Source organism: Halomonas sp. AOP7-B1-5, assembly GCF_052353045.1.
Taxonomy (GTDB): Bacteria; Pseudomonadota; Gammaproteobacteria; order Pseudomonadales; family Halomonadaceae; genus Vreelandella; species Vreelandella colorata.
Genome location: NZ_JBQTDC010000001.1, coordinates 57,672 through 173,014 on the forward strand (window position 1 = coordinate 57,672; position 115,343 = coordinate 173,014).

Below are 115,343 nucleotides of genomic sequence, written 5' to 3' on the forward strand. Positions count from 1 at the left end.
ATCATTACGCGTTGAAAGCGCTCGGGCGGCCGAGAAACCTCCCAGGCCAAGCGGTGTAGTCGCCATTTCAGCACCGCCACAGATCATGACATCTGCATCACCATAGGCAATGGTACGCGCGCTATAGCCAATATTGTGCGTGCCACTGGTACACGCAGTCGTAATGGCAATATTAGGGCCCTGGAAGCCATGCTGAATCGCCAGATTGCCCGAGATCATGTTGATGATGGAGCCCGGCACGAAAAAAGGTGATACGCGACGAGCGCCGCCCTTATTCAGCGCATTGTGGTTATGCTCGATCATGGGCAGGCCACCGATGCCCGACCCCATCGCCACCCCGATACGCGGTGCATTCTCTTCTGTGCAGGCAATGCCCGCATCTTGTATTGCCTGAGCGCCAGCCGCCATGCCGTACTGAATGAACAGATCCATCTTGCGGGCTTCTTTAGGATTCAGATAAGGGCTAATATCAAAATTCTTAACCGAACCACCAAAGCGTGTATTAAAGCTACTTGTATCAAAGTGCTCAATGGGCGCGATACCGCTCTTACCGGCCGTAATATTCGCCCACGTTTCATCCACGCTATTGCCCACTGGGGTCACCAGGCCTAACCCAGTTACCACTACCCTTCTTCGCGCCATTAGCTTTCCTCCAGGCATCCATGGTGACTCGACCCATCCGGGTCATTTTCAGCAGAAATCAGATGACTAGTATAACGGAGATTGAACGTTATGTTCACGGTGAAGCACAAAGCAAAAAAGCCGCCCTTTAAAAGGGCGGCTTTTAAGGGGGGGTGCTAGCACCACACCCTCGTTTGATGCATCAACTTGCCCTTACTGGTGGGCGTTTACGTAGTCGATGGCTTCCTGAACAGTGGTAATTTTTTCCGCTTCTTCATCAGGAATTTCAGTATCGAATTCCTCTTCCAAAGCCATTACCAGCTCAACAGTGTCAAGCGAGTCAGCACCCAGGTCTTCAGTGAAAGAAGAGCTGTTCTGGATATCTTCTTCTTTAACGTTCAGGCGCTCTGCTACAACTTTCTTAACGCGCTCTTCAATAGTACTCATTAACGTACTCCAGTCGTTCACATTAGCCGTTTTGGATAACCAGCTATTTGGAAACCGCAAGCCAAAAGCTGCGGGGTAGTTTATAGACGCCCTTAGACAGAAGCAACCGCTAAGCCTAAGGCCATCAACGCATATTCATGCCGCCGTTCACATGAAGGGTTTCACCAGTGATGTATCCTGCAGCATCGCTGGTAAGAAACCCTACTGCGGCAGCGATTTCTTCTGGACCGCCTAAGCGGGCCAGCGGAATCTGTTTCAACAGCATTTCATGCTGAGCTTCTGGCAACGCTTCGGTCATATCGGTAGCAATAAAGCCAGGCGCTACCGCGTTAACGGTAATCGCACGGGAAGCCACTTCACGAGCCAACGCACGGCTAAAGCCTTCCATGCCTGCTTTCGCAGCGGCATAGTTAGTCTGGCCCAGGTTACCCATGGTTGCCACTACCGAACTGATTGACACAATACGTCCAAACCGTGCTTTAGTCATACCGCGCAAACATGCCTTGCTTACACGATAGACGGATTTAAGATTGGTATCCATTACCGAATCCCATTCATCCTCTTTCATGCGCATCAGTAGGTTATCGCGAGTGATCCCTGCATTGTTGACCAGAATCGTCGGCGCTTCAAAACGCTCGGCAATATCTTTGAGCACTGTATCAATGCTCGCCTGGTCTGTCACATTCAGACAAACACCAGCGCCTTCGATACCGTTTTGCTTTAAATCAGCATCGATTTTTTGGGCACCGTCCTCGCTGGTCGCGGTACCAATCACTATACGGCCCTGGCGACCCAGCTCATGAGCGATCGCCCGACCAATACCACGACTGGCACCAGTAACAAGCGCAACCCTGCGTTCTTGCGTCATAACGTTTAGCCTTTAACTATTTGCTTTTTAACCACTCAAAAAGCAAGGATAGCGAAAAATTGCGGCGTATTAAGCACCGTTAGCCTGTGCTTCACGAGCCAACTCAAGCGCTGAATCCAAACTATCCGGGTCATTTACCGCCAAGCCTTTGGCTCCGCGGGCGATGCGTTTATTTAGCCCGGTTAACACTTTACCAGGCCCACACTCGATAAACACATTAACAGACTGAGCTACCATGGTTTCAACACATGATGACCAACGAACCGGCTGGTAGAGCTGCTCAATCAGCCGTGTGCGCAGTGTATCAATATCAGCATGCGCCTTCGCATCGACATTTTGCACGACAGTATAGCGCGGGGCACGAAACTCAACGCTTTGCATAGCCTCCGCCAACCGCTCGGCCGCCGGGCGCATCAATTCACAATGAGACGGCACTGAAACCGGTAGCGCCATCGCTCGCTTAGCGCCCGCTTCCTGGCAGGCCACAATGGCACGCTCAACGGCCGCCTTACTACCGGCAATGACAACCTGACCAGGCGAATTATAATTAACAGCGGAAACAATATCGCCCTGTGCAGCATGGGCACAAGCTGCTTCTACCGCATCATCAGCAAGCCCCAAAATGGCCGCCATACCACCTTCGCCGACAGGCACGGCGTCCTGCATGGCTTCGCCACGCAAGCGAACCAGCTGAACACCTTCAGCAAAGCCCATCACGCCCGCACACACCATGGCGCTATATTCGCCCAGGCTATGCCCGGCCATGATAGTGGGCCGCGGGCCTTCCAGCTCCTGCCACACCCGCCAAATCGCAACACTAGCAGAAAGCAGCGCAGGCTGCGTACAGGCAGTTGCGTTTAGCGTTGCCTCGGGGCCCTCCTGGACGACTTTCCACAAGTCGTACCCAAGTGCGTCCGAAGCTTCCTCAAAAGTTGTTCCCACCACACTGTAGCGCTCGGCCAGCTCTCGCAGCATTCCAAGCTGCTGAGAGCCCTGCCCGGGAAAAATGAGGGCAAGGGGTTGAGACATGTCGTTCACCTTTGCTCTTGTAGGCATTTGCTCATTTGAGCGATAGGCGCGGTTACGGGCACATCCTGCTGCCACCTGTAACCCGCAAAATACGTTCTAACGTTTTATTATCTAGTCGAGTAACATCCCTACTCTGATGCCTACGTTCAGTTATCGGGCACCTAAATCTAGGCTTCACACCTGCGCCATTAGCGACGCTCCCAGCGGCCGGCGATTCGTGCGGGCAGATTATGCTCCACCTCGCTTAGCGCACGCTGGATAGCATAGTAGAAACCATCCGCCTGGGTACCACCATGGCTTTTCACCACGATACCCTTCAGGCCAAGCAAACTTGCCCCGTTGTAACGCACAGGATTTAATTCCTGCTTCAGGTATCTAAGCACAGGCTTGGCCAGTAGGCTTGCCAGACGTCCACTCAGGCGTGATTCAAACGCCATCTGTACACGCTCTACCAGCATACGGGTCAAACCTTCGCTCGCTTTAAGCACTGCATTGCCTACAAAACCGTCGCAGACAACCACATCAAGCTCGCCATCAAACAGATCACCGCCCTCGGCATACCCCTGATAGGCAAAGGCCGTGTCATCAGGATACTCACGCAAAATCCTGTCGGCCTCGCGCACACAAGCATTACCCTTGGTGGCTTCTGAGCCCACATTAAGCAACGCGACGCGGGGCAGCTTTACGTCATCGACGCACTGCGCCATTGCAGCACCCATTACCGCAAAATCAACCAGACGGTGCGCCGGCGAATCCACGTTAGCCCCCAGATCCAACAGATAGCAGCGGCGGCCGTGGCGCGCTGGAATCGCGGTACTGATTGCAGGCCGGGAAATTCCGGGAAGCGTGCCCAGCTCGCGTCGCGCAAGGGCTACTAATGCTCCTGTATTGCCTGCACTGACACCGGCATCGGCCTCACCAAGGCTAAGACTTCTTAGCATACAGGCCATACTGCTCGTCTGCCCATGGCGAAGCGCCCAGGCAGCACTGGATGTCTGGGAGATACTTAACGGCGCATCACTTGCCACTAAACGTGACGTTGCCGCAGCCAAAGGCTGCGGCAAGCGTGAAAGCTCAGCAATCACTTGCTGACGCGGGCCAAACAGAGTCAGCTCAAGATCAGGATGTTCCATCACTGCTCTTGCCGAGCCTTCGATAACGGCACGAGGGCCTTGGTCGCCCCCCATCACATCAATCGCTAGGCGCACGTAGCACCCACTCTATTTGGCCGCTTTACCGGACAGTTAAGGCTTATACCTCAACTACCTTACGACCACGGTAGAAACCATCGGCAGCTACGTGGTGACGCAGGTGCTTAGTACCGGTTTCCGGGTCCTGAGACAGTGTCGGAGCGGTCAGCGCATCGTGGCTACGACGCATGCCGCGCTTGGAACGAGTTTTACGGTTCTTTTGAACTGCCATGGGTGTTTACTCCAAGGTATATAGGATAAGTGGTGCTTACTTTTTGCCCTTCAAGGCGTCTTTGCTTTTCAAGACATTGAGCACCGCGAAAGGGTTCGTGGCGGGCGCCGCTTCTTCCGCCTCGCCGCCTGTTTTGCTGACCAGCTGCTCCGCCGAGACATGACATTCAGTCTCCTCGTGATAGACCACCTGCGGCAAGCTGAGGATAAGCTCATCCTCAACAACCGTGAGTAGATCCAGCTGTTCATTTTCCACCAGCACCGGCTCATGGCTGGCAGGCAGCTCGGCGGCCAAGGCTTCGTCAGTAATCATCCCAAGCAGGAAGTCACTGGACACGTCTTGACTTAGCGGCACCAAGCAGCGACGACAGGGCAATGCCAGCGTCGCTTGCAAATGGCCACGAATTTCACGACGACCTTGGGCATCCACACCAAATTCCAGGACAACATGACAGTCGCCTGTTTGGTCACCTGCCTCTTCGGCAAGCCGTGGCAGCTTAGTAAGTGCCACTAAGCCTTCTAGTCGTTCGTGGCGGGCTGCAAGCTTATAAGGCTCAACCCGGCTGGGGAGTTGTGAGGTCAACATAGGCGCGCAATGATAGGCACTCCCCCCGCTGGTGTCAAAGCTGTCAGCATAATTCTTCATGGTTTATCGCACAAACCTGCAAATTAGGCACGGCTATCGGGTTTAGCTACACTCACTTTTCATTCCCAATGGCTTAGGAGAAAGAGCGTGCCGCTTACCCAAGACGCGTCATTAGTATTGGCATCAAGCTCTCGCTGGCGGCGAGAACTACTGGACCGCCTGCAGCTTCCCTATCAGTGTTATTCGCCAGATATCGACGAAACGCCGCACGCGAATGAGTCGCCTAAAGCGCTTGTGCATCGCCTCGCACTCAGTAAAGCCAACGCCGTGGCAGAACGCTTTCCTGACCACTATATTATCGGCTCAGATCAGGTGGCGGTATTTGAAGGCGATATTCTTGGCAAACCGCATACTCAGGAGCGCGCCTGCGCCAATCTGGCACGCTTTTCAGGCCAGCGGGTTACCTTTTTAACCGGCCTTGCCCTACTTGATACGCGCCAGCAGCGCCACTACACCCATATCGAGCCTTTCTATGTGGTCTTCCGCTCGCTAACCGAGCGCGAGATCGAGCGCTATGTCGCGCTCGAGCAACCGCTGGACAGCTCAGGCAGCTTTCGCATGGAGGGCTTAGGGATCACCTTATTTGAGGCCTTAGAAGGCCGCGACCCCAATGCACTGATAGGCCTGCCGCTAATTGCCCTTTGCAGCATGCTGCGCCAAGTGGGCATCAGCCCGCTTGGCGCTGAATAGCAAACCTACTGGGCCTGATAGCGAAGCGGTGAGTTAGGCGCTTGAAGGCCTAATACACTGGCTGCCACTTGCGTAAAGCGTCGCGTCAAACGATCAAACGGATCAAGGCGCGGCGTATAGTCTTCCCAACTTGCTTCACCGACATGAGCGCGGGCGACCTCCTCAAGACTGCCCATCTGATCGACAAGCCCTAACTCAAGACCTTGCTCGCCGCTCCATACCAGGCCCGAGAAAATTTCTGGTCGATCGCTTAGACGATCGCCACGCCCTGCCCTGACGTCATCAATAAACTGTTGATGGGTCTGGGTTAGCACGCCCTGCCAGAACGCCTCAGCGTCATCATCCAAAGGCTGAAAAGGGTCTAGAAAGGCTTTGTTCTCGCCAGCCGTCATAACGCGGCGCTCAACCCCGATACGGCTAATGGCATCCTGAAAGCCAAACCCTGCGTAAATAACCCCAATGGAGCCCACCAAGCTCGCCGGTGATGCAATAATTTCATCGGCTGCCGAGGCGATATAATAAGCCCCGCTCGCGCCAATATCTTCGATCACCGCCAATATCGGCTTATCGCCCTGTTCACGCAGACGCATAATTTCCGCGTAAATGCGCTGTGACTGTACCGGACTTCCGCCAGGGCTATCGATATGCAGCACAACGGCTTCGGTATTATCTGAATCCCAGGCGCGATTCAGCCCCCGAATGATCCGCTCGGCATTTGCCGGTGCATCGCTGGCAATAACGCCATTAACTTCAACGACGCCCAGGTGACGTTGCAAGGTAGATGAATCGCCCGCTGGCGCCCAGAAGACGTTATATACGACGGTCGCGACTAGCGCTAATATCAGAAACAGCGTCATAAACCGGAAAAACAGCTTCCAACGCCGCGAACGACGCTGCTCGGTCAATACGCCGCCAATCCAGCGATCCATCATCTCGACTTGAGCCAGCCGTTGTCGCTCACGTAGCGTTTCAGCATCATCGCCTGCGGCACCCACCGAAGCAGCTTCATCTGTATAAGCCGCCACGTCAGGGCCCTGTGTCCAGCGATCATGATCTGATCGACCAGGCGCGGGCCTATCTGCAGGACTTTGGTCTGCAGGACTTTGGTACCCATCAGCATCACTGCGGCGCCAATCATCACTCATATATCATCCTTTTTGAGTCTAGGAACGCCAGGTCATTGACCATCCACCCAACGTCGCATCATCTATCCATACAGCCAGCCAAAAAGATCCTCAACGTTATGAGCGACCCATTTAGGCTGGCTTGCTGCTAACCGCGCCGGCGTATGAACACCGTACGTTACCGCCACACGGTCCATGCCGACGGCCCTCGCCATTTCCAGATCATATTCCGTATCGCCCACCATTACCGCACGCTCTACGGGTACGCCAAGCTCAACAAGTATCTCGTTAAGCATTTGCGGGTGCGGCTTTGAGCGCGTTTCATCAGCGGTACGACTGGCATGAAACCAGGCACCGCTTCCCGTTTCGGTAAAAACACGATCAAGCCCACGGCGGCTTTTACCTGTAGCCACAGCCAGACGCTGCTGCTCGCGCTCACGCAGGCGCGCTACTTGCGCCTCAACACCACTAAAAAACGGCATGGGCGTTGTATTCCCACTCACAAAGTGGTGCGAATAGCGCTGGCGCAAGCGTTCCGCCTGAGCAGGCAAAATACCCGGGCATAGCTTGGCAATGGCTTCAGGCAGCCCCAAACCAATAATATCCTCAACCGCTGCGGCTTCAAGCTCGCCCCACTCTGCTTCCTGGGCTGCTGCCTGCATGCAGGCAACAATCTTGGGCACCGAATCCATCAAGGTGCCATCCCAATCAAAAATAATCAGCTCGTAGCGCATGAACGCTCCTTATCGGCGTGCGCGTTTCAGTATGTCTTCCAGCACATCCGGCAGCGGCGCTTTAACCGTCACCGGGCGGCCGTTGGTAGGCTCTGGAAATGTTAAGGAGCGGGCATGCAGAAATAGGCGACTAACCCCCAAGTGCTTCGTCAAATGAGCACTTTCGCGCGTTGAATACTTGTCATCGCCCAATAGCGCGTGTCCGGCATGAGCAGCATGAACGCGAATCTGGTGCGTTCGCCCGGTGACCGGCTCAGCTTCAATCAGCGTGGCTTTTTCAAAGGTTTCAACAACGGCGAAATGGGTACGCGATACTTTGCCGTTAGGATCGACCCGCACCCGCCGCTCGCCGTTACCCGCATCGAAACGGTCAAGACGAGCACTTTCATAGGTTTTACGCGCAGGCCAACGGCCATTGACTAACGCCAGATAGCGTTTGTCCATGCCGTGCTTTTTTAACGACTCGTTGAGCGTTACTAGTGCATCGCGAGATTTAGCCAGCAGTAAACAGCCCGATGTATCACGATCAAGCCTGTGAACGAGTTCTAAAAAGCTCAAATCATCACGCACTTGCCGCAGCGCCTCGATCAAACCAATCTTCACGCCACTGCCTCCGTGCACGGCAAGCCCGGAAGGTTTGTTGAGCACCATCCAGTCAGGGCCTTCCATAATGACGCTGCCCACCAAGACATCACGCAGATTATCGCTAACTTCCTTTACGGCTTCGCGAGGCGCCAGACGCAAAGGTGGCACACGCACCATATCTCCTGCCTGGAGGCGATAATCTACTTTGACGCGCTTTTTATTAACCCGCACCTCACCTTTACGCACGATGCGGTATATCAGCGCTCTAGGAGCACCTTTCAGGCGAGTCATCAAAAAATTATCGATTCTCTGACCCGCTTGTTCCGGGGCGATATCCACCCACTGTACTTCACGCCCTTCGGCCATTGCCGCGCACTCCTGCTGTGTCTCGATGATGCTAGGCTAAAAACGGCATTCTAACGTAGACCCAAGGGCATTGCGTCAATTGCTGGTGGTTGTCTTTACTGTTATATTCCAAATCGTTCACCCGCTAAGCGCGGAAGGCTTGTTGAGTATTCCTGTTTTCACAAGTGTTAATGCCGCGTTTAGCTTAAGCGCCTGCCCGACCAACACGCAGGCCTGAGCACAAGAAGCGGCGTCAGTGTACGCACTGCCTGATTCTTAACGTATTAAAAAATGTAGTTACTCTGCCGCCCTTATTCACAAGTACGACAGATAAGGACGACAGATTTGCTAACGCTTAGCCTAAAACGGCAAGCGATTGCTTAATAAAAACGCCACACTCAGAACCGCTTCGCCTTTTCGTCACAAGGCATTGGCCAATTCTGGGTGACAAGTTCAACGCTGTGCCGGTGGCCGGCGTTGGCGAATCGATAAATGCTAGGTGTAGGCGGTGTCAGCAGGGCCGGATGGACGTGACAGCCACCGAAACATGTCCTGCCTCCGCCACGTACTCAACCTGTCAGCCGGGTCGGCGATCATGCCTTCCCGGCTTGCCGTGTCAGCATAACCATGCGCCGAGCACAAGCACGCAGCACCTGCGATTCGTCTACGTCCCCCTTTTGGGCGGTTCGCCGGTACTCAACGCTATGCGAGACAACATGAAACGGATGCTTATCAATGCGACCCAACCCGAAGAGCTTCGGGTCGCGCTGGTTGATGGACAACGCCTTTACGATCTGGATATTGAATCAGGCGCACGAGAGCAGAAAAAAGCCAATATTTACCGCGGCAAAATTACCCGCGTTGAACCCTCCCTTGAAGCGGCCTTCGTGGACTTTGGTGCAGAACGCCACGGCTTCCTCCCGCTCAAAGAAATCTCCCGCGAATACTTCGTTAAAGACGTCTCTGGTCGCCCAAGTATCAAAGAGGTACTAAGAGAGGGCCAGGAAGTTATCGTGCAGGTGGATAAAGAGGAGCGCGGCAATAAAGGCGCAGCGCTTACCACCTTTATCAGTTTGGCAGGCCGCTTTTTGGTGCTGATGCCCAACAACCCCCGTGCAGGCGGTATTTCCCGCCGTATTGAAGGGGAAGAGCGCACCCAGCTGAAAGACGCCATGGGCCAGCTCACCGTACCCGACAAGATGGGCCTGATCGTGCGCACAGCGGGCATCGGCCGTAATCCGGAAGAACTTCAGTGGGATCTGGACTACCTGGCCCAGGTATGGGAATCGATCACCACTGAAGCAGCCAAGCAGCCTGCCCCGTTCCTGATTTACCGTGAATCCAACGTTATTATCCGGGCCATGCGTGATTACCTGCGCCAGGACATTGGCGAGGTGCTGATCGACAGCCCCGAGATTCACGCTGAAGCGCTGGGCTTTATCCGCCAGGTGATGCCGTCATACCAGCAGAAAATTAAGCTTTATGCTGACGAAGTGCCGCTTTTCTCGCGTTTTCAAATCGAATCACAGATCGAAACGGCCTACCAGCGTGAGGTAAAACTCCCCTCTGGCGGCTCGATCGTGATCGATCATACCGAAGCGCTGGTGTCGATCGACATCAACTCCGCCCGGGCAACCCGCGGCAGCGATATCGAAGAAACCGCTCTGCAAACCAACTCTGAAGCGGCCGATGAAATCGCCCGCCAGCTACGCCTGCGTGATATCGGCGGCCTGGTGGTTATCGACTTTATCGACATGGGCCCGGCACGCAATCAACGCGAAGTTGAAAATCGCATGCGCGACGCCTTGAAGCTTGATCGCGCTCGCGTACAGATTGGGCGCATTTCACGCTTTGGTCTGATGGAAATGTCCCGTCAGCGACTACGCCCCTCACTGGGTGAAACCAGCGGCGTGGTATGCCCGCGCTGTAACGGTCAGGGCACTATCCGCGACGTACGCTCGCTTTCGCTCTCGATCATGCGCCTGATCGAAGAAGAAGCCATGAAAGAGCGTAGTGCGCAGATCCGCGCGATTCTCCCGGTGCCAGTGGCTACCTACCTGCTCAACGAAAAACGTAGCGTACTGGCCGATATCGAGTCGCGCCAGGGTGTGCGCGTTGTGCTGCTGCCCAACCCGGAAATGCATACGCCTCACTACGACGTGCAGCGTTTGCGCGATGATCATTTAGACGAAGACGACACCCAAACGCTATCGAGCTTCGAGCTATCGACCGATACCGAAGTAGGCAAAGAGCCAGACCCAAGCTTTGCGCCACCGACTCAGCGTGCTGAAGCCGCCGTTAAAAGTGTCACACATAACGCACCGGCCCCGGCGTCACTACAAACCGAAGAACCTGCCCCTAAAGCAAAAGCAGCCGCGCCTGTGGTCAACACGGAAGAGCAGCCGAGCGTTATCGGACGCTTTATTCGCGGTTTCGCAAAACTCCTGGGCAGCGATGACAGCAGTTCCGCAGAGCCTGCGGATAAGCCAAAAGAACCGGCACCTCGTCGCCAGACCGAACGCAGTAGCCAAAAAGCGGCCCAGCCAGGCAGCGAGACTAAGCAAAAGCCTGCCCGCAACGAGCGCAGCGAAAGCAGCAAGTCTGAGCAACGCAATAGCCAGTCGCGTAATGCAAATACCAGCGCCAATACCAGTACCAACAACAATGCCGGTGACGATGCCAACGATAAGCGTAGCGGCCCTACCCGCACCCGCAATCGGCGTCGCAACCCGCAGCAAGATGATGCAAAAACGCAGGATAACACCAGCAAGAACAACCGTCAGAAAGACACGCCTGCGGTAAAACCTGCGGTAAAAGAAGAAAGCCGCGACGCCCCCAAAGCGGCGCAGAAAGAGCCTCGTCGCGAGACCCAACGCGACACTCAGCGCGATGCCAAACCTGCCAAAGAGGCGGCACGCAACGAAGCAGAGAAGCCAGTAGCGAAAGAGGATGACAAGCCTAAACGCACGCGCAATAACCCGCGTAGTCGTTCACGCAAACAGGCCGTTAACCCGCAGGCAGAAGCAGAACAGCTACAGCTGCAGACTCAAGCAGCCGAAGAAGCGTCAAACGCTGATACGGCTGCCGCAGAGCCGGTAACACCTGAAGCTAACGCGCCGCAAGAAACGCTTACCAGCGCTACAGCGACACAGCTGCCGGATGCTCAGCCGACCGACGAAAGCGCAAGTGCCAAAGCGCAGGAAGCCAGCCCCGCCGAGGAAAACACCTCAGCGGCAGCGCCTGTGTCTACGCCTGAAGCCTCTCAGCCTGAAGAGCTAACGTCCGAGACGACGCCGTCTGAAGAGACTGTCCTTGAAGAGCCTAATCTTGCAGAGACCAAGCTTGAAGAGACTAGCTCTAAAGAACCCGGCTTTGAAGAAAACAGCTTTGAAGAAACCAGCCTTGAAGCAAACAAGCATAGCGAGGCGAAGCCTGAAGAACTGGCTATAGAAAAGCCTGCATCTGCAACGCTGATTGCTGAAGAGCCTACTGTTGAGAAATCGGTTGCCGAAGAAGCAGCTGTAGAAGAGCGCTTAAGCGATGAGCTGGCAACCGCAGCAAAAGGCGACGAGCCGATAGCTGCAGATGCTCAGCCACAGGCCGATGAAAAACCAGCTTATACCTCTGAAACCATTGCTCCTGAAGCCAGCGGCGCAGACGTTATTTCTCAGCCTATCGCCGAGACTCATAGCGAGACAGCGAACGAAGCCGATAACGAAGCAGACAGCCACGCCGATAAAACGCTGGCCCCCTCTCCTACGGAGCTTGCTGAAAGCGGCGTAGCCGATGAGCCAAAAGAGATTGCCCCGGTAAGCGCCCAGGCAGACGCGATGCCTGCTCAGGAGGCTAATGCAAGCCAACCTGAGACAGATACCGCGCCCGCTATTAATTCGGCCCCGGACGTGACCACTGATGCCATCGATGCTGAAAAAGCACCGTTTTCAGAAGCTCAGGCCACACTATCGACTAGCGACGAAGTAACGGCTGAAGAGACGCCTAAACCTCGTCGTCGTACCCGTGCGCATAACGATCCTCGCGAACTGCGTAGGCAGCAAGCACAAGAGGCTAGCAAAGAGTAATTTGCTAACTGCGCAAAAAACCCCGCCGAGGCGGGGTTTTTTTATGCATCAAAAGCATTAGATCAGACGCGGCTCAGGCTCTAGCAACACGTTAAAACGCGCATTTACCTGCTCGACAAGAGAGTCAGCAAAGCGCATAAGCCCCTCTCGGTCACCACCCCCTAGATGCACCAGCACTAACGCTTGGCGGTCATGCACGCCAAAAGCGCCTTCACGCGTGCCTTTTAAACCACACTGATCAATCAACCAGCCTGCGGCCAGCTTGGTTTGACCATTGCTTAACGGAAAATGCGGCATGCCTGGGTAGCAAGCGAGTAACGCCAGCGCCTGCTGGGATGAAACAATCGGATTTTTAAAAAAACTGCCTGCGTTCGCCAGTTGCTTGGGGTCAGGCAGCTTCTCTTGTCGGATAGCCGATACTGCATTGGCGACATCCAACGGGCTCGGCGCATTAGATAAACGCGAGGCAAGATCGCCATAGTGAAGCTTAAGCGCAGGCTGCCTGGAAAGCCGCAGCACCAGTTGGGTAATCACGACGCGCCCATTTAAAGCATTTTTAAATAGGCTATCGCGGTAGCCAAACGCACAGTCGGCATTGTTGAGCCAGCGCGTTTCTCCCGTTGCAAGTTCCATGACCTGCAAAGCCTGAAGGCTATCGGCAAGTTCAACGCCATAAGCACCAATATTCTGCACCGGCGCTGCACCACAGTCACCGGGAATGAGGGCCAGGTTTTCGATGCCCCATAGGCCACGGGCAGCCGTATTAAGCACCAACGCATGCCAGTTAACGCCCGCCCCCACATGCACCAGCACATCATTACCATCGCGGGTCAGCCACCACTGGTTTAATGCCGGGCGTATCGCAAGCCCGGCCAAACGGGGCGGCAATAATACGTTGCTCCCACCGCCCAGCAGGGTTACCGGCCATTGCTTACGTCTGGCATAGGCCAGCGTACGGCGTAAAGCGTCAAGCGATGCAGGCTCAGCGTAATAGTCGGCAATACACGGCAGGCGCAACGTATTGGCAGAGGTGAGATCAACGCACTCATCGATTAGCGCAGTTTTTTGCGTAGCTAAAGCTATCACGCGGAGTCACTTCTTAAATGTTGAATCAAACCGTGCGACGCGGCTTCAATCATATCCAGCACGTCCTCAAACCCCTGGTCACCACCGTAGTAAGGATCCGGTACCTCTGCCCCTGGCGTACCCGCGAAGTCCAAGAAAAGCCCCACATACGCCTGGCTTTTAGAAGGCTTCAAGGCGTGCATTGCTTGAAGGTTAGCGTTATCCATAGCCAAGATGTAATCGAAGTCTAAGAAATCACTGGCCGTTAACTGACGAGCGCATAGCGGGCTCAAATCGACGCCCCGGCGCTTGGCCGCCACCTGCGCCCGTTGATCAGGCGCTTTGCCCACATGCCAGTTGCCTATCCCGCAAGAGTCGATCACTACCTGCTCACCCATGCCCGCGTCTTCCAGCGCGCGGCGAAAAACGCCCTCGGCAGTGGGCGAGCGACAAATATTGCCTAAACAAACGAACAGTACCCGCGTCACACAGCGCTTCCTTGTACGTTGAGAGTATTTAAAAAAATGTTTTAATCATCCGGCGTTAACAAAGCGCGTACGCGATCCAGATCTTCCTGAGTATCGACCCCGGCAGGATTAACCTCGCAGGCCAGTGCCACTTGAATTAGGTGACCATTGTGTAGCGCACGCAATTGCTCGAGCTGCTCTAACTGCTCAAGTGCTGACGCTGGCCAGTCACGATAAGCGGCTAAAAAACCTGCCCGGTAGGCGTAAATCCCGATATGGCGTAGCCAAGCATCCGTTTCAAGCATCGCAGGCGGTTGCTTGAACTGCTCACGATCCCAGGGAATCGGTGCCCGGGAGAAATACAGTGCGCGACCCTGCAAGGAGCGCACTACTTTGACCACGTTAGGATTAAACAGCGAATCGACATCGTTGATCGGTTCAGCCAACGTAGCGATAGATGCCTCGGGATCCTCAGCCAAGCGTAACGCTACCTGATCAATCAATGTAGGGGGGATCAGCGGCTCGTCGCCCTGCACGTTCACCACTAGCTCATCGTCATGCAACGCCAGGATTTGGGAAACTTCAGCCAGCCTGTCAGTGCCCGAAGCATGATCCGCGTGGGTCATGACGACTTCTGCTCCGTAGTGCACCATAGCGTCGCGAATGCGGGCATCATCGGTGGCGACTACCACGCGGCTGGCCTGACTTTGACAGGCGCGCCGCCATACGTGAGCAACCATGGGCTCACCGGCAATATCAAGCAGTGGCTTACCCGGCAGCCGGGTCGATCCAAAGCGGGCCGGCACAATGGCCGTAAACGTGGGAAACGCCATTACAGGTCTCCCGTGCGTCCTGGTGAGGTTGGCAGCTTTTCATCTGCATCCATTACCCGGGCTTCTTCAGGCAGCATCACGGGAATGCCTTCCTGTATCGGATAAGCCAGGCCATCGTAATGACAACGCAACTCTTGCGACTCGCGGTCGTATTTTAGCTTGCCGTTACATAACGGACAGACCAACATCGCCAGCAGTTCCTTATCCATGCGTGCATCCCCTTCAGGATAAAGCCGACAGTTTGACTGTCAGCCAGTGTTCGAATTCTAGCGGAAGCGTGGCTTCCACTTCTAATACCCAGCTATTGGACGGGGCAATCTCTTTACATTTCACCGCATCTTTGGCGGTCATGACCACGGGGCGCTGCTTAGCAGGGGAAAATATAGCCTCACTAAAGCGCTGGTGATCTGCAAGCGCCAGCATCTCGCCTTCCACACCCAGTTCGCGCAGCGTGGTAAAAAACCGCTCAGGGTTGCCAATGCCGGCAACGCCATACACAGGCAGACTAAAGGGTAACGGGGTTAGTGGAAAACGCTCACCATCTTTCAGGCGCCGCCAAGCGACCGGCATTAACTGCATTGAGGTTGCATCAATTGGCAGTGAGTGGCGCATTTCACCATTCACGATCACGCCATCGACACGCGCTAACCGCCGGGGTGATTCGCGTAGCGGCCCTGCAGGCAGGCAGCGTTGATTGCCCAGCCCCCGCGCGCCATCAATCACCACAAGCTCTATATCGCGCTCAAGCGCCAAGTGCTGCAAGCCGTCATCGCTTAAAATTATATCGCAGCCGAGATCCACCAGCGCCTGCGTGCCGCGGGCACGCTTTGGGTCTGCAACGACAGGCAGCGCGGTTTGCTGGGCAAGCATGACCGGCTCGTCACCGCTTTGTGCCGGGTCAGTAGCCGGGGTAACGTGAAGCGGGTAGTGTTCAGCGTTACCCCCATAGCCGCGGGTCACAATGCCCGGCGACCAGCCTTGTGCCACCAGCCAGCGGCCCAACCACGCGACCAAAGGTGACTTACCCGTACCGCCAAGCGTGATATTACCTACCACGATCACCGGTACCGGCGCTCGCCAGCTGACCTTTTTCCCACTGGCATACGCGGCTTCACGGCGCTTCATGATGTATCGATAAAGCGCCCCCAAGGGGCGTAACGGGATAAGCCAAGGGCTATTATGATAGCCCCCTTCAAGCCAGCGTTGGGCTAGCGTCATGGCGCTTCCTGGAACTGCAGTTGATGCAAGGCCGAATAGGCGCCACCCGCTTCCAGCAGCGCCTGATGAGTGCCCTGCTCAATAATCCGTCCTTGATCCATGACCAGAATACGGTCGGCGCGCTCAATCGTTGATAGCCGATGGGCGATTACCAGCGTGGTACGCCCTTTGCATACATGCTCCAGGGCTTTTTGAATATAACGCTCTGACTCGGTATCGAGTGCCGAAGTAGCCTCGTCCAAAATCAGTATCGGGCTATCTTTAAAGATCGCTCGGGCAATTGCCAGACGCTGCCGCTGGCCGCCAGACAGCATGACACCGTTTTCCCCCACTACGGTTTCATAACCTTGAGGAAGCTTTTCGATATACTCACTGGCATAGGCAGCCTTTGCCGCCGCTTCGATAGCCTGACGATCAGGATTCGACGTGCCATAGGCAATATTATCGGCAATCGTGGCGTTAAACAGCGTTACCTGCTGTGAGACCAGACCAATCTGCTGACGCAGGGGCCCTAACGCGTACTCATCAATATTCACGCCGTCAATTAGAATGCGCCCTTCATTGAGACGATAAAAACGCGGCAACAGACTGACCAGCGTTGATTTACCGCTGCCCGAGCGGCCCACGATCGCCACCAGTTCGCCTGGCGCGACGTGCAAATTGATATCGTGAAGCACGCCCGGCTGCTCGTCTGCATAGCGAAAGCTAACGTTCTCCAGGGCCACTTCACCGCGTAAACGCCCAGGTATGCGTGTGCCGGTATCCTGTTCGGGCGCCAAATCCATCAGCCCAAACAGTTCAGAGGCCGCGGCAATACCTTTTTGAATATCGCTATTAATTTCGGTGAGCTGACGCACTGGCTTGATCATCAGGGCAGCGGCCGTAATAAATGCCACAAATTCACCTGGAGTCATATCGGCCATTAATGCCGGTGACATGGCCAACCACACCAGCAGCGCCATGGAAATGGCGACCAGCATCAGAATGACAGGAGAGCTTATCGCTCGGGTCTTGGCCTCTTTCATGCTCTGCCTGCGGTTTTCTTCGCTTACGCTTTTGAAACGCTGCTTTTCGTAATCTTCCGCGCCGTGGGTGCGCACCACCCGATAACCCGACAAGCCTTCTGAGGCAACATGCGTGACATCGCCCATTGAGCTCTGAATCCGCTTGGAGATACTCCGAAAGCGTTTGCTGACATAGCTTACGACCGCGGCGATGACTGGCGTAACGCCTAAAAACAGCAGCGTCAGCATCCAGTTCGTCCAGAACAGATAGCCAATCAACCCGACGACAAACAGACCTTCGCGCAGAATAACGGTAACGGCATTGGTTGCCGCCCCGGCCACCTGCTCGACATGGTACGTTACCCGGGAAACGAGATGACCGCTTGAGTGCTGGTCAAAAAAGCGCCCTGGCAAATGCAGCAAGTGAGCAAATACATCGCAGCGCAACGTGTGGATGACATAGCGACCTACATACGCCATGTAATAGGTACTCAAAAAAGTACCCACCCCGCGCGCGGCAAACATTAAAACGACAAACAGCGGCAAAAATAGCCGAAAAGCCGCATCCGGATTTTGAATACCGTCAATGAGGCGTTTCATCATTTCCGCAAGCGCCGTACTGGATGCGGCATAAACCACAAATCCAATGACCGCTAGGGCAAATGCTCGCCAATGCGGTTTTACATAGCTCAGCAGTCGTTTATAAAGAACCCAACCTGAATCAGTCACACGCGCTCCTGGCAATAGTGTGCAATGCGCTGAATTCTACCTTATGGCGAGGCGCATCAACACCGCTTAGCGCTATCCGGTTGCGGGCGCATGGGTGTGATAATCACTGGATGATCTTTTTGCAGCCAAAAGCGCAGCGCACCATCGTGTCCCGTATTCCACAGGCAGCTGCCTTGTTTTCGAAAACGCCGTACCACATCATCCACTGGGTGCTGAAAAGGGTTGTTACGTCCAGCACTAAAAATAGCGTGATGGGGCGCGGCATGCTGAACAAACTGAACGCCGGAACTGGTGCGGCTACCGTGATGTCCGGCCACCAATACGCTGACGGGCAAATCAACATCGCGCAGAAAGCGCCGTTCGATATCGCGACTGACATCCCCGGTAATTAACAGCCGCTTTTCGCCTACGCTAACTTCCAGCACGCATGAGCGATCATTGGCGGAGTAAGTATTAGACCCGGCGGGTGGCCATAAAAAGCGATAGGCTATGCCATCACGCTGCCAAGCTTGCCCGCGCTCGCAGGCGGTGGCCATTACCGGCAATGATTCACCTACCGGTGCTTGCCAGCGCGCCACGCTGTGGTCTTCAAGCAACGCTCCAATGCCCCCGGCATGGTCGATATCGGCATGGCTTACGATCACTTGATCAAAATGCTGGTTAGGCGACCAAAGCGTTTGTAGCGGCATAAAGCCTGCCTGAAAACGCGGGCCCGTATCGTAAAGCAGGCGGTACTGCTGGCTGCGCAGCTCAACAAGCTGGCCTTGGCCCACGTCATGCACGGTCACGCGCAGCTTACCTTTGGGCATGGGCTCCTGAGGTGACCACCAGGGAAGCAACACCGCGAGCAGCACCGGTCCACCTCTTAACCAGGGAGGCACACTCGGCAGCCCCCAGCACAGCGCCAGCCATAAAAGCACACCGCTTAAGGGATAGATGAGCGTCTGGTCAGGCTCCCATAGCGGCCATAGCTGCACTACCTGGGTAAGCAAAGCGTAAAAAACGCCCAGCGCCTGCTCAAACAGCCACCAGACGCCTGTGCCAAGCAAGGGTAGCGGCGCGAAAATCCAACCCAACAGCGCCAAAGGCACCATCACAGAACTGACCCAGGGCACGGCGATTAAATTGATAAGTGGCGACGCAGGCGCGATACGTTCAAAGGCAATAAGAACGGCAGCCGCCATTAGCGGAGCCAGCAATAACTGTGAGCGCAGCAGTGCCCAGCACCAGCCTTTAATGCCCCGCGGCCGAGAGCGTCCCTGCCAGATAATAATCAACCAGCCAACGGCCAGAAATGAAAGCCAGAGTCCAGGGCGCCATAATGACAGCGGATCGATCACAACAACTAACCCAAGCGCCAGCCACCAGGCCTGCCAAATGCCCGGCGCATGCCGCCCGCTCAGCACCCAGAGGCCCACCAGCGCCATCACCATGGCCCGCATCGCCGGGGGTGCCAAGCCTGCCAATGACGCATACCCAACGGTAACCACCGCCGCTGCCCACCACGGCCAAGCGCGCATCCGCCAGTTGGTGGGAGTGATTAACCGTGACGCCATTCTCGCCAGAAGTAGCGCAAACCCGGCCACCAAACCAACATGCAAACCTGAAATCACCACTAAGTGTGTGGTTCCCGTGGCGTTGAGCAGCGCCCAGTCATCCTGGGTTAACCGGTCGCCCTCACCCAGCGTCAAGGCGGCCAGCCAACGGCGCGTCCGCTCGCTCAGTGGCTGGTTATCCAATACATCTAGCGCCATTAGGCGTACAGAGAAGCCAGCATCCGCCAGTTTTACCGCTGCTGGCTCCTGACGCACATACCCGGTTGCGTGAATGCCCTCTCGCCATAGCCACTGTTCAAAATCAAAGACATCAGGATTAGCAAAACCACTGGGGGGGCGCAGGCGCAGCGTCAAACGCCACTGCTCTCCGGCTTGATAAACGCTATCGCCATACGCCGTGACACGTACTTTTTGGAGCGCCCGGAAAGAAGGCGCATCGCTGGGCGCTTCACACGCATTAACGCTTAGCAGCAGCCGCTGGGAGCCACCGGATGCGGTGACGCTAAGCAGCGTGGCATCCACAACGACATCTTCACCATTGAGCCCAACCGGAAGCTGGCTAGCCCACTCCTGATGAATACCTACAAAAACCCAACCACCGATCAATAACCATATAGCCGCCTGAGGCCGCCAGACCATTAACAACAACGCAGCCAGCAAACCAACGCCTACAAAAGGATTAATGAGCCCTGTCATGCCGCTTACCCCAGCGATAATAGCGCCTGACAGGGCCGCCATTGCAGCCGGTATCGCAACGCCCAACGGCATACGACTCTCCTTGGCATAAGAACTTCACACACTCGGCATAGCCTAAGCACTACGCTATATGGATAATGGGTGCACTAATAGGCAAGAGTACCTGACATGCCGCGCCGTTTCCTGCAGCGCTATATGCCTAAACCCGATATGTTACGGCAGCAGCGATCTCTACGCTTTATGGCGCCGCTGATTGCTGACCCGGGTCTGTGGCTTTTAACTCGCCGAAGCGTTGCCAATGCGTTTAGCGTCGGCTTGTTTTGCGCCATGCTACCCATACCTTTTCAAATGGTGGTCGCGGCTATCGGTGCACGACTTAGCCGCTGTAACCTGGCCCTGTCGGTAAGTCTTGTCTGGATCACCAACCCCCTCACCATGCCGCTTATTTTTTACTGCAACTATCGGCTGGGTACCTTCATTCTCGGCGCGCCGGTACGCGAGGCGCCAACGCGTATTTCAACGCGCTGGATTGCTGAACAGATGCACGATATTTTGCCCCCATTGGTGGTCGGATCACTTGTTACGGCCATTGTTTTGGCGCTGGTGGCCAATGTCGGCATTCGCCTTATCTGGCGTTGGCACGTGTCCTATAACTGGAAACGCCGCCGCCAAAACAGGCAGCGGCGTCGGGCGCGGGTCGAATCTGAGTTCGATGATTAAGGCGTGCGGGGCTGCTCGATAAGCTTGCCTGCATCCAGTTTAAGCACCCTATCCTGATGCGCCGCCAGGCCCACGTCGTGGGTCACGATAACGAAGGCGCAGGCGCTCTCTTTAGCCAACTCATCCATCAAGGCCAGAATGGTCGCGGCGGTCGTTTGATCCAGGTTCCCCGTCGGCTCGTCCATCAGCACAAGGCTTGGATCAGTTACCAGCGCGCGGGCAATTGCCACACGCTGACGCTCACCGCCAGAAAGCTCGCCCGGCTTATGGTCGGCTCGCGCTTTCATCCCGACTCGCTCAAGAATCTGCATTGCACGTTTTTCAGCGGTTTTTTTCGACTGACCGCGAATAATCAATGGTAACGCTGCATTTTCAACCGCGGTAAACTCCGCCAGCAGATGGTGAAACTGGTAGACAAAGCCGATATAGCGATTGCGAAACTTCCCTAAGGCCGCCTCGTTTAATGTAGAAAGCGGTTCGCCCGCGATCACTACTTGGCCATTGCTAGGCCGATCCAGCCCGCCCAGCAGGTTAAGTAGCGTCGTTTTACCCGACCCTGAACTGCCCACGATCGCCACACGCTCACCGGCACGCACGGATAGCTCAAGCTTATCAAGCACGGTTAAGTCTTGCGGACCTTCGCTATAAACGCGTGTTAAATCATGGCAATTCAGCATAATGGGCGGCTCCTGAGCCTTTGCCCCGGAGCCTGGCGTAGCGGTAGACGACGCGGCAGTTAACGGCGTAGTAGTAGACATGGAAGCATCCTTATTCATAGCGCAGAACATCCGCCGGTTGAACACGAGCAGCGCGCCAAGCGGGGTACAGCGTGGACAGGAACGTTAGACCGAAGGCCGCCAATACAATGTTGCGAACGTCGTCCCACTGCAGTTGAGATGGCAAGTCGCTAATAAAGTAAACGCCTGCATCCAGGAACTGAATACCAAAGGCCGCTTCAAACCAACCGATCAGATCCGAGATTGTCAGCGCCAGCAAAATGCCCACGGCCACGCCAATGGCAATCCCCATCAGGCCAATGGCCAATCCTTGAACGATGAAAATACCCATGATAGAGCGTGGCGTTGCGCCAATGGTGCGCAAAATAGCGATATCCGCTCGCTTGTCGGTGACCACCATGACCAGGGTAGAAACAATATTGAAAGCGGCGACGGCCACAATAACGGTTAACAGCAGCGCAATCATGCGCTTTTCCATTTGAATGGCCTGGAAAAGGTTGCCATGCGAGGACGTCCAGTCAGTACCGCGGTAGCCCGGCCCTAAATCATTAACGATAGCCTGAGTTTCACTGCCGGCTATAAACAGATCGTTAAGCTCCAGGCGCAAGCCACCTACCGCATCGCCCAGGCGGGCCAGCGTTTGCATATCTTCAATATTGGCGTAGGCAAGATTGGCATCAAGATCAGCGCCAACGCTGAAAATACCGCTAACGGTAAAGCGCTTTAAACGCGGGAAAACACCTGCCGGTGTAATGGATGCTTCAGGCACCAGCAGCGTCACACGATCGCCGACGCCAACGCCCAACTGGCGTGCCAGCATTGAGCCAAGCACCACATTCCACTCACCCGGCACCAGGTCGGCAAGCGCACCTTGGCGCATATGCTGACCGATAATGGATACCTGATCTTCCCAATCAGGGTTAATACCGTTGACCATTGCCCCTTGGTTACGACCAGCGGCAGAGAACATACCCTGCTGCTCAACATACGGTGCTGCACCAATGACGCGCTCGCGCTGGATCAGCTCGTCGGCCAGCGCTTCCCACTCGACCATCCCTTGGGTTGCCTCGATTTTCGTATGCGGCACCATTCCTAGAATGCGCGTGCGCAGTTCGTGGTCGAAACCGTTCATGACCGATAACACCAGGATGAGCACCGCCACCCCCAGCATGAGCCCCAGCATCGATGTTAATGAAATAAATGAAATAAAGTGATTCCGGCGTTTGGCGCGCACGTAGCGCAGCCCCACCAGGAAAGGCAAACGATCAAGCATGGCGTCATTCCTTATTAATAAGCGCTCATGGTACGGTTTTTTTAGCAATACTGCATGTGCAAACGGCCATTAGAGCGACAGAATACAGGCCCGTTCCCTTAAACCACGTAGGGCTTGCAAGTTACCCCGCGACCCCCTACATTGCGCCCATTTACGCTGGCGCAATCGGCGAGCGTTTGTGTTTATCAAAAGATCTTACCAAGAGGCTCTGCGACGTTGGCTAACATGACTTATCGCCTGCTGCCTGAATGGCATCCACAAGACGGTTTACAGCTCACCTGGCCACGCCCTGATGGCGACTGGGAGTCGCTGCTATCGCGCATTGAGGCAACGCTTGAGCGCATTGTACTGGCAACCGTTCGTTATCAGCAGGTGGTTATCAGCATGCCTGATGAGGCAACCTGCGCCCGGGTGCGGGCAACATTCGATGCCTACGGCGTGCCGGCTCACAAGCTATTACTGATAGTGGCGCCCACGGATGATACCTGGGCACGCGACCACGGCCCAATCAGCGTGGTTGATGACGAAGGCCAGCCAGTAATGCTGGACTACACCTTCACCGGTTGGGGCGGCAAATTTCCGGCCAGCAACGATAACCAGCTGACACAAGCGCTAGCGGACGCAGGCGTTTGGGCGTGCCCAATTGCTTCACGCGATATGGTGCTGGAAGGTGGCGCGATTGAAACCGATGGTGAAGGCACGCTTTTAACCACTGAAGCCTGTTTGCTCAACCCTAACCGCAATCCGCATTTGACCCGACAGGACGTTGAAGCGCTGCTGGCTGACGACTTTGGCGTCGACCGCGTGCTGTGGTTAACCAACGGCCACCTAGAAGGTGACGATACGGATAGCCACGTTGATACATTGGCGCGTTTTTGCAATCCCACGACGATTGCCTATGTTCGCTGCGACGATCCGCAAGATCCGCATTATGCCGCGCTACAGGCCATGGAGCAGGAGTTAAAAGCTTTTCGGCAGCGTAACGGCGAAGCATACCGGCTTGTACCACTGCCTTGGCCACAGGCATGCTTTGATCCTGAAGACGGCCATCGGCTGCCAGCCACTTATGCCAACTTCCTGATTATTAACGACGCGGTGCTGGTACCCACCTATGGTGATCCAGCAGATACTTTGGCGCTCATGGCGCTAGCCGATGCGTTTCCAGACCATGCGTTGATCCCCATTGAGTGCTCAAGCGTTATTCGTCAGCATGGCAGCCTACACTGCTTAACCATGCAGCTACCCAAAGGTACGCTGACAGCGGCCTCTTCCAACCAGTAAGGAGCTACGATGTCTATAAAGTCGACAACTGACCTAACGGTTGGAATAGTTCAGCAGCCTGCCTGGCCCGATAAAGCGCAGAGCCTTGACGCCAGCGAAGCGGGCATTCGGGATGCGGTAAAGCGCGGCGCGCAGCTGGTCATGCTTCAGGAGCTGCATGCTACCCACTACTTTTGCCAGTTTGAAGACCCGGCGCTGTTTGATTTGGCCGAGCCGCTGGATGGGCCGACCGGCCAGCGCCTGGAAGCGTTAGCCCGCGAGCTGGATATCGTACTGGTGGGTTCACTGTTTGAACGACGTGCGCCTGGGCTTTATCACAACACCGCCGTGGTATATGACCGCGATAAAGGCCGCGTAGGTCAGTATCGTAAAATGCATATTCCCGATGACCCGGGCTTTTATGAAAAGTTTTATTTTACGCCCGGTGACCATGACGCGAGCCGTGCAGAAGGGTTTACCCCGATTGATACATCGCTTGGCCGTTTAGGCGTTTTGGTATGCTGGGATCAATGGTATCCGGAAGCCGCACGCCTGATGGCCTTGGCGGGCGCCGACTTGCTGCTTTACCCCACGGCCATTGGCTGGGACCCCAACGATGATATCGCCGAGCAGACACGTCAGAAAGATGCCTGGACGCTGATTCAGCGCTCCCACGGTGTCGCCAATGGCTTGCCGGTGATCGTCGCTAACCGTATTGGCTTTGAGGCCGACCATTCAGGTGTCGGTGACGGCATTCAGTTCTGGGGTGGAAGCTTTATCTGTGGGCCTCAGGGCGAGCTGCTTGCCCATGCAGGTGAAGAGGCCGAGCAGCTGGTCGTCACTATCGATATGGCGCGCTGTGAAAACACCCGGCGCATCTGGCCTTATCTGCGTGATCGCCGCATAGATGCCTATAGCGATTTAACCCGCCGCTTTCGCGATTAGGGTCGTAACAAGCTCATAAAGCAAACGCCTGCCAGATGACTCTGGCAGGCGTTTTTTTGGCGCTTATCTTCGGTACTAATCTTAGATGCTAATTTTAAGTGCTTATCTTAAGTGCTTATTTTAAGTACTTATCCTCAGCACGTAAAAGCTTACTTCCAGAAATCGCGAATCGAGGCGATACCCTGAGCGCCTACAGCACGGGCATGATTTGCATCAAAGCGGGTCATGCCGCCCAGCGCAAAGACCGGCATACCGGCACGCTCAACCAGCTGCTGGAAATCATGCCAGCCAATGGGGGCTACTTCTGGATGGGAAGGCGTTGTACGCAGTGGCGACAAAGTCACGAAATCACAGCCCAGTACGGCTGCTTTCGAAAGCTGGATCTGATCATGGGTCGATGCCGAAAGCCACTTCTGTTCCGAAATAGGACGTCGGTCCAGCTGCATTAACCGTTCACTGGTTAAGTGGATACCGTCAGCATCCACTTTTTCAAGCAAGCCAGGCTCACCGTTAAGCAGCAGGCTAGCGCCATGCTCACGACACATACGCAAGGCACGCTCGGCACGCTCAATGTAGGCGGCCTCATCAAGCGCTTTGGCACGTAGCTGCACAAGACGAATATTATCTTCTTTCAACGCCCGTTCCAGGAACGCATCAAACCGTGCTTCATCCGCCTCTTCACTGGTAATCAGGTACTCAGTGGGCAGCATGACGGCGCGCAGAATAGGCAGATTGGCGGCAGGGAACGGATATTTTACCAGCTCTTCCATCGGCACCCAGCGTACCGCCTGACCCTCGCGCCCAAACGGCTCGCCCGCAAACTCATGAACCTGCCAAACATCCAGCAAAATATGCTTGTCAGGATATTCATGGTGGATACGGATCAAAGGCTGGGCGCGAATAATCTCGACACCCAGCTCTTCGTGCAGCTCGCGCTTAAGCCCTTCAAGACCCGTTTCATAAGGCGCCAGCTTGCCACCGGGAAACTCCCATAAACCGCCCTGATCGACATTCGAGGGCCGACGCGCGATCAATACTTTTTTCTGATCGGCACTAACGATTGCAGCTGCCGCGACATGAACCCGTCGTTTTACCATTACATTCATTACGTCTTTATCCACTGTGTACGCGCTGGCAAGTTAATGCCAGCGCCAACTCGCTGCGTGAGCCCTTTTATGACTGCTGATCCAGCCTTTCGACTGAACTTAGCTACGATAACCCTAGCTAGGATAACCTTAGCTACGATAATCCGCGTTAATCGTCACATAGTCATGGGAAAGATCCGAGGTCCAAACGGTGGCGCTCTCGTCACCACGTCCCAGGCTGATGCGAATAGTGATCTCTTCTTGTGCCATCACCGCACTGCCCGCCTTTTCAGTGTAGCCGCTTGCCCGGCCGCCGCCTTCGACCAGACGAACATCAGCCAAGTCAATGACTACCCGACTCACGTCAAAATTATCCACGGGCGCCCGACCCACTGCGGCCAATATACGACCCCAGTTAGCGTCAGATGCATAAAGCGCCGTTTTAACCAGCGGTGAATGGGCAACCGTAAATGCCACATCCAACGCTTCCTGACGGCTCTTTGCGTCATCGACCTGAAGCGTGACAAACTTCGTCGCGCCCTCACCGTCACGAATGATTGCCTGCGCTAACGTGGTCATTACCTGCTGCAACGCATCACGAAACAGCTCGATATCTGCGTCATTAATGACCGCAGCCCCCGCCCCCGTAGCTGCCAGCAGGCAGGCATCGTTGGTGGAGGTATCGCTGTCCACGGTAATGCAGTTGAAGGAAGCATCAACGGTTTCGCGCAGCAGACGATCCAGCAACGACTGCTCAATCGTCGCATCGGTCACCACAAAGCCCAGCATGGTCGCCATATTCGGCTTGATCATGCCGGAGCCTTTAGTGATCCCGTTGATAGTGATCGTGCCACCACTCACGTCAAGCGTAATGCTTGCGCCTTTAGCTCGGGTATCGGTGGTGAGAATCCCCTCGCCCGCCTGCTGCCAGGCCTGGCTACCCTCGGCTGTTGAATAAAGCGCAGGGGCCAGGCCCGCCAGCAGCCGCTCCATGGGGAGCGGCTCACCAATGACGCCGGTTGAGAAAGGCAGCACCTGATGCTCTGCAACGCCCGCCTGTTCTGCCAACGCTTTGCAGCTGGCATAGGCATCTTGAAGCCCTTGTTTACCGGTGCCCGCATTCGCATTACCAGTATTCACCAGCCAATAACGCGGCGACTGACCGTTCTCGCGGCAGCGCTCGATATGCGCCTTGGCAACCGTTACGGGTGCTGCACAAAACGCATTACGCGTAAAGACACCGGACACCGCAGCTGATTCAGGCAGTTCAATCACCACCACGTCACGGCGACCCGGTTTTTTAATACCCGCCATTGCACTTCCTAGGCGCACCCCCGCAAGGGGTGGCATCACCGGAAAGGGACTTTTACCCACCGCCATGATCGTCTCCTCTACCTTTATTCAGCCCGCTTCGTTAGCTTAATTTTCCACAGCACTGCTTGTACTTCTTACCTGAGCCGCAAATACAGGGATCGTTACGCCCGACTTTAGGCCCTTCGCGACGTACAGGGCGTGCATCCATGTCAGCGTCATTGTCATCGACGCCACTCATTTCCGCTCCCGCTGCTGCATTCTCATTCGATGAAGCGTCATCGTGACGGGTAGCGGCGGCCGCTTTTTCACGGGCCAGCTCGTCACGACGTTTTTGCTCCAGCGCATCGACCTCTTCAGGCTGGCGTACCTGGACATGGCTCAAGATACGGGTAACGTCCGCTTTGATATTGGTTAGCAAGTGCTGGAACAGCTCAAAGGATTCGCGCTTGTACTCTTGCTTGGGGTTTTTCTGGGCGTAGCCGCGCAGATGAATACCGCGACGCAGGTGATCCATGGACTGCAAATGCTCTTTCCAACGCGTATCCAGAACCTGCAGCATTACTTGCTTTTCAAAGCGACGAATCAGAGTAGCCCCGGCTGCATCCACCTTGGCCGCATAGGCTTCCCGGTGCATGGTCTGGAGACGTTCGCGCAGTTTCTCTTCACTGAAACGCTCATCTTCAGCCGCCCACTCAACCACCGGAGCATCCAGGTTAAATTCCGCCTTGAGATGCGCTTCCAAGCCAGGCAAATCCCACTGTTCGGCCAGGCTTTGCGGTGGAACGAAGTCGCTGATGGAGTCTTCCATCACTTCTTCACGGATACCCACGATCGCTTCTGAAATATCGTCAGAGGCCAGGACTTCGTTGCGCTGTTCGTAAATAACCCGGCGCTGATCGTTGGCGACGTCATCATATTCAAGCAGCTGCTTACGGATATCGAAGTTACGTCCTTCAACTTTTTTCTGCGCCCGCTCTACCGCGTTAGATACCATCTTGTGCTCGATGGCTTCACCGCGCTCAAGGCCTAGCGCCTGCATCAGGCGTTTGACGCGATCAGAGCCGAACAGGCGCATCAAGCTGTCTTCCAGCGACAGGAAGAAGCGAGTCGAACCCGGGTCGCCCTGACGACCTGCACGGCCACGCAGCTGGTTATCAATACGCCGGGACTCGTGGCGCTCAGAGCCGATAACGTGCAAACCACCGGCTGCCAGCACGCCGTCATGGCGCTGTTGCCATTCGGTTTTTAACGCGTCAATCTGGGCTTGGCTTGGGTTCTGTAGCTTGGCAGCGTCCGCCTCCCAGTTACCGCCCAGCATGATATCGGTACCCCGACCGGCCATATTGGTGGCAATCGTAATAGCGCCAGGACGACCCGCCTGAGCAATAATTTCCGCTTCGCTTTGGTGCTGCTTGGCATTCAGAACGCTGAACTTGAGACCTGCATCATTCATCAGGCGCGCAAGATATTCTGACGTTTCAATTGAAGCGGTACCTACCAACACCGGGCGCCCTGCTTCGGTTTCGGTTTTAACGTCTTTGATAATCGCTTCGTATTTTTCTTCAGCGCTCAGGTAGACCAGATCGTTAAGATCCTTCCGTGCCAACGGACGGTTGGTCGGAATGACGATAACGTCAAGGCCGTAAATCTGGCGAAATTCGAACGCTTCGGTATCGGCGGTACCGGTCATACCTGCAAGTTTTTCATACAGGCGGAAATAGTTCTGGAAGGTCGTGGATGCCAGCGTCTGGCTTTCACGCTGAACGGTTACGCCTTCTTTGGCCTCAACGGCCTGATGCAGGCCTTCAGACCAGCGGCGGCCCGGCATCGTCCGGCCGGTATGCTCATCAACGATGACCACCTGATCTTCCGAAACGATGTAGTCCACGTCGCGGTTATACAGATAGCGCGCGCGTAGTGCAGAGTGCATATGTTGAAGCAGGTTAAGGTTTTGAGCCGCATAGAGCGACTCGCCTTCTTTAAGAAGGCCTTCCGCCTGCATCAGTTCTTCTACCTTGTTATGCCCCTGCTCGGTCAGCTCCACCTGTTTCTGCTTTTCATCCAGCACGAAATCGCCGGTAGCAGGCACATCGTCGTCTTCAGACACCTCGCCTTGCTCTAACTGCAAAGAGAGCTGGTTCGCGACGTTATAAAGATTGGTATTTTCATCCACTGCGCCAGAGATGATTAGCGGCGTACGCGCTTCATCAATCAGGATGGAATCGACCTCATCGACAATGGCGTAATGCAGGCCACGCTGCACCTTGTCTTCCAAGGAGAACGCCATGTTGTCGCGCAGGTAGTCAAAACCAAACTCGTTATTGGTACCGTAGGTGATATCGCACCGGTAGGCATGGCGCTTCTCTTCACCCGTCTGACCCGAAAAGATAACGCCGATGGAGAGTCCGAGGAACTCATACAGCGGACGCATCCACTCGGCATCACGGCGCGCCAGATAGTCGTTCACCGTCACAACGTGCACGCCCTTGGCGGGCAGCGCATTCAGATAAACCGCAAGCGTTGCGACCAGCGTTTTACCTTCACCGGTTTTCATTTCGGCGATACGCCCACGATGCAGTGTCATGCCCCCGACCATCTGCACATCGAAATGGCGCATCCCCATTACGCGCTTGCTCGCCTCACGTACGATTGCAAAGGCGTCGGGTAGCAGGTTATCCAGCGCTTCACCACTGCTCAGCCGCTGGCGTAGTTCTGCCGTTTTGCCCTGAAGCTCTTCATCACTCAGTTTTTCAAACTCTGCCTCAAGCGCGTTCACACCGTGAACGTTTTTGTGCATGCGCTTTACTTCACGGTCATTCTTAGAACCAACTACTTTACGTAACAAATTATTAATCATGAAATATCCACATCATCATGAGCGACCCAATGGGTTTCGCCCTGTTCCATATAAGGCAAATAGAGTGCGTTTTTAGTGAACCGTGAAATAAGCAGGCGGGCCACGCTGGGTAAGCACATCGCGCGCGGCCACCTGGCGCTTTATAAAGCGGTACGCAGGCAAGCTGTGACGCAGCACCCTCACCTGCTTGATGCGCCGCTGCCAACGCTTTAAGGCGCGCCGCCTTCTGGCGATCCATTGAGACTGGGCACGTAAAATAGCGGGCACCCACAAACAGACGCTAACGCTGCGTTCAGTACCGCGAAAAGCATCAGAAGGCACTAGACTGCTGGGTAAAAGACAGCTTACTAGGAGACCCGCCAGCCACCAACGCGCCAGGCCATAACGACGGTAACGTCGCGGCGAAGCATAAAAGGCATTAAGCGTTGAGGACATGCTGTGGGTTGGCTCCTGAGCGTGTTAGGCTCTGCTGATAAGTAGCTCGTCAAAAAATTTACATGGCTACTTAGTAATATTGAGAGGGTTATCCTAGGATTCAAGCGTATGAGTATAAAGGTTAAGCGTTCTCAGGCCCAGCCCATCGCCCGCCTGCTAAACAAGTCTGGCGATATTGGCCAGTTAATGCGCCAATCTCGTCTTATTGACCAGGCCCAGAGCCACCTACGCGCGCATCTGCCTGAAGAAATGCGCCAGCATATTTTTGTGGGCGGCTTTCGTGAAGGCCGCCTGACCCTTATCAGCGGCCAAGCCAGCTGGCTGACGTGGCTACGCTTTGAGCAGCGGCGTTTATTGACGCTGCTTCACCAGCTACCCGGCTTTGAAGCCGTAAGCGGCTTTACCTTTAAAGTTCGCCCCGTACACCCGGTTGAAGCCCCACTGCGCAACACGCGCAAACTATCAGCCAGCGCAGGTCAAACCCTGACGGAGTGCGCAAGCGACATGCAGAACCCCGCGCTTCGCAAAGCGCTTGAGCGCCTGGCATCCCACGCACCAGAGAAATAACAGTATTCGTGATACCTAGAAATGCAAAAGCACCGCCAAAGCGGTGCTTAACATCCAACCTGAACCGTGCCACAAGTTCGAATAGCGCTATTACCTAAGCCATCAGGCCATTGCGGGTGCCGCGTACGAAATAGGCGCGACGGCTTTCTCGCCTTCAAACGTCACAATCTCGTAAGCATCGGGCTGCGCCATCAGTTCACGACATAGCTGATTGTTCAGCGCATGACCGGACTTAACACCATGGAATTCGCCAATCAGGCTGTGGCCCAACTGATACAGATCACCAATGGCATCCAGCACTTTGTGTTTTACAAACTCGTCTTCGTAGCGCAGTCCGCCCTCGTTGACGATACGGTAATCATCGACAACGATTGCATTATCAAGGCTGCCGCCAAGAGCCAGGTTATTAGAGCGTAAAAATTCCAGGTCCTTCATGAATCCGAAAGTACGCGCCCGGGAAACTTCTTTCACAAAAGATGTGGTCGAGAAATCAATCAGGGCCGTTTGTTTCTGCTGCTCAAATACCGGGTGATCAAAATCAATCGCAAAAGAGACCTTGAACCCCTGATGAGGTAGAAAAACGGCTTCTTTATCGCCATCGCTAACCGCTACGCGACGCTTGATGCGGATAAATTTCTTTGGGGCATCCTGTTCAAGAATACCCGCCGATTGAATCAAAAACACAAACGGGCTAGCACTGCCGTCCATAATAGGAACTTCAGGCGCACTTAAGTCAACATACGCATTGTCGATACCCAAGCCTGCAAACGCAGACATCAGGTGTTCAACCGTTGCCACTTTGACGCCTTCAAACGAAAGTGCAGTGCAAAGCTTTGTATCTTCGACAAGCTCGGCACGTGCGGGTACGTGTACCACGGGATCCAGATCGGTTCTAACAAACACAATCCCGGTGTTTGCCGGCGCCGGACGCAAAGCCAAATGGACTTTTTTACCGGAGTGCAGACCCACTCCAGTGGCGCGGATGACGTTTTGTAGGGTGCGTTGTCTGATCATGGGCAGTGGTCGAACTCTAATGACGGCAGTACCGTAAGGAAAGGGGAAGTTATCAAACAGTGTTCACTTTAACAGCAAACGAGCGTTTTAACCAATAAAACACTCGTTTGATGTATTTGACACCGATTGAAACAATCAGTCAGCCTGACGGCGCAAGAACGCTGGAATGTCCAGATAGTCATCAGCATCAGCTGAACGGCTTTTTTCAGGCCGCGGCTTAGGCGCATGTTCCGGCGCTTCTGCACGAGCCGTGGCCTGCTGGCGCATTACTGTTGGCTGCTGGAGCTTGCGATAATCAGAAGAGTCCGTGGCGGAGCGGCGCACCGGCTCGCGCGTTGCTGACGCTTTAGAAGACTTGCTACCATCCAAGCCGGCAGCAACCACCGTTACACGCAGCTCATCGGACATTTCCATATCAATGGAAGTTCCGACCACGATGGTGGCTTCTTGCGACGCAAATTCCTGAACCGTGGCACCCACATCGTTGAATTCGCCAATCGAAAGATCCGGGCCAGCAGTAATATTGACCAGAATACCCCGTGCGCCATGCAGATCGATATCTTCCAACAGCGGGCTGCGGATAGCTTTTTCGGCTGCTTCGCGGGCACGGTTTTCACCGGTAGCCCCGCCTGTGCCCATCATCGCCATGCCCATTTCAGACATAACGGTGCGCACATCAGCAAAGTCGACGTTGATAATGCCGGGACTGGTAATCAGCTCGGCGATACCTTGTACGGCACCTAGCAGTACATCATTCGCGGCGCTGAACGCCGTGAGCAGCGTAGCGTTCTTGCCTAATACGGAAAGCAGTTTTTCGTTGGGGATAGTGATCAGCGAGTCGACGTGCTCGGAGAGCTCTTTCATGCCCTCTTCGGCCGCGCGCATACGCTTGGGACCCTCAAACGGGAAAGGCCGTGTAACCACTGCCACGGTTAGAATACCTAGCTCTTTGGCCACCTGAGCAACCACGGGAGCGCCGCCAGTACCTGTACCACCGCCCATACCAGCAGTGATAAAGACCATATCGGCGCCCTGCAATAGCTCGGCGATACGATCTCGATCTTCCATTGCGGCCTGGCGCCCCACTTCTGGGTTAGCACCAGCGCCTAGCCCTTTAGTGATTTCACTACCGAGCTGTAAGACTGTTTTCGCGGATACGCGTTTAAGTGCCTGGGCATCGGTATTGGCGCAAATAAACTCAACGCCTTCAATATTGCTTTCGACCATATGGTTGACGGCATTACCGCCGCCACCACCAACACCGACTACTTTGATGACCGCACTACTCGAGGGTGCGTTATCTACCAATTCGAACATAAGCCCCGTCTCCTGAACCGCGCTTGCGGCCCTGTCAGAAATTTCCTTTAAACCAGCCTTTAACTCTGGCCAGCGCCGAATGGCCTTCCTTGATATCACGCCGGGCAAGCTCGTTGCGTCCTTTATGGGCAGCAACCACTCCCCCGTGGCTTTCTAGACCTCGCCCATGACGCACTTCTTGCAACGCATAATGCAGTAAGCCGACACCTGTCGCATAAATGGGGTTACGCACGACATCTGCCAAACCTCGAACATTTTGCGGACAGGCGATACGAACCGGCATATGAAATATTTCCTCTGCCAGCTCACTCACACCTTCCATGCGTGAGGTGCCACCAGTAAGTACCACACCAGCGGCCACCATATCTTCATAGCCACTACGGCGTAATTCGTCTCTTACCAGTGTAAATAGCTCTTCATAGCGTGGCTCCACTACTTCAGCGAGCGCCTGACGTGATAAATCACGCGCGGGGCGGTCACCCACACTAGGAACTTTGATCATTTCATCGCTGGATGCCAGCTGCGTTAGTGCGCAGGCATACTTAACTTTAATCTCTTCAGCGTGCTGAGTTGGCGTACGCAAGGCCATAGCGATATCGTTGGTTACCTGGTCGCCAGCAATCGGTATAACCGCAGTATGCCGGATAGCACCTTCGGTAAAGATAGCCATATCGGTGGTTCCACCACCAATATCCACCATACACACACCGAGCTCACGCTCGTCTTCGGTTAATACCGCCATACTGGAAGCCAGCTGCTCCAGGATAATGGCATCAACATCCAAACCGCAGCGGCGAACACACTTCTCAATATTTTGTACTGCATTAAGTGCCGCAGTTACCAGATGAACCTGCGCCTCTAACCTGACACCCGACATACCCAAGGGTTCACGAATACCGCCCTGAGTGTCAATTGAAAACTCTTGAGGCAGCACGTGTAAAACACGCTGACCTTCTGAGACGGCCCGGGCTCTGGCGGAATCGATAACGCGGTCAATATCGGAGGGCGTAACTTCGCGCTCTTTAATAGCCACCACGCCGTCGGAATTCATCGAACTAATATGGCTACCGGCGACACCGACATATACTGAGTGAATATCGCAGCCCGCCATTAGCTCGGCTTCTTCCACGGCACGTTGAATGGACTGAACCGTTGACTCAATATTAATCACGACGCCACGTTTCATGCCCCGTGAGGGGTGGGAGCCGATACCCGCAATTTCGATGCCGCCATCATCGGTAGGTTGCCCGACGATTGCGACGACCTTGGACGTTCCAATGTCCAGCCCGACCACCATATTAGATGCATTGGGTGAGCCTGCCATGAGTCGGGAATACTCCTTATAATCTTTTTTTAAATAGTAAAATAAATAAGGGACACTTAACTCAACTCATCGCCTAATGATTACAACTTAGCAGTCAACAAGCGTTGATGACTAATTATCATTAAACGCCGATGAGAGAGAATAAACCCACAAAAAACTTTCACTGGCCCATAGTATAGAAACAATCGCCAGAATACGACTAGCGACACCCCACAATAATGGGCTTGGCAAGTAATTTAAACCCCATTAATGGGTTTTTCCACGTTGGCGATCACTAACTCTGGTTAAAAAGCGTTAAGTAAACCGAAGATTACTCTTCTGAGTCCTCAAAATCACTTTCACCATGCCAGGCAACTGCAACGCCATTAGGGTAACGCAGGTCAATATAGCGGATATGTTCGCCGGACCTGGATAGTTCTCGCTGCCAGGAAGCCGATAACCGTGCCAAACGCACCTCATGATCGCGTCTACCCAACATTACCCAGGCGCCGTTATCTAACTGTAACCGCCATGCTCCCCGCGGCTCTAAACGTAACTGGGCAAGCGACAGCGATAAACCTTCAAAGTGCGGCATTAAACGATGATAGTAACTTAAGACTTCTTCACTACTTCCATTAGGCCCAGCCAGATCAGGAAGCCCTTTGGGTACATCAATAGGCGCAAAGGAAAAAGGTTCGCCTTCTGGGTTAAGTAAAAAATCATCGTTCCAACGTGCAACCGGCGCTTGCTCAACCAACTCAAACACCAAAGCGTTAGGCCATTCACGGGAAATACGCACTTCTTGAAGCCAGCCCACCTGCAGGGCACGGTCACGTAAATCGCCCAAATCAGCCGACAACCATGTAGCCCCCTGGACCAATGGCGCCAGCTGAGTGCGCAAATAATCAGCGCTAACGTAGTCCCATTCGCCGCGAATCGATACCCGCTCGATGGGGCGATCGAGCCATAGCCATAGCGCGCGGCTTCCCGCTCCGAGCAACAGCGCCAGGAGTATGAGGCCAAACCAAGCATTACGCCTTTTCATAAGGCCTCTTCATGATGCGGCGCTCTGCTTGCCAGCCGTTTGCAGGATCTGTACGACCAGGTCATCAAATTCGATACCGGCATACGCAGCGGCTTGCGGTACAAGACTGTGATCGGTCATGCCCGGCACCGTATTGACTTCGATCAGCCAGAACTGCCCCTTTGCATCGCGCATGACGTCTACCCGCCCCCAGCCCTCACAGCCGATTGCTGCAAAGGCTTCACGGCACAGCCCGGCAAGCTCGGCTTCATCCGCGCCTGAGAGCCCGCAGGGCAAGTGGTACTGAGTGGTATTGGAAACGTATTTGGCCTCAAAATCGTAAAAGCCGCCGGGCACTTCTACACGAATGGCGGGCAGCACCTGCTCATTCAGCAGTGCCACGGTATATTCATCACCTACCACAAAGCGCTCGGCCATGACGCGGGCATCAAACTGAGCGGCTTCGCGGTAGGCGGCTTCCAGCGCCTCGCGCGTTTTGACGATACTGATACCCAGCGTGGAACCTTCATGCACCGGCTTTACCATCATTGGCAAGCCAAGCGTTGCCACGACACCATCCCAATCAGAGCCCTTATTGAGCATGATGCTTTCTGGGGTAGGCAACCCAATGGCCTGCCACACCTGCTTGGTACGCTGCTTGTCCATGCCCAGCGCCGAGGCGAGTACGCCGCTACCGGTGTAGGGAATGTTCAAGAGCTCGAGCGCGCCTTGCAGCGTGCCATCCTCACCGCCCCGACCGTGCAGAGCAATGAACACCGCCGAGGGTGCCAGCGCCTCTAGCCCGACCAACCCCTTATCACGCAGATCATAGCCTTCTGCGTTCACCTTCTGGCGCTTTAGGGCCTCGAGAACGGCCGCGCCACTTTTAAGCGACACTTCACGTTCAGCAGAGGAGCCGCCATACACCACGACTACGCGAGAGCGATCCACTTGGGCGTTATCTGCGCTCACAGCTCTACCTCACTTAATACCAGTTCAGCCTGGGCTAAAGAGAGCGAAATCCCGCCAACATCGCCCGCCCCTTGAGTAATTAAAATATCGTTTGGACGCAATACGTTCGCCAGCAGTGCGGGTAATTCCTGCTTATGCTCGATAAACAGCGGATCCACTTCGCCACGCTGGCGAATCGAGCCGGCAAGCGCACGCCCGTCAGCGCCAGGTATAACGGCTTCACCGGCACTGTAGACATCTAGAAGTACCAGCGTATCGACCTGTGAAAGGACCCTAACAAAATCTTCATACAAGTCACGCGTCCGGCTATAGCGATGAGGCTGATAAAGCATGACCAAACGACGCTCCGGCCAGCCTGCACGCACCGCTTTGATAACCATATCCACTTCACGGGGATGATGGCCGTAATCGTCTACCAGCATAATTTCGCCGGAGGCTTTAGGCGCCGGAAAATGGCCGTGAACCTGAAAACGCCGCCCTACCCCGGCAAAGCTTGCCAAGCCACGCAGGATAGCCGCATCGCTCACGCCTGCATCGGTTGCGACCACAATCGCCGCCATCGCGTTTAGCGCGTTATGCCTCCCTGGCATGGCCAAACAAATATGCAAAGGCTCGGCGCTACCAGGGCGCAGCGCGGTAAACGTGACTTCACCGCCCTGCTGGGCAAAATCCACAATGCGGTAATCCGCATCGGCGTCAAACCCATAGGTCACAAACTGCCGTTTAACCTGCTCACACAGTTCACGGACGTGCGGGTCATCAATACACAGTACGGCCAGTCCATAAAAAGGCAGATTATGTAAAAACTCGATGAAGGTGCTTTTTAGACGCTCAAAATCGCCGCCGTAAGTAGCCATATGATCCGCGTCGATATTGGTTACAATCGACATCATCGGCTGAAGATGAAGGAATGAAGCATCCGACTCATCGGCCTCAGCGACCAGATAATCGCCTTCACCCAAGCGGGCATTCGCGCCGGCGCTGGTTAAACGCCCGCCAATCACAAAGGTCGGGTCCAGGCCGCCCTCGGCCAACAGCGTCGCCGTCAGGCTCGTGGTTGTGGTTTTACCATGCGTTCCAGCGACCGCAATGCCATGACGAAAGCGCATTAATTCAGCCAGCATCTCAGCGCGCCGCACCACGGGCACGCGATGCTCATGCGCCCAGCGAATTTCAGGATTGGTCGTATCCACGGCACTTGAAACAACGACTACGTCCGCCCCTTCCACATTGGCTTCAGCGTGGCCAATATCAACGCGAATACCGCATTGGCGCAACCGCTCGACAACGGAAGAGGCTTTCATATCACTGCCGCTAACCTTGTAACCTTGGTTTGCCAATACTTCGGCAATACCACACATACCCGCACCGCCAATGCCTACAAAATGGATGTGCTGAATACGGCGCATCGCTGGGCCGCTGGGCATACTCCGTTGCGGTAAGGGCTGAGTTACTGAGTCGGTCACACTGCTTCTCCTTTCGGTAATATCGCCAGACATCCTTCGGCTAATCGCTCAGTGGCGTCTAAATAGGCCGCTTGGCGCGCGCGTGATGCCATCAGTGCTAGCGTCGCGGGCTCTAACAAGTCGCTCAAGTAATGCGCCAACCGATCAGGCGTTAACGCAGACTGGACAACACACAGGGCTGCACCGGCTTTGACCAATACATCGGCATTAACCCGCTGATGGTCATCCACCGCAAACGGAAAAGGCACCAGCAGTGACGGCTTGGCTGCCGCGGCAAGCTCCGCTACCGTCAACGCGCCTGACCGACATACCACAAGGTCAGCCCAGTCATAAGCCGCCGCCATATCATCAATAAAGGGCGTCACCTCAGCGTCTATACCGTATTTGGCATAGCCTTCGGCTGTTAGCACATCCCGCGACTTGCCCGCCTGGTGGCGAATTTCAGGACGCGTTTCAGTCGGCAAACTGGCAACCGCCTGAGGCAAACGCTCATTTAAAGCTACCGCCCCCAGGGACCCCCCCACCACCAACAGGCGCAGCGGGCGGCCCTGCAGCACTTGCACGGTACGCGGCGTTTCACCCAGCGTGGCAATTTCTTCGCGCACGGGGTTACCAATCACCTCAGCACGCTCGCCAAACGCTTCGGGAAAGGCGGCGTAACTGCGTGTGGCTAAGCGTGATAACACGCGATTGGTTAGCCCCGCGACGGCATTTTGTTCATGTACTACCAGCGGTATACGCGACAGCCAGGCGGCAAGCCCACCGGGGCCACTGGCAAAACCACCCAGCCCGACGACCAGCTGAGGTTTAAACGTGCTAATAACCTGGCGTGCCTGCCATACCGCCCGGGTAAGGTTGACCGGTGCTTTGAGCCATCCAGCCGCGCCATTACCGCGCAATCCGCTCACCGCAATAGTGTGCAGCTTGATACCAGCGTCAGGCACCAGCCGGTTTTCAATGCCGCGGGGGCTGCCCAGCCACTCAACCTCGATATTCTGTGCTTTGAGCGCACGAGCCAGAGAAAGCGCGGGCACGACATGCCCCCCGGTTCCTCCTGCCATGATTAAAACGCGCCGATGTGCGTGCGTCGTCACAAACGACTCCTTAACAAAGTATTACGATAATCGCGGTTCGCTGCGCGATTTATAAGGGGTTGGCGTACGGCGCGGCCGGTGTCTGGTTTCCGCATCTACGCGCAGCAATAAGCCAATCATCATACCGATGACCAGCAGGCTCGACCCGCCATAACTTACCAGCGGTAGCGTCAGCCCCTTGGTGGGCAACAAACCTGAGCTAACCGCCATATTAATAAATGCCTGAGAGGCAATAACAAAGCCGATACCGTAACTCACATAGGCACCGAAAAGATGACCCGCGAGCTCAGCCTTACGTCCAATCAGCATGGCCCGGCTAACCAGTAACGCAAACAGCAGTATGACTACGATTGCCCCAATCATGCCCAGCTCTTCGGCAATGACCGCAAAGATAAAATCAGTATGGGCTTCGGGTAGATAGTGCAGCTTTTGAACGCTATTGCCTAACCCGGTGCCGGTTACATGACCACGTCCAAAGGCAATCAATGCCTGGGTAAGCTGATACCCGGTCGCGAACTGATCGGCCCAAGGGTCTAAAAAACTGGTCCAGCGAGCTAAGCGATACGGCTCTAATACCACCAACATCACCGCCCCGGCGGCGAGTGCCCCGCCACTACCAATCAGTAAAACAAGCGATGCGCCGCTCATCATCAGCATGCCAATCACACATACTGAGTACACCACCATACCGCCAAAGTCGGGTGCTAAAAACAGCAAACTGGCCGGCACGGCCAATACCGCGATAGGCCGCCATAGCGTAAACGCACGAAGGCGCAAATCGTAGGTGAAGCGCGACATAAACATCGCCATGTAAAAAATAAGGCCAATCTTGCCAAGCTCTGACACCTGGAGGTTAGGCAGCGGCCCGGGCAGCGCTATCCAACGCTTACTGCCGTTAATTTCCTGACCGAACAGCAATACCACCACCAACAGCCCAATACTGATTAAGAAAATAAGTGCCGCATTTTGCCGCCAGGCCTCAAGCGGTACGCTGAGCATAAACAGACAGCCTAACGCTGCCACCACCAAGAAAATGCCGTGCTGGCGGAAGTAGTAAAAACTATTATCTAAAAGGCCTACCGAGGCAGAACTAACCATCACCCAGCCTAAGCCGGCGAGTGCCACAGCGGCGGCAATTAACCATATATCGCAGGGTAAATCACGCGTAGTTAGTACGCGATGCAAGCGCTGTACTCGGCTCATAAGGATACCTCCGCCGCTTTGTTTTCGACCCAGTCACGAAAAGCCTTACCGCGGGCCTCATAGCCGGCAAACTGATCAAAACTCGCGCACGCAGGCGATAAGAGTACGCAGTCACCGGGCCTGGCTAAGGCGAAAGCCTCCTCCATCGCCTGCGTTAAATCCCTCACTTGCCGCACCGGCACCTGCGAGGTTATAGCCTGGGCGATGCGACCACTATCTGCGCCAAACAGTAGCGCCTGACGCGCGCAGCGCGCCAAAGGTGTGGCAAGCGGTGTAAAGTCAGCCCCCTTACCAACGCCACCGGCAAGCCAGATTAGGCGACCTTCAAGCGTAGCGCCAAGCCCCTGGATCGCCGCCAATGTGGCGCCCACGTTGGTACCTTTAGAGTCGTTTACCCAGGTAACGTCGTTAATATGCGCCACCGTTTCACTACGATGCGGCAGTCCGGTAAACGTTTTAAGGGTATCGATCATGGCAGATGCGTTAAGCCCTAACGCCTGGCCCATGGCAAGCGCTGCCAAGGCATTGGCATAGTTATGCTGGCCGGCCATTTTCAATTCGCGAGCGGAAAGCCACTGAGTCTGCCCTTGCATTAGTTTGAGATCAGCCTCCTCCCAAACGAGCCCCCAGTGGTTGTCTAAGGGCGCATTCACTGAAAACCGGATAGTCGCCACGTCTTCCTGGGAAGGCCAGGTCAAAGGGTCATCCTGGTTAACAATGACATGCTGTGCACCGATAAAGATGCGCTGTTTGACCTGGCGGTAGGCCTGCATATCGCCATGCCTGTCCAAATGATCTTCACAAAGATTTAAAAACGCAGCGGCCTTGGCGCCTAACGCTGGCGTGGTTTCCAGCTGAAAGCTGGAAAGCTCTAGAATATACAGCTCGGCATCGGGCTGGTCGGCTAACAGGTCGAGCGCGGGAGTGCCGAGATTCCCCCCCACCGCTACCCGCAAGCCAGCGGCTTTGGCCATTTCACCCAGTAATGTGGTCACCGTGGATTTAGCATTAGAGCCGGTAATTGCGGCAATCGGCACTTGGTTGGCCCGCACAAACAGAGCGGTTTCGCCCACCACCATCGAGTCCCCTGTATGCGGGTTGATACGTTCAGCCAAGCCCTCCAGCCCGGGCGTTGCGGGATCAACACCAGGGCTAAGCACCACTTCATGGGCATCGGTAAAATCCAGCGCGGTTAGCGGGCCACACACCACATCCACACCGGGATGAGCCGCATGAAAAGCCGCAAGGCCCGGCGGCTCACTGCGAGTGTCCGCCACCATGAAGGGCATATTCGTGCGTGCCAAATGCCGACAAATTGCTCGACCTGAAAGCCCTAGGCCAACGACAACGCTCATTCCGTTAGGTACTCGCACCATATCTGGCTCCTTTGCGTTATACGCTTAAGGCTGCAGCGGCCCTATCACCGCATCGATTAACGAACCTTGAGCGTCGCGAGGCCCAGTAGTACCAATACCACGGTAATGATCCAGAAACGCACAATGACACGTGGCTCCGGCCAGCCTTTCAATTCGAAGTGGTGATGTAGCGGCGCCATGCGAAAAATACGCCGTCCGGTCATTTTATAAGACCCCACCTGCAGTATGACCGACAGGGTTTCGACGACAAAAATACCGCCCATAATGAACAGGACGATTTCCTGGCGAACAATTACCGCGACCACGCCAAGCGCTGCACCTAACGCAAGCGCGCCTACATCGCCCATAAATACCTGGGCGGGATAGGTGTTGAACCACAAAAAGCCGAGCCCTGCTCCGGCGATGGTCGCACAGAAAATCGCAAGCTCCCCGGTACCGTTAATAAACGGAATATGCAGGTAGTTGGCGAATACAGCATTACCACTGGCATAAGCAAAGACTGACAAGCCCATCGCCACCAGCACGGTGGGCATGATCGCCAAGCCATCCAAACCATCGGTTAGGTTCACCGCGTTGGAACTACCCACAATCACAAAGTAGGTCAGCACGATATAAAACACGCCCAGCGGCAGCGCGATATCTTTAAACAGCGGCACGAGGAGGCTGGTTTCGGCCGGCGTCGCTGCCGTGAAATAAAGCACAAATGCCGCACCAAGCCCGACCACTGACTGCCAAAAGTACTTCCAGCGAGCGGGCAGACCGCGGGGATTTTTCTCAACCACCTTGCGGTAATCATCAACCCAGCCAATGGCTCCGAATCCCAGCGTTACGGCTAGCACCACCCACACATAATGGTTGGTTAAATCGCCCCAGATGAAAGTACTGATAGCCATCGCCAGCAAAATCATCACGCCACCCATGGTAGGCGTGCCCGCTTTTGAAAGATGGGATTGCGGACCATCATCGCGCACGGCCTGGCCTATCTGGCCTTCAACGAGCCGACGGATTACCCACGGCCCCAACCAAAGGCAGAGCATAAGAGAGGTAAGTGCCGCCAAGATGACGCGCAAAGTGAGATAGTTGAAAACCTGAAAGCCCGTTTGGTACTGAGCTAGAAAATTCGCCAAGTGAAGTAACATGAACGGCGTTTACCTTATTTCATCCGAGCGCAGCGCAGCAATGATTTGCTCCATACCCGCGCTGCGCGACCCTTTCACCAGAAGCGTGGTGGCGGGCGGCAAAGTATTAATGACATGACGCGTTAGCGTCTCGTGGTCGTCAAAATGCTGCCCGTGACCAAAGGCGTCACAGGCCGAACGCGCAGCATCACCCAGCGTCAGCAGCCTGTCGATGCCAAGCTCAGCCGCGTAACGGCCAACCTCGGCATGCAATGTTTCAGCGTCATCGCCAAGTTCACCCATGGCGCCCAGCGCACACCAGCGTGGCGCAGGAAAACGCATCAATGTTTCCATCGCAGCCTTGACCGCTCCGGGGTTGGCATTATACGTATCGTCGAGCAGCGTGGCACCGTGCAATCCGGGTACGATGCTTAGTCGCGCGTTAAGTACCGGCAGATTTTGCAAACCGGCCATAACATCGGCAGGCGTAATACCGACCGCCAATGCAGCCGCCGCTGCTGCCAGCGCATTGCTGACGTTATGCTTACCCAGCAAAGCAAGCTGTACATTACCCAGCGGCTTACCATGCTGAACAAGCGTGAAAGCATACCGCCCCTGGGAGTCACAAGAAAGCGCCGACGCGCATACATCCGCTGAGCTATCAAACCCAAAGCTGATGACGCGCCGGGGAGCCGCACAGGCAGCCCAGAAGGCGTAGTAATGGTCATCGCGATTAAGTACCGCAACGCCCTGATCGCTTAAACCGTTGAGCAGCTCGCTTTTCGCCTGAGCAATATGGCCCATGCCGCCAAACTCACCAATGTGCGCACCCGTAACATTGGTGATAATAGCCACATCAGGCAGCGTTAAACGGCTAGACCAGGCAATTTCGCCCAGATGGTTCGCCCCCAGCTCGACTACGCCCGCTTGATGCTCTTCGGTTAGTCTTAAAAGCGTTAACGGAACGCCAATATCGTTATTGAGGTTGCCTTGGGTCGCCAGCACGTCACCGAGAGGCGCCAGCAAGGCAGCGGTCATTTCCTTGACCGTTGTCTTACCGCTATTACCCGTGACGCCGACCAACGGTATAGACCAGCGGCCACGCCAGGCACCGGCTAAAAGCCCCAATCCAAGGCGAGTATCCGGACATACAAGCTGGGGCAGCGGGCTATCTACCTGCTCTTCAACCAATGCTGCGGCAGCACCCTGCTCGTAGGCCTGTCCGATAAAATCATGACCGTTAAAGCGCGGCCCTTTCAACGCTACGAACAGGCAGCCGGGCACAATTTTTCGGGTATCGGTAGCCACAGCCGTCAGCTCTAACGCGGCTTGATCTTCAGATATTGCTACACCCAGCGCCGTTGCTACCTCAGCAAGCGTCCAGCTCATGGTGCATGGCTCCGTAACGCGAAGGCCCGTAACACTTCATCTTCATCGTTATAGGCATGGCGTACGCCATTGATTTCCTGATAGGCCTCGTGGCCTTTTCCAGCAATAAGCACCACATCGTTGTCACCAGCCTGTTGAATCGTTTGGCTAATGGCATGACGACGATCACCTATTTCGATTGGTACCGCAGCCGAGGAGAGCCCCGCGATAATTTGCTGGCGAATCTGCTCTGCTGGCTCGCCCCGCGGGTTGTCATCGGTGACAACTACCTGGTCTGCGAGCAGCTCCGCCGCTTTGGCCATTTCTGCACGCTTACCCGTATCGCGCTCACCGCCACAGCCAAACACACACCAAAGCTTACCCGCTTGACCTAAGTGCGCGCGCAGGGCTTGCAATGCACTGTGCAGCGCATCCGGCGTATGGGCATAATCAATCACAACACTGGGCGTTGATTTCGCGTGGTACAGCGCCATACGCCCAGGTACTGGATCAAGTGCTGCGGCCGCCTCGAACAACGGGTCAATCGCTTGACCCAGACCGTAAAGCACAGCCATCGCCAACAGGACGTTATCCAGGTTAAAACGGCCCATCAGGCCTAGCGTCAATACGCGTTCGCCTTCCGGCGTGGCAATTAGCGCCTGCTGGCCCGTTTCTTTCAGTTGGACATCCAGCACCCGAAAGGTAACAGCTTCATCCTGGCCGGTGGCTAATACGCGCACGCGCTGATCACAGCCAGCCAGCATCAACCGGGCCAGAGGATCGTCCGCATTCACAACGGCAAGCTCGAGCTCGCTACGCCGAAAAAGCTTGGCTTTAGCTGCCGCATAGGCAGCCATACTGCCGTGGTAATCAAGATGATCGCGGGTCAGATTGGTAAATACGCCAACTTTTACGTCGACAGCGTCCAGGCGGTATTGATCCAACGCGTGCGAGGAGGCCTCAAGCGCCACTCGCTTGATCCCCTGGCGGGAAAGCTCGCCAAGCGTTGCCTGTAATGCCAAAGGACCTGGCGTGGTCAAGCCACTATCAGCCAGCTGGCCAGGGCGGCCAACGCCTAATGTACCGATCACACCAGCAGCAGTACCCAGGGCCTCGCTCAACGCCGCAATATAATGTGTGACGGAGCTTTTCCCATTGGTGCCTGTTACGGCGATCACTTCAAGATCAGTAGGCACATCAAAAAGCTGCCTGCCCAGCTCGCCTAAACGTACGGATAAGTGAGGCAGGTAGAGTACTCGTTCTTCCCAAACAGCATGGGGCTGCTTGGTATGCGCTAACACTAGCGAAGCGCCCTGCTCCAGCGCCACTTCAATATAGTCACGCCCATCGCCCTGACTACCCGGCACGGCAACAAACACATCACCTGCTGCCAGCTTGCGTGAATCGGTAATCAAACGCAGCGACTCAGGCAGTGCGGGTAGTGTCTGAGTAAAGGGCTCATTCGGCCATACGCTACCCAGCGCTTCCCATAAATCATTGGGAGCCAACGTCATGCAATCTCCTTAGTCATGCTACTCTTCGACCTCATGGTCTGGCGGCACGTCAAGTAAGCGCAACGCATTACCCGTCACGCTTGAAAAGACCGGCGCGGCAACCGCACCACCATAAAATTCGCCGGCTTTCGGATGATCGATCATTACCACGGTCACAATACGGGGATCAGAAATAGGCGCAATGCCGGCAAACACGCTGCGATAGGCATCCATGGTGTAACCGCCTTGGCCGGATTTACGCACCGTACCGGTTTTACCACCTACTCGATAGCCTTCCACGCGGGCTCGTCGGCCACCGGTATAAGCGGCAACAGATGTTTCCAGAATACTCAGCAGATCGTTGGCGACTGAAGGATCAATCGCGGGTATTCCCTGGGGTGGCTCAGACAGGCGCAATAAAGAAGGTGGCAAACGCATGCCGCCATTGGCTAATGCCGTGTAAGCACTCGCCAGCTGAACGGCGGTAACCGACAGGCCGTAACCGTAAGACAGCGCTGCCCGCTCACTGCGCGACCAGCGCACGGGCGCTGGCAAGCTGCCGTTTGCCTCACCGGGGAACCCCGTGCCAGGTGCCTGCCCAAGCCCCAGCTGATTGTATTTTTCCCAGATAGCCGTATCGCTTAGCTGCAGCGCCAAGCGCGACATACCGATATTGGATGAGTGCTCCAGAATACCCGCTAACGTCAAGTCACCATAATTACGAAAATCGCGAATGGTAAATTGATCGATACGCATCCAGCCAGGCGAAGTATCCACCACCGCATCACGGTCAACAATACCGCTTTCCAATACAGCGGCCATGGCCAGCGGTTTCATAACGGAACCCGGTTCAAAAACATCGACCAATGCTTGATTACGCAGGCCACGCGGATCAAGCCCGGTGCGATTATTAGGGTTATAGGAGGGCAGGTTAGCCATCGCCAACACTTCACCGGTGCGGGCATCCATGGTAACTAGCACTCCGCCGTCGGCATCGTTTTTGGCAACGGCTGCGCGTAGCTCACGATACGCCATATATTGAATACGCTGGTCGATCGACAGCACCAGATCACCGCCTGGTTGGGCTTCGCGCATAACGCCCAGCTCACGCACCAAACGGCCACGACGATCTTTAATCACGCGGCGCTGGCCTGGGTGCCCGGCCAAAAACGGCTGGTAGGAAAGCTCCAGGCCTTCTTGCCCCACATCGTCAACGTTGGTTACGCCGAGTATCTGCGCCGCCACTTCCCCTGCGGGGTAGTAGCGCTTGTACTCTCGTTGCGGGTAAACACCTGGAGTGCGTAAATCAAGGATGCGCTGCGCCGCCTCTGGCGTCATCTGACGGCGCAGATACATGAATTCGCGGCTTCTGTAGCGCTCAACCCGGGACTCGAAATCGTCTAGTGACATGCCCAGCGCCTGCGCCAGCATAAAGCGTTGGATACCGTCGGAAGGCAGTTCCTGAGGATTCGCCCATAGCGTCACGACTGGCGTTGAAATAGCCAGAGGCTCACCGTTGCGGTCAGTGATCATACCGCGGTGGGCAGGTATCGCCTCATGGCGAAGCGTTCTCGCATCCCCCTGGCTTTGCAGGAAAGGCCGGTCGATAACCTGCAGCAACGTGATCCGCCCAATAAGAACGCACGTCACTAAACCGACCATGATCAATATAAACACAAAACGGCCGCCACTCAGCGGTGGAGCAATAGGCTGCTGACGGGACATACCTCCCCGACGCTCGTTTCTCATGGCCGAATGACCTCAACGTCATGCACGTCAGGAATACGCATATCCAGGCGTTCCGTGGCAATTTGCTCAATCCGGGCAGGCGTCGACCACGCACCCTCTTCCAATAAAAGTTGCCCCCACTCGGTTTGCAGCTGGTTTTTTTCCTGCTGAAGATGCTGCAGTTGGGCAAACTGAACGCGCGTCATATGGGTGACGGCAACCGTTGCCAACCCACTGATGATGCAAAGAAAAAACAGCAGACAAATAATAATGGGCCACGTACGAAGACGTAACTTGAAAGGCCATTCGGTGCGTAGCGTTGAGGCCCAACGCTCAATCCGATCCATGCTCATGCTTATACTCGTTTTCGGGCAGCCCGCATAACGGCGCTCCGCGCACGTGGATTACCAGCTACCTCATCATCACTCGGGCGTACGCCTCGACTTAACGCTTCAAGGCGACGGTTTAGTTGGTCATCACGGATAGGTACACCGCGCGGCAGGTGGGTATCGCCACGTACGTGATGACGGATAAAGCGTTTTACGCGACGGTCTTCCAGCGAGTGAAAACTGATAATCACCAAATGACCACCCGGCGCCAGCGCTTCAAGCGCTGCGTCTAAGGCAGCATCTAGCTGATCAAGTTCGCCATTTAAATAAATTCGTAACCCTTGAAATGCTTTTGTCGCCGGATGCTTGCCCTTTTCCCAGGCGGGATGGGCTTTTTTCAACACCTCAGCCAAATCGACCGTATGGGTAAACGGCGCTTCAACACGCCGCTCGACCACAGCACGAGCCAACCGTTTGGCGTAGCGCTCTTCACCATACGTTTTAAATACCTGGGCGATATCGGCCTCCTTCGCGCGCGCGAGAAACTCAGCAGCGCTTTCTCCCTGAGTGGGGTCCATGCGCATATCCAATGGACCATTGCGCATAAAGCTGAACCCTCGCTCAGGATCATCCAGCTGTGGAGAAGAAACGCCGACGTCCAGCAATACACCGGACAGTTTTCCGTATACGCCCTGCTCACGGGCATAGTCTGCCAAGTGGGCAAATTCACGCTGGGTAATTTGAAAGCGAGCATCATTAACTTCAGCGGCAGCCGCAATGGCTTGAGGATCGCGATCCATCGCCATGAGGCGGCCCTGTTCACCCAGGCGCGACAAGATCAGCCGCGAATGGCCTCCTCGGCCAAACGTGCCATCCAGATAAACGCCATCGGGATTATGTATAAGGGTATCGACAGCCCCTTCCAGTAATACGCTGGTATGGCGAAACGGGGAAACGACCTGGTCAGCGTCAGGAGAAGGCATGTTACTCTCACACAATATTTAGAGGGCACGCTAGTGCGAGCCCCTTTATGGAAATGGGGAGTCGGCCGATAAGCCGGGTTCTGTCGTGGACAGTCATTCCTCTAGGCGTTTTGTCACCAAAGCGCTCAAGCAACCTACCCGGACCCAGCGCGGGCCGCGCCATTGGGTCCCTATTTGGTCTTGCTCCGAGTGGGGTTTACCATGCCACGCACTGTTGCCAGGCGCGCGGTGCGCTCTTACCGCACCCTTTCACCCTTACCGGCCCCTTGAGGTTTATTTCAAAGGGCTTAGGCGGTCTACTCTCTGCTGCACTTTCCGTCGGCTTACGCCGCCCAGGCGTTACCTGGCACTCTGCCCTATGGAGCCCGGACTTTCCTCCCCCAGCCCATCCAAAAGATGGGTTAGCGGCGACTGTCTGGCCAACTCCGGCGGCAAGCATACCAGCGCCCTCGCTTCGCCTCAATGCTCGGTTTTAATTGCCTGCAATCTTGCATACCATTCCTGCTTGCGCCCACCCAGCATTCGAGCCACTATCGCCGCCCCCTGCTTGACCCCCACTCCCTCATCCAGCAGTACCTTCATCAGCTGATCGGCGCTAATATCCTGATGCTCACTCTGTGTAACCGGTGGCGCGCCCGCCAGCATGACGACAAACTCACCCCTTGCCTGATTAGGATCGTCAGCCAACTGGGCCAGCAGTTCTTCAGGCGTGCCTTGCAAAAATGTCTCAAACGTTTTGGTCAACTCTCTGGCAAGCACTACACTGCGCTCGGGCATCTGCTCGTGCAGCGCTTCAAGGGTATGCACAATACGGTGCGGCGACTCGTAAAACACCAGGGTCTCTTCCCGGGCTTGCCACTCTTCCAGCGCCTGACGGCGCGCCCCCGGCTTGGCGGGTAAAAAGCCGCCAAAGGTGAAGCGATCTGTAGGCAAGCCGGCGCCAGATAACGCCGTTACCAACGCACACGGGCCAGGTAATGCCACCACATGCCGACCGCGGAGGCGCAGCTCTCTCACCAGAACGAAGCCCGGGTCGCAGATAAGCGGCGTTCCCGCATCACTTATCAAGGCAATATTTTCACCCGCCTGCAGGTAGGCATCCAGCGTATCCACCCGGCGCGCCTCGTTATGTTCATGCAGCGACAACATGGGCGTATTAACCCCTAAATGGGCCAATAAGCGTGCACTATGGCGCGTATCCTCTGCCGCGATGCGCGATACTTCCGCTAATACCCGAGCTGCACGCGGCGATAGATCGTCCAAATTCCCAATTGGGGTGGCAACCACGTACAATGTGCCCGGATTGTGGTGTGTCATCGTGACTCCAGATTTGTTAATGGCTTGCTCTGACGGTGCGCTATGCTTGTGCAATGCCAACGAAATGCCAACAAGCGGCGACAGCGCAAATGAAAACTAAGGAAGGATACATGAAACAGTCTCTGCGTGGCGTACTCGCCACTGCCCTCATAGCACTTCTCATGACCGGCTGTGCGATGCAGTCACCTAGCGTGGTTGACCGCGCGGATGATCAGGAAGCGAGCCGCTTGCTAAGTCAGGCGGAACAGCAAGCCCCGGATCAAGCCGCCAAGACGCGTCTGGAAGCGGCCACTATTTTGGCGCAACAAGGCCAGCGGGAAGATGCCTTTGCAGCCGCCGATGCCATCGATGAAGCCAGGCTGTCAGAAACGGATCGCGTTCGCTGGGCGCTGCTTTTCTCAGAACTCGCTCGCGCAATGGATGACCCGCGCGCCGTATTACGCGCAACCCAGGTGCTCAACGATGACCTGCCAATGCAGGATGACCAGCAGGAAACCCTGATCGACCGCCAGAGCTGGGCACGTAATGCCTTAAATCAGCTTGACCCTGACAACCTAGCGCTGCCCGGCCTTGAAGGCCAGGATATCCGCCGCATCGTGGTTGCCCTGCCTGAGTCCGGCCCGCTTAGCAGCGTTGCAAACACATTAGCTACCGCAATGCGCCGCCATAATGAGATCAAGGGAGACAACGTACAGCTGAGCTTCCTAGACGCCTCTCAATACTCCATGGATGAGCTTTATAGCCGTGCTGAACAGATGAATGCCCAACTGGTCATCGGCCCGCTTGAAAAAGAACAGGTTAGCCAGCTGGAACAGCGTAATAGCGTGCCGCTGCCTACCCTCGCGCTTAACTATGGTAGTGGTGAGCAAAACCGTGCTGCGCGCCTGTTCCAGTACGGGCTTTCCGCTGAGGACGAAGCCCGTCAAGCTGCCCGTCGCGCCTATCAAGACGGCCGCCGCAGCATGTCGGTGATGGTGCCTGACAACGACTGGGGACGCCGCGTGGGCGAGGCTTTCTGGAATGAATTCCACCGCGAAGGAGGCGAGGTTACCAACGCCGTTCGCTATAACCCCGAAAGTCCGGTCGCCAATGCCGTAAAAACGGCCCTGAATGTGAGTGGCGAGCGCGCCCAGCTTGGCAGCATCGACGCTCTTTTCCTGCTCGCGCTGCCCGACTACGCACGCCAGGTACCGCCCACACTGGATTACTACTACGCGCCCAACCTACCTATCTATGCAACCTCACACCTGCATGAAGGCCGTTTGCAAACGCGCCGCGACCAGGATCTAAACGATGTTATGTTCGTGGATATCCCTTGGCAAATTCCTGATGCTGCGGTGGGTGGCGAAGAAATACTGCCCTTTTACCCCACCTATCAACGCTTGAGCGAAGAAGCCGATGCGTCCATGTTCCGCCTGATGGCCATGGGCGTGGATGCTTATGAAATCGCGACTCACCTATCGGATATCGCCTCGCTTGACGGCATGCGCGGCAGCACTGGTACGCTCTACCTAACCGGCGACGGTCGTATATACCGCGAACTGCCGTGGGCCAAGTTCCAAAATGGCACGCCTTCTCCCATCTTGATCCCGAGTCAAACCAGCGGTAATGAATAACGCCCAAACGGCGCGCAAGCGCGGTGCAGCCATTGAGCAGTTAGCCGCTCAATGGCTGCAGCAGAAGGGCTTGACGCTTGTGGCTCAAAACCACCATGTCAAAGGTGGCGAGCTGGATATCGTGATGCGTGACGGCAGCACGTTGGTGTTTGTAGAGGTCAAACATAGGGTAACCACCCGCTACGGCCACCCGTTGGAAACCATAACGGCTACAAAACGGCAGCGCCTGATACGTGCGGCCCAGCTATATATTGGCAAATACGGCCTTACATCTCCCTGCCGCTTTGATATTCTTGCTATTACTGGCGCGCCGCCCAACCTTGAGTTCCACTGGGAAAAAGCGGCTTTTGATGCCTACTGATTCTATTTTAACTAGGAAGCCCTAATGGATTTTCAATCGCGTATTCTTGACCACTTTAACGCCAGCATTGATACGAAAACCTATGCTAGCGAAGTACTGCCACCGTTTATCGAAGTTGCCAGCCAAATGATGGTGCAGTGCTTAGTGAGTGAAGGAAAGATTCTTGCCTGTGGCAATGGCGGTAGCGCCGGTGACAGTCAGCACTTTTCGTCGGAGCTGCTTAATCGATTTGAGCGTGAACGCCCCAGCCTGCCGGCCCTGGCATTAACCACCGACACTTCAACGCTAACCTCTATCGCTAACGACTATAGCTATAACGAGGTGTTCTCCAAGCAGATCCGCGCATTGGGCCAGCCCGGCGATATTCTGCTTGCGATCTCAACAAGCGGCAATTCCGCGAACATCGTGCAAGCGATCCAGGCCGCTCATGATCGGGAAATGACCGTGGTGGCTCTGACCGGGCGCGATGGTGGTAATATGGCCTCTCTACTTGGTCAGGATGATTGCGAGATTCGCGTTCCCGCGACATCAACGGCAAGAATTCAAGAGGTTCATTTACTGGTCATTCACTGCTTGTGCGATCTTATTGATGAGCAGCTGTTCGGCAGCGCGGCATAACTCGTCGCCTCACCTCTTATTACTTTCATTAAGATAAGGAGTCATTCACCATGGCCATACGTTTTTCTACTCGCCAGCTGCTGGTCGCGACCCTGTTATCTGCTGCACTTATTAGCGGCTGTGCGACCAATACTGCGTCAAACCCGTCCAACTACGGCCAACGCAGTGATGACGTGCAAGCAGTGGACGCCACCATTGAGCGTGAGGCTGAACGTGCGCTGGATCGCGCCGATGCACGCCTGGGCGATGCCCGCATTCGCGCGCACAGTTACAACGGCTCGCTGTTATTAGTGGGCCAGGTGCCCAGCGAAGAGCTTCGCACGAAAGCCGGCGATGTTGCACGCAACTTGCGCGGCGTTAATCAAGTGCATAACGAACTCACCATCGCCGCTCGCCTTCCGGCCAGCCAACGCCTGACAGATACCTGGTTAACCACCAACGTGGTGAGCACACTGGCGACCAACGATCGCATCGATTCATCCAAGCTCAAGGTGACGACTGAAAATGCCAGCGTCTACCTGATGGGCATGGTGACTCACGAAGAAGCCGACCGGATAGTCAACGCCGCGTCATCGGTCGGCGGAATTCAGCGAATCGTCAAGGTATTTGAATATATCGACTAAACGCTCAGCGCTAGTCAAAAAAAACCTCGCACATTGTCTGTGCGAGGTTTTTTTATGACCAGGTCAATCACGATGCTTAGTTATTTAACCACCCGAAGCGTCGGTTTTTTCTTGGGCTTTGAAGGCGCCGATGATGATTCAGAAACATCATCAAGCTCGCTTTCAGGCACCGGATCCGTCACAGATAGCTCAGGCTTGGAAGGCGCATCGGGTGCTTCATTAAATAAAGCCTCCTCATCATCCGTCGTTTCACCCAATTCCGGCTCATGACCAAAGACCATGCCCACACCGTTCTCACGCGCATAGATAGCGATAAGCGCCGGAATCGGCACCATCACCTGCATTGGCTGGCCACCAAAGCGGGCATTGAAACTGATGGCTTGATTTTCCATAAACAGATCGCGCACAGCCGTCGGCGCTACGTTCAAGACAATCTGACCATTTTGCACAAACTGACGCGGCACCTCGACCCCGGCTTGCGTCGCATCAACGACCAAATAGGGCGTCAACTCATTATCCAACAGCCACTCATAGAGCGCTCGGGCGAGATAGGGGCGACTCGACTTCATAAGACTCCCTCCTCCTAACAAGTAAGACCCCGGCCTTTCTCAGGCGACGGGGCCATGTAAATTCAAGCACGCATCTCTTTTTCATGCTCATTCAAGGATGCTTTGAACGCTTCCCGCTCAAATACTCGCGACATGTAACTTAACAGTGGTTTTACCTGTTTTTCAGGCAATTCGATATTCAAGTCGGGAAGGCGCCACAAGATCGGTGCAAGGCAACAATCTACTAACGTGAATTCTTCGCTCATAAAGAAGGGCATATCTTCAAAAATAGGCGAAATACCAATCAGGCTTTCACGTAGCTCTTTACGCGCTTTTTCAGCTTCTTTTTTCCCGCCACTGCGAATCTGGTCGACCATGGGGCACCATTCACGCTCAATACGGTGCATCCACAAACGGCTTTGCGCACGGGCAACAGGATAAACAGGGAGTAAAGGAGGATGCGGAAAACGCTCATCCAGATACTCCATCATGACCTTAGACTCATAAAGCACTAAATCACGATCTAAAAGCGTAGGTACGCTATTATACGGGTTGAGGTCTGCTAAATCTTCAGGTGGTTGTTCCACGTTAACATCAACGATATCAACAGCCACCCCCTTCTCAGCCAGCACAATGCGCACGCGATGACTGAAATGATCATCACTACCTGAGTAAAAAATCATCGACGACCGCTTGGCCACAACACCCATGAAAGCATCCTCGCATCAAAACAATTATGGATAATAACACGCCAAAGCCACCTTATGGTAAGGCAGCCCGTTTTGGGTTACTGCTTGACATCAAAACAACATAAGCATGGCTTATGCTGCCAACTTATTTACGTCCAACCACGTCAATACACATCTTTCCAGTACTCACGCTTAAGAAAGTAGACAATGACGCTAAAAATAAATAAAAAAATCATAATCTTAGGCGCCACAGCTTGAGCTTTCAGTCGATAAGGTTCACTAACATAGGCTAAGAAATTAGTAATATCGTATACCGCACTTTCAAACTCATCGGGCGCCATCACCCCAGGTGTTATCACTTTCAAGCGATCGCATCCTTGCTGCTCAGCTTTAGAGCAATCCAGCACCTGTACCCCCTGAAGCGGCTCAAGCACATTGGGCATGGCCACTGAGTCAAACAGCGTATTATTGACGCCATTCGGACGACTAGAGTCTTGATAAAACCCCAGCAGATAAGCATTCACCCAGTCAGCCCCCCGCAGACGTACCGTCAGCGACAAATCCGGCGGTGCAACGCCCCACCACTGCGCTGCTTCTTCCGCCCTCAAGGCATTATGCATAGGGTCATTAAAGTCGGCCGCCGATGAAAACATGACGGCCTCCTCCATCAGCGCCTGAGGAATATCCAGATCATTGGCTGTGCGTGAAAATCGCTGATAGCTCAGCGTATGGCAACCCAAGCAATAATTGACGTAAAGCTTTAGGCCATTCTGTAGTGACGCCTGATCCTGCAAGTCAGGCGCCCCCGAGCGTAATTCGCGCTCGCCCTGCCCGCCTACTGCTATTATGGGCATTAGCAAAAAGTATACTGCTATCCATAGATGCTTCATCAGCCGGTCACCCTTTCGGGCACAGGTTTGGTTTTTTCCAAACGGGTATAAATAGGCATGAACAGAAAATAGGCAAAGTAAGTCGCGGTAAACAGTTGCGCCAAGTGCGTTCGCACAGGCGTGGATGGCAACATACCCAGCACACCCAAAGCGACAAAACTTACCCCAAACAGCCCCAACATTAGCTTTGATAGCCAGCCCTTGTAGCGCATGGAACGAACTGGGCTACGATCCAACCACGGCACAACAAAAAGTACTGCAATGGCGCCGCCCATGAAAACGACGCCCAGAAACCTGGCGTCCAAACCAAATATTGAAAAGTTGATCGCACGCAAAATGGCGTAAAAGGGCGTGAAGTACCAAACCGGCGCAATATGATCAGGCGTTTGCAGCGGATTGGCCGGCTCAAAGTTTGGCTGCTCAATAAAATAACCGCCGCCTTCTGGAAAATAAAAAATAACCCCACAAAAAACGCACAAGAAGATCGCCACGCCAAGTAAATCCTTGACGGTATAATACGGATGAAATGGGATACCATCCAGCGGTTTACCCGCATCGTCGATGCGCATTCGAATATCAATACCGTCGGGGTTATTCGACCCTACTTCATGCAGCGCCACAATATGCAGCACTACCAGGCCCAGAATAACCAGCGGCAAGGCGACGACATGTAACGCAAAAAAACGATTCAAGGTAACACCCGATACCAGGTAATCGCCACGCACCCACTGAGCAAGCCCCTCTCCGATACCTGGAATCGCCGAGAATAGCGATGTAATTACCTGCGCCCCCCAGTAGGACATCTGCCCCCAAGGCAGCAGATAGCCCATAAACGCCTCAGCCATCAGCACCAGATACAAGGCCATTCCAAACACCCACACAAGCTCGCGCGGCGCCTTGTATGAGCCGTACAGAAGCCCACGAAACATATGCAGATAGACAACGATAAACAGCGCTGAGGCGCCGGTGGTATGCATATGACGGATCAGCCATCCCCACTCCACGTCACGCATAATGTACTCAATGGACGCGAAGGCCCCTTCGGCAGTCGGACTATAGCTCATGGTTAGCCAGATGCCGGTTAACAGCTGATTAACCAACACCAACAGAGCAAGCGAGCCAAACACATACCAGACATTAAGGTTTTTAGGAACGTAGTAACTGGCGAGATGGTCGCGCCATAGCCTGCTTGCCGGAAAGCGCGTGTCCAGCCATTTCATAAAACCACCGCCTGTCTTGTCCTGCGACGCCATCAACCCGCCTCCTGATCCTCACCCACTACGATAATATGCTCGCTTAGATAATGATAAGGCGGCACCTCCAGATTGATTGGCGCGGGCATGCTTGCATACACACGCCCGGCCAAATCAAACCGCGAGCTATGGCAAGGACAGAAGAACCCTCCAGGCCAGTGATCATCACCCGCCTGAGCATCAGGCTCGGGGCGATACAGCGGCGAGCAGCCAAAATGCGTACACAGGCCAACCAGCACGCCGACCTCAGGCCTGAGCGAACGGAGCTCCCCTTGCACGTAAGCAGGCTGCTGCGGCTGGCGTGAATCAGGATCTGCCAGATAATCCGCCGGCAGCGCCTGCGTACGCGCGATCATTTCAGACGTACGGCGAATGATCCATATCGGCCGCCCCCGCCACTCAACGGTCATACGCTGCCCTGGGCGCAGCTTGGATATATCAGCCTGAACCGGCGCACCCGCCGCACGCGCTCGCGCGCTCGGCTTCCACGAAGCCACAAATGGAACGGCCACGCCGATAACACCCACCGCCCCCATAACGGAAGTAGCCCCGACAAGGAAACGTCGTCGACCTTTATTAACGCCGTGGTCTGCCATACGGGACTTCTCCCATTCAAATCTTCATGTGGCTATAAACATGTGACTATAAATTAACGCTTAACAATAAGCGTGCAGAGTGTTGGATGCGACACACAGAAAGGTTGCCACTCACTGCTTTAAAGACAGCAAAATAGCATAACGCCCAAGCCATAGGGATTTTGATTTTACAATAAAAAACGCCCAGGCCGGTGGCCTGGGCGTTTTGCCGCACAGCGTTGGAAAATTAACGCTTGGAGAACTGCGGACGACGACGTGCTTTGCGCAGGCCGACTTTCTTACGCTCAACTTGACGAGCATCACGCGTAACGTAGCCAGCGGCACGTAGCGCAGGACGCAGGTCTTCGTTGTAGTTCATCAGGGCGCGAGTAATACCGTGACGAATAGCACCTGCTTGAGAGGAGCCACCACCGCCAGCGACAGTGATGAACAGGTCAAACTGGTTCAGCGTCTCAGTCAACTCAAGCGGCTGACGAACCACCATACGACCAGTCACACGACCGAAATACAGGTCGAGGTCTTTATCGTTAACGGTGATTTTGCCAGAGCCCGGCTTCATAAACACGCGAGCGGTGGAAGTCTTGCGGCGCCCGGTACCGTAATACTGCTGTGTCATGGCGAAGATTTCCTCAGATGTTCAGTTCAAGCGGCTGTTGAGCAGCATGCGGATGCTCGGCACCGGCGTACACTTTTAACTTGGTATACATGGCACGACCCAGCGGACCTTTCGGCAGCATACCTTTAACGGCGAACTCAATGATGCGCTCGGGCGCATGATCAAGCATTTTGTCAAACGTCATGGAACGCAGACCGCCCGGGTAACCGGTATGGCGGTAATAGGTCTTAGCCTTCGCCTTGTTGCCAGTTACATGGACTTTCTCGGCGTTAATCACAACGATGTAGTCGCCAGTATCAACGTGAGGGGTAAATTCGGGCTTATGCTTGCCACGCAGGCGGCGAGCAATCTCGGTTGCCAGACGACCGAGCGTTTTGTCCGTGGCGTCGACTACATACCAGTCGCGCTGGACGGACTGCGGCTTAGCACTGAACGTCTTCATGGATGAAATCACCAGATTAAGTGTGTTGGGTGACTACCACCGCCAAGCGGTGAAGCACCATCCCTATTTTTTTTGGTTGCCAGGAAATTACCTTAGCAACATGCAGCGAGGCGGCATTCTACAGTAAGACACTCGACAAGTTAAGGCCTATCGATGTTTTTTCTCTACCCTGCCGCTTCGGCAAAACAGCCATAGCGTTCTATCAAGGCTTATGGGATCAAGGCTTATGGGGCAACGCCAGATATTCGCGCGACTGCATCTCCTGAAGCCGCGACAGCGTGCGTTGAAACTCAAAGGTTAGCTTACCGCCACTATAAAGCGACTCAATAGGTACTTCTGCGGACATTAAAAGCTTTACGCCACGGTCATAAAATTCGTCGACCATGTTGATAAACCGACGCGCCTGATCATCATGCTTTGCATCCATTGGCGTGACGTTGGACACCAGCACGGCATTAAAACCTCGCGCAAGCTCGATATAGTCGTTCTGGCTACGCGGCCCGTCGCACAGTTCCAAAAACTCGAACCACGCGACATTTTCCTGAAGCCTACGGGTTTTAAGCACCCGGTGATTAATTTCCAGCGGGGCATCTGCCTCACCTTCCTGCCCGGCGATCTCCCGAAAACTGCGCGCAAGCTCCAGCTCTGCCGCCTTATCCAGCGGCGAGTGAAAAATTTCAGCGCGTTCAAGCGCACGCAGCCGGTAGTCCACGCCGGAATCAACGTTAACGACATCGCAGTGGCGCTTGACCAAGTCGATAGCAGGCAGGAAGCGCGCCCGCTGCAGACCATCCTTATAAAGGTCATCGGGTACGATATTGGACGTAGCGACCAGCACAACCCCACGTTCAAACAACGCTTCCATTAAATTCGCCAGAATCATGGCATCGGTAATGTCTTTGACAAAAAACTCATCAAAGCAGATCACTCGCGCTTCCGAGGCGAACTTACCGGCAATTAAGGTAAGCGGATTTTTTTCGCCTTTATAGTGGGTCAGCTCATTGTGAACCCGCTGCATAAACCGATGGAAGTGGGTGCGCATCTTTTCGGGAAAAGGTAGCGCCTCATAAAAGGTATCCACTAGATACGTTTTGCCGCGCCCCACGCCACCCCAGAAATACAGGCCACGCACCTGAGGCAAGGCTGGCTCGCCTGAAGACGCTGATTTACCAAACAGGCCCGCCATCTTGGCCTTGAGTCCTCTGTTGGCGATCACCGTTTTAGGCACGGTAGTCGGCGCGGCGATCAAATCGTCATAAAGCCGCTGCAGATGTTTGACTGCCGACTCCTGAGCCGCATCATACTGAAAGTCTTCGCGCGTTAAATCAGCGCGATAGCGCTCGATCGGCGTTGGTCGAGATGACGGACTCACCTTTTTATCTGCAGAAGTAGATGGCATTTAATCGCCTCCAAAACGTATTACGACGGTGTTGACGATGCGACCGACCGCCCTTCAAAAAGGGGTGATTATACGCGGCGAACACTCTAAGCGCATGGTTGGATTGACCTAACCAACCAATCGACGCTTATAATGAAGATTGTTCGTTCGCAAACCGCTCACCTTACATTGGCGGAGCGCATCAAGCGTCAGGGAGAAAACTGTGGAAGCAAGCTCGCCTTATACCTTTGCCATTGTTGGCATCATTATCGGCTTCATCATCGGTTTAGGATGCTACCGTTTGTTCAGTAAAGGAGAGCGTAACAATGCCTCCTTGCGCCAAACACTGCTGGAACGAGAACATCAAATTGCCGAGCTCAAGAAAGGGATGGGCGGCCATCTCACCGGCGTTTTTCAACGCCTGGACAGCATTCGGTCCGAGGCCGACCAGCTTGAACACCAGATCAGAGAGGATGCCGAGGAGTGGCACCTAGGCAGCAGCACCCCGCCTGAGCTCAAAGAGCGCCAGCCGATACACCAACCAACTGCCAGCCAGGCTTCAGATAGCCCGCTAACGACGCCTCGCGACTATGCCGATGGCAAAAACGGCACGCTATCAGAGAATTTCGGCCTAAAAGATAGCGCCACGAACACGAACGCCCCTCAACCACCCCGCTATTAAGCCAGCGCTGCTTATTAAGCGAAGGGCGGGCAGCGATGAAGGCTGCCCGCCCCCTGTCGCATGGTCAGGCGGGGTTATCTATATCGACAAAGCGGTGCTCAATCCCGTGCTCAGCAGCCAACCACTCCCCCAGCGCCTGAACGCCGTAACGCTCGGTGGCATGATGCCCCGCGGCAATATAGTGAATGCCCAACTCGCGCGCCAGATGAGTCGTCCGCTCGGAAATCTCCCCTGATATAAAGGCCTGGGCACCGGCGTCATAAGCAGCCGTAATCATGTCCTGCGCCCCGCCTGTACACCACGCAATTCGCTCAATATCGTTGTCATTATCCGCCTCAATCACCAGCGGAGAACGATGCAACGTACCAGCTATCTGAACCGCCAGGGTGTGAATACGCTGTGCCTGAGGCAAGCGCCCCGACCAGAGAAATCCCTCGCCCAACTCACCGTCCAGACAGCCCTCCACTTTCCAGCCTAAACGTCTGGCAAGCTCTGCGTTGTTACCCATTTCACTGTGTGCATCAAGCGGCAAGTGATAGGCAAGCAAGTTAATCTCATGATCCATCAGTGTTTTGATGCGCTTATATTTCATGCCGGTAATCGCGACCGGTTCATTTTTCCAAAAATAGCCATGGTGAACCAAGACCATATCGGCCTGCCAAGCGACAGCTTCATCCAATAGCGCCTGGCAAGCAGTGACGCCCGTCATCACGCGACTCACCTGCTCGCGTCCGGCCACCTGCAAACCATTGATGGTAAAATCCTTAAATGTCGAAGCCCGCAACTGATGGTCGCAAGCGGCTACTATCTGATCGCGATGGGTCACAAAGACTCCTTTAATGATTCTCTGACTACCGTGAGGAACTAAGCTAGAAAGTGTTACCATCATGCCATAGTAAAACTCGCTTCGTGTTATCGCGAACCTCACATTTGATAAGACCACTACCCGCTGAGGAATTTTTGCATGCACCGCTTTGTGCTGCCTTATGTATGGCCTATTTTGACCGGGGTACTGCTCGCTGCCCTGCTTTTATTTGCATTTCCAGAGCACATACCCAATCCATTTAATAATGCGCCCGCACCTGCGCAGACACCCGCCTCGCCGCTAGTCACCGCAAGCGAGCAGGCAAGCAGCCGTCCGGCGCCCGAAGTTCGCCAGGCAGCGCCCCTTTCCCGCGACCAGGGCCCGGCCAGCTATTCACACGCGGTCAATCAGGCCGCCCCTGCGGTGGTTAACGTTTACTCGTCGCGCATTGTCGAGCGTGACCAGCACCCCTTGATGTCGGATCCTTTCTTCCAGCAATTTTTTAATGGCGATGACGCTACGACGCACCAGCGTATGCTCTCAAGCCTCGGGTCAGGGGTTATCATCAGCCACGATGGCTATGTATTGACCAACCATCACGTCATTAATGGCGCAGACGAGATCCAGGTCGCGCTACGCGATGGCCGCGAAACCCTTGCCGAAGTCATCGGCACCGACCCAGAAAGCGATTTGGCCGTTCTGCGTATCAATCTTGAAGACCTACCGGTTATTGAAATGGCTGACTCAGAAGATGTCGCCGTGGGTGATGTGGCACTGGCGATCGGTAATCCCTTTGGCGTTGGCCAAACCGTAACCATGGGCATTATTAGCGCCACGGGGCGAAGCCATTTAGGACTAAATGCCTACGAAGACTTTATTCAGACCGATGCGGCGATCAATCCCGGTAATTCCGGCGGCGCACTGGTCAACCCCGACGGGGCACTGGTGGGTATCAATACTGCGATATTTTCCCGCTCGGGCGGCTCTCAAGGTATCGGCTTTGCGATCCCCGCCAACCTTGCACACAGCATTTTAGATGAACTGGTAACTCAAGGTCGGGTTATTCGTGGCTGGCTGGGCATCGAAGCGCAGGCGCTATCCCGGGAACTGGCCGCCTCGTTTGGATTACGCACCCCTCAAGGGGTTATTGTGGCAGGCGTCGTCAGTGGCGGCCCGGCAGATAAAGCAGGCCTTCAGCCCGGCGATATTTTGCTGTCGGTTGACGGAAAAACCGTTCTGGATGCCCGCGCCACCATGAGCAACATTGCCTCCATCGAACCCGGTACATCGTTACCGCTCACCATAGTACGTAGCGGCGAGCGGATAGACGTAACGCTTGAAGTGGGCGAACGCCCGATTATCAATGATGCGCCGGCAGGCGAGCGACCCAGTGACTCCTGAGGCTCGCCTGACGCAAATACCTCAGCTATGGATAGCTCAGTTGCGGATACGGTACTCAGCTGACCGCGCATGTGCGGTCAGCGACTCTCCACGCGCCAAAACAGAGGCAACCTTGCCAAGCTCTGAAGCGCCTTCACTTGAACAGTGAATAATCGAAGAGCGCTTCTGAAAGTCGTAGACACCCAGAGGCGATGAGAAGCGCGCTGTGCCCGACGTGGGCAGAACATGGTTAGGACCTGCACAGTAATCGCCGAGCGCCTCTGCCGTGTAGCGCCCCATAAAGATGGCACCCGCATGACGAACCTCGCCCAACCATGTATCGGGCGCTTCGACAGAAAGCTCCAAGTGCTCTGGCGCAATACGGTTAATCATGGCAATCGCGTCGGCTTTATCCTGGCAAAGAATCAGCGCGCCGCGGCGGCTCAATGACTCACGCACAATGCCTTCGCGATCCAGAGTAGGCAGCAGGCGCTCAATGGAGGCCGCTACCGCATCCAGATGCGCGCTATCCCAGCTCACCAGAATTGCCTGAGCATCCTCGTCATGCTCTGCCTGAGAAAACAGATCCATCGCCAGCCAGTCAGGATCGGTTTGCCCGTCGGACACCACCAGAATTTCTGAAGGTCCCGCGATCATATCGATGCCCACTTGCCCGAATACCGCGCGCTTTGCCGTGGCAACATAAATATTGCCGGGGCCTACAATCTTGTCCACTCTCGGCACGGTCTCGGTACCGTATGCCATCGCGGCGATAGCCTGGGCGCCGCCGATGGTGAAGACATAGTCAACACCTGCCAGGTGAGCGGCCGCCAAAACCAGCTCGTTCACAACACCATCCGGCGTAGGCACCACCATGACGATTTCACGAACGCCAGCCACGTGCGCCGGGATCGCATTCATCAATACAGACGATGGATAGGCAGCCTTGCCACCCGGCACGTAGATACCCGCCCGATCAAGCGCGGTTACCTGCTGGCCAAGCACGGTGCCGTCGGCTTCCTCATACTGCCAGGACGTGGGTTTTTGGCGTTCGTGATAAAGCCTTATACGCTCAGCGGCGCTGGCAAGCGCATCGCGTTGCTCAGCAGGCAGGTTATCGAAGGCCTGTTTTAGCTGCTCGGGCTTTAAGCGCAGCTCTTCCATCCCTTCAACCGATAGCCGGTCAAAGCGATTGGTCGCCTCAATCACTGCGGCGTCGCCACGTTGCTTAACATCGCTCAAAATTTCATCAACACGTGACTGAACCGCCGAATCCGAGACGCCCTCCCAATCCAGGAGCGCCCCCAGGTGCTGATCAAACGTGGCATCAAGCGTTGAGAGCCGGGATATAGTAGCCGTACTGGCTGAAGACATAGTGCTCATAAACTCTCCCGGATCATTCAGTTGCGAGGGCCTGGCGCTTTTTAACTGCGCTATCCAAGCGTGCCAACAGTGGCTTGATACGCTCGTGCTTCATGGTCATGGCGGCCTTATTAACCACCAAGCGCGTACTGATATGGGCAATCAGCTCACGCGGCTCCATGCCATTGGCACGCAGCGTATTGCCGGTATCCACAATATCCACGATTTCATCGGCCAAGTTCATCAAAGGCGCCAGCTCCATCGCACCGTAAAGCTTGATGACTTCGGCCTGAATACCCTGCTCGGCATAGTAACGTCGGGCAATATCGACAAACTTGGTCGCAACGCGTCGGCGCGCAAGCGCTGGCTGCTGTCCGGTAACGCCCGCCGTCATCAGCTTGCAGCGGGCAATTTCCAAATCCAACGGCTCATACAGGCCTTCGGCGCCATGCTCCAGAAGAACGTCTTTACCCGCAATACCCAGGTCAGCAGCACCCAGCTGTACATAGGTAGGCACGTCGGTTGCCCGAATGACTACCAGCTTTACATCAGGCAGATTGGTGTCAAACAGCAGCTTACGACACTTGCCTAAATCTTCCGCTGGCGTAATACCTGCATCGGCGAGCAGTGGTAGCGTTTCATCCAAAATGCGCCCTTTGGAAAGGGCTAAAATTAGTTGCTTACTCATTGTATTGGCCAATGGTTAATAGCATGGCTTAGCCAGGAATACGGCGAATGCGTGCACCCAGCAGCTGCAATTTCTCTTCGATACACTCGTAGCCACGATCAATATGGTAGATACGGTCGACCAGCGTTTCGCCTTCCGCCATCATCGCCGCGATCACCAGAGAGGCTGAGGCGCGCAGATCAGTAGCCATCACGGGAGCACCGGAAAGCTTTTCTACGCCATTGATTAGCGCAGTGTTGCCTTCCAGTGTGATATCCGCCCCCATGCGGTTAAGCTCTTGCACGTGCATAAAGCGGTTTTCGAAGATGGTTTCCACCACCCGCGAGTGCCCAGTGGCCACCGCATTCATGGCAACGAACTGCGCCTGCATGTCGGTTGGGAAAGCCGGATAAGGCGCGGTGCGTATATTGACGGCTTTTGGCCGCTTGCCATGCATATCCAGAGCGATCCAATCATCACCGGTGGTGATCTCGGCACCCGCCTCCTCAAGCTTGGCAAGCACCGCATCGAGAATATCCGCTCGCGTACGCTTTACCTTTACTCGCCCGCCAGTCATGGCGGCAGCAACCAGGAAAGTACCGGTTTCGATGCGATCCGGCATCACGTCATGGTGGCAACCATGAAGCTTCTCGACACCTTCAATCACAATCGTATCAGTACCGTGACCACGGATATTGGCACCCATTTTGATCAGGCACTCAGCAAGGTCGACAATTTCCGGCTCGCGAGCAGCGTTCTCAAGAACGGTTTTGCCCTCGGCAAGCGTTGCCGCCATCAGCAGGTTTTCAGTCCCCGTGACCGTCACCGTATCGAAGAAGATCGTGGCGCCTTTTAAGCGACCATCAACACGAGCACGGATATACCCGCTCTCAACACGAATATCAGCACCCATGGCTTCAAGGCCACGAATATGCAGATCAACCGGACGCGAACCGATCGCGCAGCCGCCGGGCAGCGATACATCCGCCTCGCCAAAATGAGCAAGCAGCGGACCCAATACCAGAATAGAGGCGCGCATCTTCTTGACCAGCTCATAAGGCGCGTGGCAATGCGTCACTTGCGAGCCATCCAGCTGAATGCTGAGCTTTTCACCCATGACGGGCTCAACGCCCATGCGGCCCAATAGTTCAAGCGTGGTAGTGATATCCTGAAGATGCGGCAGGTTACCAATGACTACCGGGCCATCCGCCAAGAGGGTGGCACATAAAATAGGCAGCGCGGCATTTTTGGCACCGCTTACCCAGACTTCACCGTCGACCGATCCGTTGCCGGTAATAATTAACTTATCCATGCAGCCGCCGTTACTGGGCGTTTTCCGACGCAGTGGACCACTGCGTCGGAGTAAACGTCTTAATGCTAATGGCGTGCAGAGCGCCTGAAGCGATCTCATCACTGAGCGCTGCGTAAACCAATTGCTGACGCTTAACCGGAGAGAGACCTTCAAAGGCTTCACCAACCGCAATCACTTGGAAATTACAGCCTTCGCCCTGGATATGGAACTCACATCCGTCGACACGGGATTCAAGCAGCGCTTTTACCTCATTGGGTTGCATGAGACAGGAAACTCCTTCGGGTCAGTGTGAATAATGCTAATAGGGCAACATAATAAAGAAAAGCGACACGCTTGGCGATGCCAAGGGTGCCAACCCTAACGGGCGAGGGTCGGCGAATGAATCAATGCTTCAACTTCAGACAAAGCGGCTAAACGCTCAAGCGGTGCAGAAAGCATTACGCCGCTAACCGTGATCTCGCATGCCTGACAGGTGCGTAGCCACTCAAATAGCACGCTGACGACGGCACTACTGGCTTTTTGAACGCCGCTAAAATCAAGCGCCACTGCGTTTAACTCAGTAGCCTTTAGCCACTTGCTGCCAACGGCGGCAAGCTCAGCCGCCGTTGCCATACCGGCATCGCCGGCCACATATAGCGTGCCCTGCTCTACCTTAAGGCTTACCTGTGACTGTGACAGCAACAGCGTCACGCATCGCCCCCTTGCTCTAACTCGTCTACGCCAATTTCAGGCGCCCAGGCACGAATAACCGCGTCGTAATCACGATTGTTTTCGCGCATTGCCTGATCAAACTGGTTACGGAAGGTCAAGCCCAAGTTAATACCGTTGACGATCACGTTTACTACACGCCAGTCACCGCCTGAAAGGCGCAGGCTGTAGCTAACCGGATAAACCTGACCATTGGTGGCCACCACTTCCATATCCACGCTGGCCTGGTCTTCATAGCGTTGGCTGCGCTGATTATCCAGTACGCGCAGATCCTGATAATCAAAGGTCACCAAACCGCGCGTGTAAGTATCAATCAAGGTTTGACGGAAAACATCCGCAAAGCGGCTGCGCTGCTCAGGTGTCGCGTTACGAAAGTAGCTACCCATCACGCTTGCGCCGATGTAGCGAAAATCCGCCACATCTTCAAGGCTATCGTCAACCAGCGCTTCAAGCTCATCGATATTGCTTGCGTAGTAGTCTTTTTTGCCTTCGATCTCACCCATCAGCGCATCCACGTTTTCGCGAACCATCGCTTCAGGTGACTGTGATTGAGCCTGGGCCTGAAGCGGCAGTGCCAATGCCAGCACCATCAGAGCAACCAGCCAACGCATTAACGGCAGTGTCGTTTTTCGCATTACCTTCACCTCTTCTACTTAACGTTTAGTTACTAGCCATATTGGATACAAATTGCTGGATAAGTTCTTCTAGCACCAGCGCCGACTGCGTATCGCGTATGGTATCGCCATCTTCCAATACTGCCGGGTCACCGCCTACGCTTAAACCGATATACTGCTCGCCCAGTAAGCCAGCAGTGAGAATCGCCGCGGTGGTATCCTGGGACAGCTGGCCTTCCAGGTCATTATCCAAGCGTAGCGTGACATTGGCGTCATACCATTCAGTATCCAGATCAATCGACTCTACGCGCCCCACCGTAACGCCTGCCATGGTGACCCGGGCACGGGGCTTCAGCCCCCCGATATTGGCAAAGTTAGCTTCCAGACGGAACGTTTCAGAAGGGGCGGAAAGGCTTAAGCCACTTACACGCAGGCCCAGAAACACCAGCCCGACAATTCCCGCCAGCATAAACAGGCCGACACCAAACTCCATGGTTTTACTGCGCTTCATGAAATCACTCCACCCCTTAAAGACCGCCGAACATGACGGCGGTTAATACAAAATCAAGCCCCAGCACCGCAAGCGACGAATACACCACCGTGCGCGTGGTAGCGCGCGAAATACCTTCAGACGTAGGCACCAGATCATATCCCTGGAACACAGCGATCCAGGTGACCACCACAGCGAAAACCAAGCTCTTGATAATGCCGTTACCCACATCGCTGACAAAAGAGACGCTGGCCTGCATATTGCTCCAGTAAGAGCCTTCGAAGACGCCCAACCACTCCACCCCTACTAGATAGCCGCCCCAGATACCCACTACACCAAACCCTACGGTAAGAATCGGCAGCGCCACAAAGCCGGCCCAGAGCCTGGGTGCAATGACCCGGCGCAAAGGGTCTACCCCAATCATTTCCATGCTGGTCAGCTGCTCGGTTGCCTTCATCAAGCCGATTTCAGCGGTGAGTGCCGACCCTGCTCGCCCGGCGAACAGCAGTGCTGCGACCACCGGCGCCAGCTCGCGCAGCAGTGAAAGTGCCACCATTTGCCCCAGCGCCTGCTCAGCGCCAAAATCAACCAGAATAGTGTAGCCCTGCAGCGCCAGCACCATGCCGATAAATAGCCCCGAAACGAGGACAATGGCGAGCGAGAGCACACCGACAAAGTGCATCTGGCGAAGCCACAAATACCACCCTTCACGGGAGGGCACCCCCACCGCTGACTGGGCCAGAAACAGACCGGCACGGCCTAACGCCTCCATCACGTCGCACCCTTTTCGCCCTAATCTGGCGATCTGATCGACGCCTTGTTGAAATCTTGTGTGCATTACCCTGCCCTAGTCGCGGTAGCTTGACCGAGAATATCGCGATAAAGCGTCTCGGCGGGATAGTGAAACGGCACCGGCCCATCAGGCTCGCCATGTACAAACTGGCTGACACGCGGATCCTGGTTGGCATTGAGGGTGTGTGGCGTCCCTTCGGCAACCACCTGTCCGTCGGCCAAAAGATACAAGTAATCAGCAATGCTCAACGTTTCTTTAATATCGTGCGATACCACTACCGAAGTGAGCTCAAGCGCCTGATTAAGCCGTTTGATTAACTGCACAAGCACGCCCATTGAAATAGGGTCCTGGCCGACAAAAGGCTCATCATAAAGAATCAGCTCTGGGTCGAGGGCAATTGCCCGGGCAAGGGCGACGCGTCTTGCCATCCCTCCAGACAGCTCGGCAGGGGTAAGATGACGAGCACCGCGCAACCCAACGGCCTCAAGTTTGAGCAATACCAGATCACGGATCATGACATCCGTTAAATCAGTGTGTACGCGCAGCGGAAAAGCCACGTTTTCAAATACATCCAGGTCCGAAAACAGCGCGCCGCTTTGAAACAGCATTCCCATGCGCTTACGTAATGTAAATAGCGCCTTTCTTGATAGTCGGTGCACGTCCTGGCCATCAACTAGAATGCGCCCGCGTTCAGGCGTTAACTGTCCCCCTATCAACTTAAGCAGCGTGGTTTTGCCCGTGCCGCTAGGCCCCATGATCGCAGTTACTTTACCCTGAGGGATCACCATATTGATGCCGCGAAAAATCTCATGGCTCCCACGCGAGAAGTGCACGTCTTCAATTTCAATGAAGGGAACGTCTGTCATGGGTTGATTGACTCCCATTATCGCTGGTTCAGAGCGGGCCAGTAGTACTTCTGGCCTATTCTACAGTTTAAAAACAGTGTTTTCGAAATATTATCGAACATCGTATCTTAACTCTATTGGCACTAACAGACGAGTCTACGTTCCAATGCGACATAAAAACCCTTCAAGACGCTATGCTTATACGCAGTGACTAAATGTTATTCTTATGGGCTTGTCGCTGTATGTTTCATTCAGAACGTTTCAATCAAAACGAGATTTCCATGCCTCAACCCTCCTCTACCCTTAGCCTGCTGCGTGAAAGCGCTTTGCGCACGCTGCAAATTGAACAGGCCGCAATCGGCGGCCTTCAGGCCAAGCTTGATGAGAGCTTTGACCGTGCCTGTGAACTAATGCTGGCCTGTCAAGGCCGCGTAGTGGTGACCGGCATGGGCAAGTCAGGGCATATTGCCGGAAAGCTTGCCGCGACGCTTGCCAGTACGGGCACGCCGGCTTTTTTTGTTCACCCCGGCGAAGCCAGCCACGGTGACTTAGGCATGATTACACGTACCGACGTGGTACTGGCGCTTTCCAATTCCGGCGAAACTGCTGAGGTAACCGCGCTGCTTCCCTTACTGAAGCGTCTGGGCACACCGCTGATCAGCATGACCGGCAAGCCCAACTCAACGCTTGCCAAGCATGCCGATGCGCACCTGGATAGCGGCGTCGAGCGCGAGGCCTGCCCGCTTGACCTGGCACCGACAAGCTCTACCACGGCGGCGCTAGCACTAGGCGATGCCCTTGCCGTTGCTTTGCTTGAAGCCCGCGGCTTCACCGCCGATGATTTTGCGTTATCTCATCCAGGCGGCAGCTTAGGCAAACGGCTTTTATTGCGGGTTAAAGATCTCATGCATGATGGTATACGTTTGCCACAGGTAGCGCTTGGCAGCCCGCTGCGTGATGCACTGCTTGAAATTACCCGCCAGGGACTCGGTTTTACCTGCGTGGTGGATAGCGAAGGCCGCTTGGCAGGGGTTTATACCGATGGCGATTTACGTCGCACCCTCGATCAGTTTCACGACCTTCGTGAGGTGGTAGTAGACGATGTCATGACGCGGCCCGGCAAACGCATTAGCCCCGACATACTGGCCGCCGAAGCAGTACGCATTATGGAAGATAGCCGCATTACCGCTCTAGCCGTAGTCGATGATCAACAGCGGCCCATTGGCGCGCTGCATATGCATGATCTGCTTGCCAGCGGCGTTATTTAATTATTTTTCTGACAAGGATTCCTTTATGGCCCTCCCCACCACCCTGCTTGATCGGCTTCGCCATGTGCGCCTGCTTGCCCTGGATGTTGATGGTGTTCTCACCGATGGTCGCCTCTACTTCCAGACCGACGGCGTTGAGATCAAAGCATTCCATACCCAGGATGGGCATGGTTTGAAACTGCTTAAACGCGTGGGCATTCACGTGGCCCTTATTACCGGCCGCGATTCCCCCATGGTAAGCCTGCGCGCATCGGCGCTGGGAATAGCCCATGTGCATCAGGGCTGCGAGGATAAGCTCACTACGCTGAAAGAGCTTTGCCAACAGTTGAATCTGGATCTCAGCCAGGTCGCCTACTGCGGTGATGATTTGCCCGACCTTGCTCCGATCAAGCGCTCCGGTATAGGCATTACGGTTCCCAATGCACCAGATTATATGCATACGCATGCCGACTGGATTACTGATCGCCTAGGTGGCCACGGCGCCGTACGTGAAATCTGCGATACGCTACTCGAAGCGCAGGGCCACTGGGACGCTGTACTCGATACCTATTTACCCGGGCGCTCATAATGTTTAGCCGGATTAAAAGACGCGCCTGGCTCGCAGGCTTGGTCATTGCTTTAGGGGGTCTGCTGGTATGGCTGGATCCGCGCGGCCCACAAGACCAGTCAGTTGATCCGGCGGCCCAGGCCGAAGAGCCTGGCCACGTGCTGGAAAATGCCGAGATCACCCTGTTTGGCGAGTCGGGGCGCATTCAGCAGTCGCTGGCCGCCCCGCTGCTGGTATATATACCCCAAAGCACCATGGCCCAAGCGACGCAGCCTGAAGCCACTCTGTTTGACAGCGACAACCGTGAGTGGCTCGCCAATGCCAACGAAGGCGAGCTTAATACGGATACTCAGGAACTGACGCTGTCTGGCGAGGCTCGGCTTATCGCCCCGTCAGAAGGCTGGCAGCTAGATACGGACTTATTGCGCTATGATGGCCTGACGCGACACGCCTGGAGCGAGACGCCAGCGTTACTGCAACAGCCGCCCCAGCGCATGAGTGCATCACGTATGGACGTCTGGCTTGATGATAGCCAGGTCCGGTTAACCGATAACGTACGCGGGCACCATCCTCCCGTGACACAAACTCCTTAGGAGTCGCTATGAAAGCTTTTATTCGCACTGCGCTTTTTGCGCTTGCGGTGCCGCTATCGGCGGCGGCCCAGACAAGCCAAGCCCCGGTTGAAGTAGAGGCCGACCGTCTAGACCTCGACCAGCGTGCGGGCACGGCCGTATATTCAGGCAACGTCAATATTCGTCAGGGTAATATGCAATTACGCGGCGATCGCGTTGAAATTTTCCGTAACGATGCGGGTGAGCTTTCCCGTGCGATTGCAACGGGTGACCGCGCCTACCTGCGTAACCAGCTGGAAGACCAGGATACGCCGATGGAAGGCTGGGGCAAACGGGTGATTTATCACGTCTCTGAACGGCGCGTCGAGCTGATTGACCAGGCCGAATTGACTCAGGCGGGCGACAAGTTCACCGGAGGTCGCCTGGAATACTTTATTGATCGCGAAGTAGTGCAGGCACGCTCAGATGTGAGCGGCAGTGAGCCGCAGCGTATTCGTATGACACTTCAGCCAGCGCAATAGGAGTGGCCGATGGCTACTGTGGAATCACCACCAATCAAGACCCTCTACGCCAATCATTTGGCCAAAAGCTACAAGCGTCGCCGTGTGGTCAAGGATATTAGCCTGGAGATAGCCCAAGGCAGCGTTGTGGGCCTTCTAGGCCCTAACGGTGCGGGCAAGACCACCTCGTTTTACATGATTGTGGGCCTGGTGAAGTCTGACGCGGGCACCGTAAGTATCGACGAGCTTGATTTGACCCGCGCCCCCATGCACGAACGTGCCATGGCAGGCATTGGCTATCTCCCCCAGGAAGCCTCTATTTTCCGCAAACTGTCGGTGGCGGATAATATTATGGCGATCCTGGAAACCCGCAAAGATCTAGATAGCGCTGGCCGCGAGCAACGCCTCGAAGCGCTGCTTGAAGATTTCCATATTACGCATATCCGCGACAACCTGGGCATGAGCCTTTCGGGTGGCGAGCGGCGCCGGGTCGAGATTGCCCGCTCACTGGCCACAGAGCCTGCCTTCATACTGCTGGATGAGCCGTTTGCCGGGGTCGACCCCATCTCCGTCGGCGAAATTAAAAGTATCATTCGTGCCTTGAAGCAGCGCCATATCGGCGTGTTAATTACTGACCATAACGTGCGCGAAACGCTGGATATCTGCGATATTGCTTACATTGTGGGCGATGGTCATATCATCGCGGGCGGCAGCCCAGAGACTATTCTCAATAACCAGAAGGTCAGAGAAGTTTACCTGGGTGCTGATTTCCGTCTTTAAATTTATGTTCACTGCTAAACAGGGATCTGCAGCAGAATTATTATCAATGGCATGCTTATTGCACTTGCACATAAACATGACTCGCACTAGGGTAAAGCTTTCCGAGTAACGAGTGGTTCTCAGATGGTCATGAAAGCTTCTCTCCAATTGCGTATCGGTACGCAGCTGACCATGACACCTCAGCTGCAGCAGGCCATTGCCCTGCTCCAGTTATCCACATTGGATCTGCGTCAGGAAATTCAGCAGGCGCTGGATGCCAATCCGATGCTGGAACAGGAAGATGAATTCGGTGAGCAGGCAGCCGTTGAAACGCAGGAAGCGGAGTGGGCGGAAAGCATACCCAATGAACTCTCCGTTGATAGCGACTGGTCCGACACCTATCAGGATGTAGGCAGCTCAGGCAGCAGCACTGAGGGACCTGACTTTGAGCGCCAGGCAGCGGGACAAAGCCTGCACGGTCATTTGCTTTGGCAGCTCGCCATGACCGACTTCAGCGCACGTGAACAGCAGATTGCAGAAAGCTTGATCGACGCGCTGGATGCCAACGGCTACCTGACGCAGCCCTTAAACGATATTCGCGACGGGTTGCGCGCTCAAAATATCGAAGCGCTTAGCCAGCGCGAGATGGAAACCATTCTGATGCGTTTGCAGCAGTTTGAGCCGACCGGCGTTTTTGCCCGCGACCTGCGCGAATGCCTGATGCTTCAACTGGCTACCCTGCCCGATGACACTCCCCTGCTTGTCCCGGCGCGCCGTCTGGTACGCCAGTTTCTGGAAGCACTCGGCAAAAATGACATTCGGCTACTCAAGCGCCGCCTAGGGCTGGACGATGAGCAGCTAGACGATGTGATTGGCCTGATCCGCAGCCTGGACCCACGCCCCGGTAGCGCTTACGGGGTGACCGATGATAGCTATATCACGCCTGACCTGGTGGTACGCCACGATCATGAAGGCTGGCACCTGGAGCTTAACCCTGAAGCTCTGCCTCGCCTGCGCATCCAGCCCGACTACGCCAGCTTGATCAAGCGTGCCGACAAGAGCCAGGATAACCAGTTTTTAAAAGAGCACTTGCAAGAAGCACGCTGGTTAATCAAAAGCCTCTCCAGCCGCAACGATACACTGCTGCGCGTAGGGCGCGAAATCATCACCCGTCAAATCGGCTTTTTAGAGCAAGGTGAAGAGGCCATGAAGCCTTTGATTCTTGCGGATATTGCAGAAGCCGTGGAAATGCATGAATCCACCATTTCACGTGTGACAACGCAGAAATATATTCATACCCCACGGGGTGTCTTTGAGCTTAAATACTTTTTCTCAAGCCAGATCAGCGGTCAAGACGGGGGCGACAGCCACTCAAGCACGGCGATTCGCGCCCGGCTCAAGAAGCTGATCCAGGACGAACCCCCTGGCAAACCGCTCTCAGACAGCCGTTTGGTCACGCTGCTTGAAGAGGGAGGTATTACGGTGGCACGGCGTACTGTGGCCAAATACCGCGAGTCATTGGGCATTCCATCCTCCAGTGAACGCCGTCGCTTAAGGTAGGCTTTTAGGAGGTCTTGAGACAGTTTTGTACAAGAGAAACAGCAAAACTCGCGACAAGGGCTTTGCAACACCGTAAAAAGGGTTACAATCGAAATACAGTCCGATGGATAAGGAGTACGTCAATGCAAGTAAACATCACTGGTCATCACGTAGAACTGACTGACGCCTTGCGTGACTATGTTAATGAAAAGCTTGAACGCGTCGAACGCCATTACGACAATATCACCACGGTACAAGTAACCTTATCCATTGAGAAGGAGCGCCAGCAGGCGGCATGCACCCTTCATGCAGCAGGCGCCGACCTGCATGCCGATGCGGAAGATGTCGATATGTATGCAGCCATCGACGCATTAGCCGATAAAATCGATCGTCAACTCGTTAAGCATAAGGAAAAAGCACAAGCTCGCGCCCAAGGCGCAGGCGTGCGTTAACTCAATGACGTTGGAAACTATCCTCCCCCCGGAGCGCGTGCTTTACGATGTGCCTGGGGGCAGCAAAAAAAGGGTGCTGGAGTTTTTCAGCACCTTTATCGCTCAAAACACACCTAGCCTGGACAGCCAAGAAGTGTTCAGCCGACTGATTGGTCGCGAACGACTTGGAAGCACGGGGATCGGCAACGGCGTTGCCATTCCCCATGCACGTAGCCCTCACTGCGCTACGCCCATCGCAGGTTTTCTAAAGCTATCAGAGCCCGTTGATTTTGACGCTATAGACGGTGATCCGGTTGATCTCGTATTTGTGCTGCTGGTACCTGAAGAGGCCGATGATACACATCTGTCGCTCTTGGGCCAGGTAGCCACCATTATGAACGATGCCAGCACACGCCAAGCGTTACGAAAAACCAATAGCCAGCGTGAGTTGTTTGATTTGCTTATGAGTAAAATTCGTGAGCAGACAGCAACGTAGCCTGTAGAGCGTTTGGCATCTCTTCTCGCTTTCACATCCATGCTTTTACCAAAGCACGCAAAGAGAGCCATTATGCAACTGGTGATCATTAGCGGCCGCTCAGGGTCCGGTAAATCTATCGCTTTACAGGCGTTGGAAGATATTGGCTACTATGCCATCGACAACCTGCCTGCAATGTTGCTTGGCTCGCTGGTAGATGAACTTTGCGAAGAAGGCGGGCGTACGCACCTAGCAGTGAGTATTGATGCGCGCAATTTGCCTACGGCGCTGGAAAGATTGCCAACGCTGCTTGATGAGCTGCGTCAGCGCCCCATTGACTGCCAGGTCATCTATCTGACCACCGATGCGCGTATTTTGCTTGAGCGCTACTCTGCCACACGGCGACGCCACCCATTAACGCGTGATAGCCATATGACGCTTGAAGAGGCGATCACCAAAGAGGAAGAGACGCTTAATGAGATACGCGACTTAGCCGATCTTAGGATAGACACCTCACGTTTATCGGTACACGATTTGCGCCGGCGCATAGCCGATCAGGTCGCCCACCAGCACAAAGACCAGCTAACGCTTACCTTTGAATCGTTTGGCTACAAGCACGGCGTGCCCATGGATGCAGATTTGGTGTTTGACGTGCGCTGCCTGCCCAATCCCTACTGGGACCCAACGCTACGTCAGTACACAGGACGTGACGCAACGATTATTGCGTTTCTGCGCGGCTATCCGATTGTCGAAGATATGAGCAACGACATTCAGGCTTTGCTAGAACGTTGGCTGCCAGCTTATCAGAATAGTCAGCGTAGCTATATGACCGTGGCCATCGGCTGTACTGGCGGGCAGCACCGCTCCGTGTATATCGCCGAGCAGCTGGCCCAAAAGCTTGCGCCGTTAATAGGCGAAGTACAGTTGCGCCATCGCGAGCTTGGCCTGCAATATACGTTAAGCGGCACGCAAGCAGAGCCGCTTGATAAAGCTTCATTGGCAGAGCAGGCGCCTAGCGCTCAGTAAACGCATACTGCATACATCATTAATGACACCACTCGGAGAAAGGGAACCAGGGTGCCAGAAAGAACGCTAACACTTACCAATCAACGTGGCCTACATGCCCGCGCAGCAACCAAACTGGTCAAGTGCGGTCAGCAATATTCCGCCAGAATTCACGTGTACAAACAGCAGCAAATGGCTGACGCTGCCAATATCATGTCGCTTTTGATGTTAGCCGCACCTTGCGGCACCGAACTGCGTATTCACGCGGAAGGTGACGACGCCGAACACGCGCTTGAAGCCATACAAGCCCTGTTCGACGCCCGCTTTGACGAAGACCAGTAGCGCTTAGCTACCCGCCACCGTCATCGCATCAATCAGCCAACTACCCGTATGAACACTACCACGCGTATCAGTATCGCTGCCGATACCGACCAATCCTGAGAACATGCGCTCCAGGTTTCCGGCAATGGTGAACTCTTCAATTGGATACTGAACTTCACCATTCTCGACCCAGAAACCTGCCGCCCCGCGGGAATAGTCGCCGGTCACCCCGTTGACGCCCTGCCCCATCAGTTCGGTTACCCAGATACCCCGCCCCATTTCCTTGAGCAGCGCTTCGCGTGTTTTCAAGGGCGCGTCAAGGCGCACATTGCGTGCACCGCCCGCATTCCCGGTGGTCTGCATGCCCAGGCGACGAGCGCTGTAGGATGAGAGCATGTAGCTTGCGATGCTCCCCTGATCGATAAAGCGATTGTTGCGCGTTTGAACGCCTTCACCATCAAACGGCGTACTGGCCGTGGCTCCAACTTCCATGGGTCGCTCTTCAAGACTGAACCACTCGGGAAAAAGCGGTGTCCCCAGACGATCGCACAGGAAAGAGGACTGACGATACAGCGCGCCGCCAGCCAAGGCGCTGAGCAGATGACCGATTAACCCTGCAGATAGCGAAGGATCAAACAGGACTGGAAATGTACCCGTGGGGGGTAACTGGGCGCCTAACCGGCGTAGCGTGCGCGCAGCCGCCTCTCGGCCAACCTCAGCAGGGTCACGTAAATGCAGAGGGTTACGCGCAGAGGTATAGTCGTAATCGCGCTGCATGCCGCTCTCATCCTGCGCGATCAACATGCAGGAAAGTGAATGACTGCTGCCTTTCTGGGTGCCTAAAAAGCCGTGACTATTGGCATAGACCCGAACACCTTCGCCACTGGAGAGCGAAGCGCCCTCTGACTGGCTAATACCGTCAACATCGCGACCCGCCTGCTCACAGGCAAGCGCAATCTCAATAGCCTGTTCGGTGGTCAGCGCCCACGGATAATGCACTTTCAGATCCGGAAGCTCAGTGGCCATCTGGTCAGCATCTGCAAGCCCAGCGACCGGGTCTTCACCGGTGTAACGGGCAATCGCCAATGCCTTTTCAACCACGGCCTGAATAGAGGCGCTGCTTGCATCGCTTGAAGACGCACTTCCTTTACGCTTACCCACATAAAGCGTTACCGCAATGCCTTGGTCGCGGGAAAGTTCAACGGTTTCCACCTCACCCAAGCGCACGCTGACACCCGTGCCCTGATCGACGCTTGCGCCAACCTCGGCGGCATCTGCGCCCAGTCGTTTGGCCAGGGCCAGCGCTTCTTCTGCACGTGCTGTCAGAAGTGCCTGCTGCGAGGATGCATCAAATGCCTGTGCCATATGGCCTCCTTTTTCGTACGAATTGCATCGCCGAATCAATGTTATGGTCGCAGCCTGATATAATGCTGCCAACGAATCTTGTCTGTGAGTTTAATTATGCCGAAACTACGCCCCGAGCCCTTTGATACTCAAGAGCCCGAAGAGCGGCCGAGCAAATCGCAACTCAAACGCGAAATGCATGCGCTTCAAGCGCTTGGCGAAACCTTAATCGCCATGAAGCCCGCCGAGCGTGCTCGTTTTCCTCTCTCTGACGATATGCTCAGGGCCATTGAAGAGACCTCGCGTATCCGCTCCCACGAAGGGCGTCGTCGTCATATGCAGTACGTCGGCAAGCTCATTCGTAAAGAGGACCTGGTCGCGATTCAAGGAGTATTTGACTCAATCGAGCAGGAAAAAGAGCAGCGTGATCATGCTTTTCACCGCCTTGAAAAGTGGCGGGACCGGCTGGTTGAAGAAGGCGATCCTGCCGTTGACCTGTTCATGGCGGAATACCCCGACGCCGATCGCCAGGCGCTACGTCAATTAATCCGTAATGCCCAGCGCGAACGTGACCAGGGCAAACCGCCCACCAGCTCGCGTAAACTGTTTAAACATCTACGCGAGACGCTGGCGCTTTAACGCCCTAAGCTTCAACCCCGTTAAGAAGACTGCGTACCGCCAACGGTCAGCTCATCTAATTTTAGCGTGGGCTGACCTACGCCTACCGGTACGCCCTGCCCTTCTTTACCGCACACGCCAATACCGGTATCCAGTGCCATATCATGGCCAATCATGGAAACGCGGCCCATCGCCTCGGGGCCATTGCCTATCAGCGTGGCACCTTTTACCGGCACGGTGATACGCCCGTCTTCGATTAAATAGGCTTCACTGGCGGAGAACACGAATTTACCCGACGTGATATCCACCTGGCCGCCACCAAAACTGACGGCGTAGATCCCGCGCTTGACGCTTTTGATAATATCTTCAGGCTCATCCTGGCCTGCCAGCATGACCGTATTGGTCATACGCGGCATGGGTAAATGCGCAAACGACTCACGGCGCGCATTACCGGTTGGCGCCATATTCATCAGCCGTGCATTCAGCTTGTCCTGCATATAGCCGGTCAGAATACCGTCTTCGATCAGCGGGGTGTTTTGGCCCGGTGTGCCTTCGTCATCAATGCTTAACGAGCCGCGCCCGTCGACAATGGTAGCGTCATCCACCACGGTGACGCCTTTAGCCGCCACACGCTGCCCCATACGCCCGGAAAACGCCGAGCTGCCTTTACGGTTGAAGTCACCTTCAAGGCCATGGCCCACAGCCTCATGCAGCAAAATACCCGGCCAGCCCGACGCCAGCACCACAGGCATTTGCCCGGCGGGCGCGTCAACGGCCTCAAGATTCACCAGCGCCTGGCGTACGGCCTCTTTAGCGTAACGCTCAGCGACACCTTCATCGCGCAGGCGCGACATCGAGTAGCGTCCACCACCGCCTGAGCCGCCCCGCTCTCGACGGCCATTTTTCACCGCAATCACGCTCACGTTAAAACGCACTAGCGGGCGAATATCAGCCGCCAACGTGCCGTCACTGGCGCGCACCATGACCACTTCGTAAGTACCCGAAAGCGACGCACTAACCTGCGTAACGCTTGGGTCTGCTGCGCGCGCCGCGCGATCGGCGTCTTTTAGCATGGCAACCTTTTCTTCAGCGGTTAGCCCCGCCAAAGGGTCCACGCCCGCATAAAAAGATGCTGCGGCAACAGGCTTTACTACCTGCCCAGGCAAACGCTTGCCGCTACGCACAATACCTGACGCCGTACGTCCGGTATCGATCAGCGCATCGGCCGTAATTTGGTTGGAGTAGGCAAAGCCGGTTTTTTCGCCTGCCAGCGCACGCACGCCGACACCACCATCAATGTTATAACTCGCTTCTTTGACTTCGCCGTCCTCTAATACCCAGCCTTCCGTCCAGGTACGCTGAAAGTACAGATCAGCATAATCCACACCCGCACCCATGGCGTATTCAAGGCCTTTATCAAGGCCATCAAGGTCGAGACCACCCGGCGTGAGCAGAATGGAAACAGCGGACTCTATATCGCTCTTAATTGCGGTCATTGGGGGCCTTCTAAAGTAACCTGCGGCGAAGCCCAGGGGCCTCGCACGCGATAATGAATGGTCGTCGCTCGATCCAGCGCATCACCAAATAGCTGGTCGGCAATAAATAATGCGCCACCCACCACAGGAGCACCCACTGCGATAGCGGCAATTGGCAAGCTCTGTGTCACTGGTAGTACAACGCCCAGGCGTTGGTCGAGCTCGCGATGAAGTAGGTTAACGTTGCCCGTTAAGGTTAAGTTGGCGGCAGGCGCGTCAATTTGCAATGGCTCGCTCAAGGAAAGCTGACCATTCGCTACATTCGCCGAGCCATGAACTCTATCAAAAGCAGTGCCCTGGCCGGTTACGTCAGAAAAATCCAGGCGTAAGCGGCGAAAAATATTATCCAAGTTTAGCAGACCAACGAGCCGCACCGGGGCGGACTCCAGGGTCATAAAGCGGCCATCTTGAAGATCAGCATCAATCTCACCCTGGGCCTGACTTAAATCAAACTGCCACGGCGCCCCCGCCCAAGAAAGGTTGGCGTTTGCATCAGTGCGCCGGCTGCGCAAGGCAACGGGCTGATCCAGCCGCTCTAGTGCTGTACCTATATCGCCACCCTGAAGTGAAATATTAGCGCGGGTACGACTAGTGGAAACATCACCCTCCCAGTAGAGTTCACCACGGGCGGAAAGTTGCCCGAGCGTCAGCCCAACCGGCGTCAGCGAGAATCGATCATCATCGGTGTGCCAGTAAGCCGATAAAGGCCCAAACCGGCTCGCGCCCATACTTATTTCTGCAAGCCTGAGTCGGCCATCGGGCACTTGGGCAAGCCAATCGGGAATAGCTGCCGGTGTGGCTTTGTGGGTTTCTACTTCCTGCATCCAGGATTCAGGGGAAGACGCGCCATCTTCCTCGGAGGATTCTGCCAAATTAAACAGTGGATCCAGCGCCAACTGCTCAATAGTGATATCCAGCGGGTATTGGGAGGCGGCGTCATAATGAACCCGCCCCGCGATCAACTCACCGTCAAGCGCTGCATTGATAGCTCCGTTGTGGACATCACCGGTTAACGCCACCGCCCCCACACAGGTCTGCTGATACACCAGACAGGCGGTTTCCAGATCAACCTTAAGTGGAGGATGATCGTTCATTGAGCCTGCTGATACGCTTTGCTCACCGGCCAACAGCGGGGCTATGGCCTGCTGCCAAGCCTTAGGATCAATGCGGGGAATACTTGCCTGTAAATCTACGCCTAGCTGTGAAGGCCATTCAGGCGGGCTAACATCCGCCTCCGCCAGACGCAGACTGGCAGACAATCCGCCGTGCTGGTGTAAGCGCAGATGGGCAATATCAGCCAGGCGGCTTTCCACACGCCCGCTTTCAAAATCAGCGTTGAGCATCCAGGGCCAAGGCTGCCCCGCCGCTTTAGCAAATGGCGCAGGTAGCTCACTGGTAACCCCCGCCAGCTGACTTTCCAGCGTTAAACGTGGCGTTGGTTCAAGCGACACGTTGCCCTGCCACTGGATCGCGCCACTAAATAACTGCGTCCCCTGCTCGGCAGGAATCCCCGCCAATGGGAACAGTGGTGCAAGCGGGGTTTGGCCGCGCAAGGCGATGCCGTGGCGCTGGGTATGCAGCTCAGCATTAATGTCACCACCGAGTAACTTTCCGCCCACATCGCCTATCAAAGCCATGCTCTCACCGTGCTGCTGCCAGGTTAACTGGCCACGCAGGGCCTGAAGGGCCAGATTAAGCGGCGTATACACAATACGAGTTAAGGCCGGCGTGGCATTGATCTCAAGCTGGAGTGCTTCAGGCGTCGAGAGGGGTAGCGACAAGGCTAAATCACCCTCCACCTCACCTTCCACCTGAAGATCGTTGAGGATATCCAGGTCAATATCGGGCATCGACTGTAGAAATGCTTTCAATGACGCCCCATCGCTCTGCAAATTCCCCGATACGTTGAGCGTTTCATCCTCCATGATCAGCTCGCCTTGAGAAGCCGTGACCCCATGGCTTTGCGCATGGTCTATCTGGGCTTCAAGCACCTGGTTTTGCCACTTCAAGCGTCCCTGCACCTCATCAAGACGCGGCCAGCCCGGGGCGATGGGCAGATGCCCCTCAATAACGTTCAGAGCAAGCGTTGCAGATATATCATCAGCACTTACGCCCTCACCAAGCGGCAGGCTAAGTTTGAGCGAGCCATTGGGCACCTTGCCACCGATATCGTTAAGCAGCCAGGTGCGCAGCTCTTCATCAAAAGCATTAAGCGGCAGCCATTGCGCCAGCGGACGATCCAAGGCGTTCACATTGGCAAAATCGATATCTAAGCCAAACTGGCCCGAATTCTCACTGGCGATTAAACCAAATCCACCGCTTACCTGGGCGCCATCCCAATTCACGTTGAGCTGACGCCCACTTATCATAGTTCTGGGACCGTCGTAGACCCACTCCACCACGCCTTCTGCGTTTTGTAGCTGCATGGGAGCGATAAACAGATCGGGGAAATACAGGCTAGTTTGGCCAGCGCTATCAAACGTGACGCGCCCACGCAAATCTCGTGCCTGCACCCAGGCGTCCACAGGCCCACCACCGGGCGCCTGCTGCCAGGGCGATACTTCCACATTGGTTAATGCTGCATCAACACCCCAGCGTCCTTCATTCTGGCCCAGGCGCAGGCCCTGCACCTGACCTTGGGGAGCCAGCGTCTGCAAGACACGCGTTACCGATTCGGGAAGAAAAACGTAATCGCGCCATGCCGTCAATGAGGCAAGCTCGAATGCGCTGGTACGCAGCTCCCACTGGCCGGGCTGGTGGGCAAGATACCAATAGTGCGGCAAAGCAGGCCCTTCGGTGACGCCTTCCGGCTGCGCCCACTCAACGTTTTGCGCATTGCCTCTCAGCCACGCCTCTCCGCCATCGCCATCGCGCTGCCACTCGCCATGCGCCTGGATATTTTTTAATACGGCGTATTGAATATCCTGACGCAGAACCAGCTGAGGAACATCGACAGCCAGCCGCGCCTCCTGAAGTCGCCCTTCATACCAGCGGCCCCATAGACGAGCATCGCCGCCCATTTGCTCTAGAAAAGGCACATGATCGGGGCGAAACATTTCCGCCAATACCAGAAGCTGATCAAACTGCGCTTCCAGCGAGAGCGTGGCAGAAAAATCATCGATACCACGTTTGCCCGGCTGCATCTCTGCCAGCAGTTGCACTGCCGGGGTTGATGGTGCTTGTTCCTGGTCGGCAGAAAGAATATCCACCGTGCCCTGCAAGCTGGTCCCTTGCGAATTGCCCGTCAAGAGTAGCGTTGGGGCTTCCAGCATAACGCGGTCGTGCTGGCCGTGGAGCACAACACGGGTATCGTCGATCCAGATACGCTGGCGCAACAGCCACTCTGTCAGGCCATCAATGGTGGCTAAGTCAACCTCTGGTTCAGGGGCTATATCAAGGGGTAAGCGAGCCGGTTCTGGCCATTGCCACTGATGCTCAAGCCCTTGATAAAGGTGAAATTCGGTTTGATGAAGCCTGATATCACTGAAGATGGGTAGGAAATTGCATAGCGAAGCCACTATATCCAAGCGTAGTTCGGCTTGCTGCAGTGAAAACAGTGACTGCCCGCTGGGCGTTTCAGCCTCAAAGCCTTCAAGCTTAAGAATCAGGTCATTACGGGCCATGGACACAACAAGATTCTCTATGTGCACCGGTACGCCAATCTTGGCTTCAAGCCAGCTTTCAAGGTGCGGCGTCAAGGCATCCGCCTGACTAACCGCAAGCCTAAAAAGCAGCAATACAACCGCAAGAACGCCCAGACCCCAGGCGAGCAGAAGTAAGCTCCAACGCGTCAGAGAACGGTTCTTCATACAATTACATCAACACAATATCGTACTGCTCTTGTGAATAATGCTGCTCCACCTGAAAGCGAATGGTTTTGTTGATAAACGTTTCCAGATCAGCGACGGCTGCTGACTCTTCATCGAGCAAGCGATCAACAACCGGCTGAGACGCCAATACCATATAGGTTTCTGGACTATAGGCCCGCTCTTCACGCAGGATTTCACGGAAAATTTCGTAGCATATCGTTTCGGGCGTTTTTAACGTACCGCGCCCGCTACACGTCGGACATGCCTCACATAGCGTCTGCTCAAGGCTTTCGCGGGTGCGCTTGCGGGTTAACTGCACCAGGCCTAATTCTGTCACCCCAGTACACTTGGTTTTGGCGTGGTCGCGCTCCAAGGCTTTTTCAAGCACGCGCAGCACCTGCCGCTGGTGCTCCACTTCTATCATATCGATAAAGTCGATAATGATAATGCCACCTAAATTGCGCAGGCGAAGCTGACGGGCAATGGCGGTGGCTGCTTCCAGATTGGTCTTGAAAATAGTCTCTTCAAGATTGCGATGCCCAACATAACCGCCCGTATTGACATCAATCGTGGTCATCGCCTCGGTGGGGTCAATAACCAGATAACCGCCCGATTTAAGCTGTACCTTACGCCCCAAGGCCTTCTGAATTTCATCTTCAACGCTATACAGATCAAAGATAGGCCGCTCACCAGGATAGTACTCAATTCTATCCACGGCATCGGGCATAAACTCTTCGGCAAACTCGACTAACTTGACGAAGTTTTCCCGGGAATCAATACGCACTTTCTCGATATCATCGCGCATTACATCGCGCAAGGTGCGCATAAATAGCGGCAAATCGTCATAAATAACGCTGGATGGCGCTGCGGTAATTTTGCGCTCGGCGACTTTTCGCCAGATGCGCAGCAAAAAATGCATATCGCCTGCCAGCTCTTCATCACCCACACCTTCTGCCGCCGTGCGCACAATAAAACCGCCGGTGACTTCCAGCGTTTGCTCGGCAATACCACTATCTAGTAGCGCCTTGAGGCGCTCGCGCTCCCGCTCATCCTCTATACGCTGAGAAACGCCGTGATGGGGGGAGTCCGGCATATACACCAGATAGCGTGAAGGGATCGATAAATGCGTGGTAAGCCGCGCCCCTTTTGTACCGATAGGGTCTTTGGTTACCTGTACCACCAGCGCCTGCCCCTCGTGCAATAGCTGGCCTATGGTTTGCTGCTCGTCGCTTGGCGTGCCGGAAGGCATAACCTCATGGGCATGAATAAACGCCGCTCGCTCCAGGCCAATATCAACAAAGGCAGCCTGCATTCCAGGCAATACACGAACCACCCTGCCTTTGTAGATATTGCCTACTATCCCACGCCGCCTTGAGCGCTCAATAAGCGCCTCTTGTAAAACGCCGTTTTCAACAAGCGCAACGCGGGTTTCCATTGGCGTTAAATTGATGAGGACTTCACCACTCATGCAAAATTCCTTCTCGGTTCACGTATTTCACGCCCGTCTATAGGCAATGAGACGACGACTAGGTGTGCGAGTAATAATGCCCCATCCAAATAGGCACCCCCTGCTGATTTAGCAATTGCGCCGTTTCATAAAGCGGCAAACCAACCACTGCTGAGTGGCTACCCTTAATTTCTTCCACAAAAATCGCGGCCAGTCCCTGTATAGCATACCCGCCTGCTTTATCTGCCGGCTCACCGGTTTGCCAATAGTCGGCGATTTCCCGAGTGGTGATCTCACGCATTCGCACGTGTGTGGTGACGCAGCGGCAAAGCACGCCCTTAGGGCCGGTAACGGCAACCGCGGTAAGCACCTCATGCCATCGACCGGAAAGGCGCGCAAGCATAGCGGCGGCGTCATCTGCATCCACAGGTTTGCCTAACAGTACGCCATCCACCACAACCGCGGTATCTGAACCTAACGTAGGTAGTGAGCTCAGCGGCGCCGACGCTTCGGCTTTAGCAACGGCTAGACGCTCGACATAATTCTTGGCAGACTCACCCGGTTTGGGCGTCTCGTCCACATGGCTGGGTAGAATACTGACAGTGACGCCAATTGAGGCCAGCAGATCGCGCCGCCGGGGTGAGGCAGACGCCAAACACAGCATAGGTGATGAGGTAGTATCCAGCGCAGCCATGCTCAAGGCCCCAGTAAGCGTCGTTCCAACGCTTTAAACATAGTGGCTAACCACGGCCATAGAAATGCACTGATTAATGACGGTATTAAAAAGGATAGGTGTATCGAGAACTCACCGGTCAACGTACGCAGCCACTGTTCGACCAGCTGTACCAAGCCGAGCAGTACCAGTACGAGAACTGACTGCTGAACCAGCGAGTAGGCACGAAAACGTGGATATACCAGGGCGCATAGAAAGGCTAGCAGCGACAAAATCAGAGCATGCTGACCAAGCGATGTGCCCTCAATCAAGTCCAGAAGCACCCCGAGTATGAATCCGTGAAAAACACCTACCCGATCAGGCGCACGCATACACCAATAGATCAGCATTAAGCCGATCCATTCAGGGCGATATACTTGCCATCCTTCGGCGAGCGGCATCACTTGCAGGCAAAGCGCCAGAACAAGGCTAAACCACACGACTATCAGCGGCACTACAGGAACACGCGCCATTAGCGATCCTCCTGAGCGTCGTCTGGCTCAATCGGGGCAAGCCGCTGGGCTGCGTGTATGGCATCGGCTGAGATATCCATGGACTCATCCCAAATGGGGTCGTCGACGTCTTCACGCGGCGGTGGGAATAACAGCAGAAAATGGCGGGCACGCTGCAACTGCGCCGTTGGCTCAGCGGTAACCCGGGCAAACGGCTGCCCGGGGTCGTGATAAACCTCAGTGACTCTCGCAACGGGATACCCCGGCGGAAAACGCCCTGCCAGCCCCGACGTGGTTAACAGGTCGCCTTCGCGAATATCGGCTGTATCAGGCACATGGAGTACATTAACGCTGCCGTAGCGCCCGGCTCCCTGCACAATAAAGCGCAAGCCATTACGGTTAATTTGAACCGGAAGCGCATGGCTTGCATCGGCCAATAACAGTACCCGGCTGGAGTACGCCGACACTGCAGTTACTTGCCCGACAAGGCCAGACGCATCGATGACCGGCTGCCCTACGTACGCCCCATTACGATGCCCACGATCGATCACCATTTGATGACTAAACGGGTCGTTATCCAACGATAGTAGTTCAGCGGTAATATACGGAATACGACGCCGCTCGCCGGCTTTAAGCAATTGGCGCAGCTCGGTATTTTCAGCCGTCAAATTAGCTAGTCGCTGACCTCGGTGAGATAGCGTCAGAATTTGTTCGCGCAGCCGACGATTTTCATCGACCAAAGCCTGCTGATCAGACAGCGCAAGCGCGCCCCAATTCAACAAGTCGCTAGGCACGCTAACAACCCATTGAACAGGCGCAACAACCATCGTCATTTGAGCGCGCACGTCTTCCATACGTGTAAAACGATGGTCGGCAAACATCAAGATGCTTGCCGCCAACACGCAAAAAAACAGCCGGTAGCCCGGCAGCGGCCCGTGTGAAAATAGCGGTTTAATAGGCAATCCCCCGCGATAAACCGCTAAACGTTAGTCGCTCGACAGCAGCTCAAAGGTATGCTGATCGATCATTTCAAGCGCTTTACCGCCACCACGCGCAACACAGGTAAGCGGATCTTCTGCCACAATCACCGGCAAACCGGTTTCTTCAGCAATCAGCTTATCCAGATCACGCAGCAGTGCACCGCCACCTGTAAGCACTAAACCGCGCTCAGCAATATCGGAGGCAAGCTCGGGAGGAGACTGCTCAAGCGCGCTTTTAACGGCGGCCACAATCGAGCCAAGCGTTTCCTGCAGCGCCTCTAAAATTTCATGGGAGTTCAGCGTAAAGCTACGCGGGATCCCTTCTGCTAAATTGCGGCCGCGTACGTCGATTTCACGCAGTTCGCCACCGGGATAGGCGCAGCCAATCTCTTCCTTGATTCGCTCAGCCGTGGCTTCGCCAATCAAACTGCCGTAGTGGCGTCGCACATACGCGGTGATCGCCTCATCGAAACGGTCACCGCCTACGCGGATCGATTCTGAATAGACCACGCCATTGAGCGAAATAATGGCAATTTCAGTGGTACCACCACCAATATCCACCACCATGGAACCCTGCGCTTCCTCAACCGGCAGGCCAGCGCCTATGGCGGCAGCCATAGGCTCTTCGATAAGAAACACTTCGCGGGCGCCAGCCCCTTCAGCCGATTCTCGGATCGCGCGACGCTCAACCTGCGTAGACATACACGGCACGCAAACTAATACGCGCGGGCTAGGCGTCAGAAAGGTACTCTGGTGCACTTTGCGAATAAAATGCTGAAGCATCTGCTCGGTGACGGTAAAGTCGGCGATAACACCGTCTTTCATTGGCCGGATGGCGGTAATATTGCCAGGCGTACGTCCCAACATACGCTTCGCGTCAGCACCTACCGATGCAACGCTACGCATATTGCCAGACTGGCGAATGGCGACTACGGACGGTTCATCGAGAACGATGCCACGACCGCGTACATAAATCAGTGTGTTGGCCGTACCCAAGTCGATCGACAGATCGCTGGAAAACAGCCCCCTCAAACGTTTGAACATGGATGTTGTTACCTAGTGCAGACCGGGAACCTGTGCGGATGCAAACGGTATCACCGCAACCCCCCGGCAGCAAGCACGAGTCGCGCTGAACACTGCCCGTGAAGGCCAAGATGTGGTACCTTTTGCGGCTATTTTCCACGTCTGTTACAGAAGACGATTTTTTCGATGACAGACTGTATACCGCACAAAGCGGAATACGTTCCATCACGTTTTAGCGAGGACTTTTCGATCATGGCGCTTGAAGAATCTCATGTGCGCCGGGCCGCACACCTGGCCCGACTCGCCGTCAGCGATGACCAAGCCACCGGTTTTGTCGACGATCTAAGCCGCATTCTGGACATGGTAGACCAACTTCAAAGCATTGATACAGAAGGCGTTTCTCCACTCTCTCACCCGCTGGACGCAACTCAGCGCCTGCGTGCGGACGAAGTCACAGAAACCAACCAGCGCGATGCGTTTCAACGCTGTGCGCCAGCCGTGGAAAACGGCTTGTATCTGGTTCCTCGTGTTGTTGAATAAGCAAGTCCCGGGCTTTCCAGGCGCAGTTTCAACACTTCTCTTTCGTTCTCGAACGGAGCTTTCGGGTCATGCATGATAAAACTTTAACGCAACTCGCCACCGCCTTAAAAAGTGGTGAGTTTTCCAGTCGCGAGCTGACCTCGCACTATTTACAAAAAATTGAGAAGGCCGACGGCACGCTCAATAGCTTTATTACCGTGACCGGCGAACAGGCACTCAATCAAGCAGAAGAAGCCGATAAAGCGCGCGCCGCGGGTAACGCGGGGCTGCTTACCGGCATTCCGCTGGCGCTCAAGGATATTTTTTGTACCCGCGATGTAAAAACCAGCTGCGGCTCCAAAATGCTGGATAATTTTATCGCTCCTTACGATGCCACGGTCGTTGAAAAGCTTAACGCGGCGGGCACGATCAGCTTGGGTAAAACCAATATGGATGAGTTCGCGATGGGCTCTTCCAATGAAAACAGCCATTACGGCGCGGTTAAAAATCCCTGGGATTTAACCGCGGTGCCGGGAGGCAGCTCAGGCGGAAGTGCCGCGGCGGTAGCCGCAGGCCTTGTACCGGCCGCCATGGGTACCGATACCGGCGGTTCGATCCGTCAGCCGGCGGCGTTTTGCGGCATTACCGGCTTGAAGCCCACCTATGGGCGCGTTTCGCGCTATGGCATCATTGCCTACGCTTCAAGCCTGGACCAGGCTGGCCCAATGGCACGCAGTGCCGAAGACTGCGCCCACCTGATGAACGTGATTGCCGGGCACGACGTGCGCGACTCCACCAGCGTTGCCCGCGGCGTACCGGACTATACCGAAACGCTGAACGCCCCCCTCTCAGGCCTTAAAATTGGCCTGCCGAAAGAGTATTTTGGCGACGGGTTAGACCCCGAAGTAGAAAAAGCCGTACGCGATGCGGTGAAAGTCTATGAATCATTAGGCGCAACGGTGCGCGAAGTGAGCTTGCCGCATACCCACTATGCGATTCCGGCCTACTACGTTATCGCCCCGGCGGAAGCCTCCTCCAACCTGTCGCGTTACGACGGCGTGCGCTTTGGCCACCGCTGTAAAGACCCCGTCGACCTGATCGATCTTTACAAGCGCAGCCGCGCGGAAGGCTTTGGTGAAGAGGTCAAGCGGCGGATTCTGATTGGCACCCATACCCTGTCAGAGGGCTTCTTTGACGCTTACTACACCAAAGCGCAAAAAGTACGCCGCCTTATTCGCCAGGACTTCCTCGACGTTTTTGAAGACGTTGATGTGCTCATGGGCCCGGCCTCGCCAACCCCGGCATTTGACCTGGGCGCCAAAAAAGACCCAGTTTCGATGTACCTGCAGGATATCTACACCATCGCTGTGAACCTGGCGGGTATTCCCGGCATCAGCGTTCCAGCAGGCTTTGCAGGTGGCCGCCCCATAGGTCTACAGATTCTGGGCACACATTTTGCCGAAGCGCAGCTTTTAAACGTGGCGCATCAGTATCAGCAAGCGACTGACTGGCACCTTCAACTTCCTGCTTTCGCCGAGGAGAACGCCTAATGCAATGGGAAACCGTAATTGGGCTTGAAGTCCACGTTCAGCTCGCGACCCGCTCCAAGATTTTTTCCGGCGCCTCAACCGCGTTTGGCGCTGAGCCCAACACCCAGGCGTGCGCGGTTGATCTGGGGCTTCCCGGAACACTGCCGGTACTCAACGAGCAGGCCGTGGCCATGGCCGTTCAGTTTGGATTGGCGGTACATGCCGATATCGCCGAAGTCTCGGTGTTTGATCGTAAAAACTACTTTTACGCTGACCTGCCCAAGGGCTATCAGACCAGCCAGATGTACCACCCCATCGTCGGCCCGGGTGACGTGGATATCACCCTGGATGACGACACCACCAAGCGTATCCGCATCCACCACGCCCACCTAGAAGAGGATGCCGGCAAGTCGCTGCATGAAGACTTCCTGGGCATGACTGGTATTGATTTGAACCGTGCTGGTACGCCGCTTCTGGAAATCGTCTCCGAGCCGGACATGCGCAGCGCCAAGGAAGCGGTGGCGTATCTCAAGGCGATCCATGCCATCGTGACCTATCTGGGCATTTCCGATGGCAACATGGCCGAAGGCTCCATGCGCTGCGACGTCAACGTCTCGGTACGCCCCAAGGGGCAGGAAGCCTTCGGCACGCGGGCCGAGATCAAGAACGTCAACTCGTTCCGCTTTGTCGAGCGTGCGATCGCGTTTGAAGTAGAGCGCCAGATTGAGCTGATTGAAGACGGCGGCACGGTGGTTCAGGAAACCCGCCTGTTTGATCCTGAGCGCGACGAAACTCGCAGCATGCGTACCAAAGAGGAAGCTAACGACTATCGCTACTTCCCCTGCCCGGACCTGCTTCCCGTCGTGCTCGATGAAGCCTATCTGGATCACTTGCGCAGCCAGCTGCCTGAATTGCCCGCCGACAAGCGCGAGCGCTTCCAAAGTGAACTGGGCCTGTCGGCTTACGATGCCGCCGTGCTATCGGCCAGTCGGGAAATGGCTGAGTTCTTCGAGGAAGTGCATCACGTGTGTGGTGATGCCAAGCAGGCCGCCAACTGGGTGCAGGGCGAGCTTTCCGGCGCGCTCAATCGTGAGAATCTGAGTATCAATAACAGCCCGATCTCGGCGCGCCAGCTGGGCGACCTGCTAAGCCGGGTGATTGACGGCACGATCAACGGCAAAGCCGCCAAGCAGGTCTTCCAAGCACTGTGGAACGGCCAGGGCGAAAATGCCGATGCGATCATCGAAGCCAAAGGCCTCAAGCAGGTCACGGACACCGGCGCGATTGAAGCCATGATCGACCAGGTGATCACCGAAAGCCCGGCCCAGGTGGCCCAGTATCGTGATGCCGAGCCTGAGAAACGCGGCAAGATGATCGGCTACTTTGTGGGTCAGGTGATGAAAGCCTCACGCGGCACGGCAAACCCGCAGCAGGTTAACGGCGTGCTGATAGCGAAGCTTGACGCTCTCCTGTAAGCCTATCGCTATTGTGTTCGCGTAATAAAACGGGCTGCCTTCATTCAGGCAGCCCGTTTTAGTCAGTGTCGCACTATAGTTGCCAGAAAATGCTAAGCCAGTTGGCTGGGTGACGTATAGCGCTTTAGCTGCGCGCAGCCCGCCGCCCAAACGTCCGCCTCTAACTCAGCAATACCCGCAGTGGCGAAGCCCAACCCCTGCCCAAACCTGCCGTCTACCAGAAGCTCCGTCAGGTTGCCTACCAGCGGCATATGGCTCACCAACATGGTAAGCGCGCTTTCCGGCTGGCTTAACAGCCAATCACATACCTCGGCCGGGTCGTCCTCGGGCGTGATAAAGTCCAACGTATTGAGCGGGCAACCCAATGCATCAGCAATAATGCCCGCCGTTTGCTGGGCGCGCGCATAGGGGCTTGCGTAAAGAATGGGCAAGGCAAGCTCTCCTTTTGCCCTACGCGTCATAAGCCAACGCGCCATGCGAGCGGCCTCATTTTCACCCTGCGGCGTCAGTACCCGCTGGCTATCAGGAAAACCTGGCGCGGCCTCCCCGTGGCGCATAATCAATAAGCTACTCATGCCAGCCTCGGTTATCCAGATGCGCCTGCTGCACGGCCTCACGGGGCAGAATGAACTCCACGTCGCTGCTCTGCTCGCCCATCATGAGAGTACGCGCCATATCCTGCGCAGGAACACCGTCGAACAAGACATGATAAAGCCCTTCGGCAAGCGGCATATAGACGTCTAGCTCTTTCGCCTTGGCGCAAACCAGCTTAACCGTATTGACGCCTTCAGCTACCTGGCCCAGGGCAGCGATAGCCTCTTCCAGACTGCGCCCTTCTCCCATGGCATAGCCCACGCGGTAGTTACGCGAAAGATTGGATGAGCAGGTAACAATCAAATCGCCGACTCCCGCCAAACCCAAAAAGGTCATAGGATTGGCGCCTTCGGCGACGGCGAAGCGGCTCATTTCCGCCAATGCCCGGGTCATCAGCATGCTGCGAGTGTTTTCGCCCATGCCCAATGCTGCGGCCATGCCGGCGGCAATCGCATAAATATTTTTAAGCGCCCCACCAAGCTCGACGCCATGGCGGTCATCACTGGCATACACGCGAAAATAGCGGCAGCCCAGCGCCTGCTGTACCCGGGTACGGGTAAGCGCATCGGCGCTGGCAATCACCGTGGCGGTTAGCTGCTTATCGGCAATTTCAGACGCCAGATTAGGCCCGGCGATCACCCCGATATGGGGAAAACCTGTCTCCTCGGTTAGCACCTGACTCATGAGCAAAAAGCTGTCCTGCTCAATGCCTTTAGTGGTGCTTACAAGAATTTGTTGCGCCGTGAGCCATGGCTTTGCAGCCTGGACCACGCTGCGAAATGCTTTTGAGGGGATCGCAATCAATACCAGCTCAGCGTTTTCTAACGCCGAGCGCAAATCGGTTGTGGCCTGCACTGCAGGGTTAATCGCGTAGTGCGGCAAATAGCGGCCATTGCGATGCTCCTGATTAATTTGCGCCACGAGCGCTTCATCGCGCATCCATTGACGCACATGGGCACCGTTATCCGCCGCGATGCTTGCCAAGGCAGTGCCAAAACTGCCCCCACCCAGCACCGCGACCTTGATTTGCTGCTCAGCCATAAGGATGTCCTAAAGTCTCGTGAAAGCGTACTCGCTATTTTACCAAAACTAACAGCCTATTTTCTTAACACAAACGGCCCGTCTGGGAATCCAAACGGGCCGTTATTTTCCAAACGCGTCGTGTTAAGCAGTCAATACGCTGTTCAGGCGCTTAACGTAAGCGGCAGGGTCATCTAAATGACCGCCTTCGGCAATAATCGCCTGATCCAGCAGAATATGCGCCAGCTGACCAAACAGATCACCTTCCGAGCTTTCAAGGCGGGCGACCAGCGGGTGCTCCGGGTTAAGCTCCAAGATGGGCTTCACTTCAGGCAGCGGCTGCCCAGCGGCTTCCATGATGCGACGCATTTGGTAACCCATCTCATGCTCAGGCAGTACCACACAGGCAGGCGAGTCGGTTAAACGGTGCGTGACTTTGACTTCCTGCACACCGTCGCTCAGCGCTTCTTTTACCCGTTTGACCAGGTCTTCCTTGGCCTTGGCGGTCTCTTCCTGCGCTTTTTTCTCGGCTTCATCTTCCACGTCGCCAAGATCCAGCTCGCCTTTGGCCACATCTGCAAAGGATTTACCGTCAAACTCGGTCAGGTGGCTCATCAGCCACTCATCAATACGGTCAGACAGCAGCAGTACTTCGATGCCTTTCTTACGGAAGATTTCCAGGTGCGGGCTGTTCTTCGCAGCATTGAAGCTATCCGCCACCACGTAGTAAATCTTCTTCTGGCCTTCTTTCATCCGCTCGACGTAGTCAGCGAGCGATTGCTCCTGGGCCGACGTATCGGTATGGGTGGACGCAAAGCGCAGCAGGCCGGCGACTTTCTCGCGGTTGGCGGCGTCTTCACCCGGGCCTTCTTTCAACACGCTACCAAACGTGTTCCAGAACGTCTGATACTGCTCGCTCTCCTTAGACAGTTTTTTAAGCATATCCAGCGCACGTTTGGTAAGCGCCCCTTTGATCTTGTCGACCTTGGGATCCTGCTGGAGAAGCTCGCGAGAGACGTTGAGCGACAGGTCGCGCGTATCCAGCACGCCTTTGATAAAGCGCAGGTAAAGCGGCAGGAACTGTTCAGCGTCGTCCATGATAAACACGCGCTGGACATAAAGCTTGACGCCACGGGCGCCATCACGCTCGTACATATCAAACGGCGCACGGCCCGGCACGTACAGTAGGCTGGTGTACTCAAGCTTGCCTTCTACCTTGTTATGGCTCCAGGTAAGCGGGTCGCTAAAGTCGTGGGCAACGTGCTTGTAAAATGCCTTGTACTCGTCATCAGAAACCTCGCTCTTGGGGCGCGCCCAGAGTGCGGTGGCTTCGTTAACGGTTTCCCAGGTGGTCACTTCGCTGCCTTCGATGTCGTTGCCTTCATCGTCTTTGGCAGTTTCAGTCTTGGGCATGCGCACCGGCACTTCAATATGATCAGAGTACTTGCGCACCAGGCTTTGCAAACGATAGTCGTCGGCAAACTCTTTGGCGTCGTCTTTCAGGTGAAGAATAATTTCGGTGCCGTGAACTTCACGCTCAATATCGGCAACGGTGAATTCGCCTTCACCCTTGGAGCGCCACTCAACGCCTTCTGATGCGTCGGTACCAGCTTTACGGGTACGCACGGCGACTTCATCAGCGACGATGAAGCCTGAGTAGAAGCCAACACCAAACTGTCCGATAAGCTTGGCATCTTTTTGTTGCTCGCCGGACATCTGCTTGAGAAACTCCGCCGTGCCGGAGCGCGCAATCGTACCCAGGTTAGCGATGACGTCTTCGCGGTTCATGCCAATGCCGTTATCACGCAGCGTCACGGTATTGGCTTCGCGATCATGCTCGATTTCAATGCGCAGCTCGCTATCGCCTTCGTACAGCGCATCGTTATCCAGCGCGGCGTAGCGTAATTTATCGCAGGCATCCGCGGCGTTAGAGATAAGCTCGCGTAAGAAAATCTCCCGGTTTGAATACAGGGAGTGAATCATCAGGTTGAGAAGTTGCTTAACTTCCGTCTGGAAGCCTAACGTCTCTTCGTGAGTCGCCGTTGTCATGCGCTTAGCCCTCATCAATCACGTTTGTTTAGTGTTCCTGCCTGCCGTGAGACAGGAACGAAAAATCTGTGAAGTGAATATGGGGATAAGCAGAGCGATTTCAAGAAGGTGAGTGTTGAGAAGTCGCAATATCGATATCACCGTCTTTCCAGGCACGGTAATCCGCCAAGCGTTGATCGATACGATTAAGCAGCCAGCCGACAATCAAGACATCGTCAACCAGGCCTATGAATACGAGAAAATCTGGGATTAAATCGAACGGCATTGCAAGATAGGCAAGCGCGAGCGCCATCATACCAAACGCAGACCAGGGGATGGGACGAAAGCGGCCACTGACCACATCACGCGTCATGGGAATAAACAGCTTTAAGGCTCGCCCAATACGCTTTACCGCCCAAACTCGGGACTTAAGTCGACGAAATCACCACCAAGTGGATAATCGGGCCATCGTAATTGAATCCTCCAAGTGTCACGATTGTCTGAACAATTTTTATCCATTTAGTTCACTATAGCGGCTGTTAACCCGTTAGCGATCAAGAGAGAGTGTCATGCAGGCATCGTCATTCAAATCCCCTTTTCGCACCCTTTGCGCGGCTCTACTGGTGGGCATACCCACGGCGTCCTGGGCCGCATCCGACAGCGCGATGCGCGATGCGCTGGAAGCGGCTCGGCAAGAGCAATGGAGCCGCGTCGATGAGCGCGCCATTGAAGGCCATATCCTGAATGGCTATGTCGAGTATCACCGGCTGCGCAATCGGCTACCCAACGTCTCGCCCGCTCAGGTGCAAGGCTTTATCGACCAGCATAACGACTCGCCGCTTTCTGAGTGGCTGCGCGGTCAGGCTATTGCGAAGTACGGGAATGCCGGGCGCTATAGTGACCTGATGAGCGTTGCCGATGGTGAGCCCGCGGGCACAGCTCGTCAGTGCTACTACTATACGGCCCTGCTGGATTCTCAGCCGCAACAGGCAGCCACCGCAGGGCTTGCGCTATGGCTTGAAGGCAAATCGCAACCCGATGCGTGCGACCCGCTGTTTAATCGCCTGCGTGCCAACGGCACTATTGATTCAACGGCTATCTGGGAACGTAAAATGCTTGCCTGGCAGTCTGGTGAAGGCCGCTTGTCAGCCTATTTAAACGGGCAGCTTAATAGCCAATGGCAAACCGCTATCGACACCGCCGATAACGTTGATGCCAACATTCGAGCCGTCGCATCGGCGCCCGCCTGCCTGGGCCCTGAGTGTGCGGCCACGGCGAGTTTTTACAAAGCCGCCATGCAGCGCTTTACTCGGGACGATACGCCCGCAGCGCTCAACGCCTGGCAAACCATGGCCCAGGGGTTGAACCTGCTTCCCAGCGACCAGCAGGTCATTGAAGAAGAGCTTGCGTTTTATGCTCTGGTGCGCGAAGTGCCCGGCACCTTAGGCTGGGTGGATAGCGTGCTCCCCTCCCTGGAAAGCGAGCGCGTTCTGGAACTTCGTGTGCGTCGCGCCCTGGCCGCACGCCAGTGGCAGGACGTACTGCACTGGATAGCCGAAATGCCGGCAAGCCAGCAGGAAAATAGCCGCTGGCAGTACTGGCTGGCGCGTGCCAATGAGCAGCTGGGCAATCAGGACGCGGCGATGGCCCGCTACCGCCAGGCCGCCACCGATCGAAGCTTTTTTGGCTTTGCAGCGGCCGAAAAACTCGGCCAGCCTTACCAGTTGAATCTTGAACGCAATCATTTCGACGAAGCCTCGCGCGAGCATACCGCACGGCTTCCCGTAGTACAGCGCACCGAAGCCTTACTGCGTATTGGTGAAGATGGCTTGGCTAATAGCGAGTGGTTGTTTGCAGTGCAAAACGGCTCTCCTCAGCAGGCGCGCGCACTGGCTGATTATGCCGCACATCAACAGTGGCATGCGCGCTTGGTGCAGACCACTATTGCAGGCGGCATGTGGGACGCCCTTGATTGGCGCTTCCCTGAGGCTTATCGGGATAGCTTTTTACACTGGGGCCGCCAAACCGGCGTTGACCCTTACCTGCTGATGGCGATTACCCGTCGGGAAAGCGCATACAACCCTGAGGCCTTGTCCCCCGCTGGCGCACGCGGCCTAATGCAGCTCATGCCGGGTACCGCAAGCCTGGTAAGCCGCCAGCTGGGTATCAATGACCCTGGCCCGTACGGCGTTCTGGATCCAGAGCTTAATATTCGCTTAGGCAGCACCTACCTGCGCGATAAGCTGAACCGCTACCAAGGCAACCGATTAGCCGCTGCCGCCGCTTATAACGCGGGCCCAGGGCGCGTGGACCAGTGGCTGGGCAACGGCATGGAATCGTTTGATTTATTTGTCGACAGCATTCCTTTCCGGGAAACGCGTGACTATGTGCAGGCAGTGCTCAGCTACCGGGTGATTTTTGAAAGCCTGGCCAATGGCGGCAACAGCGAAGGCGTTACACTACTCAATGAAAACGAACAGCAGGTACGTTACGACCGAGCACTGCTAGCCCGCCGCTAGCACATCGATTGAAAGCACAAGAATTGAAAGCACATGGTTTGAAAATACAGGGTTTAAAAGTACATGGCTTGAAGCGCCCGGCTAGACCGGGCGCTGCTCCAGCGCCAGGCGCACCCCAAACGCAATCAGCACGGCCCCCGTGGCGGCATTTAGCGTCTGTGCAAAGCGCACACTGGCAAGCCATCGGCTGGCACCTCCCACCATAAACACCACGCCAATTTGCCAGATATTGGCAATCACAAAGTGCACACCTGCCAACCACAGCGATTTGATTAGTGCCGGGTCGCCTGGAGCGATAAACTGCGGCAAAAAAGCCATATAGAAAATGACGGTTTTGGGGTTAAGCACATTGGAGAGCACGCCCTCTTTAATCGGCTGCCAGGGCGAAACAGACGCTGCGGCCCCCATGGCGCCCTTAACCGGCAAGGGCTGCCCGCGTCGAGCGGCCATGAGGCTTGTGATACCCAGCCATACCAGATAGCCCGCCCCCGCAAGCTTCAGCACATGAAACGCCCAGGCCGATTGCAGCAGAATCAGAGAAATGCCCAGCGCCGAAATCGTCGCGTGGACAAATAGCCCACAGCAGATCGCAATACTCGTGGCCACGCCGTCGCGAATTCCTCCCCGTGCGGTATTGCGGATGACAAGCAAGGTGTCCACTCCAGGGGTAATTGATAGCAGCGTAATAGCAATCAAAAAAGGCACAAACTGCGAATCCAACAGGCTTACTGGCGACATACAGGCGCACTCGATAAGGAATAAAGAAACGTTAGATCGTCACTGGACGACCCGTTTTTTTGCATCTACATTGATTTTGGCGGGCAGACAGCATTTCTATCCGTCTAATTATAAGCACGTTAAGGAAACGACAATGGCAACTGGTACAGTCAAGTGGTTCAACGATACAAAAGGTTATGGCTTCATCTCTCCTGATGATGGCAGCGACGACCTTTTTGCCCACTTCTCAGAAATTCAGGCTGAAGGCTTCAAGACCCTGCAGGATGGTCAGAAAGTCAGCTTTGAGGTAACTCAGGGTAAAAAAGGCCTTCAGGCGTCTAACATTCGCCTTGCCTAAAAGCAGCCGAATGTAGCAAGGCCCGCCTAGGCGGGCCTTTTTGTACGTGCTTACCTACTGACTAATTAGTCTGATTAGTCGTTTCTGTTTCTGTTGCGTCTGCGTCTGCGTCTGCGTCTGCGTCTGCGTCTGCGTCTGCGTCTGCGTCTGCGTCTGCGTCTGCGTCTGCGTCTTCACTCAGAATAGCGCCTCGGCTACGACTATCATCATGTTCACGTTCAATTTCTTTGAACTGCTCTTCAAGACGTTTCTGAGCTTCCTCAAAACGCCGCTCAGTGTCTTCAATCAGGGCGTCAACATCGGTCGCTTCCAGGTTATCTTCCAGCCGTGGGTTTTCCGGCAGGCTGCTTTCCACTTCCCAATCGGTTGAGAACGTATCTTCATCAAAAGCATCCGGCTCAACCGCCTGCTGCTCTACTTCTTCAAACTGCTCGTTCAATCGACGCTGAGCTTCCTCGAAACGCTGCTCGGTCTCCTCAATCATCTGATCCACATCGGAACGGGTCGCTTCCCCAGGCATCGCGCCGCCCTCTTCCAATACATCATCGGGGTCGGCTGCCAACGTATCCTCATTTGCCTCTACTTCTTGCAGGGACTCATCAGCGCTAACGGGGTCTTCTTGGGTATCGCTGCGAAGCGCTTCGGCTCGCTCAAGCTCCTCTGCAGCCTGACGAGACTCAATATCATCTTCTACCTCATCAGGGCTTGGCATCTCGGCGGCATTCTCAGCTGCTGCAGGCGCCTCTTCCTCTTGCACGACCTCGTCATCAGAAACCGACGAGGGCTCATCAAGCGTCACGCTGGACTCTTCTTGAGAATCGCCACATGCGCTAAGTAACAGTGCTAATGCGGCAAGCGCAGGCAGCCATAAACGATTTGTCATTAAATCCCTCTCCTTAAAAACTTTTAAAGGGCGGCAAGATCAGTGCCGAATCAGTGTCGATCGTTTGCCGATAATAGCGGGCAGTCCTCAGGCAATAATACGCGCAGAGCCAAGGGGACTACCTCAGCGCAAAAACGATCGTAGTGGCACGCCTCGCCATCCAGTGTTAACGGCCAGGCAGGATCCTCACGTCGCGTAGTGACGGTAAACTGGCTAGTTGTAAAATAACGCACGTACTCACCTTCAGCCGGAAAGTTCTGTAGTTCGTTAATCAGCGTCGGTAGCTCTGTCACGGAGCTGAAGTCTTTCACCAGCAGTACGTCCAAACGACCATCATCAAGCTTGGCACGCGGGGCAAGCACTTGCCCACCGCCTGATTGCCGGCCGTTACCCAGGGCCAATAAAAGCAGCGAAGCATCCTGCTCTTTGTCACCCCAGTGCAAGGTTCCGCAGTAGCTGCGATGCCGCCAGGCTTTAAGCGCTCCCATTAAAGAGTAGGCGCCCCCGCCCAGCATACGCTTGAGCGTTTTCGGCGTCGTCGACGTTATCTCCGCACCAAACCCGCCGGTCGTCATATTGACGTAATACTGGGTGACACTTTTGTCATTCGCTGCAGCCGTTACCCGAACAATATCGATCGGATAGGACGTTAAATTTCTGGCCGCCGCCAAGGCAGGGCCAGGCTCTAAAGGAAGACCCGTGGAGGTTGCAAAGTCGTTGGCACTGCCTAACGGAACGATCCCCAGTGCAGGCCGCTTGTCATGAGGAACGCGCATCAGCCCGTTCACCACTTCATTGACAGTACCATCGCCACCACAGGCAATAACATGGGTGATACCCATGTCGGCGGCCTGCTCGGCAAAAAGGGCTGCATCGCCGCCCTCCCAGGTAGAGCGAACGGTAATCGGCATCCCTGCCTCCCGCTGCTCTTCAACGGCTTCACGCAATGCCGGGTTCCCGGCTGACTTACCATTTACAATAAGTAAAAAACGCTGCTGTAAGTCTTTCACCAATGTATTCCCTTTCATGGTTGAGTCGCTGGTAAGGTTTATGCCAGCGCTTTTTCGACTACCTCGTACACATTAGAAGATAGTGGCTCTTGCTTGATACGCTCAAGCTGAGTACGCATTAACGACTGGCGCGTTTCATCAAACCGCTGCCAGCGCGTTAATGGGGTAATAAGCCGCGCCGCTATTTCAGGGTTCAAGCGATTGAGCTCAATAACCACATCGGCAAGTAATGCGTACCCTTGCCCATCCAAACGGTGGAAGTTGACTCGATTTTGCGCAAAAGCCCCGATCAGCGCACGCACTTTATTGGGGTTCTTGATGGAAAACGCCGGATGCTGCATCAAGAACTGTACGCGCTCCAGCACATCGCTCTGGGGCCGCGTCACCTGGATCGTAAACCACTGATCCATCACCAACGGATCATGCGCCCACTTTTCGCCAAAGGCTTTTAAAGCGGGCGAGGATAAATCGTCGCGATCGCTGTGTACAAGCAGAGTTAACGCATGACGCACATCGGTCATATTATGATCAGCCGCAAACTGCGCCTGACAAAATGCGATAGCCTGCTCTTCTTCAATCGACATCAAATAGCTAAGCGCTATGTTTTTGAGACTACGCTGGGCAATTTGTTCAGGAGTCGGCGCATAAGGCTCATCTGAGCGATTGGCTTCAAACGTAGCAGCAAACTCATCGCGAAGCGCCAACGCCAACGACTGGCGTACAAATTCCCGAGCAGCGTGAATCGCATCGACATCCACGATGGGCTGTTGCTCGGCAATATAGGCCTCAGATGGCAGCGTGAGCATTTCTGCGAGTACCGCTTTATCGGAAACCGGCCCTGTCAGAAGTATTCTAAACGCTTCGATAACGCGGGCATCCATGACTTTTTCAACGCCATTACGGTGCGCGGCAATCAAGTCATCCAACGCCAACATAGCCAAGCGCTGCCCCGCATCCCATCGGTTGAAGCCGTCGCTGTCATGGGTGAGCAGAAACGCCAGCTCTTCACGCGAATAGGGGAAATGCAGCTTTACAGGGGCGGAAAAATCACGCAGCAGCGAGGGCACAGGCGCCTCGGCGACCTCGGTAAACACAAAAGTCTGCTCGTTATCACGCAGATTAATGACGGCGTCTTTACCCAGCGTCTCGCCTTCTAAAGTAAGCGCCAAATCCTGGCCAGACTTGGTACCCACCAGCCCCATACGTACCGGAATATGCAGCGGCTGTTTGGTGGTTTGCCCAGGTGTCGCCGGGGTACGCTGGCGAAGCGTTAAATGATACTCGCTCTTCACATAGTCATATTCGCCGTGGGCATCGATTTCTGGAGTGCCCGCCTGAGCATACCAACGCATAAACTGGCTTAGATCTTCACCGGAGGTATCCGCCATGCAGCCCACGAAGTCTTCGATGGTGACGGCCTGGCCGTCAAAGCGCTCAAAGTATTGATCGGCGCCACGCCGGAAATTGTCCCACCCCACCAGATTGCATAGCATGCGGACAACTTCAGCACCCTTTTCGTAAATCGTCAGGGTGTAAAAATTGGTGATTTCAATAAAATGATCCGGGCGAACTGGATGCGCTGTAGGACCCGCATCCTCGGCAAACTGCGCCGTACGGAAAAACGATACGTCCTGAATCCGCTTTACCGGCGCTGAATTGGTATCGGCGGAAAAACACTGATCACGAAAGACGGTGAATCCCTCTTTCAATGACAGCTGGAACCAGTCTCGGCAGGTAACGCGATTGCCCGACCAGTTATGAAAATATTCATGCGCCACAATGCCTTCAACATTTTGGAAGGTTGCATCGGTGGCGGTATGCGGGTGCGTCAACACAGCAGCGGAGTTAAAGATATTAAGCCCTTTATTCTCCATCGCGCCCATATTGAAATCGCTGACCGCCACGATCATAAACAGATCAAGGTCGTATTCACGGCCATAGGTCTGCTCATCCCACGCCATTGAACGCTTGAGCGAGGCCATGGCGTGTTCGGTTTTATCCAGATTGTCTTTTTCGACCCAGATTTGCAGCGTAACGTTACGCCCGCTCATGGTCGAAAAGCGATCCTCGACCTTGTGTAAATTGCCTGCAACAAGTGCAAACAGGTAACACGGTTTGGGGTGCGGGTCTTCCCAGGTTGCAAAATGACGGCCATTCTCAAGCTTACCGCTGTCCACGGGATTACCATTGGCCAACAAAACGGGCTCGCTTTCTTGATCACCAATTACCGTAACGGTGAAGGTCGCCATAACATCGGGACGGTCTGGGTAGAAGGTAATACGCCGAAAGCCTTCTGCTTCACATTGAGTGCAGTACATACCACTCGACTGATAAAGACCTTCAAGAGCAGTGTTGGTGCTGGGCGCAATTTCCACTTCGCTTTCAAGGCTAAAAGATGCCGGCACCTTGGGGATGCACAGGTTTTTTTCATTCAGTTGGTAATCGGCGTCGGTTAGCGGCGTGCCGTCTATGGCTAACGAGATCAGCGCCAGATGCTCGCCGTTGAGCACCAATGGCGTCTGGTCACTTACCTCGTCGTTACGCTCCATCAATAATCGTGCTTTTACACGGGTGGCGGCAGGGTCAAGATCAAACGTCAGCTCGGTATGGGTAACGCGGTAGGCGGGCGGCTGATAGTCGCTTAAATAAACCGGCTGCGGATCAGACATAGTGCTTGGCTCCTGTAATGAACGATAATTGTTAGTAGATGATAACCGGGGCAACGTATGCCCCTAGACGTGATAGGACTTAATCGCGGAAGTTATCAAACTGAAGCGGCAATTCAGGGCCCTCTTCGCCGCGCAGCAGCGACATAACGCTTTGTAAGTCGTCACGTTTTTTACCCGTCACGCGAACTTTTTCGCCCTGGATCTGCGCCTGTACTTTAAGCTTGCTGGCCTTGATGCGCTTGACCACATCCTTGGCTTCTGCCGCGTCCAACCCCTGCTTTAAAATGACTTCCTGGCGCGCCTTCACCCCGGAAAGCTCGGGGTCTTTGACATCCATGCAGCGCGCATCGATGCCCCGGGCGATTAATCGGCCACGCAGTACATCCAGCATCTGCTTAAGTTGAAAATCAACCTGGGCTTCCAACTGCACTTTTTCACCTTCAAGGGCAAAGCTTGCATCAACACCTTTAAAATCAAAGCGCGATTGAACTTCACGGTTTGCTTGATCGATAGCGTTCAGAGCTTCGTGCTGATCGAATTCAGACACAATATCAAAAGAGGGCATGGCATTTATCCTAACAAGACATGACCCATTATTTTAGAGCAGCTAGCCCCCTACCGGCCAATCCTGTTGTCAATTAGTGCTAAAAATTTTAATGCGTCTGGGGTGAAACCTTACATACTGTACAAATTTCACTCACTTTTATTCGCATTGCGTGTGAGATGCCGTACGCTACTTGGCGCTTTAGTCGACACGCAGGGTGAAGGAGTAACCATGACAGATCGCGATACGCGTCATAAAGCATCAATGGAAAAGCTTAAAAACCACGTGGATGAGAAAATCGCCAGCGCAACCGAGCAGCGTGGTTTGCTGTTGATAAACACCGGAAATGGTAAGGGCAAAACGACCGCGGCCTGGGGCACGGTGACCCGCGCGTTGGGCTATGACTATAAAGTGGGTGTTATTCAGTTTATCAAAGGCTTATGGGAGTGCGGTGAGCGCAATCGCCTGGAAGCGGACCCCAACCTGGAAGTGGTGGTTATGGCCACAGGCTTTACCTGGGAGACACAAAACCGTGAAGCCGACACCCAGGCTTGCCAGGCGGTATGGAAAGAGGCCGAGCGCATGCTGGCCGACCCCGACACCTATCTAGTGGTATTGGATGAAATTACCTACATGCTCAAATTCGGCTACCTGGATATTGCGACCGTCAAGACAGCGCTTGAAAATCGCCCGCATGAACAAACCGTGATCATCACCGGGCGTAACGCACACCGCGAGCTTGTTACCATGGCGGACACGGTGACGGAAATGCAGGAAATTCGCCACGCCTTCAATAATGGCTTGCAGGCACGCCGGGGCATTGATTTTTAAACGCTAATTTTAACCACATAGCATGCAAAAGGGGCGCCTGAGCGCCCCTTTTCGATTGCCGGAACGGGTCCAGCCTTGCATTACGAATAGCTTATTCGCCGGTAAACGGGTTACGCAGCACAATCGTTTCAACGCGGTCCGGGCCGGTCGAGATGATATCGATGCTGGTACCCACCTGCTCTTCCAGGAAACTGATGTAGGAACGCGCATTTGCCGGCAGGTCTTCCACCTTCTTGGCGCCCAGCGTCGACTCTTTCCAGCCTGGCAGATCCTGGTAAAGCGGCTCGACAGCTTCGTAGCCTTCAGAATCAACCGGGTTGTCCAGCACTTCGCCATCTTTACTGCGATAACCTACGCAGACGCGAATATTTTCCAGGCCATCGAGTACGTCAAGCTTGGTCAGGCAGATACCGGAAACCGAGTTGATCTGTACCGCATGACGTAGCGCGACGGCATCAAACCAACCGCAGCGACGCGGACGACCGGTGGTCGCACCAAACTCGTGGCCACGCTCAGCCAGGTGGCGGCCGTGGTCATCGAACAGCTCCGTGGGGAACGGTCCGGAACCTACGCGAGTAGTGTACGCTTTGGTAATACCCAGTACGTAGTCCAGGTAAAGCGGGCCTACACCAGAACCGGTGGCGGTACCGCCAGCCGTGGTGTTGGAGCTGGTCACGTAGGGATAGGTACCGTGGTCGATATCCAGCAGCGAGCCCTGAGCGCCTTCAAACAGGATGTTCTCACCAGCCTTGCGCAGATCATGGACCATGCTGACCGTGTCGCACACCATCGGGCGCAGCTCATCGGCCATCTGCATAGCGCTATCCAGTACTTCCTGGAAGTCTACCGCCGGTTCGCCGTGGTAGTTGACCAGCACGAAGTTATGGTAGTCCAGCACTTCACCCAGCTTGGAAGCGAAACGCTCGCGGTGGAGCATATCGCCCAGGCGCAGGCCGCGGCGCGCTACCTTGTCTTCGTAAGCAGGGCCGATACCACGCCCAGTGGTGCCGATCTTAGCAACGCCGCGGGCTTTTTCACGCGCCTGATCCAGACGCACGTGATATGGCAGAATCAGCGGGCAGGCAGGCGACAGGCGCAGGCGCTCGCGCACCGGTACACCTTTGTCTTCAAGCTCGCGAATCTCTTTGATCAGCGCTTCGGGAGACAGCACCACCCCGTTGCCGATGACGCAGGTTTTGCCCGGGCGCAAAACGCCCGACGGAATGAGGTGAAGCACGGTTTTTTCACCGTCAATCACCAGCGTATGGCCCGCATTGTGGCCACCCTGGAAACGCACTACCGCCGCCGCTGACTCAGTGAGCAGGTCGACGATTTTGCCTTTACCTTCATCACCCCATTGGGTGCCCAGGACTACGACATTCTTACCCATTATGCACTCGTCTCTTGTGTCAGGGCCGTTGTCTGCCAACAGCCATCGATAAACTCAAGACGGCGGTCACAGTCGTGCTCCGCCGGCCCAGTACGCTGCCCAGGCAGCGCTTGAATCACGCGTTCTCCCTGCTCTCGCAGTGCAACAATGGCAGCGTTGAGAGACTCGTTCTCTTCGGCGGGCGCCCAAATTGCGCCTTTGCCTGGCGAAGCCAGGGCCAATGATGCCAGCTGCTTGAGATCCATTGAAAAGCCAGTGGCTGGGCGTGCACGACCAAAGGCACGCCCCGTATCATCATAGCGGCCGCCTTTGGCCAGCGCATGGCCGTAGCCCGGCACATAGGCAGCGAACATCATACCCGTGTGGTATTGATAGCCGCGCAGCTCCGCAAGGTCAAAATAAAGCGAGACATCAAAGCGGGCTAATATGCCCTGATAAAGAGCATCCAATTGATCAAGCGCAGCGGTCACCGATACGGGCGCACCGGCAAAGCGTTCGCGCGCTTGACCCAGTATTCCAGCATCACCATGAAGCTCGCCCAGCGCCATGAACATATCCGCCAAGGCAGGGTCGCTCACGCTCGCCGCTACTTGCTGTGCCAACTGGCCAGGTGACTTTAATGCCAGCGCTTCAAACAGCGCGCTCTCTTGCTGGTCATTCAGCGCAGCGGCTTCCACCAGACTACGATAAATACCAATATGGCCAAGGGCCAGATGTATTTCGCCAGCGCCCGCTGCTTTTAGACTGGCCAGCGCCAAGTGAATGATTTCACTATCGGCCTCTAATCCCGCATGACCAAACAGCTCAACGCCCACCTGAACCGGACTACGACCGCCCTGATGCTGATCGGCTTTAGCGCGCAGTACGTTGGTGCAGTAGCACAAGCGTACCGGCCCTTGACGCTTGAGCGAATGGGCATCCATACGTGCTACCTGCGGCGTTACATCTGCCGAGGCGCCCATCATGCGGCCCGTTAACTGGTCAGTAAGCTTAAAGGTTTGCAGATCAAGGTCGGTACCCGTACCGGTAAGTAAGGAGTCTAGAAACTCCACCGGCGGCGGCATTACTTGGTCATAGCCCCAGCAATGATATAGATCAAGCAGCGCACGGCGCAGCTCTTCCATGCGGCTTGCCTGAGGCGGAAGCACCTCATCCATGCCGTCGGGCAACAGCCAGCGGTCAGCGATGGTCATGTGAACAATCCTGCAAGACAATGAAAGCCCCGGGCTCGATAAATACGCATTTAACGCATTAACGGTAAATGAGGGCCACAAAAAAACCGGGCGACGCCCGGTTCAATTAAGTCTACCACGTTTATCGCAGGGATGAACCCCGCCAAGCATCATGCTGCCTGGCAAACTTCATCCCCACACAGGCTTACTCTGCCTCACCCGCTTCTGCGCCAGGGTTGGCGCTGCGCAAGTAGCGGAAAAAGTCGCTGCTCGGCTCAAGCACCATGAGATTATCATCGCCTGCGAAGCTTTCACGGTAGGCATTCAGGCTACGCCAGAAAGCGAAAAACTCCTGATCCTGGCCATACGCGTCAGAGAATATGCCGGCCGCTTCAGCATCACCCTCACCGCGCAAGGTTTCCGCACGCTCATTGGCCTGGGCGATAAGTACCTGACGACGACGGTCGGCGTTAGCACGAATACGCTCGGCTTCTTCCTGACCCTGGGCACGCCATTCGCGGGCTTCACGCTCACGCTCTGAGCGCATACGCTCAAATACGGCGGCCGAGACATCTTCCGGCAGATCGATACGTTTGATTCGGATATCGCGTATCGCCACACCCAGCTCTTCACGCATCAAGTTATCAAGCTCTTCCGTGGGACCGATCATAAGGTCGTCGCGGCGCTCAGCGATAATTTCCTGCAGGTTTAGCCGGCCAAACTCGTTACGCAGACTTTCATCAACACGCGGCTGAATGAGGCGAATCGCCATCATTTCATCGCCTGCCGTTGCCTCATAATAGCGAGTCGGGTTGATAACCTGCCACTTGACGTAGGAATCAACAATTACCGCTTTCTGCTCAAGCGTCAGGTAGCGGCTTGTGTCGGTATCCAGCGTAAGCAAACGGGTATCAAATTTACGCACCGTTTGGGCAACCGGGATTTTAACGTGCAAACCCGCCTGAATGTTTTCTTCGATGACTTCACCAAAGCGCAGCTTGACGGCGCGCTGAGTTTCATCAACAACATACAGACTATTGCTTGCCAACCACGCCACAACTGCCAAACCGCCTACGATCAGCAGGGATCGATTATTAATCATTTACCGGCCCTCCCTGCGGATGGAGCTACTACCTGAAGACGAAGAACTGCTGCTACCTTGGCTGCCACGCAGGCTTTCAATTACGCGCGGATCCAGCTCTTCGCCACCCGTGTTACTGCTGTTATTGCTACCGCTAGATGATGAACCACTGCGTTCGCTACTACCGCGCATCTGATCAAGCGGTAGATACATAAGCGGGGCGTTTTCGCTGACATCCATTAGAACTTTAGGCGTCTGGCCAAACACTGCCTCGATAGTGTCCAGGTACATGCGCTCACGCATGACTTCAGGCGCGTTGCGGTACTCGGTCAGCAGTGCATTAAAGCGGTTGGCCTGACCTTGGGCCTCGGCAACCACCGACTCGCGATACCCCTGACCCTGCTCAACAACACGCTGGGCTTGGCCTTGTGCGGCCGGAATGATTGCGTTGGCGTAGGCCATACCTTCATTGATGGTACGCTGACGGTCTTCACGTGCCCGAATAACGTCGTCAAAGGCATCAATAACGGGCGCTGGCGCAGACGTAGACTCAATGTTGATCGTCTGCAAACGAACACCGGCGCCATAAGCGTCCAGGTAAGACTGCAGACGACTCGCCACCGAGCTGCCCAGAATTTCACGCCCAGAAGTCAGGATATCAATCATATCCGTACCGCCTACGACGTGGCGCAGCGCGGAATCGAGTGCGTTTTCGATAGACAGCGCAGGATCACGCACGTTGAGTACGAAGTCGCGTGGATCCTGTACCTGATACTGCGCAGAAATTTCCACTTCCACGATGTTTTCATCGCGCGTCAGCATCGACTGCGTTTGTGACACGGAACGCACTCGCGTGACGTTAACCATGCGTACATCGTCAATCAGCGGCGGATTCCACTGCAGGCCAGGCTGAACAACGCCCTGATACTCGCCAAAACGTAGCACTACGCCACGCTCGGACTGATCGACAAGATAGAAGCCGGATGCCGCCCATATCGCTAGTGCCACGACAACCAAAAGGCCTGGCAATGCGAGTGAGTTGCGTGGTTTACCCCCACCGCCATCTCGCTTATTACCGCCGCCCTTTTTTTTGCCGCCACCGCCGAGCATGCCGTTCAGCTTGTCTTGAAACTTTTTAAGTGCTTCATCAAGGTCGGGTGGCCCTTGATTGTTGCCCCCATTATTCCCCCCACGATTGCCCCCATCGTTGCCGCCACGGTTACCACCATCCTTATCACCGCGTCGGCCACCACCACTCCATGGGTCGTGCTGGTTGCCACCACCAGGCTCATTCCAGGCCATACTTCGTCTCCACTAAGGTGCTCACCTGCACACCGCATGCCAGCGGGCAAACCGATGCGCTTTATTGAAATTATTGCTATATCAAGCTGTTATTACAATTTTTACATAATCGGTAGCTAACCACTTACCACTCATCAGCTTCGCGCAGCGCTTCGGGCAAATACGTATTGGCACGCTCACCGAGCTGGGCCATTAACTGATTGAAGTCGCGGCGTGGCAGTCGAACATCCAGCACCGAACGCCCCTGCTCATCAAACGCTTCTTCACGCACGGCATTCAATTCGTGAAGCCCTGCCCGCAGTTTGCCCTGTTCCGGCGTCAGCGTCAGTGAAAAACCGATAACGTCATTCGCCAGACGCTCGCTAAGCGCCTCATGAAGTAATTCAAGCCCCTGCCCTTGCTGGGCTGATAGCCAAACTACTTCAGGCACGCCATGGCCGTCACGCTCAATACGCGGTGCGCTATCAAGCTTATCGATCTTATTCATTACCTGAAGAACCGGCACGTTATCGGCGCCGATCTCTTTCAACACCCGCTCTACCTGCTCAACGTTTAGCTCGCGATCAGGATCGGCAGCATCAATAACATGTACCAGCAGCGTGGCCTCAGCCGCCTCCTGAAGCGTTGCCTGGAACGCCTCGACAAGCTTGTGGGGCAAATGCCGGATAAACCCAACCGTATCTGCCATTACCACGGGGCCCACGTCTTCGATCTCAAGGCGTCTTAACGTTGGGTCTAGCGTTGCAAACAGCTGGTCGGCGGCGTACACCTCGGCATTGGTTAACGCATTAAACAGCGTTGATTTACCTGCGTTGGTATAGCCTACCAGCGATACGCTATGAATTTCAGCGCGCGCACGGGCGCGGCGATTTTGCTCGCGCTGGCTACGCACCTTATCCAGGCGCTTATTGATCGACTTGATGCGCCCTCTTAACAGGCGTCGGTCAGTTTCCAGCTGGGTTTCACCGGGGCCGCGCAGGCCAATACCGCCTTTCTGGCGCTCAAGGTGCGTCCACCCGCGCACAAGGCGCGTGGACATATATTCTAACTGAGCAAGCTCGACCTGCAGCTTACCTTCATGAGTTCGTGCCCGCTGCGCAAAAATATCGAGAATCAAACCGGTACGGTCGAGAACACGACACTTGAGTTCTTTCTCAAGGTTGCGCTGCTGGGAAGGACTTAAACTATGATTGAAGATCACGAGTTCCGCCTGGTGAGCCGCGAGCAACGCTCGCAGCTCTTCCAGCTTGCCCGAGCCAATAAAGGTTCGAGAATCAGGACGCTGACGACTGGCGGTGAGCAGCGTCGCGGGCTCTGCACCTGCAGAGCGCACGAGCTCCAAGAACTCACCCGGATCTTCACGTGCTTGCTCATCATGGAAGTCTACATGAACAAGAACTGCCGTCTCACCGGCTTCAGGGCGTTCAAAAAACAATCAATACCTCGTGGACTCTATGGCTCATCCAGCGGTGTTAAATATCCGCATCGGGTGCGGCTGGATCCTGTGCCGGCAAACGCACATTGCGCGAGGGCACCACCGTGGAAATAGCATGCTTATAAACCATCTGACTAACCGTATTACGCAGCAGGATGACAAACTGGTCAAACGATTCGATTTGGCCTTGCAGCTTAATGCCGTTCACCAAAAAGATAGAGACCGGAATGCGCTCTTTGCGCAGAATATTCAAGTACGGGTCTTGAAGGGACTGCCCTTTGGACATGTTGCTCTCCCTAAAACTGTCGTTGGGGTTGGTTATTAATGGCGCGCCCTACTGGTGCTACGCCGCAATCTTTTTTTGCCCGAAAGGCCTGTGTTGTCAAAGCGCCATCCAGCCACTTGAAAACACATACTTACGAAATCACTATCTTACGCTAAGCACCGCTTTCACGCACGAATTTCAGCGTCTTATCCACTACGCCCGCCTGCTGTGAATCAATCCAGGCAAGATTCGACCAGCTTCTTAACCACGTTAGCTGACGCTTAGCCAACTGGCGAGTAGCAATCACGCCACGCTCTTTCAACGTCGCATAATCGTACTCCCCATCCAGATATTCCCACACCTGACGATAGCCGACACTTTTCATAGCCGGAAGATCGATATGCAGATCATTACGCTTTTTGAGGGCGGCAACCTCATCTATCAAGCCTTCTGACAGCATAGCGGTAAAACGTTTTTCAATACGCGCATGTAAAACGCTTCTGTCGCTGGGCGACAGAGCTATCGACAACACCCGCCAGGGAAAGGTTTCTGGCTGCTGCTCTTTCCATAACTCGCTCATCGGCCGGCCACTGGCATAATAGACTTCCAGTGCACGCATCAGGCGCTGCGGGTCGTTGGGATGAATCCGCTGTGCGGATACCGGGTCCACATTCATCAACGTTTGATGCAACGCCTCCAAGCCCTCAGCCTGCCGCTGCGCGGCTAACCGTTCACGAATCACCGGATCAGCCGCGGGCATATTCGCCACGCCTTCTACCAAGTGTTTGTAATACAGCATGGTGCCGCCAACCAGTAGCGGAACCTTTCCCGCTGCGCTAATTTGTCGCATCTCGTTAAGCGCGTCTTGTCGAAAATCAGCCGCCGAATAAGGCTCCGTGGGGTCACGAAGGTCAATCAACCGATGCGGCGCGCGGGCAAGTTCCGTAGCACTGGGCTTTGCGCTGCCAATATCCATGCCGCGGTAAACCATCGCCGAATCGACGCTAATCAGCTCATGCCCAAGCCGTTCGTGAAGCGCTATTGCGGTATCGGTTTTTCCGGCCGCCGTGGGCCCCATTAAAAAAATCGCCCAGGGGCGTGTATCAGCCATTTGGTGGCAAACTCCGCCAAAAAGAAATAACAGGAAGGGGCCAGTCTACCGATGACTGGCCGTGTGACTACTGACCGCGCAAAAATAATCGATCAAGCGCTTTTAAACCCATTTGCGTCCAGGTAGGCCGGCCATGATTGCACTGATCGCTACGCTCGGTGCGCTCCATGTCGCGCAGCAGTGCATTCATTTCCTCAATGGTTAACCGCCGGTTGGCACGCACGCTGCCATGGCAGGCCATGGTAGAAAGCAATTCATGAATACGCGCCTCGACCTGGCGAGTGCGCCCGAAGCGGGCTAGCTCTTCAAGCATTTCACGCACCAGCGCCTCAGGGTCTGCCTGGGCCAATAGTGCCGGCAACTGGCGCACTAAAAGCGTTTCTGGTCCGGCAATATCCAGCTCAATTCCTAACCGAGAAATGGCCTCCTGCTCGCTTTCAGCCGTGGCTACCTCCGCACGGCTGGCAGCCAGAGAAACAGGCACCAGCAGCGGCTGGGTATCAATCCCCTCGGCCGCTGCAAGCTGGTTTTTCATGCGCTCATACACAATCCGCTCATGCGCGGCATGCATGTCCACCAGCACTAGCCCTTGGGCATTTTGCGCCAAAATATAGATACCATGCAGCTGCCCCAACGCAAAGCCTAACGGCGGTGCGCTGGTAGGGTCGCTTTCAGGCATCGCAATGGGGGCTTCCCGAACCTCGCGGACAGGCTGAGCCTCAGCGGCCCAGGCACCCGGCGTTTGCGGGGTTAGCAGTGTTTCTTCATGCCCGGGATGCAGCGCCTGATAGCCCTGCATAAAGCGGCGCACTTTTTCAGCCCCGGGGTGTCGATCTGGCGTTTGCGAAAGCGCCATTCCCTGCTGCTGCCACGCAGGCGTGGCTTGGGCTTGATCAGGCTCGGTGCCAGGCTCGGCTACCTCACCGCTGTCTTGTTCCGCTGACGAACCCGCTGCGTCAATGGATTCATCTTCACCCTCTTGCGTCGGCCTGGATGTCGCCAAACAGTGGTGCAGGCTGGAGTAGAGAAAATCATGCACCATACGCCCATCGCGAAAGCGTACTTCATGCTTGGTAGGGTGAACGTTGACGTCCACTACATCGGGATCCAGGGTCAAATACAGCACAAACACCGGATGACGGCCGTTATACAGCACGTCGCGGTAAGCCTGACGCACCGCATGGGCCACCAGGCGATCACGCACGACACGCCCATTAACGAAAAAGTACTGCTGGTCTGCCTGGGAGCGCGAATGCGTAGGCAAGCCCACCCAACCGCTCAGGCGCAGGCCGCCTGCCTCACGCTCGATATAGCGCGCGTGCTCGATAAAGTTTTTACCCAGCAGCGAGGCGATGCGACGTTCCTGTGCTGCCGCTGAGTGGCCAGGAGGCAACTGGTGCACGACTTTCTGGTTATGTCGCAATACCCAGGCAATGTCGTAACGCGAAAGCGCCTGACGCCGAAATGCCTCTTCCACATGAGCAAATTCGGTTTTTTCGGTACGCAGAAACTTGCGCCGCGCGGGGGTATTAAAGAACAGGTCGCGTACTGCAACACTTGTCCCACGCGGATGCGGCGCCGGCGTTACCCGCGCCTCCATACCGCGTCCTTCCGCCACCACTCGCCAGCCGCTGCGCGGATCGTCTTCGGCGTTAGAGATAAGCTCAAGCCGTGACACAGAGCTTATTGAGGCCAGCGCCTCCCCGCGAAAGCCCAGTGAGCTGACGCCCTCCAGGTCTTCCAAGCTACCGATTTTGCTGGTGGCATGCCGCGCCAGCGCCAGCGGAAGGTCGTCTTCACCAATGCCGATA

General features: G+C 55.2%; 111 protein-coding genes and 1 other RNA gene (2 of these 112 cut by a window edge). 29 read left to right on the top strand and 83 right to left on the bottom strand.

Translation table 11 applies throughout. The features are described 5' to 3' along the window. From fabF to ACT3XD_RS00300, 7 genes are all read right to left on the bottom strand, one after another. Positions 1-642 carry the 5' portion of a beta-ketoacyl-ACP synthase II gene (fabF, locus tag ACT3XD_RS00270; protein WP_192537304.1) on the bottom strand. Its footprint begins 597 nt before the window's first position, so 642 of the gene's 1,239 nt are visible here — the first part of the coding sequence; the start codon lies at positions 640-642; its stop codon lies beyond the left edge, outside the window. Between the two features lie 192 nt (positions 643-834). After that, positions 835-1,068 carry an acyl carrier protein gene (gene acpP, locus ACT3XD_RS00275; protein WP_008956801.1) on the bottom strand — a complete coding sequence of 78 codons (234 nt, stop codon included), beginning with the start codon at positions 1,066-1,068 and terminating at the stop codon, positions 835-837. Positions 1,069-1,192: 124 nt separating this feature from the next. After that, positions 1,193-1,936 carry a 3-oxoacyl-ACP reductase FabG gene (fabG, locus tag ACT3XD_RS00280; protein WP_192537302.1) on the bottom strand — a complete coding sequence of 248 codons (744 nt, stop codon included), beginning with the start codon at positions 1,934-1,936 and terminating at the stop codon, positions 1,193-1,195. A gap of 69 nt (positions 1,937-2,005) precedes the next feature. Continuing rightward, a complete protein-coding gene (gene fabD, locus ACT3XD_RS00285) occupies positions 2,006-2,965 on the bottom strand; it encodes an ACP S-malonyltransferase (protein WP_192537300.1) in 960 nt (319 codons plus the stop codon). A gap of 188 nt (positions 2,966-3,153) precedes the next feature. Continuing rightward, positions 3,154-4,173 (bottom strand): phosphate acyltransferase PlsX, encoded by a 1,020-nt coding sequence (gene plsX / locus ACT3XD_RS00290; protein WP_192537298.1) that lies wholly within the window; start codon positions 4,171-4,173, stop codon positions 3,154-3,156. Between the two features lie 43 nt (positions 4,174-4,216). Next, complete coding sequence (gene rpmF / locus ACT3XD_RS00295; protein WP_192537296.1) at positions 4,217-4,387, bottom strand: 50S ribosomal protein L32; 171 nt, start codon at positions 4,385-4,387, stop codon at positions 4,217-4,219. 36 nt (positions 4,388-4,423) lie between these two features. Further along, positions 4,424-4,972, bottom strand: coding sequence for a YceD family protein (locus ACT3XD_RS00300; RefSeq protein ID WP_018915803.1), 549 nt, complete (start codon positions 4,970-4,972; stop codon positions 4,424-4,426). A gap of 147 nt (positions 4,973-5,119) precedes the next feature. Here ACT3XD_RS00300 and ACT3XD_RS00305 point away from each other — a divergent pair, with 147 nt between their 5' ends. Continuing rightward, complete coding sequence (locus ACT3XD_RS00305; protein ID WP_192537294.1) at positions 5,120-5,722, top strand: Maf family protein; 603 nt, start codon at positions 5,120-5,122, stop codon at positions 5,720-5,722. Between the two features lie 5 nt (positions 5,723-5,727). On the opposite strand, the gene sppA is transcribed toward ACT3XD_RS00305, so the two are convergent. The 3 genes from sppA to ACT3XD_RS00320 form a co-directional block, all read right to left on the bottom strand. Next, positions 5,728-6,867, bottom strand: coding sequence for a signal peptide peptidase SppA (gene sppA / locus ACT3XD_RS00310; RefSeq protein ID WP_192537291.1), 1,140 nt, complete (start codon positions 6,865-6,867; stop codon positions 5,728-5,730). Positions 6,868-6,929: 62 nt separating this feature from the next. Next, complete coding sequence (locus ACT3XD_RS00315; protein ID WP_192537289.1) at positions 6,930-7,580, bottom strand: HAD family hydrolase; 651 nt, start codon at positions 7,578-7,580, stop codon at positions 6,930-6,932. Between the two features lie 9 nt (positions 7,581-7,589). After that, on the bottom strand, positions 7,590-8,531 hold the full coding sequence (locus ACT3XD_RS00320; protein ID WP_018915799.1) for an RluA family pseudouridine synthase: 942 nt from the start codon (positions 8,529-8,531) through the stop codon (positions 7,590-7,592). 695 nt (positions 8,532-9,226) lie between these two features. On the opposite strand from ACT3XD_RS00320, the gene rne reads away from it, so the two are divergent. After that, positions 9,227-12,589, top strand: a complete 3,363-nt coding sequence (rne, locus tag ACT3XD_RS00325; RefSeq protein ID WP_192537287.1) for a ribonuclease E — start codon at positions 9,227-9,229, stop codon at positions 12,587-12,589. 57 nt (positions 12,590-12,646) lie between these two features. On the opposite strand, the gene murB is transcribed toward rne, so the two are convergent. From murB to ACT3XD_RS00360, 7 genes are read right to left on the bottom strand one after another with little or no spacing between them, the layout of a single operon-like run. After that, positions 12,647-13,675 carry a UDP-N-acetylmuramate dehydrogenase gene (gene murB / locus ACT3XD_RS00330; RefSeq protein WP_318782739.1) on the bottom strand — a complete coding sequence of 343 codons (1,029 nt, stop codon included), beginning with the start codon at positions 13,673-13,675 and terminating at the stop codon, positions 12,647-12,649. After that, entirely contained in the window at positions 13,672-14,142 is a 471-nt protein-coding gene (locus ACT3XD_RS00335; RefSeq protein ID WP_192537285.1) for a low molecular weight protein-tyrosine-phosphatase, read from the bottom strand. Before ACT3XD_RS00335 ends, murB begins: the two co-directional genes overlap by 4 nt. 41 nt (positions 14,143-14,183) lie before the next feature. Beyond that, the gene (gene kdsB, locus ACT3XD_RS00340) at positions 14,184-14,954 is read right to left on the bottom strand and encodes a 3-deoxy-manno-octulosonate cytidylyltransferase (RefSeq protein WP_192537283.1); all 771 of its coding nucleotides are present in this window, start codon (positions 14,952-14,954) and stop codon (positions 14,184-14,186) included. Then, positions 14,954-15,163: a Trm112 family protein gene (locus ACT3XD_RS00345; protein WP_018915794.1), complete on the bottom strand. Its 210-nt coding sequence runs from the start codon at positions 15,161-15,163 to the stop codon at positions 14,954-14,956. Before ACT3XD_RS00345 ends, kdsB begins: the two co-directional genes overlap by 1 nt. A 13-nt stretch (positions 15,164-15,176) precedes the next feature. Next, entirely contained in the window at positions 15,177-16,172 is a 996-nt protein-coding gene (lpxK, locus tag ACT3XD_RS00350) for a tetraacyldisaccharide 4'-kinase (RefSeq protein WP_192537281.1), read from the bottom strand. Next, positions 16,169-17,905, bottom strand: coding sequence for a lipid A export permease/ATP-binding protein MsbA (gene msbA / locus ACT3XD_RS00355; RefSeq protein ID WP_192537279.1), 1,737 nt, complete (start codon positions 17,903-17,905; stop codon positions 16,169-16,171). Before msbA ends, lpxK begins: the two co-directional genes overlap by 4 nt. A gap of 56 nt (positions 17,906-17,961) precedes the next feature. Continuing rightward, positions 17,962-20,229, bottom strand: a complete 2,268-nt coding sequence (locus tag ACT3XD_RS00360) for a DNA internalization-related competence protein ComEC/Rec2 (RefSeq protein ID WP_192537277.1) — start codon at positions 20,227-20,229, stop codon at positions 17,962-17,964. Positions 20,230-20,325: 96 nt separating this feature from the next. On the opposite strand from ACT3XD_RS00360, the gene ACT3XD_RS00365 reads away from it, so the two are divergent. Next, positions 20,326-20,877: a DUF2062 domain-containing protein gene (locus ACT3XD_RS00365; protein ID WP_192537276.1), complete on the top strand. Its 552-nt coding sequence runs from the start codon at positions 20,326-20,328 to the stop codon at positions 20,875-20,877. On the opposite strand, the gene ACT3XD_RS00370 is transcribed toward ACT3XD_RS00365, so the two are convergent. Together ACT3XD_RS00370 and ACT3XD_RS00375 are read right to left on the bottom strand one after the other, a co-directional pair. Next, a complete protein-coding gene (locus ACT3XD_RS00370; protein WP_407648019.1) occupies positions 20,874-21,635 on the bottom strand; it encodes an ABC transporter ATP-binding protein in 762 nt (253 codons plus the stop codon). The two genes, ACT3XD_RS00365 and ACT3XD_RS00370, sit on opposite strands and share 4 nt — an antisense overlap. Before the next feature lie 10 nt (positions 21,636-21,645). Beyond that, positions 21,646-22,887, bottom strand: a complete 1,242-nt coding sequence (locus ACT3XD_RS00375; protein WP_018915789.1) for a lipoprotein-releasing ABC transporter permease subunit — start codon at positions 22,885-22,887, stop codon at positions 21,646-21,648. A gap of 225 nt (positions 22,888-23,112) precedes the next feature. Between ACT3XD_RS00375 and ACT3XD_RS00380 the strand changes: the two genes are divergently transcribed. Both ACT3XD_RS00380 and ACT3XD_RS00385 read left to right on the top strand, forming a co-directional pair. Beyond that, positions 23,113-24,168, top strand: a complete 1,056-nt coding sequence (locus ACT3XD_RS00380; protein WP_192537274.1) for an agmatine deiminase family protein — start codon at positions 23,113-23,115, stop codon at positions 24,166-24,168. Positions 24,169-24,177: 9 nt separating this feature from the next. Further along, positions 24,178-25,092: a carbon-nitrogen hydrolase gene (locus tag ACT3XD_RS00385; protein ID WP_192537272.1), complete on the top strand. Its 915-nt coding sequence runs from the start codon at positions 24,178-24,180 to the stop codon at positions 25,090-25,092. Between the two features lie 149 nt (positions 25,093-25,241). On the opposite strand, the gene ACT3XD_RS00390 is transcribed toward ACT3XD_RS00385, so the two are convergent. The 4 genes from ACT3XD_RS00390 to ACT3XD_RS00405 form a co-directional block, all read right to left on the bottom strand. Then, complete coding sequence (locus tag ACT3XD_RS00390) at positions 25,242-26,198, bottom strand: Nudix family hydrolase (RefSeq protein ID WP_225736070.1); 957 nt, start codon at positions 26,196-26,198, stop codon at positions 25,242-25,244. Positions 26,199-26,327: 129 nt separating this feature from the next. Further along, positions 26,328-27,557 carry a bifunctional glutamate N-acetyltransferase/amino-acid acetyltransferase ArgJ gene (argJ, locus tag ACT3XD_RS00395; RefSeq protein ID WP_192537270.1) on the bottom strand — a complete coding sequence of 410 codons (1,230 nt, stop codon included), beginning with the start codon at positions 27,555-27,557 and terminating at the stop codon, positions 26,328-26,330. Between the two features lie 34 nt (positions 27,558-27,591). After that, positions 27,592-30,348 (bottom strand): preprotein translocase subunit SecA, encoded by a 2,757-nt coding sequence (gene secA, locus ACT3XD_RS00400; RefSeq protein WP_192537267.1) that lies wholly within the window; start codon positions 30,346-30,348, stop codon positions 27,592-27,594. Positions 30,349-30,420: 72 nt separating this feature from the next. Beyond that, the gene (locus ACT3XD_RS00405; protein ID WP_192537260.1) at positions 30,421-30,783 is read right to left on the bottom strand and encodes a hypothetical protein; all 363 of its coding nucleotides are present in this window, start codon (positions 30,781-30,783) and stop codon (positions 30,421-30,423) included. A gap of 108 nt (positions 30,784-30,891) precedes the next feature. Here ACT3XD_RS00405 and ACT3XD_RS00410 point away from each other — a divergent pair, with 108 nt between their 5' ends. Further along, positions 30,892-31,350 carry a DUF721 domain-containing protein gene (locus ACT3XD_RS00410; protein WP_018915782.1) on the top strand — a complete coding sequence of 153 codons (459 nt, stop codon included), beginning with the start codon at positions 30,892-30,894 and terminating at the stop codon, positions 31,348-31,350. 102 nt (positions 31,351-31,452) lie between these two features. Here ACT3XD_RS00410 and lpxC read toward each other — a convergent pair whose 3' ends face one another. The 17 genes from lpxC to rsmI form a co-directional block, all read right to left on the bottom strand. Beyond that, the gene (gene lpxC, locus ACT3XD_RS00415; RefSeq protein ID WP_018915781.1) at positions 31,453-32,364 is read right to left on the bottom strand and encodes a UDP-3-O-acyl-N-acetylglucosamine deacetylase; all 912 of its coding nucleotides are present in this window, start codon (positions 32,362-32,364) and stop codon (positions 31,453-31,455) included. A 135-nt stretch (positions 32,365-32,499) separates the two neighbouring features. Then, positions 32,500-33,681: a cell division protein FtsZ gene (gene ftsZ, locus ACT3XD_RS00420; protein ID WP_192537258.1), complete on the bottom strand. Its 1,182-nt coding sequence runs from the start codon at positions 33,679-33,681 to the stop codon at positions 32,500-32,502. A 34-nt stretch (positions 33,682-33,715) separates the two neighbouring features. Continuing rightward, positions 33,716-35,005: a cell division protein FtsA gene (ftsA, locus tag ACT3XD_RS00425; RefSeq protein ID WP_192537255.1), complete on the bottom strand. Its 1,290-nt coding sequence runs from the start codon at positions 35,003-35,005 to the stop codon at positions 33,716-33,718. Between the two features lie 310 nt (positions 35,006-35,315). After that, positions 35,316-36,029 carry a cell division protein FtsQ/DivIB gene (locus tag ACT3XD_RS00430; protein WP_192537253.1) on the bottom strand — a complete coding sequence of 238 codons (714 nt, stop codon included), beginning with the start codon at positions 36,027-36,029 and terminating at the stop codon, positions 35,316-35,318. Between the two features lie 9 nt (positions 36,030-36,038). Beyond that, complete coding sequence (locus tag ACT3XD_RS00435) at positions 36,039-36,980, bottom strand: D-alanine--D-alanine ligase (RefSeq protein ID WP_192537246.1); 942 nt, start codon at positions 36,978-36,980, stop codon at positions 36,039-36,041. Then, entirely contained in the window at positions 36,977-38,407 is a 1,431-nt protein-coding gene (gene murC, locus ACT3XD_RS00440; protein WP_192537328.1) for a UDP-N-acetylmuramate--L-alanine ligase, read from the bottom strand. The genes ACT3XD_RS00435 and murC overlap by 4 nt, the downstream gene beginning before the upstream one ends. 35 nt (positions 38,408-38,442) lie before the next feature. Beyond that, positions 38,443-39,540 (bottom strand): undecaprenyldiphospho-muramoylpentapeptide beta-N-acetylglucosaminyltransferase, encoded by a 1,098-nt coding sequence (gene murG, locus ACT3XD_RS00445; RefSeq protein WP_318782738.1) that lies wholly within the window; start codon positions 39,538-39,540, stop codon positions 38,443-38,445. A gap of 21 nt (positions 39,541-39,561) precedes the next feature. Next, positions 39,562-40,743: a putative lipid II flippase FtsW gene (gene ftsW, locus ACT3XD_RS00450; protein ID WP_192537245.1), complete on the bottom strand. Its 1,182-nt coding sequence runs from the start codon at positions 40,741-40,743 to the stop codon at positions 39,562-39,564. Beyond that, a complete protein-coding gene (gene murD / locus ACT3XD_RS00455; RefSeq protein WP_192537231.1) occupies positions 40,740-42,119 on the bottom strand; it encodes a UDP-N-acetylmuramoyl-L-alanine--D-glutamate ligase in 1,380 nt (459 codons plus the stop codon). The genes ftsW and murD overlap by 4 nt, the downstream gene beginning before the upstream one ends. A 56-nt stretch (positions 42,120-42,175) precedes the next feature. Continuing rightward, the gene (gene mraY / locus ACT3XD_RS00460) at positions 42,176-43,258 is read right to left on the bottom strand and encodes a phospho-N-acetylmuramoyl-pentapeptide-transferase (RefSeq protein WP_192537229.1); all 1,083 of its coding nucleotides are present in this window, start codon (positions 43,256-43,258) and stop codon (positions 42,176-42,178) included. A 9-nt stretch (positions 43,259-43,267) separates the two neighbouring features. Further along, positions 43,268-44,626, bottom strand: coding sequence for a UDP-N-acetylmuramoyl-tripeptide--D-alanyl-D-alanine ligase (locus tag ACT3XD_RS00465; RefSeq protein WP_192537227.1), 1,359 nt, complete (start codon positions 44,624-44,626; stop codon positions 43,268-43,270). Next, on the bottom strand, positions 44,623-46,119 hold the full coding sequence (locus tag ACT3XD_RS00470; RefSeq protein WP_192537225.1) for a UDP-N-acetylmuramoyl-L-alanyl-D-glutamate--2,6-diaminopimelate ligase: 1,497 nt from the start codon (positions 46,117-46,119) through the stop codon (positions 44,623-44,625). Before ACT3XD_RS00470 ends, ACT3XD_RS00465 begins: the two co-directional genes overlap by 4 nt. 18 nt (positions 46,120-46,137) lie before the next feature. Further along, a complete protein-coding gene (locus ACT3XD_RS00475) occupies positions 46,138-47,823 on the bottom strand; it encodes a peptidoglycan D,D-transpeptidase FtsI family protein (protein WP_225736069.1) in 1,686 nt (561 codons plus the stop codon). A 20-nt stretch (positions 47,824-47,843) separates the two neighbouring features. Then, on the bottom strand, positions 47,844-48,179 hold the full coding sequence (ftsL, locus tag ACT3XD_RS00480; protein WP_192537222.1) for a cell division protein FtsL: 336 nt from the start codon (positions 48,177-48,179) through the stop codon (positions 47,844-47,846). A gap of 2 nt (positions 48,180-48,181) precedes the next feature. Then, on the bottom strand, positions 48,182-49,138 hold the full coding sequence (gene rsmH, locus ACT3XD_RS00485; protein ID WP_192537220.1) for a 16S rRNA (cytosine(1402)-N(4))-methyltransferase RsmH: 957 nt from the start codon (positions 49,136-49,138) through the stop codon (positions 48,182-48,184). Positions 49,139-49,191: 53 nt separating this feature from the next. Continuing rightward, positions 49,192-49,565: RNase P RNA component class A (rnpB, locus tag ACT3XD_RS00490), an RNA gene on the bottom strand. 32 nt (positions 49,566-49,597) lie between these two features. Then, entirely contained in the window at positions 49,598-50,455 is an 858-nt protein-coding gene (rsmI, locus tag ACT3XD_RS00495; protein WP_192537218.1) for a 16S rRNA (cytidine(1402)-2'-O)-methyltransferase, read from the bottom strand. Positions 50,456-50,565: 110 nt separating this feature from the next. Here rsmI and ACT3XD_RS00500 point away from each other — a divergent pair, with 110 nt between their 5' ends. From ACT3XD_RS00500 to ACT3XD_RS00515, 4 genes are read left to right on the top strand one after another with little or no spacing between them, the layout of a single operon-like run. After that, positions 50,566-52,071 (top strand): penicillin-binding protein activator, encoded by a 1,506-nt coding sequence (locus ACT3XD_RS00500; RefSeq protein WP_192537216.1) that lies wholly within the window; start codon positions 50,566-50,568, stop codon positions 52,069-52,071. Next, positions 52,064-52,432 (top strand): YraN family protein, encoded by a 369-nt coding sequence (locus tag ACT3XD_RS00505; protein ID WP_018915764.1) that lies wholly within the window; start codon positions 52,064-52,066, stop codon positions 52,430-52,432. The genes ACT3XD_RS00500 and ACT3XD_RS00505 overlap by 8 nt, the downstream gene beginning before the upstream one ends. A gap of 24 nt (positions 52,433-52,456) precedes the next feature. Next, entirely contained in the window at positions 52,457-53,050 is a 594-nt protein-coding gene (locus ACT3XD_RS00510; RefSeq protein ID WP_018915763.1) for a phosphoheptose isomerase, read from the top strand. 50 nt (positions 53,051-53,100) lie between these two features. Next, complete coding sequence (locus ACT3XD_RS00515) at positions 53,101-53,673, top strand: BON domain-containing protein (protein ID WP_192537214.1); 573 nt, start codon at positions 53,101-53,103, stop codon at positions 53,671-53,673. 80 nt (positions 53,674-53,753) lie between these two features. Here ACT3XD_RS00515 and ACT3XD_RS00520 read toward each other — a convergent pair whose 3' ends face one another. The 8 genes from ACT3XD_RS00520 to zapE all read right to left on the bottom strand — a co-directional run bounded on the left by ACT3XD_RS00520 (position 53,754) and on the right by zapE (position 60,106). Next, a complete protein-coding gene (locus tag ACT3XD_RS00520) occupies positions 53,754-54,242 on the bottom strand; it encodes a ClpXP protease specificity-enhancing factor (RefSeq protein WP_192537212.1) in 489 nt (162 codons plus the stop codon). A gap of 62 nt (positions 54,243-54,304) precedes the next feature. After that, the gene (gene sspA, locus ACT3XD_RS00525) at positions 54,305-54,931 is read right to left on the bottom strand and encodes a stringent starvation protein SspA (protein WP_192537210.1); all 627 of its coding nucleotides are present in this window, start codon (positions 54,929-54,931) and stop codon (positions 54,305-54,307) included. 143 nt (positions 54,932-55,074) lie between these two features. Then, the gene (locus ACT3XD_RS00530) at positions 55,075-55,800 is read right to left on the bottom strand and encodes a cytochrome c1 (RefSeq protein ID WP_192537204.1); all 726 of its coding nucleotides are present in this window, start codon (positions 55,798-55,800) and stop codon (positions 55,075-55,077) included. After that, positions 55,800-57,053, bottom strand: a complete 1,254-nt coding sequence (locus ACT3XD_RS00535; protein ID WP_192537202.1) for a cytochrome b — start codon at positions 57,051-57,053, stop codon at positions 55,800-55,802. Before ACT3XD_RS00535 ends, ACT3XD_RS00530 begins: the two co-directional genes overlap by 1 nt. Beyond that, entirely contained in the window at positions 57,053-57,649 is a 597-nt protein-coding gene (petA, locus tag ACT3XD_RS00540; protein WP_192537201.1) for a ubiquinol-cytochrome c reductase iron-sulfur subunit, read from the bottom strand. Before petA ends, ACT3XD_RS00535 begins: the two co-directional genes overlap by 1 nt. Before the next feature lie 226 nt (positions 57,650-57,875). Then, on the bottom strand, positions 57,876-58,265 hold the full coding sequence (gene rpsI / locus ACT3XD_RS00545; protein WP_018915756.1) for a 30S ribosomal protein S9: 390 nt from the start codon (positions 58,263-58,265) through the stop codon (positions 57,876-57,878). Between the two features lie 13 nt (positions 58,266-58,278). After that, positions 58,279-58,707: a 50S ribosomal protein L13 gene (rplM, locus tag ACT3XD_RS00550; protein ID WP_018915755.1), complete on the bottom strand. Its 429-nt coding sequence runs from the start codon at positions 58,705-58,707 to the stop codon at positions 58,279-58,281. Between the two features lie 217 nt (positions 58,708-58,924). Continuing rightward, positions 58,925-60,106 (bottom strand): cell division protein ZapE, encoded by a 1,182-nt coding sequence (gene zapE, locus ACT3XD_RS00555; RefSeq protein ID WP_192537199.1) that lies wholly within the window; start codon positions 60,104-60,106, stop codon positions 58,925-58,927. 202 nt (positions 60,107-60,308) lie between these two features. Between zapE and ACT3XD_RS00560 the strand changes: the two genes are divergently transcribed. Beyond that, entirely contained in the window at positions 60,309-60,767 is a 459-nt protein-coding gene (locus ACT3XD_RS00560; protein WP_192537197.1) for a ZapG family protein, read from the top strand. A 64-nt stretch (positions 60,768-60,831) separates the two neighbouring features. On the opposite strand, the gene ACT3XD_RS00565 is transcribed toward ACT3XD_RS00560, so the two are convergent. After that, positions 60,832-61,593, bottom strand: coding sequence for a Nif3-like dinuclear metal center hexameric protein (locus ACT3XD_RS00565; RefSeq protein WP_192537195.1), 762 nt, complete (start codon positions 61,591-61,593; stop codon positions 60,832-60,834). 138 nt (positions 61,594-61,731) lie between these two features. Between ACT3XD_RS00565 and ACT3XD_RS00570 the strand changes: the two genes are divergently transcribed. Next, complete coding sequence (locus ACT3XD_RS00570) at positions 61,732-62,973, top strand: Do family serine endopeptidase (protein WP_192537190.1); 1,242 nt, start codon at positions 61,732-61,734, stop codon at positions 62,971-62,973. A 36-nt stretch (positions 62,974-63,009) separates the two neighbouring features. Here ACT3XD_RS00570 and hisD read toward each other — a convergent pair whose 3' ends face one another. The 9 genes from hisD to ACT3XD_RS00615 form a co-directional block, all read right to left on the bottom strand. Beyond that, positions 63,010-64,326: a histidinol dehydrogenase gene (gene hisD / locus ACT3XD_RS00575; protein ID WP_192537323.1), complete on the bottom strand. Its 1,317-nt coding sequence runs from the start codon at positions 64,324-64,326 to the stop codon at positions 63,010-63,012. Positions 64,327-64,348: 22 nt separating this feature from the next. Next, positions 64,349-65,002 (bottom strand): ATP phosphoribosyltransferase, encoded by a 654-nt coding sequence (gene hisG / locus ACT3XD_RS00580; protein ID WP_192537188.1) that lies wholly within the window; start codon positions 65,000-65,002, stop codon positions 64,349-64,351. Between the two features lie 28 nt (positions 65,003-65,030). Beyond that, positions 65,031-66,293, bottom strand: coding sequence for a UDP-N-acetylglucosamine 1-carboxyvinyltransferase (gene murA / locus ACT3XD_RS00585; RefSeq protein WP_018915748.1), 1,263 nt, complete (start codon positions 66,291-66,293; stop codon positions 65,031-65,033). 10 nt (positions 66,294-66,303) lie between these two features. Continuing rightward, complete coding sequence (locus ACT3XD_RS00590) at positions 66,304-66,555, bottom strand: BolA family protein (protein ID WP_192537186.1); 252 nt, start codon at positions 66,553-66,555, stop codon at positions 66,304-66,306. Between the two features lie 95 nt (positions 66,556-66,650). Then, positions 66,651-66,983: an STAS domain-containing protein gene (locus ACT3XD_RS00595; protein ID WP_192537184.1), complete on the bottom strand. Its 333-nt coding sequence runs from the start codon at positions 66,981-66,983 to the stop codon at positions 66,651-66,653. Continuing rightward, a complete protein-coding gene (locus ACT3XD_RS00600; RefSeq protein WP_192537182.1) occupies positions 66,980-67,636 on the bottom strand; it encodes an MlaC/ttg2D family ABC transporter substrate-binding protein in 657 nt (218 codons plus the stop codon). Before ACT3XD_RS00600 ends, ACT3XD_RS00595 begins: the two co-directional genes overlap by 4 nt. A gap of 25 nt (positions 67,637-67,661) precedes the next feature. Next, positions 67,662-68,126 carry an outer membrane lipid asymmetry maintenance protein MlaD gene (gene mlaD, locus ACT3XD_RS00605; protein WP_192537180.1) on the bottom strand — a complete coding sequence of 155 codons (465 nt, stop codon included), beginning with the start codon at positions 68,124-68,126 and terminating at the stop codon, positions 67,662-67,664. A gap of 16 nt (positions 68,127-68,142) precedes the next feature. After that, on the bottom strand, positions 68,143-68,943 hold the full coding sequence (gene mlaE / locus ACT3XD_RS00610; RefSeq protein WP_192537179.1) for a lipid asymmetry maintenance ABC transporter permease subunit MlaE: 801 nt from the start codon (positions 68,941-68,943) through the stop codon (positions 68,143-68,145). Continuing rightward, positions 68,943-69,764 carry an ABC transporter ATP-binding protein gene (locus ACT3XD_RS00615; RefSeq protein WP_192537177.1) on the bottom strand — a complete coding sequence of 274 codons (822 nt, stop codon included), beginning with the start codon at positions 69,762-69,764 and terminating at the stop codon, positions 68,943-68,945. The genes mlaE and ACT3XD_RS00615 overlap by 1 nt, the downstream gene beginning before the upstream one ends. A gap of 260 nt (positions 69,765-70,024) precedes the next feature. Here ACT3XD_RS00615 and ACT3XD_RS00620 point away from each other — a divergent pair, with 260 nt between their 5' ends. The 10 genes from ACT3XD_RS00620 (at position 70,025) to ACT3XD_RS00665 (ending at position 77,181) form a co-directional block, all read left to right on the top strand. Further along, positions 70,025-71,011, top strand: coding sequence for a KpsF/GutQ family sugar-phosphate isomerase (locus ACT3XD_RS00620; RefSeq protein ID WP_192537175.1), 987 nt, complete (start codon positions 70,025-70,027; stop codon positions 71,009-71,011). A 25-nt stretch (positions 71,012-71,036) separates the two neighbouring features. Then, positions 71,037-71,579 carry a KdsC family phosphatase gene (locus ACT3XD_RS00625; protein WP_192537173.1) on the top strand — a complete coding sequence of 181 codons (543 nt, stop codon included), beginning with the start codon at positions 71,037-71,039 and terminating at the stop codon, positions 71,577-71,579. After that, on the top strand, positions 71,579-72,151 hold the full coding sequence (lptC, locus tag ACT3XD_RS00630) for an LPS export ABC transporter periplasmic protein LptC (protein ID WP_192537171.1): 573 nt from the start codon (positions 71,579-71,581) through the stop codon (positions 72,149-72,151). The genes ACT3XD_RS00625 and lptC overlap by 1 nt, the downstream gene beginning before the upstream one ends. Positions 72,152-72,159: 8 nt before the next feature. Then, complete coding sequence (gene lptA, locus ACT3XD_RS00635; protein WP_192537170.1) at positions 72,160-72,651, top strand: lipopolysaccharide transport periplasmic protein LptA; 492 nt, start codon at positions 72,160-72,162, stop codon at positions 72,649-72,651. 9 nt (positions 72,652-72,660) lie between these two features. Further along, complete coding sequence (gene lptB, locus ACT3XD_RS00640; RefSeq protein ID WP_018915737.1) at positions 72,661-73,410, top strand: LPS export ABC transporter ATP-binding protein; 750 nt, start codon at positions 72,661-72,663, stop codon at positions 73,408-73,410. A gap of 123 nt (positions 73,411-73,533) precedes the next feature. Next, positions 73,534-74,949 (top strand): RNA polymerase factor sigma-54, encoded by a 1,416-nt coding sequence (locus ACT3XD_RS00645; protein ID WP_192537168.1) that lies wholly within the window; start codon positions 73,534-73,536, stop codon positions 74,947-74,949. Positions 74,950-75,071: 122 nt separating this feature from the next. Next, on the top strand, positions 75,072-75,380 hold the full coding sequence (gene hpf / locus ACT3XD_RS00650; protein ID WP_018915735.1) for a ribosome hibernation-promoting factor, HPF/YfiA family: 309 nt from the start codon (positions 75,072-75,074) through the stop codon (positions 75,378-75,380). Positions 75,381-75,384: 4 nt separating this feature from the next. After that, entirely contained in the window at positions 75,385-75,855 is a 471-nt protein-coding gene (gene ptsN, locus ACT3XD_RS00655; RefSeq protein WP_192537166.1) for a PTS IIA-like nitrogen regulatory protein PtsN, read from the top strand. Between the two features lie 72 nt (positions 75,856-75,927). Continuing rightward, the gene (rapZ, locus tag ACT3XD_RS00660) at positions 75,928-76,860 is read left to right on the top strand and encodes an RNase adapter RapZ (protein ID WP_192537164.1); all 933 of its coding nucleotides are present in this window, start codon (positions 75,928-75,930) and stop codon (positions 76,858-76,860) included. A 51-nt stretch (positions 76,861-76,911) separates the two neighbouring features. Continuing rightward, positions 76,912-77,181, top strand: coding sequence for an HPr family phosphocarrier protein (locus ACT3XD_RS00665; protein ID WP_192537163.1), 270 nt, complete (start codon positions 76,912-76,914; stop codon positions 77,179-77,181). Between the two features lie 3 nt (positions 77,182-77,184). Here ACT3XD_RS00665 and pmbA read toward each other — a convergent pair whose 3' ends face one another. Beyond that, the gene (pmbA, locus tag ACT3XD_RS00670) at positions 77,185-78,525 is read right to left on the bottom strand and encodes a metalloprotease PmbA (RefSeq protein WP_192537162.1); all 1,341 of its coding nucleotides are present in this window, start codon (positions 78,523-78,525) and stop codon (positions 77,185-77,187) included. A gap of 96 nt (positions 78,526-78,621) precedes the next feature. Between pmbA and yjgA the strand changes: the two genes are divergently transcribed. Continuing rightward, on the top strand, positions 78,622-79,143 hold the full coding sequence (gene yjgA / locus ACT3XD_RS00675; protein ID WP_018915730.1) for a ribosome biogenesis factor YjgA: 522 nt from the start codon (positions 78,622-78,624) through the stop codon (positions 79,141-79,143). 20 nt (positions 79,144-79,163) lie between these two features. Here the strand turns inward: yjgA and tldD are convergent, their stop codons facing one another. Genes tldD through ACT3XD_RS00710 form a run of 7 tightly spaced genes read right to left on the bottom strand, consistent with a single transcriptional unit; the run spans position 79,164 to position 89,101 of the window. Continuing rightward, positions 79,164-80,618: a metalloprotease TldD gene (gene tldD / locus ACT3XD_RS00680; RefSeq protein ID WP_192537160.1), complete on the bottom strand. Its 1,455-nt coding sequence runs from the start codon at positions 80,616-80,618 to the stop codon at positions 79,164-79,166. Next, the gene (locus ACT3XD_RS00685; RefSeq protein ID WP_192537158.1) at positions 80,615-84,466 is read right to left on the bottom strand and encodes a YhdP family phospholipid transporter; all 3,852 of its coding nucleotides are present in this window, start codon (positions 84,464-84,466) and stop codon (positions 80,615-80,617) included. The genes tldD and ACT3XD_RS00685 overlap by 4 nt, the downstream gene beginning before the upstream one ends. Positions 84,467-84,470: 4 nt before the next feature. Beyond that, positions 84,471-85,934, bottom strand: a complete 1,464-nt coding sequence (gene rng, locus ACT3XD_RS00690) for a ribonuclease G (protein WP_192537157.1) — start codon at positions 85,932-85,934, stop codon at positions 84,471-84,473. 58 nt (positions 85,935-85,992) lie between these two features. Next, positions 85,993-86,607: a Maf family protein gene (locus ACT3XD_RS00695; RefSeq protein WP_225736066.1), complete on the bottom strand. Its 615-nt coding sequence runs from the start codon at positions 86,605-86,607 to the stop codon at positions 85,993-85,995. 2 nt (positions 86,608-86,609) lie between these two features. Further along, entirely contained in the window at positions 86,610-87,098 is a 489-nt protein-coding gene (gene mreD, locus ACT3XD_RS00700) for a rod shape-determining protein MreD (RefSeq protein ID WP_192537155.1), read from the bottom strand. Continuing rightward, the gene (mreC, locus tag ACT3XD_RS00705; protein ID WP_192537154.1) at positions 87,098-88,039 is read right to left on the bottom strand and encodes a rod shape-determining protein MreC; all 942 of its coding nucleotides are present in this window, start codon (positions 88,037-88,039) and stop codon (positions 87,098-87,100) included. Before mreC ends, mreD begins: the two co-directional genes overlap by 1 nt. Positions 88,040-88,063: 24 nt before the next feature. Beyond that, the gene (locus ACT3XD_RS00710; protein WP_018915723.1) at positions 88,064-89,101 is read right to left on the bottom strand and encodes a rod shape-determining protein; all 1,038 of its coding nucleotides are present in this window, start codon (positions 89,099-89,101) and stop codon (positions 88,064-88,066) included. A gap of 231 nt (positions 89,102-89,332) precedes the next feature. Between ACT3XD_RS00710 and gatC the strand changes: the two genes are divergently transcribed. The 3 genes from gatC (at position 89,333) to gatB (ending at position 92,603) form a co-directional block, all read left to right on the top strand. Then, positions 89,333-89,620, top strand: coding sequence for an Asp-tRNA(Asn)/Glu-tRNA(Gln) amidotransferase subunit GatC (gene gatC, locus ACT3XD_RS00715; RefSeq protein WP_192537152.1), 288 nt, complete (start codon positions 89,333-89,335; stop codon positions 89,618-89,620). A 68-nt stretch (positions 89,621-89,688) separates the two neighbouring features. Further along, the gene (gene gatA, locus ACT3XD_RS00720; protein ID WP_192537150.1) at positions 89,689-91,149 is read left to right on the top strand and encodes an Asp-tRNA(Asn)/Glu-tRNA(Gln) amidotransferase subunit GatA; all 1,461 of its coding nucleotides are present in this window, start codon (positions 89,689-89,691) and stop codon (positions 91,147-91,149) included. Then, the gene (gene gatB / locus ACT3XD_RS00725; RefSeq protein ID WP_192537148.1) at positions 91,149-92,603 is read left to right on the top strand and encodes an Asp-tRNA(Asn)/Glu-tRNA(Gln) amidotransferase subunit GatB; all 1,455 of its coding nucleotides are present in this window, start codon (positions 91,149-91,151) and stop codon (positions 92,601-92,603) included. Before gatA ends, gatB begins: the two co-directional genes overlap by 1 nt. Positions 92,604-92,695: 92 nt before the next feature. On the opposite strand, the gene sixA is transcribed toward gatB, so the two are convergent. The 4 genes from sixA to ACT3XD_RS00745 form a co-directional block, all read right to left on the bottom strand. Further along, positions 92,696-93,178, bottom strand: a complete 483-nt coding sequence (gene sixA / locus ACT3XD_RS00730; RefSeq protein WP_192537146.1) for a phosphohistidine phosphatase SixA — start codon at positions 93,176-93,178, stop codon at positions 92,696-92,698. After that, positions 93,171-94,238 carry an NAD(P)H-dependent glycerol-3-phosphate dehydrogenase gene (locus ACT3XD_RS00735; RefSeq protein ID WP_192537144.1) on the bottom strand — a complete coding sequence of 356 codons (1,068 nt, stop codon included), beginning with the start codon at positions 94,236-94,238 and terminating at the stop codon, positions 93,171-93,173. The genes sixA and ACT3XD_RS00735 overlap by 8 nt, the downstream gene beginning before the upstream one ends. Positions 94,239-94,361: 123 nt before the next feature. Continuing rightward, complete coding sequence (gene htpG / locus ACT3XD_RS00740; RefSeq protein ID WP_192537142.1) at positions 94,362-96,266, bottom strand: molecular chaperone HtpG; 1,905 nt, start codon at positions 96,264-96,266, stop codon at positions 94,362-94,364. Between the two features lie 100 nt (positions 96,267-96,366). Beyond that, a complete protein-coding gene (locus ACT3XD_RS00745) occupies positions 96,367-96,618 on the bottom strand; it encodes a YkvA family protein (protein ID WP_018915716.1) in 252 nt (83 codons plus the stop codon). Between the two features lie 196 nt (positions 96,619-96,814). Here ACT3XD_RS00745 and ACT3XD_RS00750 point away from each other — a divergent pair, with 196 nt between their 5' ends. Next, entirely contained in the window at positions 96,815-98,764 is a 1,950-nt protein-coding gene (locus ACT3XD_RS00750; protein WP_192537140.1) for a transglycosylase SLT domain-containing protein, read from the top strand. An 81-nt stretch (positions 98,765-98,845) separates the two neighbouring features. Here ACT3XD_RS00750 and ACT3XD_RS00755 read toward each other — a convergent pair whose 3' ends face one another. Next, a complete protein-coding gene (locus ACT3XD_RS00755; protein ID WP_192537138.1) occupies positions 98,846-99,502 on the bottom strand; it encodes a LysE family translocator in 657 nt (218 codons plus the stop codon). Between the two features lie 133 nt (positions 99,503-99,635). Here ACT3XD_RS00755 and ACT3XD_RS00760 point away from each other — a divergent pair, with 133 nt between their 5' ends. Then, on the top strand, positions 99,636-99,839 hold the full coding sequence (locus ACT3XD_RS00760) for a cold-shock protein (protein ID WP_018915713.1): 204 nt from the start codon (positions 99,636-99,638) through the stop codon (positions 99,837-99,839). A gap of 61 nt (positions 99,840-99,900) precedes the next feature. On the opposite strand, the gene ACT3XD_RS00765 is transcribed toward ACT3XD_RS00760, so the two are convergent. From ACT3XD_RS00765 to ACT3XD_RS00780, 4 genes are all read right to left on the bottom strand, one after another. After that, complete coding sequence (locus tag ACT3XD_RS00765) at positions 99,901-100,722, bottom strand: hypothetical protein (protein ID WP_444280536.1); 822 nt, start codon at positions 100,720-100,722, stop codon at positions 99,901-99,903. A 50-nt stretch (positions 100,723-100,772) separates the two neighbouring features. After that, positions 100,773-101,732: a lipid kinase YegS gene (gene yegS, locus ACT3XD_RS00770; RefSeq protein ID WP_192537126.1), complete on the bottom strand. Its 960-nt coding sequence runs from the start codon at positions 101,730-101,732 to the stop codon at positions 100,773-100,775. A 38-nt stretch (positions 101,733-101,770) separates the two neighbouring features. Beyond that, complete coding sequence (gene pepN / locus ACT3XD_RS00775) at positions 101,771-104,401, bottom strand: aminopeptidase N (RefSeq protein WP_192537120.1); 2,631 nt, start codon at positions 104,399-104,401, stop codon at positions 101,771-101,773. 79 nt (positions 104,402-104,480) lie between these two features. Beyond that, positions 104,481-104,966 carry a YajQ family cyclic di-GMP-binding protein gene (locus ACT3XD_RS00780; RefSeq protein WP_192537119.1) on the bottom strand — a complete coding sequence of 162 codons (486 nt, stop codon included), beginning with the start codon at positions 104,964-104,966 and terminating at the stop codon, positions 104,481-104,483. A 210-nt stretch (positions 104,967-105,176) separates the two neighbouring features. Here ACT3XD_RS00780 and cobO point away from each other — a divergent pair, with 210 nt between their 5' ends. Further along, on the top strand, positions 105,177-105,776 hold the full coding sequence (cobO, locus tag ACT3XD_RS00785) for a cob(I)yrinic acid a,c-diamide adenosyltransferase (RefSeq protein ID WP_192537117.1): 600 nt from the start codon (positions 105,177-105,179) through the stop codon (positions 105,774-105,776). Between the two features lie 91 nt (positions 105,777-105,867). On the opposite strand, the gene ACT3XD_RS00790 is transcribed toward cobO, so the two are convergent. From ACT3XD_RS00790 to mutL, 8 genes are all read right to left on the bottom strand, one after another. After that, a complete protein-coding gene (locus ACT3XD_RS00790; protein WP_192537116.1) occupies positions 105,868-107,166 on the bottom strand; it encodes an adenylosuccinate synthase in 1,299 nt (432 codons plus the stop codon). Beyond that, positions 107,166-108,359 carry an ATP phosphoribosyltransferase regulatory subunit gene (locus ACT3XD_RS00795; protein ID WP_192537115.1) on the bottom strand — a complete coding sequence of 398 codons (1,194 nt, stop codon included), beginning with the start codon at positions 108,357-108,359 and terminating at the stop codon, positions 107,166-107,168. The genes ACT3XD_RS00790 and ACT3XD_RS00795 overlap by 1 nt, the downstream gene beginning before the upstream one ends. A gap of 184 nt (positions 108,360-108,543) precedes the next feature. Then, complete coding sequence (gene hflC / locus ACT3XD_RS00800; protein WP_192537114.1) at positions 108,544-109,440, bottom strand: protease modulator HflC; 897 nt, start codon at positions 109,438-109,440, stop codon at positions 108,544-108,546. Further along, complete coding sequence (gene hflK, locus ACT3XD_RS00805) at positions 109,441-110,721, bottom strand: FtsH protease activity modulator HflK (protein ID WP_192537113.1); 1,281 nt, start codon at positions 110,719-110,721, stop codon at positions 109,441-109,443. Between the two features lie 124 nt (positions 110,722-110,845). Continuing rightward, positions 110,846-112,156, bottom strand: a complete 1,311-nt coding sequence (hflX, locus tag ACT3XD_RS00810; protein ID WP_192537112.1) for a ribosome rescue GTPase HflX — start codon at positions 112,154-112,156, stop codon at positions 110,846-110,848. A gap of 37 nt (positions 112,157-112,193) precedes the next feature. Next, positions 112,194-112,442, bottom strand: a complete 249-nt coding sequence (hfq, locus tag ACT3XD_RS00815; RefSeq protein WP_009099947.1) for an RNA chaperone Hfq — start codon at positions 112,440-112,442, stop codon at positions 112,194-112,196. 151 nt (positions 112,443-112,593) lie between these two features. Beyond that, on the bottom strand, positions 112,594-113,532 hold the full coding sequence (gene miaA / locus ACT3XD_RS00820) for a tRNA (adenosine(37)-N6)-dimethylallyltransferase MiaA (protein ID WP_192537108.1): 939 nt from the start codon (positions 113,530-113,532) through the stop codon (positions 112,594-112,596). Between the two features lie 67 nt (positions 113,533-113,599). Then, a protein-coding gene (gene mutL, locus ACT3XD_RS00825; protein ID WP_192537106.1) for a DNA mismatch repair endonuclease MutL crosses the window boundary here: on the bottom strand, positions 113,600-115,343 show its 3' portion. Its footprint extends 203 nt past the window's final position; 1,744 of the gene's 1,947 nt are visible here — the last part of the coding sequence; its start codon lies off the right edge, out of view; its stop codon occupies positions 113,600-113,602.

Excerpts from the sequence above, each read along its gene's own strand:
- acpP (WP_008956801.1), bottom strand. The coding sequence starts at position 1,068 with ATGAGTACTATTGAAGAGCGCGTTAAGAAAGTTGTAGCAGAGCGCCTG.
- fabG (WP_192537302.1), bottom strand. The coding sequence starts at position 1,936 with ATGACGCAAGAACGCAGGGTTGCGCTTGTTACTGGTGCCAGTCGTGGT.
- fabD (WP_192537300.1), bottom strand. The coding sequence starts at position 2,965 with ATGTCTCAACCCCTTGCCCTCATTTTTCCCGGGCAGGGCTCTCAGCAG.
- rpmF (WP_192537296.1), bottom strand. The coding sequence starts at position 4,387 with ATGGCAGTTCAAAAGAACCGTAAAACTCGTTCCAAGCGCGGCATGCGT.
- ACT3XD_RS00300 (WP_018915803.1), bottom strand. The coding sequence starts at position 4,972 with ATGTTGACCTCACAACTCCCCAGCCGGGTTGAGCCTTATAAGCTTGCA.
- sppA (WP_192537291.1), bottom strand. The coding sequence starts at position 6,867 with ATGAGTGATGATTGGCGCCGCAGTGATGCTGATGGGTACCAAAGTCCT.
- ACT3XD_RS00315 (WP_192537289.1), bottom strand. The coding sequence starts at position 7,580 with ATGCGCTACGAGCTGATTATTTTTGATTGGGATGGCACCTTGATGGAT.
- ACT3XD_RS00320 (WP_018915799.1), bottom strand. The coding sequence starts at position 8,531 with ATGGCCGAAGGGCGTGAAGTACAGTGGGTGGATATCGCCCCGGAACAA.
- rne (WP_192537287.1), top strand. The coding sequence starts at position 9,227 with ATGAAACGGATGCTTATCAATGCGACCCAACCCGAAGAGCTTCGGGTC.
- kdsB (WP_192537283.1), bottom strand. The coding sequence starts at position 14,954 with ATGGCGTTTCCCACGTTTACGGCCATTGTGCCGGCCCGCTTTGGATCG.
- ACT3XD_RS00345 (WP_018915794.1), bottom strand. The coding sequence starts at position 15,163 with ATGGATAAGGAACTGCTGGCGATGTTGGTCTGTCCGTTATGTAACGGC.
- lpxK (WP_192537281.1), bottom strand. The coding sequence starts at position 16,172 with ATGACGCTAGCCCAACGCTGGCTTGAAGGGGGCTATCATAATAGCCCT.
- ACT3XD_RS00360 (WP_192537277.1), bottom strand. The coding sequence starts at position 20,229 with ATGCCGTTGGGCGTTGCGATACCGGCTGCAATGGCGGCCCTGTCAGGC.
- ACT3XD_RS00365 (WP_192537276.1), top strand. The coding sequence starts at position 20,326 with ATGCCGCGCCGTTTCCTGCAGCGCTATATGCCTAAACCCGATATGTTA.
- ACT3XD_RS00370 (WP_407648019.1), bottom strand. The coding sequence starts at position 21,635 with ATGTCTACTACTACGCCGTTAACTGCCGCGTCGTCTACCGCTACGCCA.
- ACT3XD_RS00375 (WP_018915789.1), bottom strand. The coding sequence starts at position 22,887 with ATGCTTGATCGTTTGCCTTTCCTGGTGGGGCTGCGCTACGTGCGCGCC.
- ACT3XD_RS00380 (WP_192537274.1), top strand. The coding sequence starts at position 23,113 with ATGACTTATCGCCTGCTGCCTGAATGGCATCCACAAGACGGTTTACAG.
- ACT3XD_RS00385 (WP_192537272.1), top strand. The coding sequence starts at position 24,178 with ATGTCTATAAAGTCGACAACTGACCTAACGGTTGGAATAGTTCAGCAG.
- ACT3XD_RS00390 (WP_225736070.1), bottom strand. The coding sequence starts at position 26,198 with ATGAATGTAATGGTAAAACGACGGGTTCATGTCGCGGCAGCTGCAATC.
- argJ (WP_192537270.1), bottom strand. The coding sequence starts at position 27,557 with ATGGCGGTGGGTAAAAGTCCCTTTCCGGTGATGCCACCCCTTGCGGGG.
- secA (WP_192537267.1), bottom strand. The coding sequence starts at position 30,348 with ATGATTAATAATTTGTTACGTAAAGTAGTTGGTTCTAAGAATGACCGT.
- ACT3XD_RS00405 (WP_192537260.1), bottom strand. The coding sequence starts at position 30,783 with ATGTCCTCAACGCTTAATGCCTTTTATGCTTCGCCGCGACGTTACCGT.
- ACT3XD_RS00410 (WP_018915782.1), top strand. The coding sequence starts at position 30,892 with ATGAGTATAAAGGTTAAGCGTTCTCAGGCCCAGCCCATCGCCCGCCTG.
- lpxC (WP_018915781.1), bottom strand. The coding sequence starts at position 32,364 with ATGATCAGACAACGCACCCTACAAAACGTCATCCGCGCCACTGGAGTG.
- ftsZ (WP_192537258.1), bottom strand. The coding sequence starts at position 33,681 with ATGTTCGAATTGGTAGATAACGCACCCTCGAGTAGTGCGGTCATCAAA.
- ftsA (WP_192537255.1), bottom strand. The coding sequence starts at position 35,005 with ATGGCAGGCTCACCCAATGCATCTAATATGGTGGTCGGGCTGGACATT.
- ACT3XD_RS00430 (WP_192537253.1), bottom strand. The coding sequence starts at position 36,029 with ATGAAAAGGCGTAATGCTTGGTTTGGCCTCATACTCCTGGCGCTGTTG.
- murC (WP_192537328.1), bottom strand. The coding sequence starts at position 38,407 with ATGCCCAGCGGCCCAGCGATGCGCCGTATTCAGCACATCCATTTTGTA.
- ftsW (WP_192537245.1), bottom strand. The coding sequence starts at position 40,743 with ATGAGCCGAGTACAGCGCTTGCATCGCGTACTAACTACGCGTGATTTA.
- murD (WP_192537231.1), bottom strand. The coding sequence starts at position 42,119 with ATGGTGCGAGTACCTAACGGAATGAGCGTTGTCGTTGGCCTAGGGCTT.
- mraY (WP_192537229.1), bottom strand. The coding sequence starts at position 43,258 with ATGTTACTTCACTTGGCGAATTTTCTAGCTCAGTACCAAACGGGCTTT.
- ACT3XD_RS00465 (WP_192537227.1), bottom strand. The coding sequence starts at position 44,626 with ATGAGCTGGACGCTTGCTGAGGTAGCAACGGCGCTGGGTGTAGCAATA.
- ACT3XD_RS00470 (WP_192537225.1), bottom strand. The coding sequence starts at position 46,119 with ATGACGTTGGCTCCCAATGATTTATGGGAAGCGCTGGGTAGCGTATGG.
- ACT3XD_RS00475 (WP_225736069.1), bottom strand. The coding sequence starts at position 47,823 with ATGTCCCGTCAGCAGCCTATTGCTCCACCGCTGAGTGGCGGCCGTTTT.
- ftsL (WP_192537222.1), bottom strand. The coding sequence starts at position 48,179 with ATGAGCATGGATCGGATTGAGCGTTGGGCCTCAACGCTACGCACCGAA.
- rsmH (WP_192537220.1), bottom strand. The coding sequence starts at position 49,138 with ATGCCTTCTCCTGACGCTGACCAGGTCGTTTCCCCGTTTCGCCATACC.
- rsmI (WP_192537218.1), bottom strand. The coding sequence starts at position 50,455 with ATGACACACCACAATCCGGGCACATTGTACGTGGTTGCCACCCCAATT.
- ACT3XD_RS00500 (WP_192537216.1), top strand. The coding sequence starts at position 50,566 with ATGAAACAGTCTCTGCGTGGCGTACTCGCCACTGCCCTCATAGCACTT.
- ACT3XD_RS00505 (WP_018915764.1), top strand. The coding sequence starts at position 52,064 with ATGAATAACGCCCAAACGGCGCGCAAGCGCGGTGCAGCCATTGAGCAG.
- ACT3XD_RS00510 (WP_018915763.1), top strand. The coding sequence starts at position 52,457 with ATGGATTTTCAATCGCGTATTCTTGACCACTTTAACGCCAGCATTGAT.
- ACT3XD_RS00515 (WP_192537214.1), top strand. The coding sequence starts at position 53,101 with ATGGCCATACGTTTTTCTACTCGCCAGCTGCTGGTCGCGACCCTGTTA.
- ACT3XD_RS00520 (WP_192537212.1), bottom strand. The coding sequence starts at position 54,242 with ATGAAGTCGAGTCGCCCCTATCTCGCCCGAGCGCTCTATGAGTGGCTG.
- sspA (WP_192537210.1), bottom strand. The coding sequence starts at position 54,931 with ATGGGTGTTGTGGCCAAGCGGTCGTCGATGATTTTTTACTCAGGTAGT.
- ACT3XD_RS00530 (WP_192537204.1), bottom strand. The coding sequence starts at position 55,800 with ATGAAGCATCTATGGATAGCAGTATACTTTTTGCTAATGCCCATAATA.
- ACT3XD_RS00535 (WP_192537202.1), bottom strand. The coding sequence starts at position 57,053 with ATGGCGTCGCAGGACAAGACAGGCGGTGGTTTTATGAAATGGCTGGAC.
- petA (WP_192537201.1), bottom strand. The coding sequence starts at position 57,649 with ATGGCAGACCACGGCGTTAATAAAGGTCGACGACGTTTCCTTGTCGGG.
- rpsI (WP_018915756.1), bottom strand. The coding sequence starts at position 58,265 with ATGACACAGCAGTATTACGGTACCGGGCGCCGCAAGACTTCCACCGCT.
- rplM (WP_018915755.1), bottom strand. The coding sequence starts at position 58,707 with ATGAAGACGTTCAGTGCTAAGCCGCAGTCCGTCCAGCGCGACTGGTAT.
- zapE (WP_192537199.1), bottom strand. The coding sequence starts at position 60,106 with ATGCCATCTACTTCTGCAGATAAAAAGGTGAGTCCGTCATCTCGACCA.
- ACT3XD_RS00570 (WP_192537190.1), top strand. The coding sequence starts at position 61,732 with ATGCACCGCTTTGTGCTGCCTTATGTATGGCCTATTTTGACCGGGGTA.
- hisD (WP_192537323.1), bottom strand. The coding sequence starts at position 64,326 with ATGTCTTCAGCCAGTACGGCTACTATATCCCGGCTCTCAACGCTTGAT.
- hisG (WP_192537188.1), bottom strand. The coding sequence starts at position 65,002 with ATGAGTAAGCAACTAATTTTAGCCCTTTCCAAAGGGCGCATTTTGGAT.
- murA (WP_018915748.1), bottom strand. The coding sequence starts at position 66,293 with ATGGATAAGTTAATTATTACCGGCAACGGATCGGTCGACGGTGAAGTC.
- ACT3XD_RS00590 (WP_192537186.1), bottom strand. The coding sequence starts at position 66,555 with ATGCAACCCAATGAGGTAAAAGCGCTGCTTGAATCCCGTGTCGACGGA.
- ACT3XD_RS00600 (WP_192537182.1), bottom strand. The coding sequence starts at position 67,636 with ATGCGAAAAACGACACTGCCGTTAATGCGTTGGCTGGTTGCTCTGATG.
- mlaD (WP_192537180.1), bottom strand. The coding sequence starts at position 68,126 with ATGAAGCGCAGTAAAACCATGGAGTTTGGTGTCGGCCTGTTTATGCTG.
- mlaE (WP_192537179.1), bottom strand. The coding sequence starts at position 68,943 with ATGCACACAAGATTTCAACAAGGCGTCGATCAGATCGCCAGATTAGGG.
- ACT3XD_RS00615 (WP_192537177.1), bottom strand. The coding sequence starts at position 69,764 with ATGACAGACGTTCCCTTCATTGAAATTGAAGACGTGCACTTCTCGCGT.
- ACT3XD_RS00620 (WP_192537175.1), top strand. The coding sequence starts at position 70,025 with ATGCCTCAACCCTCCTCTACCCTTAGCCTGCTGCGTGAAAGCGCTTTG.
- ACT3XD_RS00625 (WP_192537173.1), top strand. The coding sequence starts at position 71,037 with ATGGCCCTCCCCACCACCCTGCTTGATCGGCTTCGCCATGTGCGCCTG.
- lptC (WP_192537171.1), top strand. The coding sequence starts at position 71,579 with ATGTTTAGCCGGATTAAAAGACGCGCCTGGCTCGCAGGCTTGGTCATT.
- lptA (WP_192537170.1), top strand. The coding sequence starts at position 72,160 with ATGAAAGCTTTTATTCGCACTGCGCTTTTTGCGCTTGCGGTGCCGCTA.
- lptB (WP_018915737.1), top strand. The coding sequence starts at position 72,661 with ATGGCTACTGTGGAATCACCACCAATCAAGACCCTCTACGCCAATCAT.
- ACT3XD_RS00645 (WP_192537168.1), top strand. The coding sequence starts at position 73,534 with ATGGTCATGAAAGCTTCTCTCCAATTGCGTATCGGTACGCAGCTGACC.
- hpf (WP_018915735.1), top strand. The coding sequence starts at position 75,072 with ATGCAAGTAAACATCACTGGTCATCACGTAGAACTGACTGACGCCTTG.
- ptsN (WP_192537166.1), top strand. The coding sequence starts at position 75,385 with ATGACGTTGGAAACTATCCTCCCCCCGGAGCGCGTGCTTTACGATGTG.
- rapZ (WP_192537164.1), top strand. The coding sequence starts at position 75,928 with ATGCAACTGGTGATCATTAGCGGCCGCTCAGGGTCCGGTAAATCTATC.
- pmbA (WP_192537162.1), bottom strand. The coding sequence starts at position 78,525 with ATGGCACAGGCATTTGATGCATCCTCGCAGCAGGCACTTCTGACAGCA.
- yjgA (WP_018915730.1), top strand. The coding sequence starts at position 78,622 with ATGCCGAAACTACGCCCCGAGCCCTTTGATACTCAAGAGCCCGAAGAG.
- tldD (WP_192537160.1), bottom strand. The coding sequence starts at position 80,618 with ATGACCGCAATTAAGAGCGATATAGAGTCCGCTGTTTCCATTCTGCTC.
- ACT3XD_RS00685 (WP_192537158.1), bottom strand. The coding sequence starts at position 84,466 with ATGAAGAACCGTTCTCTGACGCGTTGGAGCTTACTTCTGCTCGCCTGG.
- rng (WP_192537157.1), bottom strand. The coding sequence starts at position 85,934 with ATGAGTGGTGAAGTCCTCATCAATTTAACGCCAATGGAAACCCGCGTT.
- ACT3XD_RS00695 (WP_225736066.1), bottom strand. The coding sequence starts at position 86,607 with ATGGCTGCGCTGGATACTACCTCATCACCTATGCTGTGTTTGGCGTCT.
- mreD (WP_192537155.1), bottom strand. The coding sequence starts at position 87,098 with ATGGCGCGTGTTCCTGTAGTGCCGCTGATAGTCGTGTGGTTTAGCCTT.
- ACT3XD_RS00710 (WP_018915723.1), bottom strand. The coding sequence starts at position 89,101 with ATGTTCAAACGTTTGAGGGGGCTGTTTTCCAGCGATCTGTCGATCGAC.
- gatC (WP_192537152.1), top strand. The coding sequence starts at position 89,333 with ATGGCGCTTGAAGAATCTCATGTGCGCCGGGCCGCACACCTGGCCCGA.
- gatA (WP_192537150.1), top strand. The coding sequence starts at position 89,689 with ATGCATGATAAAACTTTAACGCAACTCGCCACCGCCTTAAAAAGTGGT.
- gatB (WP_192537148.1), top strand. The coding sequence starts at position 91,149 with ATGCAATGGGAAACCGTAATTGGGCTTGAAGTCCACGTTCAGCTCGCG.
- sixA (WP_192537146.1), bottom strand. The coding sequence starts at position 93,178 with ATGAGTAGCTTATTGATTATGCGCCACGGGGAGGCCGCGCCAGGTTTT.
- ACT3XD_RS00735 (WP_192537144.1), bottom strand. The coding sequence starts at position 94,238 with ATGGCTGAGCAGCAAATCAAGGTCGCGGTGCTGGGTGGGGGCAGTTTT.
- htpG (WP_192537142.1), bottom strand. The coding sequence starts at position 96,266 with ATGACAACGGCGACTCACGAAGAGACGTTAGGCTTCCAGACGGAAGTT.
- ACT3XD_RS00745 (WP_018915716.1), bottom strand. The coding sequence starts at position 96,618 with ATGACGCGTGATGTGGTCAGTGGCCGCTTTCGTCCCATCCCCTGGTCT.
- ACT3XD_RS00750 (WP_192537140.1), top strand. The coding sequence starts at position 96,815 with ATGCAGGCATCGTCATTCAAATCCCCTTTTCGCACCCTTTGCGCGGCT.
- ACT3XD_RS00755 (WP_192537138.1), bottom strand. The coding sequence starts at position 99,502 with ATGTCGCCAGTAAGCCTGTTGGATTCGCAGTTTGTGCCTTTTTTGATT.
- ACT3XD_RS00760 (WP_018915713.1), top strand. The coding sequence starts at position 99,636 with ATGGCAACTGGTACAGTCAAGTGGTTCAACGATACAAAAGGTTATGGC.
- ACT3XD_RS00765 (WP_444280536.1), bottom strand. The coding sequence starts at position 100,722 with ATGACAAATCGTTTATGGCTGCCTGCGCTTGCCGCATTAGCACTGTTA.
- pepN (WP_192537120.1), bottom strand. The coding sequence starts at position 104,401 with ATGTCTGATCCGCAGCCGGTTTATTTAAGCGACTATCAGCCGCCCGCC.
- ACT3XD_RS00780 (WP_192537119.1), bottom strand. The coding sequence starts at position 104,966 with ATGCCCTCTTTTGATATTGTGTCTGAATTCGATCAGCACGAAGCTCTG.
- cobO (WP_192537117.1), top strand. The coding sequence starts at position 105,177 with ATGACAGATCGCGATACGCGTCATAAAGCATCAATGGAAAAGCTTAAA.
- ACT3XD_RS00790 (WP_192537116.1), bottom strand. The coding sequence starts at position 107,166 with ATGGGTAAGAATGTCGTAGTCCTGGGCACCCAATGGGGTGATGAAGGT.
- ACT3XD_RS00795 (WP_192537115.1), bottom strand. The coding sequence starts at position 108,359 with ATGACCATCGCTGACCGCTGGCTGTTGCCCGACGGCATGGATGAGGTG.
- hflC (WP_192537114.1), bottom strand. The coding sequence starts at position 109,440 with ATGATTAATAATCGATCCCTGCTGATCGTAGGCGGTTTGGCAGTTGTG.
- hflK (WP_192537113.1), bottom strand. The coding sequence starts at position 110,721 with ATGGCCTGGAATGAGCCTGGTGGTGGCAACCAGCACGACCCATGGAGT.
- hfq (WP_009099947.1), bottom strand. The coding sequence starts at position 112,442 with ATGTCCAAAGGGCAGTCCCTTCAAGACCCGTACTTGAATATTCTGCGC.
- miaA (WP_192537108.1), bottom strand. The coding sequence starts at position 113,532 with ATGGCTGATACACGCCCCTGGGCGATTTTTTTAATGGGGCCCACGGCG.